Source organism: Pseudomaricurvus albidus, assembly GCF_018863235.1.
Lineage (GTDB): Bacteria > Pseudomonadota > Gammaproteobacteria > Pseudomonadales > Cellvibrionaceae > Pseudomaricurvus > Pseudomaricurvus albidus.
The window spans coordinates 1-115,343 of the sequence record NZ_JAHKRS010000007.1 but is presented as its reverse complement, the minus strand read 5'-3'; the positions used below and the strand labels follow the sequence as shown (position 1 = coordinate 115,343).

Here is a 115,343-nt window from a genome sequence, read left to right as displayed (position 1 = left end):
CCAAACCCGTTAGTCAGAATGATTGCTGCGACTTACGCGGCAACGATGCTGACAAACTTACGGTTTTTGTCGCCTTTCACTTCAAACTTCACAACGCCATCGGCTTTTGCGAACAGAGTGTGGTCTTTACCAATGCCAACATTCTCACCGGCGTGGAACTTGGTTCCGCGCTGACGTACCAGAATGTTACCAGCGATAACGGCTTGTCCACCGAAACGCTTTACACCGAGTCGCTTACTCTCTGAGTCGCGACCGTTACGAGTACTACCACCAGCTTTTTTGTGAGCCATGAGTCAAACTCCTTCAATGAATGCTATGAGTTAATATAAAACGCTATTAACCCGATTAACCTTTGATACCCGTGATTTTCACCTCGGTGTACCACTGACGGTGACCTTGGCGCTTCATGGAGTGCTTACGACGACGGAACTTGATGATTTTCACTTTCTCGCCGCGACCGTGGCTAACCACTTCGGCAGTTACTTTAGCGCCATCAACAACCGGAGCTCCGATTTTGATGTCTTCACCATTGGCAACCAGCAGAACTTCGTCGAAGTCGATGGTTTCACCAGTAGCTACTTCAATTTTTTCCAGTTTCAGGGTTTCGCCTTCCACTACGCGGTGTTGCTTGCCACCACTTTTAAATACTGCGTACATTTACATGCTCCAATTAGACATTGGACGACACGAAGCAGCGCCAGACACCTGGTTCGCTTTAAAGGGAGAGCTTGCGTCGTATACCTAACTCAGTTCAATATTTCTGCTCTTTGCATCCAACCCGAGTCCATATAGCACCCAAATTAAAGACAGCAAGCGGCAGGGGCGCAGATTCTACGGCAAACGGGGATCCGCCGCAAGCCTGATAACCACTGCCACAGAGCAATTTAATGGCACCGGTTTTGGCAGCCGGCGTCTGCCCCGTCTCTTGACAGCTTTCCGCCACGCCCATAGCATGCCCGTTTACGCTCCCCATTGTGCTTTTCTGGATATTAACCCCCCATGCTGCCTTTTCATAAAGCTGTTGAAGGTGATTTCAGCGCCGTCAATCAACTGATTATTGACCAATTACACTCCAACGTTGATCTGGTAGAGAACATTGGCCACTACCTCGTGGAAGCCGGCGGCAAGCGTTTGCGCCCCCTTTTGGTGCTTTTAACCGCCAATGCGCTGGGCTACACCGAAAAAGAGGGCAATACCAGGCACCTGGATCTGGCAGCGATCATCGAGTTTATTCACACTGCCACCCTGCTTCACGACGATGTCGTCGACATCTCCGACATGCGCCGCGGCCGCCTGACCGCCAACGCAAAATGGGGCAACGCCCCCAGCGTGCTGGTGGGTGACTTCCTCTATTCCCGCGCGTTTCAAATGATGGTGGCCATCGGCAATATGGACATCATGCAAATTTTGTCCGATACCACCAATACCATTTCTGAAGGCGAAGTGCAGCAACTGGTGAACGCCAAAGACCCCAGTGTCAGCGAAGAAAACTACCTGGAAGTGATCTACAAAAAGACCGGCGCCCTGTTTGAAGCCGCCTGTGAAGTCGGCGCCGTGCTGTCCGACGCCAGCGACGAGCAACGGCATGCCCTGAAGCGTTACGGCTACCATCTTGGGCTGGCCTTTCAACTGGTCGATGACGCTCTGGATTACGAAGGCGACGCCGAGGCACTGGGCAAAAATGTCGGCGACGATCTGGCAGAGGGCAAACCCACACTGCCCCTGATTTACGCCATGCGTGAAGGCTCAGAAGAACAGGCCGAACTCATCGCCAACGCCATCCGCGAAGGCGGCATTGAGCAACTGGACGAGATCGTTGCCATCGTCAACTCTACCGGCGCCCTCAAGTACACCGCGGACAGCGCCCGCCAGCAGGCAGATCTGGCCATTGCCCAGCTTTCTCACCTGCCAGAAAGCCGCTTCAAACAGGCCATGAGCCAACTGGCGGATTTCTCGGTCGGACGGGATCATTAACCTCAGTGGGCGGCCAGCTCCGCCCCTCTGCGACAAAAAGTAAGCCCCACACCCTACTCTCGCCGGATGAGAGCATTTTCGCGCATGATACTTGCTTGGGATTACATTCGGGCTGAGCACAGAACCTTGATCGCAACCAACTCGACAAGCCTGCCGACCAGCCCGCCACAATAAAACGCCCCTGATTTTCCAGAGACCCTGCAGTTTGAACCGTCCACTGCACAACTGGCTACTGCGGGGCTATCATTGACCTACAATCTTTTTTTGAGGCAAAGTCATTTCATGGAAGCTACTGACGCTCGCGCCACCTTGTCACAGCACCTCCCCCACTGGGAAACCCTCCTGGCACACAAACAAGCCTGGAACAGTGACCTGAACGAGCTGTTCCAGCTGGATCCCCACAGAGCGGAGCACTACTCACTGCAGGTAGGGCCCTTGTTTCTGGACTATTCCAAGAACCATCTGAACGAAACCACCATCAAGCATTTGCTGGCACTGGCTGACGATTGCCAACTGCCGCAGGCCATTGAGAAACTGCTCACTGGACAACACGTCAACAACACCGAAGATCGCCCAGCCTGGCACAGCGCCCTGCGACAGCAACCGGGTTCCGCCCTTCCTCAGGCCTCGGTGCAGGATGAAATCCGCGCAGCCAAGGACAAAATGTGTTCGTTTGTCACCAGGCTCCACGAAGGCCAATGGCAGGGACACTCCGGCCAGACCATCACCGACGTGGTTAACATCGGCATTGGCGGCTCAGATCTGGGGCCACGCATGGCCTGCAAGGCGCTGTCGGACTTCCATTTGCCTCAGATTAACGTCCATTTTGTCGCCAACATTGATGGCGCCGAAATACACCACACGCTGAAGAAACTGAAGCCCGAAACCACGCTGTTTATTGTGGCATCAAAGTCTTTCACCACTTTGGAAACCCTGGAAAACGCCAAAGCCGCGCGGCAATGGATCATCAGCAGCGGTTGCAGCATTGATCATCTGAAGCATCACTTTGTCGGCATCAGCACCAACCTGAAAAACGCCATCGAATTCGGCATTGATGAAGAAAACATCTTCCCCATGTGGGATTGGGTGGGCGGCCGCTATTCCCTCTGGTCAGCTATCGGCCTGCCCATTGCCATTGCCGTCGGCTGGCAGGCTTTTGAGGAATTGCTCGAAGGCGCATCCAGCATGGATGAGCACTTTGCCACCGCAGACCTGAAACACAACATGCCCGTCATCCTGGCATTTATCACTTTCTGGTACAGCCAGTGTTGGGGAGCCAAAAGTCAGGCGGCACTGCCCTACTGCCACCAGCTGCAACGCTTCCCGGATTTTTTGCAGCAACTGGACATGGAAAGCCTCGGCAAATCCGTCAATATCGACGGCGAGGCCGTGGATTACCCTACGGGTATTGCCATCTGGGGTACGGAAGAAAGCAACGGCCAGCACTCTTTTCACCAACTGTTCCATCAGGGCACGCAAATGATTCCTGTGGATTTCATCACCAGCCTGAGGCCCAATCATCCTTACACCGGACAACACCAGCAGCTGCTCGCCTGCTGTCTGAGCCAGAGTCAGGCCCTGCTGGAAGGCAAGTCACTGGCCCGGGCCAAACAGGAGCTGATGGATAGCGGCAAGTCCAAAGCCGAAGCAGAGCAGCTCGCCCCTCACAAAGTCATCCCGGGCAATCGCCCCAGCAACACACTGGTCCTCGATCAGCTCACACCCCGCTCACTGGGCAGCCTGATCGCCCTGTACGAACACAAAGTTTATGCGCTCAGTGTCCTGCTCAACATCAACGCTTTTGACCAGTGGGGGGTCGAACTGGGCAAACAGCTGGGCACCACCATTGCCGGCGCATTGCACAGCGGTAAACTGCCGGAAGACTGGGACAGCTCAACCCGTGCGCTGGCAAAACGCATTCTGGATCGCTGAACCCTCTTTCGCACCCACACCACAGGGGCAGAGCCATGCCTGCCCCCATCTCCTCACCTCGGACAGTGCCTTTATGCCTGCCAACAATCTCAACCGTATTTCTCATACCCTCGAAGTCCATAACACAGTAGAATTGCCGTCTTTGCCGGAAATTCTGACACCCCAAATCCATGCTCACTCCCGAACTGAAAAAAACCATCCAGACTGCCTACACCGAGTTTCTCAATAACAAGGAACTCAAGGCCCGCTATGGTCAGAAACTGATGATTGCCGAAATCGCCAAAACCCTCGGCAACATTCATCTGGATGACGAGAACGTCCGGGACAACGAGGGCCACATCTGTGTTGTGGAAGCGGGAACCGGTACTGGCAAGACAGTCGCTTACCTGCTGGCGACCCTGCCCATTGCCAAGGCCCTGGGCAAAAAGGTCATTGTCTCCACCGCCACCGTGGCACTGCAGGAACAGATCGTGAACAAGGACATCCCTGAAGTCCTGCGACACAGCGGCCTGAATTTCAAAGTGTCACTGGCGAAGGGACGCGGACGCTATCTGTGCCTGTCCAAGCTGGATGCCCTGCTGAATAACGTCGATATGGCCAGCAATCCCACTCAAGCGCTGTACGAAGACGAACTGCCGCAGATGGGCGAACAGAGTGTTCAGATCTATCAATCCATGATGGACGCCATGGCCGCCAATAAGTGGAACGGCGACCGCGACGAATGGAAAGACGGTGTGCAGGACGAGGACTGGCAAAGGGTCACCACCGACCACCGTCAGTGCACCGGCCGCCGCTGCGCGAATGTGTCCGCCTGCAGTTTTATGAAGGCGCGGGATAACCTCGGCAGTGTGGACTGCATCGTTACCAATCACGACCTGGTGCTGGCGGATCTGGCCCTTGGCGGTGGAGCCATCCTGCCCGCGCCGGAAGACGCCATCTATGTGTTCGACGAAGGGCACCACCTGCCAGACAAAGCCCTCAATCACTTTGCTCAGCACAGCCGTCTGATCAGCACCAGCAAATGGCTGGAACAGAGCCAGAAGCCGGTAGCCAACCTGCTGGCCCAAGTCAGTGGCGCAGGTAATGTAGACCGCTTTGGGGAACAGCTGCCGGCCGCCATGCTGGATGCCAAACAGGAACTGGATAAAGTCATCCCCATGTTCCAGTCACTGGCCGACACCATTGATCCCAACGATCACACGCCCCGCCACCGCTTTGAGGGAGGCCTTATCCATCCCGAAATGCAGATGGCCTGTGTCGACATCAAACGTTCTTTCGACCGTCTCGCCGAACTGCTGGGCAAGATGGCCAATGAAATCAACGAGGCCATGGAAGACGCCCACTGTCCGGTCCCCAAAGTGGATCTGGAAAATGCCTTCCCCACCGTCGGAATCTGGCAGTCCCGCGCGGAGGCCAACAAAGATCTCTGGGCCAGCTACGCCTCGCCGGACCCTCAAGGCTCAGTGCCCAAGGCCCGCTGGTTCACGCTGGTCGAACAGGGTGGCAACCTGGATTTTGAAGTCTGCTCCAGCCCGATTCTCGCTTCGCGCACCCTCGAATACGGCCTCTGGAATCAGTGCTGCGGAGCGGTCGTCACCTCAGCCACACTCACAGCCCTCGGACACTTCGGTCGCTTTCAGATGCGAGCCGGCACACCACAGGACAGTCAGTACCACGTGGTGCCCAGCCCGTTCGACTTTACCAAGGCCGGAGTCTTGCGCGTGCCCTCTCAGGCCTCAGATGCCAGCAATGCCAGTGCCCACACGCTTTCCATTGTTGATTCACTGCCGGAAATTCTGGACATCAACGAGGGCAGTCTGGTGCTGTTTTCCTCCCGCCGGCAAATGCTGGATGTCTACGACGCCCTGCCCGGCGACTGGCAAGACATCATTCTGGTACAGGGTGACCGCTCCAAGCAGGCATTGATCGATGAACACAAACAGCGCATCGACAGCGGCGAAGGCAGCGTTATCTTTGGTCTTGCCAGCTTTGCAGAGGGTGTGGATCTGCCCGGCGATTACTGCCGCCACGTGGTGATCGCCAAGATACCTTTTTCCGTTCCCGACGATCCTGTCGAGGCCTCTCTTGCGGAATGGATTGAAACCCGCGGCGGCAACCCGTTTATGGAAATCAGCGTGCCGGATGCAGCCATCAAACTGGTACAGGCCTGCGGCCGACTGCTGCGGACAGAAAGCGACACAGGCACCATCACACTGCTGGACCGGCGCGTGGTGACTAGGCGTTATGGCACCGCTATTTTAAATTCCCTGCCGCCGTTCAGCCGGGATCTGTCCTGAGCGCGGCACCTCAGTCTGAGAACCCCATGAGAACCCAATTGCTACAGGCCCTGGCCGATATAGAACACGAACTCAAGATTCTCGATGAATGGGACAGCACGCCGCCCTCCGCTGAAGCCCTGGCCAGCACCCAGCCATTTTGTATCGACACACTGAGACTGCCTCAGTGGCTGCAATTTATTTTCCTGCCTCGCCTGCATATGATGATTATTCACGAGCAGCCGCTGCCGAAAAAATGCGGTATTGCACCCATCGCTGAAGAGTATTTCCGACACACCTCCCAAAACGGCCAGGCATTGATCAACTTACTTACCCATATTGATGAACTTTTGAGTCATTCCTGACTCAGAGACACCTGTATTGCATACTAGGGCACCGGGAAAAGCCTGTGTTCGCCCTCTGGTAAGGTAAAAGCTATACTTCGGGCAGAACTGTCCCTACGTTTACATCAAATCTCTCAATAACCACTCAACCACAATCAAAGAGCCAGATGCAGTTCATCGCCACGCCTCACAACCATAAAGCAGAGCTGATTGGTTGCCCATCCTGCGATGGCCTGACCCGAGTTCCGGTATTACAGCCGGGCGACACGGCCTATTGCTCCGAGTGTGGACTACCACTCAGCCAATGCCTGCCCAATAGCCTCGATAAGGTTATTGCCTATGCCATCACCGCGTTCGTGCTGTTGATCGCCGCCAACCTGCTGCCTTTTTTGTCGCTGCGAGCTGCCGGAGCCGAAAACGTCATCACCCTGCCCAGCACGTCGATCTCACTGCTCCACGACGGCATGCCGATTCTGGCTCTGCTGGTTTGTTCCTTCATTCTCCTTTTGCCCATGACGCAATTGGTGCTGGTACTGATGCTGTATATTCCGTTAAAACTCGCCAAACCCGCGCCCTGGTTGATTTCCTCCGGACGACTGGTTTTTACTCTCCAGAGCTGGTGCATGGTGGACGTGTTTCTGATTGCTCTGGTGGTCAGTCTGGTCAAGCTCATGACCATGGCTTCCATTGGTCTCGGCATCGCCTTCTGGGCCTACGTTGCCTTTGCCATCTGTTTTACCCTGATGCAGTCCGCCATGGACAGACTGGAATGCTGGAGAGCCATTGAGACGCTGACCAGTACCGAATCCGATACTGTGCAGCAGAGCGGCATCAAGCATGACCACACAGACTCCGCAGGCGATAGAGCCTCATGAGCCACGCTTCCGCCATATCGCAGGAAAAAGCCGCCTGCCATACCTGTTACAAGGTCAGTCCCATTGAAATGACCCACTGCCCCCGCTGCCACTCATCTCTGCACCCTCGCAAAAGAAGCAGTATTCAACGCACACTGGCGCTGTTGATCACAGCCAGCGTGCTGTACATACCCGCAAACATCTACCCCATCATGATCACCAGCTATGTCGGGCAATCTGAACCCAGCACCATTTTGGGAGGCATCATGACTCTCATCGATATGGGTGCCTACCCCGTCGCGACGATTATTTTTCTGGCCAGTGTGATTGTGCCTCTGGCCAAATTACTCGCCTTTTTTTACCTGTGCTGGGCGGTGAGCACCATTGATGCTCAGGGGTTGTGTGATGCCTCCAACCTGAAAAGGCAAACACAACTGTTCCGCATCGCCGAATTTATGGGGAAGTGGTCCATGGTGGATGTTTTCGTGGTGTCCATTCTGGTGGCCCTGGTGCAAATTCAGGGATTAATGACCGTGGAACCCGGTATCGCCGGGGTCTCTTTTTGCGCGGTGGTGATCATCACTATGATTGCAGCCGAAAGCTTTGACTCCCGTCTGATCTGGGATCAAAGACAACCGCCCAACACAGCAAACCCCTTACCTCCTGCGGATCACGGCACCGGCAGTGAACCCCGCCACAATACAGACAACGCCCATGACACACCCCCTCGGAGAACTACATGAGTGAAACCCAAGCAAACGTTCACCGCAGACATGGAATATCCAAAATCTGGATAATCCCTCTGGTGGCACTGGGGCTGGGCCTATGGATGCTGTTTTACAACTACACGCACCAAGGACCCAGTTTTCAGATTCACTTTGATAATGCCGACGATCTTGTCGCCGGGAAAACCAAAATCAAACTTCTGAGCGTCGACATTGGTGTGGTGAACTCCATTGAGCTCGCCTCCGACGTCTCAGGCGTGATCGTCAATGCCTCGCTGGAAAAGCAATACTCGAATCTGTTGAAACAAGACACCCAGTTTTGGGTAGAGCGGGCCCGTGTTGGCGCCAGTGGCGTGAGCGGATTGAATACCCTGCTGTCCGGTGCTTACATCAAAGTGCTGCCGGGCAGCAGCAACAAGGAAGAACGCTCTTTCACTGGACTGGAGACCCCGCCCCTGACCGATGTCAACGCCCCCGGCGTCCGACTGGTACTGGAAAGCAAAAACACTTCATCGATCAGTACCGGCGATGCCGTAGTGTTTAATGGGTACCAGGTTGGTGGCGTGGAGAGCATGAAGCTCGACGAAAAAAGTCAAACCATCAAGTACGACATTTTTATCAAAGCCCCCTTTCATCACCTGGTGACAGAAAACGTGCGCTTCTGGGATATCAGCGGTGTTTCCATGAAAGCGTCCGCCCGAGGCTTCGATGTCAGTTTGGGCTCACTGGATACCCTGCTGACCGGCGGTTTGGCCTTCAGTTTGCCTCCCCACTTACAACCCGGCGAACCGGTGAAAGACAACACCCTTTTCCGGCTCTACGACTCCAAAGAAAAAACCCTGGAACGACATTACAGACAAAAACTCTATTACGTTGCCTCATTTAGACAGCCCATCGGAGGCCTGTCCCCCGGCGCTCCTGTCACCTACCGAGGTATTCCCGTGGGGCAAGTGGAAAAAGTTCTGCTCAAAGAAATGTCCGCCCGCAGCTCTCACGACAGTGGTGAGCCCATTCCAGTATTATTTTATGTCGAACCCGCACGCCTCGGCATGGAAGATCGCCCTGAGTCTGCGGAAGAACTCAAAAGCACCATGCAGTCGAGTGTGAAAAATGGTCTTCGGGCTTCTCTTAAAACCGGCAATTTGATTACCGGAAACCAACTCATTGATCTGGATTTTTACCCCAACGATCCAGACGTCGATGTTGAAGATTTCAATCAATACCGCCAGATTCCCACCATTGCTGGTGGCATCGCCCAGTTGCAGGATTCTCTGACGCAACTGCTGAACAAATTCAATCAACTGCCACTGGAACAAACCGTGGGCAATGCCAACCACGCCCTCAACCAACTCGATCAGACCCTGTTAAGAGTTGACACCCTCCTGGGTTCTCCGCAAATGCAATCCCTGCCAGAGAAAGTGAATTCCAGCCTGATCGAACTGGATACCACCCTAAAAAACATTCAGGACCTGTCCAATTCACTCAACAATTCGGCTCAATTGCTGCCCGTCGCTGAGCATGAAGACTTACTTCCCGAGGCCAAAAAAGAATGAACCGTTCACTGCCTGCATCCACTTTTCGCGCGTGTGCTCTGGTTTTGTCCTGCTGCCTGTTGAGCGCCTGTTTCGGCGGAGCCAAACCTCAAGCAACTCAGTACTATTTGCTGCGTACCGAATCGTCCACGTTCACCAACGACAGCTCGGCCGCCAAAGTAACACCCAGACAACTGGCTCCGATTCATCTGGCTTCCGTTCAGGTCGCGCCCTATTTAAACCAGAGCGGACTGATCATGGAAACCGACAATCAGCGTATCGTTGCTGCTCGCTACCATCAATGGTCGGAACCGCTGAACAACAGCATACCGCGCTTTTTAAGCCGCTCTATCTCAGATCTCTATGGTGCCGAGATCACCGGCCCCGCACTCTCATTGTCCAACGCCCACACGACAATCGACATACACATTGAGCAACTCCACGGGCAGGAAAACGGCGATGTCATACTGGAAGCCTCCTGGTCGCTCCGCCCATCTGTGCTCCCCAGCGGTCGCTCAACCACACCGCAAGTGTTTGCTTTTAACGATACGCTGCCGTTGGCCGAAGACGGCTATGACGCATTGGTTGCCGCAGAAAAACAACTGCTGACCAATCTGGCCAGCGCCATCGCGCAAAGCCTCCCGGCGCAATGACCACAACCAGCCATTGCAGAAAAGTGTAGGAATGATAAACAAAAAAGCCCCGCCAACGATCGATTGGCAGGGCTTTTTGATTTAAAGGCATACCCGTTTAGAGCGGGCGACGTTTCCGCATCACGCCTTGTCCGGTTTCCTGCTGGCCAATAGATACAACATATCCAGAACCAACGTCGCCGCAGCCAATGACGTGACATCAGCATGATCGTAAGCGGGAGAAACCTCCATTAAATCCATGCCAACGATATTCAGTTGTCCAAGGCCGCGGATAATTTGCAATGCTCGATCACTGGTCAGCCCCCCCGCCACTGGCGTACCGGTTCCCGGTGCAAAGGCAGGATCAAGACAGTCAATATCAAAACTCAGATACACCGGACGGTCACCTATGACCGAATTGATGCGCTCAACAACCTGATCGACGCTGTGATTATTGACCCAGCTGCCGTCCAGCACCGTCATGCTGTGGGTGTCGTAATCGTACTCGGTGCGGATTCCCACCTGCACGCTGTGCTCGGGATCGTAGAGTCCCTCTTTGTCGGCGTGGTAAAACATGGCGCCATGATTGTACTTGGCGTCAGTGGCTTCAGTGTCGGTGTGGGCATCGAAATGCAACAGTGCCACCTTGCCATGAGTCTGATTGACCGCTCGTAATAACGGCAGAGAAATGAAGTGATCTCCACCCAATGTCATCAGGGTTTTGCCGGCCGAAATAATGCGATGGGCATGGGCTTGCACCAGAGACAACATCTCTTCGCTGTTGCCTTCCTGATAATCAATATCACCGTAATCCTGAACGTTCAATCGGTCACCCAGCACAAACCGCCAGGGAAAACGCTTTTCTTCCCAGCGCAGCTGAGCCGAAGCCTGACGAATGGCCGTGGGACCATAGCGGGTTCCGGAACGACCGGTGGTGGCCAGGTCATAGGGCACCCCCATCACCACGGCATCCAATTCATCGCAAAGTTCACGGGACAATGGCAGTCCCATATAGGTAAAGATATTACTGAAAGTATTGCTTTCAGCTCCAAATAGGTTTGAAGTTGGCACGAACGTCTCCTCAAATTGCCGTCAAATAGGGCAGCGCGAGCCTAACAGTCAGAGAAAATACTGAAGGTAAAACCCGAGAACCCCCGTCAAACAGGAATGCACAAGGAAGTGCTCTCGCCACAGGCCCTGTACCTGCAACGGACGTCAGAGTTTTACGTCGTGATGTTTGCGACCCGCCAAGACTATCACAGGGTCAAATTTAAGAAAATACAGGGCCGCCACTGCTGAAACAGCCCGCTCAGCCTAAGACTGATACCAGACTCCATTGGTGACCTGGCAATCGATGGAATCGAGCACCATGTGGATGATGAGCCCCAGACCAATCCATCGCAAATTGCGCAAAATGGCATTCACATAGGGGTTTGAAACATGTGCCCACCGCCCGACTGGTAGAACACAGAGCACCCCATACAGCACAATCGCGAACCACTGATGCAGCGGATGAAAACCGATGCTACAGCGATTGGGGTCATAAATTGGGGACGCCAGCAGGTGATCCAGATCGACCAGCATGGTGGCCATCAGGATCAACCATATCTTGAGCCACTCCTTGCGTGAGAAGGTCAACGCAATCAGCAGCGGAACCACGGCATGCAATACCAAATGCAACATTGATCAGTAATCTTTGACTTAACGACCGAGCTTTCTGACCCGGAAATTCCGGCCTTTTAATTTGCCGGCGCCCAGCTTCTGGAGAGCCGTTTTGACCACTTCCCGCTTTACCGCCACATAAGAACTCATGGGAAACACCTGAATCTTGCCTACGTCACTTCCCTGCACGCCACCATCACCGGTCAAGGCTCCCAGAATATCCCCTGGCCGCACCTTGTTCTTTTTTCCACCGTCGATCTGCAATGTCACCATTGCCGGCCGGCGGGGCTGGTCGTTCAGCAGAGACGCCGGAGGCAGAATTTCCCGCTCAACCGCAATCCCCTGCTCTTCTTCCAGCAACCGTAATTTGAAGTTTTCCTTGTCACTGTAGAGGGTATGAGCGCGACCGTGACTGCCGGCGCGGCCAGTACGACCTACGCGATGCACATGCACTTCCGGGTCGCGGGCAATGTGATAGTTAATCACCGTATCCAGATCTTCAATGTCCAGTCCTCGTGCCGCCACGTCGGTGGCCACCAGTACGGAAACACTTTTGTTGGCAAAACGCACCAGCACCTGATCACGTTCCCGCTGCTCCAGATCACCGTGCAAAGCCAGCGCAGAGAAGCCTTGATTCGACAGCTCCGTGGCCACCTCCTGACATTCGCGTTTGGTATTACAGAACACAATCGCCGAAGCGGCCTTATCCTGCATCAGCAACAACCCGACCGCCTGACGTCGGTGATCTTCGCTGTCAACGGGGTAGAAGAATTGAGTGATGGTGGACTCTTCAGTAGGGCTTTCTACCGTCACCCGCTCCGGCTCGCGCATAACATTGCGGGCAATACTTTCTATTGCCTCCGGAAAGGTCGCGCTGAACAACAGAGTCTGACGCTGTTTCGGGATGGGAGCCACAATGGCTTCAAGGCTGGCCTGGAAGCCCATATCCAACATGCGATCCGCTTCGTCGAGCACCAGCGTTTGTACATGATCCACATTCAAGCGCTCTTTGCGCAGATGTTCCTCAATTCGTCCCGGAGTTCCGACTACGATATGGGCACCATGTTCCAGCGAGCCAATCTGGGGGCCGAAAGGCATGCCACCACACAGGGTCAGCACTTTGACATTGTGAATACCACGCGCCAGCTTGCGGATCTCACGGGCCACCTGATCCGCCAACTCGCGTGTGGGGCATAGCACCAGAGCCTGAACACGGAATTTTTTGACATCCAGCTGAGCCAGCAAACCGAGCCCAAAGGCCACCGTCTTGCCAGAACCGGTTTTCGCCTGGGCAATCACATCCTTGCCCTCCAGCACCAGGGGCAAGCTTTGCGCCTGCACCGGCGTCATTGTGTGATAGTCCAGCGATTTCAGGTTTTCATAAAGATCGACGGGGAGTTGCAGCTGGTCAAACGAAGGATTTTGCACAATGTAACCTACAGGTAAGGGCGTGAAGAGAGAAAGCAGCGGCTATCATACCATGATGTCCACTGACAAACGTCAGCCTGATGTCATCACCAATCAGGCAGTCAACATATAGCCAACCAACCCCAAACCAAACCCCAGTACCGCCCCCATGGGTGGCCACCAGTGTTTTTCCAGCTTCACCTGTGGAGCAATGTCCTGAAAAACGGAATAAAGAATGCCTCCTGCGGCAAACAACATGATACTGGCCAGTAGTTGATGCTCTTCTACCAGCCACACGTAACCCGTCACACCTGCCACAGGACCCAAGGCGGCCATCAGCGCAAAGAGAAAGATAATACGACCAGCCGGAAGCCTGCGACACAGCTCACGATAAGCATTAAACCCCTCAGGCAGATTCTGCAGGGTAATCAACGCAGCCAGTAAAAACGCCGTGTCCTTGCCAAAAGCCAGTGCTGCGCCCAATGCCAGTGACTCGGGAATAAAGTCGGACAACATGGCGGCCAACTGAGTAGCCGGGGTATTCACTTTATAGAGCCAAATATCCAGCCCCATAAAAGCCAATCCACCCACCACAAGCATACTCACCGCGTGAATCACCGAGAGGTGTTCTACGCCATCGGTCACCAGTACCAGTGCCACTGCTGAAAATAACGCCCCACCGCCAAAGGCGGTAACGGTATGACGCAACTCCTCCTCAAGCCATTGTGGCTGGATACGTTCAATTTGCGCCAACAAGGCCCCGGCAGGCATCGCCAAACCAGCAATTAACGTCAATACAATTACCGTCCAGACGCCCTGCAACTCACTCATGCATCATCATCCGTGTAGGTCCCGCCATCGTTTTCGTGCCTGTATCCGGACCTGCACAGGCCACGTTGTGTTTTATGCCTCTGGGTCTATATTGTTAGTTCAGACTGATGATTATTCAAATCAACACATCAAGGGAGGAGCCTTATGTCTAATGAAGGTTATCACGAGCCGATCAGTGAACTGAGCGACGCCACCCGCGATATGCACCGGGCTATCGTCTCACTTATGGAAGAGTTAGAAGCCGTGGACTGGTACAACCAGAGGGTCGATGCCTGCAAAGACGATGAACTCAAAGCCATACTCGAACATAACCGGGATGAAGAGAAAGAACACGCGGCCATGGTGCTGGAATGGATTCGACGCAAAGACCCAAGGTTTGACAGCGAGCTGAAAGATTATCTCTTCACGGACAAACCCATCGCCCACAAATAACATCTTGAATAACACCATATTGCAACAGCCAAAATGGTGTTGGATAAACCGTTATGGATACTTCAGATAGCTCAGAGAGTTCAAAAAACACACCCGAAACCCGCGCAGTTCATCTTGTGGTCAGACACCTAAAACTTGAAGGCATCGACAGCAGTAACGAACGCGCGATGCTCAATGAAATCGAAACCACCTATGGCGTTGACAGTGCATCCTATGAAGCCACCTCAAACACACTTCATATTGCCTACGATGCCATGGAGTGCAATCTGGAGGGATTGGAAAATATCATTCTGAAACACGGGGGTGATGTTTCACACGATTGGAACACCACCTTTAAAGAAGGGTATTACCGCTTTTTGGACGGCAATATCCGTGATCATGTCGTCAGTGAGGTTTGGGGCGGGCATACCGATCCCTCAATGGAAACGGAAAAAAGCCCACCCTCAAAAAACAAATAGGCTACATACCGTCCCCTGCCTGTATAACGTCCTGTTTTATTGGTTTAAAACCGGCACGCGACTCTGGATCGACCGCGGCAACCGGGCAACCAAAACGCCGCGGGCATTGTGCCAAAAACCAGCCAATAAAATCAGCGCCCCACCGATGATGATACCGGTAATCGCCAGATTGCCACCAACACCGCCATAATGCTCAAACAGGGAAGAGACTGCATAGAGCACATAGGCCAGTGAAGACACCATAAACGCACGTCGATCAATCACCAGTGAAACCAGCGTCATCACCAAATAGACCAGGACAATGGCGAGAACGTTTCCAGCACTGTCGTCTCCTCTCAAAACCCCCAGACTGTAAAACACAGGGTGAACAATCAACGGAGCGGAGAGCAAGTGCAACCAAAAGGCCACATCCGAACGCCGGGTCACTCGCTCGCGGTCAGACATATCCCAGCGCATGGCGATAACAAAGGTAATCAGACCACCGAGAAAAATAATTGCGGTTAACCAGTCTCTGGATTGAGGAAATGCCGACAAGATCCCGTAGAAGGCAAATCCAACCACTGTCGCCATACCGGCGGCAACGGTAATCGGCACCTGAAAACGCCACCAATGGACGGCCGTGGCCAATGCAGACACAGCCATCGCCACCACCAGGGTAGAGGAGCTTTCACTGCCCAGAGCCGTGATACAAGCCGAGAACACACCCCAGACAAACAACAGCAACAACACGATCGCCGGCAGCGCCATCTTGCGTCGCAAAACAAAGAACTCGGCCAAACCCCAGGCCATCACAGCCATCACCAGAGGTCCCAGAACCGGCGCTATGGTCTTGGCAACCCAGGAGGCAGAATACGTCAGGATCAGACAGGCAATCACCACAAAAATATCGTTGAAACCGCCAATCAAACGAAAGTTTTCTTCGTCTGCGACGGAAGAATGTCTCCCCTGCGTGACCATCTGCCGAAAACTGTTAACGGAATCTGTGGTAAAAATCCCCTGATCTACGGCACGGTTTAAATCTTCATCGGTATACATTCTGCTCCCTGTCCCTGTGTAAAAAATACAAGCGCCTACAGTAACAGACAGCCACAACGGGTAGCGACAATAACTGCAACAAATTGAAGGATGGTTATACGTTAAAGGCCCGCAATTTTGCACCCAGTTCAACGGCCATATCCGAAACCAGACGACTGGTATCGAGCGCGTCATGGGACAAGGACGCCCCCTGTTGAGCCAGCTCATCAATCCGCTCGGCACCCGAACCGACCCGCACCACCAGATCCCGCTGCCCATCACTGGCAGCCCTGATATCACCTGAACGAGCACTGATGGTCCTGAAGCCCTGCATAATGGCATCCAGGGACTCACCGGCTCTTTGCGCCTGCAACACCGCATGGTCGGTTGCCCGAGAGCCTTCCAGCATCTGCTGGGAAGCCCGGGACGTTCCCTGCTGAATATTGCTGATGATTTCCTGAATCTCCTGGGTGGATGAAGACGTGCGACTGGCCAACTGACGAACCTCATCCGCCACCACGGCAAACCCCCGCCCCTGCTCTCCCGCCCGGGCCGCTTCAATGGCAGCATTCAAGGCGAGTAAATTGGTCTGTTCCGCAATGGACTTAATTACTTCGAGTACCGTACCGATGTTATCGCTATCGCGCTTGAGCGTGTCCATTCCTTCAGCCGCTTTATTGACCACATCAGCCACATGCTTAATCGCTGCAACCGTATCCTGAACGGTTTGATCGCCGGTTTCTGCCATTTCCTGAGCCCCGCGACTCACTTCATCGGCAGCACCGACATTTTGCAGCACCACGTCGGCGGCGGCCTGCATCTGACTCATACCTTCAACCATGGTGGCAATTTCACCAGACTGATCCTGAGCCTGACGTTTATTTTGTTCGTTAACCTGCAACAGGTTTTCAGCCGCCTGTGTCAGGTTCAGTCCCATCTGTTGCAACTGGCCCATGAGCTGGCCAATCTCTGCCATCATCCGGTCAAAGCGGCGCCCCATATCACCGAACTCATCACCTTGCGGCAAGTCAGCACGAATCGACAGATCCTTGCTGTTCTCGATATCCGTAATCACCGACAACATGCGATTCATCCGGCGGGTGATGCCTGAATTCAGCCACCAGCCCAGCGCGAGCGCCAGCAACATCAAACCGGCGACTGCGCCCATGAGCTGCTGGATACTCGCCTCAGAGACGCTCTCGGCATGATTACTGGCCTGTTCTGCCAGACTCTCCTGCTCACGGACCAGGGCTTCGATCATGTTCAGCACAGGGTCAACGGCTTTATACAACTCCAGATCCACATAATTTCCCATGCCATAGCGGGATTGTTCTTCGATAAACCCCTGCAGACGAAGGATACTGGCCCTGGCATTCTCGATGGCCTGTGGATTCGAAGCCAGAATGGCCTGTTCCTGCTCGGTCAGCGGTCCGGCGAGATATACGGCCCATTCCTGTTCAATGATCGCTGCCGCTTTATTCAACCCCGCTTTTGCCTCCCCCCAAAACATCATTTGGGCACGGGTTTTCTGTGCCAGATCTACCACGCCTTCTGTGTACTGACGGGAGATTCTATGCAGGCGCCAGACCGGCACCAGCCTCTCGTCCTTCATTGCGGTGGTTGTTTTGGTCACTGTAGAAAGAGATGTCACTCCCAACACAGCAATAAACAGCGCTGCCAACAGGGGAATGACTGTCAGCAGGATAAGCTTTGTACGCACTCTTAACGTCATGCAGAACTACCTTATATCGGGGCGGAATCAAACCGGGACAGGGACGAGCCAGTATCTATTTCGGCAGAGTTTGGCAATCTAAAATGAACTTTTTGTTACAAATGGCCTGAACCAGAAAAAGAAATATGCGCCACCGGGACAAGTGGTAATTGCGACAGTCTGGCAGTCCATCTCACCACCCGCTTCACAAGTAGTTACTTAACAAGCTGACCCAAAAACCCGAAAAACGCGTATACTTGACCGTTTGCAACTTTTGCCCTGTGGCTTCTGCTCTTAGGCATTTGCCCTCATAAACTGGACTGGATTTTCTGTGGATACGATTTACGTTCGCGGTGCGCGCACCCACAACCTGAAAAACCTGGATATCGACCTTCCCCGTGACAAGCTGATCGTCATTACCGGCCTGTCGGGTTCTGGCAAGTCATCTCTGGCGTTTGATACGCTCTACGCCGAGGGTCAGCGTCGCTATGTGGAGTCTCTTTCTACTTACGCCCGCCAGTTCCTGTCCATGATGGAAAAGCCCGATGTGGATCACGTCGAAGGCCTGAGCCCGGCCATTTCCATCGAACAGAAGTCCACCTCGCACAACCCCCGCTCTACCGTGGGCACCATCACCGAGATCTACGATTACCTGCGACTGCTGTATGCCCGCGTCGGTGAACCGCGCTGCCCAATCCACGGAGAGCCTCTGGCGGCCCAGACCATCAGCGAAATGGTGGATCATGTCCTGGCTCTGCCGGAAGGCACCAAGATCATGCTGCTGGCCCCCGTTGTCAGAGACCGTAAAGGCGAACACCTGCACACCTTTGAACAGCTGCGCCGGGATGGTTTTATCCGTGCCCGTATCGACGGTGTTGTGGTCGACCTTGACGACACGCCCGAGCTGGATAAAAAGAAAAAGCACACCATTGAAGTGGTCGTTGACCGATTCAAAGTCCGCGACGACCTGCAAATTCGGCTGGCGGAGTCGTTTGAGACTGCCCTGCATCTCACCGATGGTACCGCCGCCATCAGCTTTATGGACGGCGAAGAAGACGACCGCACCTTCTCTGCGAAGCACGCCTGTCCCGTGTGTGATTACTCCCTGACCGAACTGGAACCGCGCCTGTTTTCCTTTAACAATCCCGCAGGCGCCTGCCCCAGCTGTGACGGTCTGGGTGTGAGCCAGTTTTTCGACATCAAGAAAGTCATTCAATTTCCCGAGGCCTCTCTGGCAGAAGGTGCCATCCGGGGCTGGGACAGACGCAACTTTTACTACTTCCATCTGCTCAACTCCCTGTCAGACCACTACGGTTTCTCCATTGATACCCCCTGGCAGAAACTGAGCAAAAAACATCAGGACGCGATTCTGTTTGGCTCCGGCAAGGAAGTCATTAACTTCAGTTACACCAACGACCGCGGCGATGTGCATCAACGCAATCACACCTTTGAAGGTGTGATTAACAACATGAATCGCCGCTATAAAGAGACCGACTCCCAGAGCGTTCGTGATGAACTGGCCAAATACGTTTCCAGCCAGAACTGTCCGGAATGTGAAGGCACCCGTCTGCGTCGGGACGCCCGCAATGTGTTTATTGACGAGCGCACCCTGCCCCAGATTACCGAGCTGCCGGTGGGCGAGGCATACGATTATTTCAACCACCTGAAACTGCCCGGTGCCCGAGGCAAAATTGCCGACAAAATTCTGAAAGAACTGCGCGACCGTTTCAGCTTTTTGGTGGATGTGGGACTGAACTACCTGACCTTGAGCCGCAGTGCCGAAACCCTCTCCGGCGGCGAAGCCCAGCGCATTCGTCTCGCCAGCCAGATCGGTGCCGGCCTGGTGGGCGTGATGTATATTCTCGACGAACCGTCCATTGGTCTGCACCAGCGGGACAACGATCGTCTGCTGAAAACCCTGCTTCACTTGCGGGACATCGGCAACACGGTGATCGTGGTAGAGCACGATGAAGACGCCATTCGGCAGGCAGATTACATTCTCGATATCGGCCCGGGTGCCGGCGTACACGGTGGCGAAGTTGTGGCCCAGGGCACCCTCAACGAGGTGATGTCCAACCCCAAATCGCTGACCGGAAAATACCTGTCCGGTGAAGTGGAAATCGAAGTTCCCGCCAAGCGCACGCCCTACAACGAGGACAAGGAACTGATTCTGGAGGGCGCCACCGGCAACAACCTGCAGGATGTGACACTGAAAATCCCTGCGGGCCTGATGACCTGCGTCACCGGCGTATCCGGTTCAGGCAAGTCCACTCTGGTGAATACCACCCTGTATCCACTGGCCGCTACCGCTTTGAATGGCGCCACCACCCTGACCCCTGCGCCGCACAAAGCCATCCACAATATGGATTTGTTCGACAAGTGTGTGGATATTGACCAGAGTCCCATTGGTCGTACGCCTCGCTCCAACCCCGCCACCTACACCGGTATTTTCACCCCGATTCGGGAACTGTTTGCCGGCACTCAGGAAGCCCGCTCCCGTGGCTACAAGCCCGGACGTTTTAGCTTCAACGTCAAAGGCGGACGCTGTGAAGCCTGTCAGGGCGACGGTGTGGTCAAGGTGGAAATGCATTTCCTGCCGGATGTCTATGTCCCCTGTGACGTGTGTAAGGGCAAACGTTACAACCGCGAAACGCTGGAGATCCAGTACAAAGGGAAAAACATCCACGAAGCGCTGGATCTGACGGTTGAAGACGCCCGGGAGTTTTTCGACGCCATTCCATCCGTCGCGAAAAAACTTCAAACTCTGATTGATGTGGGTCTGTCCTATATCCGTCTCGGACAGGCAGCAACGACCCTGTCCGGCGGTGAAGCCCAGCGAGTCAAACTGGCCAAGGAACTGTCCAAACGGGATACCGGTCAGACACTCTACATTCTCGATGAACCCACTACTGGTCTACACTTTCATGACATCCAGCAGCTGTTGAATGTTCTGCATCGACTGCGTGATCACGGCAATACCGTGGTGGTGATTGAGCACAATCTGGATGTCATTAAAACTGCAGACTGGCTGGTGGATCTCGGCCCTGAAGGCGGCAGTGGCGGTGGTCAGATCATCGCCACCGGGACGCCTGAAGATGTGGCCAACAACAAGGCCTCACACACCGGACGGTTCCTGAAGCCCCTGCTGAAGAAGAAACCTGCCCCGAAAAAGTCGAAAAAATAGACGGTGACATCTAACCGGAGATTCGGATGAAACAACTCAGTATTCTCGTGTTACTCCTGATCTCCGCTGCCAGCCATGGCGATGACCGCTCCATTCGGGGAAAGGTCATCTCCCTGACCGGCGATGACATCGGAATCCGCCTGCGTCTGGATTCCGGTGTCCCGCCGGAATGTCGCGCAGCATCCCGTCAAGAAATTCTGGTGAAGCCGAATTACCCGGGGGCCTTTCACCTGGCCCAAAATGCATTGGGAGTCGCAGTAGAAATCGAAGCCGACTACGAACCGCTGCAGCGCGAGTGTGTTGCCAAAGTGATCACACTCAGTCCCTCTTGAACCCCGATGCGACGCTGTAGCAAGGCCAGTCAACGGTCTGGCGTCAACGGTTCCCGAGCCAAAACCAGCAAAGGCTCAACCTTGTCCATAGAAAATTGCTGTATTTCCAATGTCAACGCCAAGGGCTCCGATACAGTGAGCGCACCAAACACCCTTTGTCCCTGACCATCGGGCCACTGAAAGGGATAACAACACCAAGCCACGGTCGGGTCAGCCACAGGCACAAAGCCTGTCCCCAGCTCCTTCGCGGAAATTCCCAGTTTGCGGGCTTTAAGGTAACTTTCTTTTAGCGTCCACAACTCGTAAAACCTTTGGCGACACTGCTCTTCTGGCAACCCGGCCAATTGCCGGCTTTCAGATTCCGCAAAGTATTCCGCCGCCAAAGCCCTGTACGAACGGCGCCTGCGAGGCGACTCAATATCCACACCCAGCTGGCAATCGAGCCCCACCGCACAGGCCACCCACTCACCACTGTGGGAAAGATTAAAATCCAACCGAGCCGCCTGCGGCCCGATCAGGGTCAACCAGTTGTCATCATTCAGGTCAAAATGGTGCTGCTCGTGCCACTCGGGCAAAACATGGTCTAACACCCTGCGCAGCAGATAGTGACCTGCCAGATATTCGCGCTGCCGACGGGGCGATTTGATGGTGTGGTAGAGGGCTTGTTCCGCGGTCGACAAGGTCGGCAAGCATACCGGCAGGGCGGAATCGCCCAAAGGGGGAACACGCCACATCCACAACGCCGGCGATAGATGTGGCTTACTCATAATAGCGGCTGGGTTACTTCAGAGTGACCACAGTTCCCTTCAGGGCCACACCCGCCATAATGGCACCCGCATGGCACTCGTAGTCGGAATCACTCATGTATTTGTTTTGCTTGTAAAAGCTGTGAATATTCACCACCGCATTGCCGCCTTCGGCCAGCGCGCGATCACGCAAAGCAACCAGTGCAGACAAAAATACCCATTTACAGGCCTCTTCGTCAGACTTATTAAAGGCATTGGTTTTGCGATTGGCCACAAAGCTGCCTTTGGCATTGACGTATCCAGGCGCTTTATCACCAAAATAGAACTTCACCCCCTGGTTAAGCTGCTCTTTGGCCGCCGGTGTATTCATGGCGTCCTGCACTGAGAGAAACAGAGCGTCATCACGGGCCAAAGCAACGTCTGATATGGCCAGGAAAGAAAGAAATACGATCATCAAACGAGTAAACATGGCAGCATCCTTACTGGGATTCCAGTGATTAGTTAAGAAAAAACAGTCCAGGTCAGTATAGTCATTTCATTCTCAGGGGAAAACCAGCGCCCGGCAATAAATGACGCTTGCCTCGACTTAATCACACGGTAAAATACCCTCCTTTTCCGGACAGATGTGCATAGTTTGTGACAAAAAGCCGGCGGTTGCCGACAAATGGAATCGTCCACACCAGCAAAGACCTGAATTAAGCAGCAGGTCCCAGGCTGAATGGTGTCTTTCTTCGCCTGCACACGCATACTGAGGTTGCATGAGCCCCCTGACAATAACGATAAAAGACTGGTCTGCATGGGCTCCGGGGCTACACACGCCGGAGGACTGGCAACAATGGGCTGCAGGCCAAAAGACTATAGGTGGTGACACTCAACCCGATGTAAAAGCCATCCCGGCCATGTTGCGCAGACGCCTGAGTCCACTGGGTAAAATGGCGCTCGCGACCGCTTTGCCTCTGCTCGATGATGCCGAACAGAATATCCCCAGCGTGCTGGTGAGTCGTCACGGCGACCTGAACCGCACTCTGGCACTGCTGACCGATCTGGCCAACGGCGAAGACCTGTCTCCAACACATTTCAGCCTGTCCGTTCACAATGCCATTGGTGGCCTGCTTTCCATTACCCGCAAAGACACCAGCAGCATGACCGCTCTTGCCTGTGGGGCCGAGGACATTTCAACAGCCTTGCTGGAAGCCCAGGCCATTTTGACCGAGCAGAGTTGTGAACAGGTTCTGTGCCTGATCTACGATGAACCCATTCCGGACGTTTACCGCAACCAGAACATCGTCCTGCCGAGCCACCCCTACGCGACTGCCTTTTTGCTGGAAGACGCATCCAAGTCCACCTCCCCGGGGGCAATTCGTCTCCAGCTGGAGCTGCGTCGCAGGGGGACTTCGGCATCTGGCGACCTTAATGACGGGAGTCCACAAACCCTGACCTTTCTGCGCTGGATATTGTCTGCCTCTCGCACCGAAAACACTTTAGAGCTGCCCGGTCAGCGCAACTGCTGGCACTGGTCTTTGGCATGCTGAAAACCCTGAACACATACTGGCGAGTACTCGCCACAGGCTTCTGTTTTCTCACGTTTGGCCTGGGCGGTCTGATCCTGCCACTGGTGGCTGTACCTGTGCTCTACCTGTTGCCCGGTGGCCCTCTGCGCCGCGAACGCCGGGCAAAAGCGCTGATCCACTACACTTTCCGGGGGTTTATGGAACTGATGCGCTTTCTGGGGATCCTCACCTACAGCGTCGAACAGCGGCAAGCCCTGAATCGCCCGGGCTTATTGATTGTCGCCAACCATCCGACACTCATTGATATTGTCTTTTTAATTGCCTTTATCAAACGTGCAGACTGCGTGGTAAAAAGCAGCCTGCTTCGCAACCCGTTTACCCGTGGCCCCATCGGGGTGGCCAACTACATCGCCAATGACAGCTCTGAAGAAGTTCTCGAACTGGCTGAACAGTCCTTTCAGCGGGGCAACAGTTTGATTGTCTTCCCTGAAGGCACCCGCACAACACAGGGGCAGGCCCTGAAAATGCAACGGGGCGCAGCCAATATCGCCCTGCGCTGTGACTGTGAAGTGACTCCGGTGGTCATTACCTGTGAGCCCAGCACCTTGACCAAGGAACTGCGCTGGTATCAAATCCCGGAACGCCCGTTTCATATAGCCCTGACGCTGAAACCGGCGATATCCAAACTGCCCTTTCAACAAGAGAAAGCGGTATCATTAGCCGCACGTAAATTAACCCGTTATTTTGAAGACTACTTTACTCAGGAACTCGTCAGCCATGACCGAACTAGAACAGGAACTCAAGCAACTGATTATCGACACACTGGATCTTGAGGACATTACCGTTGACGACATCGACAGTCAGGAAGCTCTCTTTGTAGAAGGTCTCGGCCTCGATTCCATCGATGCACTTGAGCTGGGCCTGGCTTTACAGAAACGCTACGGCGTCAAGGTTGATGCCGATTCAGAAGAAACCAAGAAGCACTTCGCCAGTGTTCACAACCTGGCACTGCTGGTTAATTCACACACTAACGGATAAGGGTGAAAGCAATGATTACCAAAGACGCTATTGAAGCAAAAGTCAGAGAGATTCTGGTAGAACTGTTTGAACTGGAACCTGACGACATCACCCTCGACGCACAATTGTACGACGATCTCGACATTGACAGCATTGACGCTGTTGATCTTGTGGTTGAACTGAAAAAAATGACCGGCAAGAAGATCAAACCGGAAGATTTCAAAAGCGTACGCAGCGTTGGCGACATCGTTAATGCCGTCGATGAGTTAATGGCCGGGCAATAACCCCTCGGCACAGAAATGCCCCGTCCACAACCAAAAGCTATTGCTGATGTTACTGCGCATTGTCATCGGGTTACTGACCCTGCTCTATCCGATCGCTGTCTATTTAGGTCTGCAGACATTTGATGCACGCTACCTGGTTGTTTTATTACTGGTGGTTGCCGCAGCTCGTCTGTTTACCCTGGATTCAAAGTCGCCACTGAATCACTGGCTCTGGCTGCCCCTGCTGCTATTGCTGGCCATCTGGTCGTGGCTGACGAACAGCGCACTGGGGCTCAAATTCTATCCCGTATTGGTAAACGCTTGCCTGCTGATTTTTTTCGCCTGGTCACTCAAAGTTCCACCCTCAATGATCGAACGTTTTGCCCGCCTCAAAGACCCTGACTTGCCCGAGCGAGGTATACACTACACGCGTCAGGTGACCGCAGTGTGGTGTGGCTTTTTTATCATTAACGGCACCATTGCCTTACTGACCGCACTCTACGCCTCAGATGCGTTGTGGGCAGCGTACAATGGTTTTATTGCTTACATTGCCATGGGAACCTTATTCGCGGGTGAATGGCTGATTCGCCAGCGGGTAATGAAGGCTCATCATGACTGAATCCAATATGCTGTATTTCACTCCGCTGGAAACCCTGTTTGCCGCCCAACGCTCTCAGACACAGCCTATGTTTCTCACACCACAGAGAAACACAATGGATTGGCAGGAGTGGCTTAACCGGGTCGCTCAATGGCGACAGGCTCTGAAAGCACAAACAGGACAGCGCTGGGCACTTTACCATCCCTGTGCAGGTGAGTTTTCAGCAGGCTTGTTTGCTCTGCTGTCACTCAACAAGACCGCGTGCCTGCCCGGCAATCGCCAGCCGGAATTTGTCAAACAGCTATCGCAAAGAGTCGACGGTTTTGTTGGCGACTTTGAAAATCTGGTGCCTACACTCTCGCGCTCTTCAGACGCACCTGTTGAATCCGCCATCACCGAACTGGCTGATATTACTCTGAACAATCATGAGCCACTGCTGCAAGTGTTTACCTCAGGGTCATCCGGAGAGCCTCAGGCCATTCCCAAAACCCTGCGCCAGATGAGCCAGGAAGTCATGCACCTGCACAGCTTGTGGGGGCATCATCGCAACGCGCTGGTGACGGGCACCGTAAGCCATCAGCACATTTACGGACTGCTGTTTCGGGTACTCTGGCCCCTGGCAGCAGGCTGGTGTTCTGACAGCCAGCCCTGCGAATACTTTGAAGAGCTGGCTCTGCGCCACTACCCCTCACCGTCCAATTCTGAGTGGCCCAGACTGCTGGTTTCCAGCCCTACCCATCTGTCCCGGGTGCCTGAGAATCTGGATAGTGCGGTGAGCCATGGGTTGGCTGAAATTTTCAGCTCTGGCGCACCACTGATGAGGGAAAACAGCTTACACGCAAAAAAACATCTGGGCACAGGGGTGCTGGAGATTTTTGGCAGTTCTGAAACCGGCGGTATCGCCTGGCGACAACAAGAAGACCATGCGGCAGAAGCCAAATGGCAACCGGTTCCGGGAATTGAAGTTCGACTGACAGAAAACGATACGGACATTTCCGACTGTCTGGAAGTTCGCTCGTCTCACCTGCCTGACGAACACCAATGGTATCGCACTTCCGACAGGGTTCGTATCGATGAACAAGGGCGCTTTATACTGCTTGGACGTGCCGACCGCATTGTGAAAGCCGAGGGCAAGCGGGTATCACTGGATGAAATGGAAAAGCACCTGATACAGCTGCCCTGGGTTGAACACGCCCATCTGCTTCAACTAGAGGGCGCGCGCACAGAAATGGCAGCGGTCGTGGTGCTCTCCCGCGAAGGCCAGACTGCACTGGAAACCCGCGGCAAGCGTGCAATCAATGTAGTACTTCGGGATAAACTGCTGTCATATTTTGAGCGCCCCACACTGCCGCGCAAGTGGCGATATGTAGATGCTCTTCCCGTTAACTCACAGGGAAAGCTGCAGCGTCTGGCGCTTCAGGAATTATTTAAAAAGGAAACCCCAACACCCGTGGACGGCTCAAACAACACCCGGCCTTCGTTGCCAACGACCCTGTCCTCCAATGAAACTGAAGGGCAACAGACCCTGCAACTTCGGATACCGGAAGACTTACTTTATTTTGACGGACATTTTGAACAGGCCCCCATCCTCCCCGGTGTCGTACAAATACATTGGGCGGAACACTTTGCCCGTAATGCCTTTTCACCCGACGGTGAGTTTCTCAGACTGGAAGTGATTAAATTCCAGAAAGTCATCACGCCCGGCGATGAAGTTACGCTGGATCTGTCCTACGATTCGGTAAAAAACAAAATCCTCTTTGCCTACCATTCTCCACGCGAACAACATTCAAGCGGCCGGATTGTTTTGGCTGCCCCGGCAACGAGTCCGGCAGCATGAACATCAACACCCCGGAAAGGACATCCACAACACAGGTGTTTAAACCCTGCATTTTGATACCCGTCTACAACCATGAAGAGGCTGTAGGCAGCATTGCGGAACGCTTGCTGGATATTGCCCCAATCCTGTTAGTGGATGACGGCAGCAGCGCAAACTGCCAAAAGCGTCTGGAGTCTATTGCCCGGCAACATGACTCCGTAGACTTGCTTCGCCTGCCCGTCAATCAGGGTAAAGGCGGTGCAATGAAAGCGGGGTTCCGCTATGCCCTGCAGCAGGGTTTTACCCATGCGCTGCAAATTGATGCCGATGGACAACACAACACCGAAGACGCTGAGATATTTTTACGACAGGGTGAGGAACACCCGCAGGCGATCATTTGTGGCTGCCCCATTTATGATGCCAGCGTGCCCGCCCTGCGCTTCTACGCCCGCTACCTGACTCACGTATGGATATGGATTAATTCCCTGTCATTTGCCGTAAAAGACTCCATGTGTGGCTATCGCGTCTATCCCTTACTGGATGCCGTGAACATTATCGATACCGAATCTACTGGCGATCGAATGGATTTCGATTCGGAAATCATGGTGCACTGGGTCTGGCGCAACTTGCCCGTGATAAACCAGCCGACAAAAGTCTCTTATCCGATAGATGGCATCTCGCACTTTGCTCCATGGAGAGATAATTACCTGATCAGCAAGATGCACGCGACTTTGTTTTTTGGCATGTTGTTTCGACTTCCAAAAATCCTCGGGCTCAGGCTGCGAAACAGAAAACCTGCACACCAAGGGCTGTCGGAGTAATTTATGGCAAAGCATTGGTCCCAGGTTCAGGAATCGGGTGCATTAATCGGCATCCGCATTATGTTTTTTACCTATCGCTGGATTGGGCGCTGGGCATTCACACTGCTGCTTTATCCGGTCATCAGTTATTTCTATCTGACCAAAAAAACAGCCCGACAGGCATCGGAAGATTATTTGACCCGGGTACGTCAACAGGGGGCACTGCCCGTTACTGAGTCCATTCAGCGTCAAAGCTTCCGTCACTTTCTTCAGTTTGGTCGCGGCCTGCTCGACAAGCTGGCGGCCTGGACGGGAGCCTTTCAATATAAAGATGTCGGTTTTCATAATCGCGATGATTTTCTGAACATGGTCAAGCAGGGCTCCGGTGCGCTGGCCATTGTCTCCCATCTGGGCAACATTGAAGTGTGCCGATCTCTCGCCGAACAGAGCCAGCACGTCAAACTGAACATCCTGGTTCATACCAAACACGCCGAGAATTTCAATCGGATGATGAACAAGCTTGACGCCGACAATCATCTCAATTTGATTCAGGTTACGGACCTGTCGCCTGCCACGGCCATCATACTGCAGGAAAAACTCAATGCCGGGGAAGTGGTCGTCATCGCCGGCGATCGGACACCGGTAACCGGTGGACGCCAGACAACCGCCAACTTCCTTGGCGCCCCGGCCTGGTTTCCCCAGGGGCCTTATATTCTCGCTTCCGTATTGCGCTGTCCGGTTTACCTGATGTTTTGCAATCGAACCGAAAAAGGTTACGAAGTCTTTTTTGAGGCTTTTGCCGAACGCATTCGCCTGTCCCGTAAACAGCGTGAAGAAGACTTGCGTTACTGGGTGCAACGATATGCTGATCGTCTGGCCCACTACACCCTGCAATTTCCTTTGCAGTGGAATAATTTCTATCCATTCTGGGCGACTGCCGATGAAACTGTCACCCACCAGGAATAAGATGTCGTTAGTATGATTACCTTTGATAACACCCCATTAACCATTGAGGATGTTGTTGCCATTGCCCTGCAACAACAGTCGGTTCAACTCAATCAGTCGGAAGATTTTCGCCAGCGCATCGCCAAAGGCAGCGAATTCCTCGACCGCCTGCTGGCCGAAGACGGTGAGATTTACGGAGTCACGACCGGCTACGGTGATTCCTGTACCGTCACCATTCCCTCCGAACTGGTTGCGGAACTGCCGAAACATCTCTTCACCTTTCACGGTTGTGGCATGGGGAATATGCTGACACCCACGATGGCAAGAGCGGTTTTGGCTGCACGCATGACTTCGTTATGCCAGGGATACTCAGGTGTCAGTCTGACATTGCTTGAACAACTTGAAACCCTGTTCAAACACGACATCATGCCGGTCATTCCGGAAGAGGGTTCAGTGGGAGCCAGCGGCGATCTCACACCACTGTCCTATGTCGCGGCGGTACTCTGCGGTGAGCGGGAAGTGTATTTCAACGATGAAATCAAACCCACTGCCGAGGTGTTTGCACAGCTGGGCATCCAACCCATCACCCTGCGCCCGAAAGAAGGGTTGGCGATCATGAATGGCACTGCCGTCATGACCGGTCTTGCATGCATGGCCTACTCCCGCGCTCAGTACCTTTCAAAACTCGCCACCCGAATTACTGCGCTGTGCACATTGGCCTCGAAAGGCAACGCACACCACTTCGACGAAACTTTATTCAGCGTTAAACCCCACCCTGGACAACAGCGTGTCGCCAGCTGGTTGCGCGAAGACCTGCACGCCGGCGAGCCGCCTAGAAATCCCAAACGTTTGCAGGACCGTTACTCCCTGCGCTGTGCACCACACGTAATTGGTGTACAGGAAGACGCCCTGCCCTGGTTGCGTCAACTTATCGAAAATGAACTCAACAGCAGTAACGACAACCCGATTATCGATGCCGAGGGTGAACACGTGTTACACGGCGGGCACTTCTATGGCGGTCACATCGCACTGGCCATGGACACCCTGAAAAATACCGTGGCCAACATTGCAGACCTTTTGGACCGGCAACTGGCCATGCTCGTAGACACCAAGTTCAATCATGGACTGCCAGCGAACCTGTCCGGCGCTCAGGGGTCGCGCTGTGCCATCAACCACGGTTTTAAAGCGGTTCAGATTGGAGCCTCCGCCTGGACGGCTGAAGCGTTAAAACAAACCATGCCTGCCAGTGTCTTTTCCCGCTCCACAGAATGCCACAATCAGGACAAGGTCAGCATGGGCACCATTGCCGCCCGGGACTGCCTGCGCGCGTTACAACTGACCGAACAGGTCGCCAGTGCCGCATTGTTAGCGACTTGTCAGGGCGTTGAATTGAGAATTCGCCAACAGGAACTGTCAGCTGACTCCCTGGCTCCCGCACTTGCCAACACCATAGAGCAGGTACGCCAGATCAGTCCGTTTCTGAATGAAGATCGAGCACTGGACAAGGAATTGCGTCAGACTGTTAGCGCCATTCAGAATCAATCCTGGACGCTCTATTAAGCTTGCAACTCTCCGGAGCGATACAGGCAAGTCCTAAAAAGGTGAATGTTGTTATGCATGAAGCTGAAGTTGAAATTACCATTCCGTTCCACGATGTCGATATGATGGAAGTGGCCTGGCACGGCCACTACGCCAAATATTTCGAGCTGGCTCGCTGCGCCGTTCTGGACAGCATCGATTATAACTATCTGCAGATGAAGGAATCAGGCTACGCCTGGCCTGTTATCGATCTGCGGATTCGCTACCCCCAACCCACGGTCTTTGGTCAAACGGTCATTGCCAGAGCGAAAATCAGCGAATGGGAAAACCGTTTGAAAATTGATTATGAGATTCGTGACAAAACCTCCGGCAAACGCCTGACCCGAGGTCATACGGTTCACGTAGCGGTCGACATTGAAACCCGTGAAATGCGCATGGAATCCCCTGCGATTCTGTTCGAAAAGCTGGGAGTTACACCATAATGCCACGGACGCCCACAGCACTCGCTTATCTGCTGTTGCTGATCGCAAGTCTGTTAACCAGCTTGGCAAACGCATCCACTGTCACACTGGACGACATTACCGATCGCATCGACATCAGCGAACAGCTTCACGGAGAGTTTGTACAGCTAAAATATCTCAGTATTTTGCCGAACCCTCTGCGTTCCAGCGGCAACTTTTCCTTTGGACCAAATTCCGGTCTTATGTGGGAAACCATCAAACCCCTGCACAGCCGCCTGACGTTCAGCCCCGAAGGCATCTCACAGGAACAGGATGGCCAACAGGTCTGGCTGGCCCAGTCCGATCAGCCCGGCGTTGCCGTTATCGGCAAAATCATGGCGGCAATATTTACCAATGACTGGCAAACCCTGAAAGACTTTTTCAGCATCACGGTGAAACCGGATAACAACGCGCAACAATGGCAGCTGCAACTTGTCCCAAACCAGGCAACCCTGGCATCAGTGATGGAACGCATTGAACTCACCGGCGATCGCCAACTGCAACGAATCACGCTGTATGAACACAGTGGCGACCGAACAGAAATTGAATTCTTTTCAGCATCTGAAACTCCCTGACCTCAAATAAACGGTTAGCGATCGACACCCAGGCCAATAACAGACAACATGCTTATGAATATCGTCCGGCACAACCAAAGAAAACCTGCGGAGACCTGGCGCTTTATCGCCTGGACCGCAGTGGTTCTGCTGTGCGCGATACTCGCTGTAACCGAGCTTCGCAAGAATCGAAGTTTTGATACCAGCATCATGGCGCTGCTGCCAGACACTCAACACAGTGAAGGTGAACAACTGGCTCAGGAACGGTTTATGGCTACAGCCGATGACCGGCTGGTTTTTCTGGTCGCAGCACCAAGCCGCTCTGAAAGCCTTGGAGCCGCTCGCCGTGTTTACCAACATTTGTCAGACAGCGGGCAATTCGCGTCCGTCACCGGTGAAATTCAGGATTCAGTGGATGGGGAGTGGCAACAATTTTTTTACCCCTGGCGCTATCAGTTGCTCACTGATGACAGTATCCAGAGACTGGAACAACATGATGAGCGCCTGGTCACTGACAGCCTCAGCAAACTGTTCAGCCCACTGGCAGCGGCGATTGCTCCCACGCTGACCGATGACCCCATGCAACTTTTTATGCAGTGGCAACAATCGGTGCTACCACGTTCCGGTTTTGACTTGCAAAACAATTGGCTCACCCTGCAAAAGGATCAATCTTATTACCGCTTGATCACAGCCAACCTGCTTGGCGATGCTTACGACATGGCTTATCAAACAAAAGTCATGGACACCCTTCAATCGGCCAAACAGCAACTGCCGGATGGATCCCGGATGTTAATGTCCGGCCTGATCATTCACGCCGCTCACGGTGCCAAACAGGCTAAGCAGGAAATCTCGACCATCGGAGTCGGCTCGGCCATCGGTATCTTGCTGCTGCTCTTTGCCTGCTTCCGGAAATCGACTTACGTTCTTTTGGCGTTTTTACCCCTGCTGGTTGGTTGCCTGATCGCCCTGAGCCTGAGCCTGTTGATTTTTCATCGCCTGCACCTTATCACCCTGGCCTTCGGCGCCAGCCTGATAGGCGTAGCCATTGATTACTCACTGCACTATCTATGCGCCAGAGAAGATTCTGCTCATAAGCGCAGTACCAATCCTGACAGTTCGCCATCGCCTCTTCGACGGATCTTTCCCGGGCTGGCTTTGGGATTGCTGTCCAGTGTAATGGCATACGCCGCACAAGCAGCCGCCCCCTTCCCCGGCCTGCGACAAATGGCGATCTTTTCGGTATTGGGGTTGATTGGGGCCTGGATGACCGTCGTTTGCTGGCTGCCACTCCTGTCGTCCACGTCAAAAAACAACCCAGTCCGCGAGCAAACTGTGCGAAAAGGTTTTCAGCCCTGGTTGCTGCAACAATTAAGTCGTGGACGTGAACACTGGCCGACAATAAATTCACGTCGCAATCTGTTGATCCTGGGCTTTGCCATCGCGCTGTTACTGGTCACGGTGAGCAACATTCGCGGCAATGACAATCTGCACTTATTGCAAACCTCCCCGCCAGGGTTATTGAAGGAAGACGCGGCTGTTCAACAGCTGTTGTCAGCGCCTAACCCCGGCCAGTATTTTATTATTCACGCAGACACTGAACAGGCACTGCTACAGGCTGAAGAAGCGTTTAAACCTTTGCTGGATGCAGCCATTCAACAGGGACACATTCGCAACTATCAGGCCACGTCACAATTTGTTCCTTCCAATCAGCGCCAAGAAGAAAATCGCCGCCTTTACGCCAATCAGGTTTTTTCTGATACCGGTCTGATCCATACCTGGGCTCAGCAAGGGCAACTCGACCCCGTCGCCGATCAGGCCCGTGACAAATTTGCCCAATCCACGACCGAACGTCTTTCGCTACAGAGCTGGCAGCAGAGCGCCACCAGCGATCTGGCTCGGCATTTGTGGCTGGGTGAACATCACGGCACCTACTATTCCATTATTAGTCTGACAGGCATCTCTGGGGCAAACAGCCTTTCACATTTGCAATCACTGGCGGACAACCATCGACAGGCAGAGTTTTCAGACCGTGTTCACAGCATTTCCAATATGCTCAGGGACTATCGATTGCAATTGGGACAGTGGCTGTTACTGGCCTACGGACTGGTGGCACTGATGCTGGCAGTACGTTATCGCCGACATACATGGCGACTGATCGCGGCACCGGCACTGGCCAGTTTGATCACCCTGGCCACCCTGCATGGGTTGAACACCCCCATAACCATTTTCCACTCACTGGCTTTATTACTGGTTTTGGGCATTGGACTGGACGCCAGCATCTTTATGTTTGACAGCAACAACAGTCCGCACACCTGGCTGGCGGTAACACTTTCATCCATGACGACTCTACTGGCGTTCGGTTTGCTGACGTTAAGCGCTACTCCTGTGCTGCACTTTTTTGGTCAGACGGTATTAATTGGCATCATCAGCGTCTGGTTACTGGCTCCGGTTTTTACCGGACGGAATTTACAACCGCTTTCATCGCAAAGTTCTCAATGAACAAGCTGAAAACAAAAAATGGTTTATGAACTGAGATTGAAATTATGGAAGATATCCTAACTGACAACACTGCGGACAATACCGTGAACAACTCGACAGCGACGGAAGACATCGTGATTATCGGAGCTGGCCCTGCAGGGGCAGTCGTTGCTACCTTGCTGAATGCCAAAGGCTACCGGGTTCGCATACTGGAACGTCAACATTTTCCGCGTTTCTCGATCGGTGAAAGCCTGCTGCCGCAATGCATGGAATTCCTAGCCGAGGCCAACATGCTGGATGCGGTAGAGCAGCACGTCCAGGAACACCACTTCCAGTACAAAAACGGCGCCGCATTTGTACGGGGGGACAGCCAATCAGCTTTTGACTTCCGACAAAAATTCTCAGAGGGACGAGGAACCACCTATCAGGTCCAACGGGCTCCCTTTGACAATGTGCTTGCCCGCGAGGCGGAACGTCAGGGCGTAGAAATCACCTGGGGACACACTCTGGTCAATATTGAATTTGATGGCAGCGATTCGACACTGACCGTTGCAGATGAAAATCAAAACAACTACACCATCAAAACCCGCTTTGTTCTCGATGCCAGCGGTTTCGGCCGGGTGTTGCCGCGCTTGCTGGAACTGGATCGCCCCAGTGATTTTCCTGCACGGACGTCTCTGTTTACTCACGTCGAAGACAATATCCCGGAAGGTGATTTTGATCGTGAAAAAATCCTGATTACGGTTCACCATCAACACAAGGATGTTTGGTTTTGGCTGATCCCGTTTGCCCACGGTCGCTGTTCATTTGGTGTGGTTGCTCGCAGTGATTTCTTTGATCAATTCAGCGATGATCTTGACGAGCGTCTGGCCCAGATTCTCGACAGCGAACCCACGCTCAAAAAACTGCTGTCCAATGCCAACTTTGACACGCCCGCCCGGGAAATCAGCGGTTATGCCAGCAATGTGTCCCAACTCTGGGGGCCGGGATTCGCCCTGCTGGGCAATGCCGGCGAGTTCCTCGACCCGGTATTTTCCTCCGGCGTGACCATTGCCATGAAATCTGCCAGCCTGGCGGCGAGCGCTCTGGACAGACAACTGCAAGGCGAAGAAGTTGACTGGGAAGCAGAATACGCGACGCCGCTGCGCGCCGGGGTAGACACTTTCCGGGCGTTTGTTGAAGCCTGGTACGACGGTCGTTTCCAGGACATCATCTTCGCCCCCAAACAGTCCAGCGAGGTAAGAGCCATGATCAGCTCCATTCTGGCCGGATACGCCTGGGACACCAACAACCCTTATGTAAAAGACAGCGAGCACCGCATCAACGTGCTGGCCGAACTTTGCCAACTCGCATGATGCGCTTAACCACCCGTCTGAATATCGCATTGCTGTCGCTGCTTTTGGCAGCATGCAGCAGCTGGACACCACACCATCGGCTACCGGATTTGCCGCTGCTGTCGCCAGCCAGTCTGGGGGAGCAATGGCAAGTTACCCAGAGCGTCACACTTCGTCCGTTGTCAGCCCCGGCAGGCAGTGACACACACACACAAACCCTGCTGGCCGCCTGGTCAGTGACTCCCGAGCGACTGAATCTTGCGGGATTAACGCCCATGGGCCAGACGCTGCTGACTCTGGGCTACGACGGGATGGAGCTATCGGAATTCACCTCCCCACTGTTACCGGAAGCAGTCTCGGGGAGAGACATTCTCAACCAGATACAGATGGCCTACTGGCCAGTCAGTACCATTCAGCAAGTGCTGGCAGGCAGTGACTGGCAGCTGGAGGATGCGGGAGACCGAATCCTGTACTTCAGACAACGCCCCGCAATGACCATTGCCATCTCGCATGGAAACCAGACCGATACCGCATTAGAATTCATCTCCATTACAAATCACCTGATGCATTATCAACTGGAAATCCAGACGCTGACGCGAGAAAAGCTCGAATACGCAGAGAGCCCCTGACATGAACCAGCCACCCGTTTACCTCAATCACCTTGGCCTGATTTGTGCCATGGGCAATAATCCTGAGACCATTCGGCACAAGCTGTTTAATAACGGCGAGCGCTGCCTGACCACCACCGATCAATTTACCCCGGGTCGGGCACTGCCTGTTGGCGCGGTTAATGATCCACTGCCGGATTTGAGTTCCTTTCCCGTCACAGAACAAACCCGAACCAATCAGTTGATGGCCGCCGCACTTGAGCAAATTCAGCCCGCCATCGAACAGGCCAAAGAGAATATCGACCCGCTGCGTATCGGTATTGTTCTGGGCACCAGCACCAGTGGTATTGCCGAAGGCGAAGCTGCCATCAGCGATCATCTGAAACACCAGTCCATGCCGGACACTTTCGATTACCAACAACAGGAAATGGAAAATCCCGCCACAACCCTGGCCCGCTGGCTGGACGTACTGGGCCCGGCTTACGTGGTCTCCACCGCCTGTTCCTCCGGGGCCAAGGCACTCGCCAGCGCCCGCCGTTTGCTGCGCATGGGGGTTTGTGATCTGGTCATAGCCGGCGGTGTGGATTCCCTCGGCAAGCTGACGGTGAATGGGTTTTCCGCCCTGGAATCCGTCAGTGAACAACCCTGCAACCCCTTCAGCCGCAATCGCAACGGCATCAATATTGGCGAAGGCGCCGCCCTGTTTATCGTCAGTCGGGACAAAGGGCCGGTGTGTCTGAGTGGCGTGGGGGAAGGCTCCGACGCCCATCATATCTCGGCGCCTCATCCGGACGGCCTGGGGGCAGAGCGGGTCATGGCAACCGCTTTGACCAATGCAAATCTGACAGCCTCGGACATTGGTTACCTGAATCTCCATGGCACCGCGACACCGCAAAACGATAAAATGGAAAGCCGGGCTGTAGCACGGGTACTCGGAATTGAAACGCCCTGCAGCTCAACCAAGTCCCACACTGGCCACACTCTTGGAGCTGCGGGCGCCATTGAAGCCGCATTTTGCTGGCTGACACTGACCGACCCTGAGCACCGCATTCCACTGCAAGCCTGGGATGGCGAGACCGACAATGAACTGAGTGACATCTGGCTGGTGGATCAGCCCCTGAAACACAAAATCACCGCAGCCATGAGCAATTCATTTGCCTTTGGCGGCAACAATATTTCACTGGTACTGGAGCGCGCCCTGTGAGCATTGCGGCCAAAACAGACAAACCGCCCTATGACATAGCCGACCTGGTGCCCCATTCAGGTACCATGTCCTTGCTGGATGACACCCTCAGCAGCGATGAAAACTCCCTGACAGCCACGGTAGGCATTCGCCCGGACAGTTTATTTGCCACCGAACAAGGGGTTCCCGCCTGGGTAGGCATCGAATATATGGCTCAGGCTATTGCTGCCTTTGCCGGAGTGCAGGCCAGGCTGGCCGGCGAAGACATCCGCATCGGCTTTCTGGTCGGCTCACGTAAATACACCTGCGATGCGCCTTATTTTCCCATTGGCTCGACCCTGACCATCCATGTCGCCCGCGAACTGCAGGGGGAAAACGGACTCGGTGTGTTTATCTGCCGGATTACCTCTGAAACGGATTCCGCTAACATGATCGTCGCCGAAGCGAACCTCAACGTGTTCCAACCGGACGACGCGGCGGAATTTTTGAAAAACGAAATATCTGAAGGTTAATTATGGACAAAACAATCTTTGTCACAGGCTCCAGTCGCGGCATTGGTAAAGCGGCTGCCCTGCGGCTTGCCCGGGATGGGTACGACATCGTTCTGCATTGTCGCAGCGGCCTGGAACAAGCCCAACAGACCAAGCAAGAGATTGAAGCCCTCGGGCGCCACGCCCGTGTTCTGCAGTTTGATATTGCCGACCGTGACACAGCCGCCAAGGTGCTGCTCAACGACGTAGAAGAGCACGGCGCCTACTACGGTGTCGTCTGCAACGCCGGCATTGCCCGTGACAACGCCTTCCCGGCCATGAGCGGAGAAGACTGGGATCTGGTAGTGCACACCAATCTTGATGGTTTTTTTAATGTTCTGAACCCACTGACCATGCCCATGGTACGCCGCCGCAAGCCCGGACGCATTGTGGTGCTGTCTTCAGTCTCCGGAGTGATGGGCAACCGCGGCCAGGTGAATTACAGCGCATCAAAAGCCGGCTTGATCGGTGCCTGTAAAGCACTGGCCCTGGAACTCGCCAAACGCGCTATTACCGTCAACTGTGTCGCCCCAGGCCTGATTGAGACCGACATGGTAGACGAAGTTCCCGTAGAAGAAGCCATGAAGATGATCCCGGCACGCCGCATGGGCAAACCCGAGGAAGTGGCTGCAACCATCAGCTTTTTGATGTCTGAAGACGCTGGCTACATCACCCGCCAGGTGATCTCGGTCAACGGCGGAATGTGTTGATGAAACGAGTATTGTTTTGATGAAACGTGTAGTTATTACCGGCATGGCCGGTCTTTCCCCCATCGGTCTGGACTGGAAATCAGTGGCAGACAACCTCAACCGCATGAACACCGGCATTCGTCGCATGGATGAATGGGATGTTTACGATGGCCTGAATACCCGCCTGGCCGCCCCGATTACCGATTTTGAACGCCCCGCTCACTACAACCGCAAATCGGTGCGCAGTATGGGCCGTATTGCATTGCTGGCCACATGCGCAACAGAACAGGCCCTGGCTGATGCCGGACTGCTGGACGATGAAAGTATCAAAGATGGCCGTATGGGTGTGGCTTTTGGCTCCTCGGCGGGTTCCACTGCGGCGTTTAAGGATTTTGGCCGCATGCTGATCAATCAAAGCACCGATGGCCTCAACGCCAACTCCTACATCAAAATGATGGCCCATACCGCACCGGTAAACATCAGTGTGTTCTTCAATCTCAAGGGGCGGGTTCACACCACGTCCAGCGCCTGTACCTCTGGCAGCCAGGGAATTGGTTACGCATACGAGACCATCCGCTATGGCCACCAACAGTATATGATTGCCGGCGGTGCCGAAGAACTCTGTCCGACAGAAGCTGCTGTTTTTGACACACTCTACGCGACCAGCACCCGCAATGATCAGCCGGGCTCCTCACCTCGCCCATTCGATCAGGACCGCGACGGACTGGTTATTGGAGAAGGTGCTGGCAGTCTGATTCTTGAGGATCTGGATTCCGCTCTGGCTCGCGGCGCGACCATCTATGCCGAGATTGTCGGCTACGGCACCAACTGCGACGGCACCCACGTGACACAACCTCAGGCCGACACTATGCAATCCGCCATGCAACTGGCTCTCGACAGCGCGGGCTTGTCAGCCTCCGACATTGGTTACATAAGCGCCCATGGCACCGCAACTGACCGTGGCGATGTGGCTGAGTCCAACGCGACCTACAACATCTTCGGCAACCGTACCCCTATCAGCAGTTTAAAGAGTTTTACCGGTCATACACTGGGGGCCTGTGGAGCACTGGAAGCCTGGAGCAGCATCCACATGATGAACGAAGGCTGGGCTCACGCCACCGCCAATCTGGAAAACATTGACAGTGAATGTGCCGACCTGGATTACATCATGGGAGAGTCCCGCAAACTCAACTCAGAATACGTAATGAGCAATAACTTTGCTTTCGGCGGCATTAATACCTCATTGATTTTTAAACGCTGGCAATAACAGGCCCGTAATGACAACCGACTTTAATGGAAGAGATTGTTACTTTTAAAAACACCTTATAAATAAACGACAACAAGGAACTTCATAATGATAGGGAACGTCATCAACATTATCCTGCTGACCCTGCTCGCAAGCAGCGTACACGCACTGCCTTCATCTGCAGAAAAAGATCTCGAGCGCTACATTAAAATTTTTAACTCTGCAGACACTCTCCAACAAAAGAAAGCAGCACAAACACTCGAGTGGGCAGGCTTTACCGACCCTCGTTTATTTGACCGGATTGAAGTCAAACTGCTCGCTGGTTACAAAACAGCGCACAACAAAGACGATGTGGATTATTATGCATGGCTCAGCAAGGCTCTGAGCTTTTCAGGCCAAACAAAATATGTCGACACCTTGGAAAAAGTTTCAAAAGACTCGCACTCCAGCAAGCTAAAGAAACATGCTGGCACTGCACTTCAAACCCTGCCCAGGTATACAAACTGGAATCCACAAATCATTAATGAAACTCTGTGGGACCCTGCTCTTGATGTGGAAACCAACCGTTTGATTTCCATGATCAACAGCAATGACCTGTCTCTTAAACGCCTATCGGCAAAACGCTCACATTACTCTCACAACTATTCGCCCAAACTCCTGGAGACATACCAACAACAACTGCTGGCCAACTACCAAACAGCCTCCAACGACAAACTCTTTGTCGACACCTGGGCCTGGGTTACCAAAGCCCTGGCAGGATCAGCCTTACCTCAATACAAACTCACGGTATCGAAAGTCGCTGACGGCGCAAACAATCGACAACTGAAAAAATACGCAAAGAAATATTTGAACTATTACAAAAATTAATTCAAAAGCACTTCCCAACTTTTTGCTGTCAGTTAGAAAACTGACAGCAAAAGCCGACCCTTCATTGAGCATCCGACAATTCAAAATCATCGCCAACACGTCACTCTGTTTACAAGTGCGTCCAATCGATACAAGAAAACAGATCACAACTGAGTTAAATAAAAAATCGTTTTTCTTTGGCACGATTTAATTTTGTAAAAAACCAGTAACTCTCCCACAAAGAAAAATTGGAAAAAATAATGTAACTCCGCCCAACATTCATTTTCGATGGCATAAAATCCATACACAAAAACAATTTCCAACCTGTTGGTGTAAATAAAAATCCCCAGCCATTAGAGTCAACTTATTCCAGCTATAACCTCACACTAATAGATCGGCAAAAAAACACTTATAGACAATCCAGCCCTTTGTATTTTTTTGTAGATATTCTCGAGACACATTCATTTTTATTTGTCCAAAATGATCAAAAATAAACATTCAAATGGCATAAATCATCCGTTTTTACATGAAATGGCATGAATACCACGCATCAATAGAAGACATCATCTTTAAATTGCTTTACATTTGTCGGCCGCTAAAAAATACGACTCTGCCGGTTTTAGGCAGCTTCGGACCCAATAAGCGGTAACAATAATAATGATTACTACAATTAATTTATTAAATTAACCTCCATGCCCTAGGATCTGTCAGCGGTTTATGAAACTGCGCCCAGATGGGAATGGAATATAAATTGAGACCTACACGGTTATAACAGAGAACGGAGGGCACCCAGTGATCATTGGAATACCCAGAGAAACCTGTCCCGGAGAATCCCGGGTCAGTCTTGTCCCACAGAATGTCAGCGCGCTCGTCAAGAAAGGCCGCTCCATTATTATTGAAAGCGGCGCTGGTGAAGCAGCCGGTCATACCGACCAGGCGTACCAAGACGCCGGAGCGACCATTGCCGACCGCAAACAAGTGTTTGAAAAGGCTGACATCATTATTCAGGTTCAAACCCCTGGTCTGAACAAAAAAACCGGCGAGGACGACCTGGCGGATCTGGCCAGCGGTAAAGTCCTGGTTGGCATGATGGATCCACTGGCCAATCCTGAATTCGCAAAAACTCTGGCAGACAAGAAAGTCACCGGTATTGCCATGGAGCTGATTCCTCGTATCACTCGCGCTCAGGCAATGGACGTACTGTCTTCCAATGCCATGATCGCCGGCTACAAAGCCGTTTTGATTGGCGCCAGCGAACTGCCCTCCATGTTCCCCATGAACATGACTGCAGCCGGCACGCTCAACCCAGCGCGGGTATTCATCATGGGTGTGGGTGTAGCCGGTCTGCAAGCCTGTGCTACCGCCAAACGTCTGGGTGGTGTTGTTGAAGCCTATGACGTGCGTCCCGCTGCCCGCGAACAGATTCTGTCCGTTGGTGCCAAGCCGGTCGAGCTGAACATCCAGGCAGAAGACACCGAAAGCTCCGGCGGTTACGCCAAAGAGCAATCCGCCGAGTTCATTAAAGCCCAACAGGCTGCCATGGCTGATGTACTGGCTCAGCAGGATGTGGTTATCACCACCGCTGCAGTTCCAGGCAAAAAGTCACCCATCCTGGTTACTGCCGAGATGGTGAAAAGCATGAAGCCTGGCTCTGTGATCATCGATCTTGCAGCTGAGAAAGGCGGCAACTGCGAACTTACCAAGCTGGGCGAAGTGGTGATCGAAAACGGCGTCAAGATTATTGGCCCGAACAACCTCACCGCAACTGTGCCAACTCACGCCAGCCAAATGTACGGCAAGAACATTGAAAACTTGCTGAACCTGTTGATCACCGAAGACGGCAATCTGAACCTCGACTTTGAAGACGAGATCGTTCGTGAAACTGTCGTCTCCAATGATGGTGATGTGACTAACGCTCGCATGCGCGACCTGTTAGGTATGGAAGCACTGCCAGTGCCCGAGACCAACAACGACGAAGCGGCCAACAGCTAAGGAGAACATCATGGATATTTCTATCATTCACGTCACACTGTTCGTGCTGGCGATTTTCCTGGGCTTTGAACTGATTACCAAAGTCCCCCCTACTTTGCACACGCCCTTGATGTCAGGTTCTAACGCCATTTCCGGCATTACCCTGGTAGGTGCCATTCTGGCAGCCGGTCACGGTGGCGACCAGACCCTGGTTAACGTACTGGGATTCCTGGCTGTTGCTCTGGCAACCATCAATGTCGTTGGCGGCTTTATGGTGACCAACCGTATGCTCGCCATGTTCAAGCGCAAAGATTAAGGAGGCTTCACTGTGAGTCAGAATATTATTGAAATCGCCTACATTGTTGCCGCTGCGCTGTTTATCCTCGGCATCAAAGGCCTGAGCAAACCCAAGACCGCGGTTCGCGGCAACCAATTGGCTGCCGTCGGTATGCTGGTTGCCATCGTGGTTACCCTGGTCAACAGTAGCGTTGTCAGCTACGAGTGGATCGTTGCCGGTGCTATCGTCGGCGCCATCGTCGGCGCAACGCTGGCCGTTAAAATCCAGATGACGGCCATGCCTCAGCTGATTGCTGTTCTGAACGGCTTTGGTGGCGGCGCGTCCTTGACCGTTGCCGCAGCTGAGTTCACCAAGAGCCAGCCGACCGATGTCATGAATACCGTTGCCCAAATGACCGACCACGTTACCGGCGGCATGGGTACTTTTGCCATGATCGCAACCGGTCTGGCGGTGTTCATCGGTTCAGTTACCCTGACCGGTTCCTTCGTTGCTTTTGCCAAGCTGCAGGAATTGATTGACGGTCAGCCTAAAGGCTTCCCGGGCATGAAAGCCCTTAACGCCCTGCTGTTGATTGGTTCTCTGATCACCATTGGCTACCTGACCGTTGACCCGACCAACACCACCCTGTTCTGGGGTCTGGTTGGCGCAGCCTGCATCATGGGTATTCTGCTGGTTATGCCAATTGGCGGTGCGGACATGCCTGTGGTTATCTCCCTGCTGAACTCCTACTCCGGTATTGCTGCCGCAGCTGCGGGTTTTGTCATGGGCAACAGCGTGCTGATTATCGCCGGCTCTCTGGTTGGTGCATCCGGTATCATCCTGACGCAAATCATGTGTGTGGCCATGAACCGCTCACTGACCAACGTCCTGTTCGGTGTAATGGCTGAAGCGGGCGAGGCTATGGATGCCGATGAAGTCTACGCCGGCAAGGTTAAAGCCAGCTCGCCTGAAGAAGTGGCCATGATGCTCGATACTGCACGTCGCGTAGTGATCGTACCAGGCTTTGGTCTGGCCATGGCGCAGGCTCAACACGCTGTACGTGATCTGGCAGACTCCATGGAAGCCATGGGCATCGAAGTCGAATACGCTATTCACCCGGTTGCCGGTCGTATGCCTGGTCACATGAACGTACTGCTGGCCGAAGCGGAAGTGTCTTACGACAAGCTGAAGGAAATGGATGAGATCAACCCGACCTTCGAGCAAACCGATGTGGTTATTGTTATCGGCGCCAACGACGTGACCAACCCAATGGCTCGTGAAGACAAAGGCAGCCCGATTTACGGCATGCCAATTCTGAACGTCGACAAAGCCAAAACCGTGGTTGTGGTTAAGCGTTCCCTGTCTGCCGGTTTCGCCGGTCTGCCTAACCCACTGTTCGCCAAAGACAACACCCTGATGCTGTTTGGCGATGGTAAGACGGCCATTTTGGAACTGACCAAACACCTGAACGAATCCTGAGTTCAGACGTCAGTTTACTCCTGAAAGGGAGGGTGATGGATGCCATCGCCCTCCCTTTTTTTTGCCTGTTGCCAGACATTTCAAATCCCGGTCAATCCAAAACCGGTTTGCCTGCGTACTCACCAGACGAGTACTTCAAACCACCTCGACTCTGAACCGGATTCACTATGCTAAAACGCACCTCTCTCATTATTCTCATCACCAGTGTCATGATGCTGCTCAGCAGTTGCGCCCGGCACAACATTGATCGATACCAGGGCAATCTGCCCCCGTTTAATCCTGAAGAATTTTTCCAGGGCGAGTTGATCGCCAGCGGAGTATTGAAAAACCGCTCGGGAGAAGTGACCCGTTATTTTACGGCAACCATAGAAGCGAGCTGGCAAGAAGGCATCGGTACACTGGCAGAGCGTTTTGAGTTTGATGACGGTGAGATCCAGTATCGTACCTGGACTCTGACACCAACCAGCGAATACCAATTTGAGGCCACAGCTGGCGATGTGATTGGTACCGGCAGCGGCGAAGTTTCCGGCAACGCACTTCACCTGAACTACGTTCTGGAAATTACCTATAACCGCAAACCGCTGCAACTTAACGTTGATGACTGGATGTGGCGGGTCAGCCAGGACACCGTTATTAATCAATCAACGCTGACAAAATGGGGTTTTGTTGTGGGTAGCATTCAGCTTGCGATTCAAAAAAAATAATTACCTTAAGAGATCAGCCGCCAGCCAACACTGCTGCTAGAAAGGTTAGTTTCTCAGACATTGCCTCCTCGAACACACCTAGCCCGGACTCAAAACCGGGCACATCATTAGATTGAAAACACACTCAAAGGCGCGTATCTTGGCGGCTCAGGAGACATACCTGTGCCAGCTCGGCCGAATGGCACAGGTATGTTTCTTAAAATGAGTGTATCCCATGAAAATCGTTATCGTTGGTGGTGGCGCCGGGGGCCTTGAACTGGCAACCGCTTTAGGTCGCAAGCTTGGCCGCAAGAAAAAAGCAGAGATCGTTCTGATCGACCGCAATCAAACCCACATATGGAAACCCCTGCTGCACGAAGTCGCTTCGGGCTCACTGGACGCCGACCTTGATGCTGTCAGCTATCGCGCGCACGCACATAAAAATCATTTTGAATTCAAGCTGGGTACACTCGGCGGTGTGGATCGCGACCGCAAAGTGATTCTTCTGGATGCCCTTGCCGACGAGGAAGGCGAAGAAATCCTGCCACAACGTGAAGAGCCCTACGATTATCTGGTTCTCGCCATTGGCAGTGTTTCTAACGATTTTGGCGTTCAAGGCGTAGCGCAAAACTGTATTTTCCTGGACAGCCCTTCTCAGGCGCGCCGCTTTCACCAACGTCTGGTTGATCGTTTTATCCGCCTCAACCGGGAGCTGACCGATGGCAAAGCCGATCGTAAACTTCGCGTTGCCATTATTGGTGCCGGCGCAACCGGAGTAGAACTCTCTGCCGAGCTGTACAAGGCACAGGAGTGGTTCTCCACCTATGGGCTGAGCAACATCACCCCCGAACACCTTGAAGTCTCACTTATCGAGGCTGGCCCGCGATTGCTGCCGGCTCTAAATGACAGGATTTCATCAGGTGCACACCAGGAACTGGTCAAGCTCGGCGTTAGTGTCAGGGTTAATACCGCCATCACCTCTGCCGAACCCCGTCGACTGAATACCAAAGAGGGCGAAGTGATCTCCGCGGACCTGATGGTCTGGGCCGCCGGGGTTAAGGCCCCTGAGTTTTTAACCCGCATTGACGGTCTCGAACACAATCGGGCCAACCAGATTGTGGTTGAGCCCACACTACAGGCCAAAGGAGACCCCAGCATCTTCGCCCTGGGCGATTGTGCAGGCTGCCCAATCACCACACCAGATGGGCAGCAGCGCTGGGTACCGCCCAGAGCACAATCGGCTCACCAGATGGCCTCCACGGTAGAGCACAACCTCTGCGCCATCATCAAGGGCAAGTCACTGGAGAATTTCCAGTACAAGGACCTGGGCTCACTGGTTTCTCTCAGTCAATATACGGCTTTCGGTCGCCTCATGGGAGGTTTGGCCCGCGGAGGCTTAAGCCTTGAAGGCAAGGTTGCCCGCATGGCTTATGTGTCACTCTACCGAATGCATCAGGTCGCTATTCACGGCTGGACCCGGACCGCGGTGGTCGCATTGGCTGACAAGATCAATCACTTTATCCGCCCCCGCTTCAAGCTTCACTAAGTGAAGCCCCATTGCTGCCAGATGCCCGCAATCACTGCGGGGATCTGGTGAAGTAGTGGCTTTCAGGCTTGCCGTTCCTCTGTTATTGATTACTGAGCATTTCTTTACTATCACAGGTGTATGCTCGTCTGAAACAGACACACTCCAGCATCGGGGATATCCCTGATAAGGAATAAAAATGTCAGACAATATATTTGAAAACGAGTTTTCTGATGAGGGGTTCTGGAACAAGGCAAAAAAATACGCCCGCGTTGCCGGTGAGTCCGTGCTCGAACCCGCGTTAAAAATGTATTACGCCGCACAGGACCCGGACACACCGGCCTGGGCAAGAACTACCGTTTATGGTGCGCTGGGGTACTTTATAACGCCTATTGATGCCATTCCTGACATTTCCCCCTTCGTTGGCTACTCTGACGATCTCGGTGTTCTGGTTGCCGCTACCGCTGCCATTGCGGCTTATATCAAACAGGAACATACCGATAGGGCCAAGGCAAAATTGACCGAGTGGTTTGATTGATACCTATATTAAAAGACTGACGTCGTGCTAAAAACACTATTGAATGTTATGAAATCACTACTGCCGGTGCTATTTTTGGCCCTGTTGGCCTACGGTGCCGCACAATACTTTGATCCTGAAAAGAATCCTTCCGACTCAGCTCCTGCGGTTCAAAACACCGAACTGCAAAACCAGAAAATATTCGACGCATTTCAACACCAGCGAAGCGATGTGCAGGTTCAGGGAAGCGGCACAGTCACTCGCCTGTTACCGGATGACCTGAAAGGATCGAGACACCAGCGCTTTATTTTGACCTTAAGCGGAGCCCCATCTCAACGTGCACACACACTACTGGTGGCTCACAATATCGATCTGGCAGATAAGATACTCTCTTTGAAAGTCGGTGACCGAATCGACTTCAATGGCGAATACGAGTGGAATCCCAAAGGCGGCGTATTGCATTGGACCCACAAGGATCCCGACCGAAGGCACGAAGATGGCTGGCTAAAACACGCAGGTAAGCTCTATCAATAAGCCCACACTGAGTCGATCGATTAAACATTCTCTCAAGGCCTTTTGTTATACCACTCTGGCCATGATCGCTCTGGCGTCTAATTCTGTTTTATGCAGACTGGCGCTTGGGGCAGAGACCCTTGACGCAGCAAGCTTTACGGCCATTCGTCTGCTCTCGGGCGCATTAATGCTTGTGCTCATCCTGTTTATTCGCAACCTTCACAGCACTAAAGCGAACAACTCAGTCCTCACCGCTGGCAGCTGGTTTGCCAGCAGCATGCTTTTTCTCTACGCAGTCACATTCTCTTACGCATACATTACTCTTGAAACCGGCACTGGCGCTTTGGTTTTATTCGGTTCGGTGCAGTTCACTATGATCCTGATTGCCTATGGCAAAGGCCAACACCTCAATGGGTTTGAGTGGATGGGCATCGCTATTTCTTTTACAGGGTTTGTCGTATTAATCTGGCCGGAAATACGAACCCCCTCTCTGTTCGGCTGCGTGCTAATGGCGATTGCCGGTATCGCATGGGGGGTGTACACACTGGAAGGCAAAGGCTCCACAAATCCTCTCGCCGACACCACAGCTAATTTTGTGAGGTCCGTGCCACTGGTGGTCCTGCTGACGTTGTTGACGCTCAATTACGTCCAGCTGTCTACGACCGGAATACTGTTAGCGATTGCCTCAGGTGCACTCGCGTCAGGACTCGGTTACACAATCTGGTACACCGCACTCAGAGATTTAACCACCACTCAGGCAGCGATTGTTCAACTGACGATACCTTTGATCGCCGCAGCGGGAGGCGTCCTATTCGTCTCGGAAGTTCTGACACTGAGACTGATTACCTCTGCCGTATTGATTTTATGCGGTATTCTAGTGGTCAAGGTCTGGGGATCACGACACTCAGCGCCCACTAAAACCTCTTAAACACACGATGACAGGACAACACATGTACAAGGAAGTGACACTGGAAGGTTCCCACCTGCGCCTGGAGCCTCTGCAAACTCAGCACAGAGATGGCCTCATCAGAGCGATCTGTGATGGAGAGCTGTGGAAGCTGTTTGTGACTCTTATTCCGCACCCTGATCATATTGATGCTTACATGGAAAAAGCCTTTCACTCACACCGCAATGGCGAAGGCCTCACTTTTGTCACCATCGACAAGGCCAGCGGTCAAATCGTGGGATCCAGCCGTTTTATGAACGCGCATCCCCAACATCAGCGGGTGGAAATCGGCTCAACATTTTTGGCCAAACGCTATCAACGCACCCCCTTCAACACGGAGGCCAAACTGCTGATGCTCACTCATGCATTTGAGAGCCTGAAGCTTAATCGGGTCGAGTTTCTGACCGACTTTCTGAATCAAACCTCCAGAAATGCGATCCTGAGACTCGGCGCCAAAATGGAGGGCATTCTGCGCAGCCATATGGTGATGCCCGATGGCCGGGTACGAGACTCCGTGATCTTCAGCATCACCCGGCATGAGTGGCCCGGCGTGAAACAACACCTGATCTCGAAACTGAACCCCTAATACTCGATGGCACAAATCAATTATGAACTCTTGATGAATTTCATCTGGCAGACCACAGTTAAAAAGCGGAGTTTGTTATATTAGGAGGTGTTCTACATGCCACGCCTAAACCAAGCTCCAGGGAGAAAGTATCATAACCCAGTCCCCGTTTCTCGATCAGCTGACCCAACTGGAACAGCAACAACACGAGCATTTGCGTGTGACGCGACTGGTACAGATTCCCTACAAGGGTCAGTTCCTGCCAGTGCACGCCATCAGTCTGGGCAGCCAGGCACCGCAAGCCCCCTGCTTGATGTATGTAGGCGGTGTTCATGGACTGGAGCGGATTGGCACCGAAGTGGTGTTATCGTTTCTTCATACCTTGATTGAGCGACTGCAATGGGATGACTCCCTGATCAGTGGGCTGGAGCAACTGAGCCTTATTTTTGTACCAGCCCTCAATCCCGTGGGATTGATGCGCAACACTCGCGGCAATGGCAACGGGGTCGATTTGATGCGCAATGCACCTATTGACGCCGAGTCCCGTCCTCCCTGGCTCGCCGGTGGTCATCGACTTCACTCCAGCCTGCCCTGGTATCGCGGCAAAAAGAACGCGCCCATGGAAACAGAAGCACAGGCCCTGATGCAGCTGATTCGCAGCGAGTGTTTTTCACGGCCTTTCAGCATGGTACTGGACTGTCACTCGGGATTTGGCTTCAAAGACCGGCTGTGGTTTCCCTATGCATACAGTCAGAAACCGATCGACCACCTCGGTGAAGCCTATGCCCTGAAAAAACTGCTCAACCATACGTATCCCCATCTGGACTATGAATTTGAGCCACAATCAAAAAGCTACACGGCCCACGGCGACCTCTGGGATCACTTGTATCTGGAATCCTTGAACACTCAATCGACGTTTTTACCCCTGACCATGGAAATGGGCTCATGGCGCTGGGTTAAAAAAAACCCCAGACAGATCACCTCAATGATGGGGCTGTTTAACCCGGTTATGCCCCACCGTTTGCAGAGAGTGCTGCGCCGTCATATTGTGTTGATGGAATTTTTAATTCGTGCGACACGTGCCTGGGAAAAGTGGCTGCCAACCGGGCAAAATAGGCAACTCAGTTATCAACAGGCTATGGAACACTGGTACGGCCAGCAACCGCAACCGACGAACTCTCGCAGAGAAGATGACAAGCCGCGCTATGATGAATACGACACCCCCGGAACCCATTGAAAGCGACACTCATTCGCAAGCCGTAGCATCAACAGCCTCTTCTGCCCCTCGCCCGGAAGCGCCCCCACAATCCGAACCGGCTGACACTGTGTCTTCGCCGAAAAACCGGCGGCAGTCACGCCACTGGGTGCTGTTGCGCGGTTTGAGCCGGGACACTCGTCACTGGGAAGCGTTTCCCGAACAGTTGCAGCAGGCATTTCCTGAGGATCGCGTCACCTGTCTGAATTTGCCCGGCACCGGCCCCAATCATCAATTCAAGAGCCCGGCCAGGATCAGCCAGATGGTTGATTGGTTGCGCGAACACTACGCCGCCAGCCTCAAGCAGCAGCCGCTGCATTTGCTGACCATTTCCATGGGAGGGATGCTGGCAGCGGACTGGATGCACCGCTTTCCGGAAGAAGTTGCTGCCAGCGTGATGATCAACACCAGCAGCCAATTAAGTCCCTTAAGTGAACGCATGCGGTCCGGCACACTCTGGGCATTTTTAAAGGGGCTGCTGTCATCGGTGACCAAGCGGGAACAAATCATTGTTGAGCGCACCAGCAACCGCCACACCGACAATGCCGATCTCACCAATCGCTGGAGAATTTATCAGCAACAACAGCCGGTCTCGGCCAGCACCATCGTCAAGCAATTATTCGCAGCCTCACAGTTTCAACCTCAGGCGATATCGCAACCGCTACTGTTGCTGGCGTCCCGACAGGATAGAGTCGTCAACCCCAAATGCTCAGAGACACTGGCCGACTTCTGGTCTGCGGATTTACGCATGCACAAGAGCGCTGGCCACGACATACCTCTGGATGACAGTGAATGGCTGTTAACTCAGCTGCAGCTCTGGCTGGAAAAAAACGAGGGCAACACAGCCCTGTCACAGACAAAAGACGGCGCAGAAACTATCGAGGGTGTCGTCTAAGCGGGTGTGCCAGCTAACCGTTACAACTTGCTGAAAGGCACAGTTTGCTGCGGTGTGGAGTTCGAAGGGGTCAGGATGTCACCAACTGGCCACGATAAATCCGCTGCACCTGCGGCTTGTCTTCCATCATCGGTTTGACCTCAACCAATTCTGTCTGACCGCGGTAGGTTTTGGTGATGTATTTCTTTTTCGGCTCCCCATTGCCGTACTGGTCGCCATTCACATCAACCGACTTTGACAGCAGGCGATCCGGCCAGCCATCCCCAGCGACTTGAAACAACTCCTTGATCAACGTTTTAGTCACGGTATCGGTGGACATCTGATAGACCGGGATCAATTCGTTGAGCAGTTCGGGATTAGCAAGCTTAATACCGGGCTTGTCATCACTGGGCACGCGACGACGAATTTCTCTGACCAGGTCGATCATCTGTTTGTTGAAATTCACGGTGTATCCTCACCTGTGCACCACAGGAATATCTAGAGATAATAGAGAACAGAACACGCCATTCTTCCCCAAGAACTTTGGTGCTTGCATATAGCGTGCCCACTGTACAAAATTCCCACAACTTGAAGACAATCACAGCTAAACTCGCCCAAATTCGTTCTAATTTAACCCCCTTTTAATTCCCAATAGTTATTCTTTGCACCAAAAGACGACAGTGCACCGAAAAAAATTATCCGGCGCACCAAAATATTACTCAGGACTAATCAAAACTGTTAATCAAAACAAGAGTGCCGCAAACGGATTTCAAAAAGCTCACACCGCTTCCACAGTATTGTTCAGAGCTTCATCGATCTGTTGCTGCCCCTGAGCAATTACCTGCTCTGGTGTTCCTTTGGAGCCGCTGGCGTCGATGTGAATGACCTCTTCAACACCAATAAACTTGCACACCCACTCCAGATAACCGCTGGCAAAATCAACCGGGCTGCCCACGGGAGTCCCGCCTGTTGCGGTCACAATGTAAGCGCGCTTGATGCCGGTCAATCCCTCAGGGCCGTCAGAACCGTAGCGGAAGGTGATTCCGGCACGACACACATAGTCAATCCACTGCTTCAGGACTGCCGGAACGCCGAAGTTGTACATGGACAACCCAAACACTACTGTGTCGGCGGTCTTCAGCTCGTCAATCAACTCTTCCGACAACGCCAAATGCTGCTGCAGACTGTCACGCTCATCGGCCAATGAACCATGGACGCCCATCAGGTCTTCGGCACTGATCTGAGGCAGAGGTTGACGCACCAGATCCCGCACTATGACATTTTTGTCTTCCAGTTGGTCAACCAGATAGTCCGTCAGTTGACGACTGTTGGAATTATCCAGACGGGCGCTGCTGTCGATTTTTAAAACGGTCATTGAGGCTTACTCCATTGTGTCTTTCAAAAAATGTGTTTCGATATGGGCTCAGTTTACGCCTTTCACCGCTGGCAATAAGCCCCATTCACTGTCTAGAATGTTCAGAAAATTTGAATAATCTGCATTAACAGTCACAGGCCACCTCATGCATCGCAATCCTATAACTCTGGAAGCACTGGAAGTCATCGACGCTATTGACCGTCGCGGCAGCTTTGCCAAAGCCGCCGAAGAACTGAATAAGGCCACATCGGCACTCTCTTATACGGTGCAAAAACTTGAAGAACAACTGGATGTCACACTGTTTCAGCGCCAGGGACGACGGTCGGTATTAACTCAGGCCGGCACTTTACTGCTGGATGAAGGCAGGGAAATTTTGCACGCCACCGCACTGCTGGCGGACAAGACCCGTGAGATCGCCACCGGTTGGGAGCCCCGATTGCGCATTGCCATCGAATCGATCATGGATTATCCCGCTTTTTTCGAGCAGCTGAATCTGTTTTTGCAACAGCATCCGAGCATCGAAATTGATATTGTTGAGAGTGTCCTTGAAGGCGGCTGGGATGCCCTGGAGCATGGGCGCGTGGATCTGGTGGTGGGCGCTCCCGGCCCCGTTCCTCAGCAGAAAGGCTTCCGCACCCTGCCCATCGGGATTGGCGACATGACCCCGGTTATTGCCAGCTCTCACCCATTGGCGGCCATTGCCAAAGACCCGGACGCCCTGCAGCAAGCCATCGTCGATGTGCGGCGAATCATTACTCACGACACCACCTCCACCAATGTGGCTCGCACTTCCGGGCTTGTGGATGGACGTGAACGTTTGTACGTGCAGACCATGGATCAGAAAATCGCTGCCATCAGCAGTGGCCTTGGGGTAGGACACCTGCCTCGCAAACGCATCCAACCACTGCTGGACAACGGCACACTGACAGAGCTGCACTTGTACGTCGCATCGGCCGATGAAGGTCCCAATCGCAAATTCGCAGGTAATAACTCCGAACTCTATCTGGCCTGGAATCTCAGCCATAAAGGACGCGCCTTAAAAACCCTCACCCAACAGTTACACAAAGTCATGCAATCCCAATAATTCACAGACAAAAACTGTCAGCCAAATTAACCCACAGAATGACTGAGCAAGCCTTCGTACAAGCTGTGGATAACCGCCCACCAGCCACGGGACTCAAAGGCTGGCGAAACTTGTTCAGTCTTTAACCATTCACCTTCCGTGACACAAATCCTGTCAATCCACGTATAATAAAGCCTCTCATCCGCAGGCTTCTGCTCGCGGTTTCTGTTCTCTTATCGCACACGCCGGAAACCTCATGCCCATCGATTCAGATTCAGGTACCCCCCCTTCAGATTCAAACCGAAACGGTAACGGCGATAGCCATCAGCTAGACACTCCGTTTGGCAGCTTTGAACTGGATCGATTTCCCAAACCGAAAATGACCCGAGGCAAACAGCAACCATTGCGTGCGTGGGATGCGGCCGATGAGTACCTCTTGCAATGGATCAGCGAACAGCCGGTTCTGACAAATGCCTCACCCAAGACCCTGATTCTCAACGACAGCTTTGGGGCGCTGGCAGTGGCGCTTCAGCAATGGCCCTGCTGGGTTCAAAGTGACTCGTTTCTGGCGCAGCAGGGGGTTATGACTAACCTTGATAATCCCGGCAATTCGCTCACTTCAGACACTACATCCCGCAAACCAGAATTACTCACCAGCCTGCAATGGCCTGAGCAACCCATCGATTTGGTGGTCATTAAAATCCCCAAGACGCTGGCGCTGCTGGAAGACCAGCTGTTTCATCTGCGCAACGTTATCCACAGTGAAACCGTTGTGGTTGCCGCGGCGATGACCAAAAACATCCACAACAGCACACTATCTTTGTTTGAGAAAATACTGGGCACCACAACCACCTCACTGGCCAAAAAGAAAGCCCGATTGATTTTCTGTAAGCCCCAGGTTGATAGCTGGCAGGGCGTATCCCCCTATCCCAGCTGTTACACGCTGCCGGAATTCCCGTTTACCGTTCACAACCTCGCGAACGTCTTTTCCCGAAACGGACTGGATATTGGAACCCGCTTCCTGCTGGAACATTTCCCCCAGCGCCCCAACGCTCAGTCGATTATCGATCTTGGTTGTGGTAACGGCTTGCTGGGAATTCACGCCAAACACCTTCACCCAGACGCACACATCCACTGCGTTGACGAATCCTATATGGCTGTCGAAAGCGCGCGACTGAATACGGAGGCGGCAAAGTCTTGTGGATTTATTCATGGCGAACCCTGCGAGATGACTTTTGAGGTCAACAACAGTCTGGCCGATACCGCTGATGCCAGCGCAGATCTGATTGTGAATAACCCTCCTTTCCATCAACAGTCTGTCATTGGCGATCACATTGCGTGGCAAATGTTTACGGATGCAAAGCATGTTTTGCGGCAGGGAGGTGAGCTATGGGTTGTGGGTAACCGCCATCTGGATTACCACCTTAAGTTAAAACGACTATTTGGGCACTGTGAAACGGTAGCGTCTAACCGGAAATTCGTCATTCTACGCAGTCAAAAACGGTGACGGGCTTCGACGTCCAGGATTACCCACAGATAACTTGGAACAGTGGTCGAACAAAGTGTGGATAACTGACGGTAATCCCCTGTTATCAACGCCTCACAGAATCCGTTCACTTTTTAACCAGCCCGCATTCTGACTCCATTATGGGCAGTTACCTTGCAAGCGGGCTGGTCGGCGAACACGACCATCCCACAAATTCATCATTTAAAATGGTGGGGCATTTGCATTTGGCACAAAAAAGCACAACACTAGGTTGTTTAGCTGATTGGATTATTGATCTGGGGTCTATACTCAAATAACCATTCTGCGGGCATTCCGGCAGAAGGCTTATGGGTCTAGCCAGACATAACAGCTGGATATAACAACGGTTCAGAAAACCGAACTTTTAACGTCATGGCTTTCAAGGTGCGAAAGCCAGTAATACAGTTACAACACGGAAGTGCCTAATGGTTCCCTTGAAACACACACTGTCACCCTCTGCCAGCATCGAATCCGAACTGCTGCGCCTGTTGGCCCGCCAGGGCTGGATGGGGCCTGTACCGACGCTGATATCGCTTGGAGTCATCGCTGCCTTTGCCTCCAGTCATGTTTCTCCCTGGATCTGGGGTGGCTGGATGGCGCTGTGTGCGATTGTCTTGTTTGGGCGCTCCGCCATCCTGATCAAGCTGCCCAACCTCACTCAGTACCCCGAGTCCTCACGCATGAAAGTGGCCATGTCGCTGAGTATCATCAATGGCATGACTCACGCCCTGTCCCTGAGCATTTTTCCATTACTCAGCGAATACGAGCGCGCGGTTCAGACCATGATTCTGACCGGCATTGGCTCTATCAGTGTGGTCACCACCGCCGGTTACCTGCCCATTTCCCTGGCGTATCTGATCCCGACACTGCTGCCGGCCATATGTCTCTGGGTGGCCTATACCATCCTGGAAGGCGGCAGCTGGATAGGTTTTGCCGTCGGCGCCATGATCTTCTGGTCAAGCGGGATCATGGTTATGCTGTCCAGGGACACCTTCAGCTTGTTCGAAGAGTCCTTCTCCATTCGTCAGCGCCAGACCAACATGAACCAGCAGCTGAAAGGCGCCCTGCAGGAAGCCGAAAACGCCAGCCGCGCCAAAACCCGCTTTCTCGCCTCGGCCAGCCACGACTTGCGGCAGCCCATTCACGCGCTGTCACTGTTCGGTGGTGCTCTGGCCAAGCGCCCCCTGGATAAACAGAGTCGTGAAATTGCCGATCATATGGATATCGCACTGCAGTCACTGGCATCACGACTGGATTCCCTGCTCGACATTTCCAAGCTGGATGCCGGTATTGTGCAGGCCAACAAGGCGCCATTTAATCTGCGCCTGATGGTAGAGCGACTGCAGGATGAATTCATGCCGGCAGCCCGCAACAAGGACCTGAAAGTCTGGCTGGATTGCCCGTCGGATGCTTACGTCAACACAGATGAAATTTTGCTCGAACGAATTGTCAGAAACCTGCTGGCCAACGCCATCAAATACACTGAAACCGGTCGTATCGAACTGAGCGTTGTAAACCGGGATGACAACATTGAGCTGAAAATCATCGATTCAGGACGAGGCATCCCTTTTGAAGAACAGGAACACGTGTTCGAGGAGTTTTATCAGCTCAACAACCCCGAGCGAGATCACACCAAAGGACTCGGTCTCGGACTCGCGATTGTCAAACGCCTGGCCGATCTTCTCGGTGTCAGTCTCAGCATGGATTCCATGATTGGTTCAGGCACATCCTTTACGCTCGGCCTGCCTCAATCTCAGGTTGTTCCGATTGCCAGTCAGGCGCCCGCCAAGTTGCATCTTTCCTGGGATACGCTGTGCGCCCTGGTGATTGACGACGAACAGGAAGTCGGGCTGGGCATGAAAGCCCTGCTGGAAAGCATGGGCTGTAAAGTTCTGCTCGCCGATGGCACGCTGGACGCCCTGCGTCAGGCAAAAGCTGAACGCCCCGACATCGTTCTGGCCGATTTCCGCCTGCGAGGTGAGGATAATGGCATTCTTACCATTCGCTCCATACGCGAAATCTACCGCGATATACCGGCCATCCTCATCAGTGGAGATACAGCGCCTGAACGCCTCAGAGAAGCCGAGGACGCCAGCATTCCCCTGCTGCACAAACCGGTTCTCGTCGACGATCTGGAAGTGGCCATTGCCGAAGCCTGTGACCTGATCGCCACCGCCTGACCCCTCCCCCATTCCTGCCCGGAAACACGACGACCAACACTTACGATTCGTCGTGCTTCTGCCGCATGGATCAACCTGTGTAACCACCAATACACATTTTTAAAACTGCATTCAGCGATAGACAAACTAAAGTATGAATTATCGGCACCCAAACCCTTTAATTCGTACATTTCTTTGCAGTTTTGCTATATAGTCTGTTGATTAATTTTGCGTTATCTGCTCATGACTGAGGATCAGTTTTGACAGATAGGGTCCGGCATCTCAAAGCAATAACGACACTCATATTAGGGACGATAGCCATGGAACGCCGTGTAACTGCCTGGATTTCTCAAGGACTGGAACAACTCATTGCATCTGTTGAATCCTCTCCGGATGAGGGTCACGATTACGATGTGGTCATTATTGGCAGCGGCTACGGCGGTGCCATCGCTGCATCACAATTGGCCGGCCTCTCCGTCCCGTCAACGACTAACGGCACCCCCAGACCACTCAAAGTCTGTGTTCTGGAAAGGGGCAATGAATACCTGCCCGGCATGTTTCCCTCGCGACTGGCCGACCTGCCCGAGCACGTTCGCTTTAATACCCCCAACAACCCTCACCCCTCAGGCAACAGGGACGGTTTATTCGATATTCGGGTCGGTCCACATCTGAACACCGTGTTGGCGAACGGCCTGGGTGGAGGCTCACTGATCAACGCCGGAGTCATGATTGAACCGACGCCTGAAACCTTTGATCAGCGCTGGCCTGCCGGCCTGCAGTACAGCGACAAACAGGAACTGTTCACTCACTATTACGCTGAGACAAAACAACTGCTGGGGGCTGAGGACAATCAGGGCGCCAATACCATTCTGCGGCACAAACGCCATCAGCAAAATCCGCTCAGCAAAAACCAGCAAATGCAGTTGCTCGCAACCGATAAAGCCAACCCGCAACAGTCTTCGCACTTTCACCAGGCCTCCATCACCATGGCCATGGAAGATAAGATCAATGCCGCTGGTGTCGCACTGACTGCCTGCAACCTCTGTGGCGATTGTGCCACCGGTTGTAATCACAACGCCAAGGAATCTCTTGATACCAACCTGTTGGTTCAGGCCTCGCAAAAAGGCGTCGAACTGTATACCGGAGCTACCGTTCTGTCTCTGGCGCCGACCGAGGACATTACTGCCGATGACAGCGATGCCGAACCCGGCTGGACACTGAATCTGGTTCACACCAAATCCAAGCTTCGCAGACAGCAGCGCAAACCCTTCAAGCTCACCGCCGCCAAGGTCATTCTTGCCGCCGGCAGTTTCGGCTCCACTGAAATCCTGTTGCGCTCTCAATCCGAACGACTGCCATTGTCTCAGCAACTCGGTCAGCGCTTTTCATCCAATGGTGACATGCTGGCCACCGTGTTCAACCAGAATGATCGGGTCAACGCGATTGCTGATGAGAACAGCCAACCCCATGAACGTGACATAGGGCCAACCATTACCGGCGTGATTGATTTACGCCGCCAGCCTGAAGGTATCCTGATCGAAGAAATGGCGGTTCCCGGAGCCCTGCGCCGTTTTTATGAAGAGGTGGTCACGACCACAAACAGCCTGTCTCAGTTGATGGAGCGGGATAAAAGCATCCACCTCGACGGACAACCCGAAAACGACCCCTGCAACGTGGATGTGAACAAAATCAATCGCACCGGTATCTTCGCCATCATGGGGGATGATGGCAGCAAGGGCTCTCTGCAACTGGTGGTCGATCACAGCTACGATTCGGTGGGCAATGACAATTGCGAACAGGATCCGTTTATTGTCGCATCGACATCGGCCGATGATTTGCCCGGTGACGGCGGCATTACCGTGCAGTGGTCCGGACTGCCGGAAAACCCACTGTTTACCCATCAGATTGAGGTCCTTGAAGACCTGGTGAAACGCTCACAAAGCGGTGGCCAGGCTCAGGGTAATCCGGCATGGCGCCCCCTGCCAAAATCGATGGAAGGATTGTTTGGTGATGGCAAAGGGCCACAGCTCACTGTACATCCTCTTGGCGGCTGTGCCATGGCCGACAACCACCACGAAGGTGTTGTCGATCAATTTGGCCGGGTGTTTAACCCCGCTGACCATTCCCGCTGTGATGCGGTATACGACAATCTTGTCGTTATGGACGGAGCCATGATTCCATCCGCTCTGGGTGCCAATCCGGCACTGACTATTGCCGCGGTTTCCCTTCGGGCAATTCGTCAGCTGCGACAAGTATGGGGCTTTGACACAGCCGTCTCAGCTGCCGGGCAACAACCCGCGAACACCGCGGCATTGAAGCGGCCTCAATTCGCCGACAAGTCAGTCGTACCGCCAGTGAAGCCCACTCGTATCGAGATCACGGAACGAATCTGCGGAAATGTCACCCTGACCGATCGCAACCATCGACCGGTGGATTGCGTGGTCGATATCACCCTCCGCTTTGAACCCAAACCGGTTCTGGACTTTGTTCGCAACACCAAACGCACACTGACGGTGGATCGCCGACACCGGGAAGATGAACCCGTCTGTCAGATGCGGATTTTCCGACGGGAGCAGTGGCAATCACTGATCCATGAAGGCGCCAGCGATGAAACCTTCGATCGCAACGCCCTGTTTACCGCCCCGGTATTTGGCACCATGGAAATTATGGGACGGGAAAATTCCACATCCTGTGAGCGTATTACCCGTACCTTGTGGCCATGGTTGCGTAACCGCGGTGCTCGCGATACTTATCAGGGGATTGCCAAAGCCGTACGACGCCATTGGCTGCAACTGACCAACATCACGTCGAAGGGCAACATCAGTAAAGATTCAAACGCGAACAAAGAAAACACCGTTCTCCAAAAAATCAGGAATGTTCTGGCACTGGCCTCCAGAGGCGGCGAACAACGCATGTTCGACTATCAGCTGACCATCGAACGTCCCGAATCCGGCTGGCCGAGTGCGCTCGCGGGGTTTGACCCCGAGCGGTCTTCCCTCGACATCAAGGGACACAAGCGCATTCGCTATACCCGTGCCGCCAACCCCATGCGCCAGTTTGAAGATATGTATCTGGAAGAGTTTCCGGGACTGCAACCCCGTCGGCGCCAGCCAGGAAAAAAAGAAGCTTTTTTACGGTTCGATTCTAGGTTTATCACCCATTACCGCAAACCCCTGATCCGCATTGTGGATCAACAGGACCAGGCAACCGCACTGGCAGACATTGGCAGCTTCTTTGCTTTTTTCCTGCGAATTCTTCTGAATATCCATCTGTGGAGTTTCCGCAAACCCGATGAACAACTACCCGGTGCCCCCAATCGCTTGCCGGGCAGAATCAAGGGCGTGGTCAAACCGGAAATCACAGAGTTAACCGTGGACTCTCGCGGGATAGGTCTGGCCGTGGATCTGCCGGTGAAAGTTCGCCTGACCCGTTATCGTCAACCCAATTCCACAGAACCCCCACTGGTGATGATTCATGGCTACAGCGCCAGTGGCACGACTTACACACACCCGTCGATCAACCCGAACATGGCGCAATATTTCTGGAAACGGGGGCGCGATGTCTGGGTACTGGACTTGCGAACCAGCAGTGGTATGCCCACGGCCATGCTGCCATGGTCATTTGAGGATGTCGCCTTTGCTGATATCCCGGTAGCCATCGAACACATCTGCCAAAAGACCAAACGGGAAAAAGTCGACATCATTGCTCATTGCATGGGTTCTGCCATGTTCAGCATGGCGGTGCTGGCTCCGCCTGAAAACGATGCCCCCTACTTCCGCGAACGGCAACTGTTGCCACAGAGAATCAACAAGGCGGTACTGTCGCAGGTGGGTCCGAGAGTGGTGTTCAGCCCGGAGAATATTTTCCGCGCCTACGGTCTGAGTTACTTGCAGCAGATGATGCCGTTTATGTTTTACTCATTCAAACGATCTGACGCACCTTCGACGATGGAAGCACTGCTGGACCGGCTGTTGAGTGCCCTGCCCTATCCCGACGGTGAATTTGATCTGGAAAACCCCGGCCTGCCATGGGCCAAGACAGCTTACGTCGGCACAAGACATCGCATGGACGGTCTTTATGGACGCACGTTCAGTCTGGCCAATCTGTCTAAAAAAACCCTCGACCACATCGATGACATTTTTGGTCCATTGAATATGGTCACCCTGTCTCAGGTGATCCGCTTTGCCATTCATGAGCGCGTCACCAATCGCCACGGTGAGAACGAGTTTGTCACCAATGAACGACTGCAGAAATTCTGGAAATTCCCGACACTCAGCATTCACGGTGATGAAAATGGACTGGCTGATATTTCAACACTGGGCCGGATGGAAAAAACCATGTCGGCGGCGGGCTGCGACTACCACACCGAGGTTCTGCCCGGCTTTGGGCATCAGGATGCGCTTATTGGTAAAAACGCCAAGGTCAACTTTGCCAAGATTGATCGATTCCTGCAGCAACCGGTGATCGTCAAGCAGCACACCCCCATCCCCCGTTACGACTTGCAGCTGCCGTTCTCTGGACCGGTGATTGGCAAGCTGAACATAGACACCACACCAAAACTGCCTGTCAGTCTGGGCGTTTGCACCCAGACACCACAGCCCGAATTTGTGTTGTTTGTGGCCGTAAAACATCAACCAGGGTCACGCAATCCAGAGCGTCCCCCCCAACTGGTGCTCGCCAACGGCCCTGAAGACAGTCTTCAGAATCTGACTACCGAACAATTGCGTGAGAACCTGTGCGTAAAAATGGCTCGCCCATTGCGTGACCGCTGGCTGAAAACAGAGCTGCCTGTCACTGCCCCGTTCGAAAAGGCCGATGAAGTTTTGGTACTGGTGCTCGATGACTTAAACCTGGATCTGGATGAACTGACCTACAGCTCCCACTTGCCCGATAATTTACTGGACGTTATTGATCGTCCTTCAAGTGCCGGCAATGATTCACACCAGCAACTATCCCAGTATTTGCAACAACACTTGTTCAGCGAAACTTTTATGGAGCTGTTCAGCAAAACTTTGCAAATGCCATTGGCCAAACTGCAAAATGGCCTGATTCGAATTCCCAAACCTTCTGTGCCGGATCAAACACAATTTGTTATGGCCGCCTGCCAGTACGCACCGGGCATGCTGGACCGAATCCCTGCCTACAATTCTTATCGTCGGTTGGCTGCACGTCTGGATAAAGCCGATGCTGCAACAAACACAATAGAAGCACCGCAGTTTTTGATACTCGGTGGCGATCAGGTTTACACCGACGCCAGCGCAGGGCTCTATGACCCTACAGATCGTTATGACCGATTTGCAGCGGCGTATCACAAGTGGCTGCAACAACCGCCGGTGAAATCTGTCCTCAGACGCCTGCCCACCTTTACCATGCTGGACGATCACGAAATCCTTAACGACTGGGATCAGAGTGAACGTCATCTCGGCAATCCTCAACTGTATGCCAACGGTAAACGCGCTTACCTGAACTTCCAGCGCAACCTGCACCAGACCCCAAAAGGCAAAAACCTGAGAGACATGCCGCTCTGGTACACGTTTGAACAACAGGGTTTTGATTTCTTTATGCTCGACAGTCGCTCGGACAGACAGGGGCGTACGGTGTCCACAAAACTGCTGAAAGATGCCGCTGAAAATGAGATCGCCACTACAGAAAAAGCTCAGTTGATATCCAAAGCGCAGATGGATGATTTAAAAGACTGGCTGCTTAAGCCCACAGATGGACGCCCAAGATTTATCCTCTCGCCATCCATGCTGCTGCCCAGACGCCTGTGCAGTACACAGCCCTGCCGTGATAGCAGCATTCACTCTGATGCCTGGGACGGTTATCCCAGCACGCTGCATGAACTGCTGAGCTTTATTGCCAATCACAACATTGGCAATCTGGTGTTTCTCTCCGGTGACGAGCACCTCTCCAGTGCCGTCGAAATCACTCTGCGACACAAGGAGAACGACACCGAAACCAATATCTATTCGGTTCACAGCTCCGGCCTCTATTCCCCGTTCACCTTTGTCAATTCAACACCGGAGCTGTTTGCCGGCGATGAAGAGTTCTTGCTGAACAGCCCCGCCGAGATTGAATGCCAGGTTCGCAGTCGCTTTTTCCCAGGCGATGGCTTCGCGGTATTCAGTGTATTCCCGGATTCAGACAACTGGATTATCAACTGTGAGTTTGATCGGGAAGAAACGTCACCGGAGCACCAGGTGAGCTGGCGACTGAAAAGCAGCAACCACTGGAAAAGGGCCGCCGGCTAAACGCAGACACAACCGTGACCAGGGTTTGGTAAGCGCAACCAGAGGTTCAGTCACGGTAGATGGTCTCAATCAAGTGAAACCCAAACTGGGTCTTGATAGGGCCATGCACCGTCAGCACCGGTTTTTTGAAGACCACGTTATCGAACGCTTTGACCATTTCACCCGGACGAAACTCTCCGAGGTTGCCTCCCTGTTTGGCTGAATTACACAGGGAATGTTTTTTTGCCAATTGGCCAAAATCCTCTCCGCGGGCAATTCTCTGTTTCAGTTTTTCCGCTTCGGCTTTGGATTTCACCAGAATATGGCGTGCGCAGGCTGTAGGCATAACGGCTAAGAACTCCTCTATACAACGGTTTCAAGGCGAGTGCCGTATTACAACGGACACTTGTCTAAAATCTAATAATTCATGTAAATCAATAAGTTAGCTAGGCACACCTACTGACAGGGGCAGAGCGGTCACCCACACAGGCACAATGCCGGGCTACCTGGGCCTATTGTACGCTGATCCGGAATTAACGCCTCTTACTTGTCGTCAAAACCACGGCCGTTATAATGCGCTCCCACAAGAATCACCTGAAAGGAAAGCTCATGAAGCTGCTGAAACTGTTACGTGAAGGATTGGGGCGTCTTATTGTCCTGATCGACTGGCTCACACGCCCCCGTAAACTCAAACGTACGCCAGATGCCCAAAAGCAGGTAGAGCAAGCCACCCAGGGGCTGTCGCTGTATCAGTTTTACGCCTGTCCGTTCTGCGTCAAGACACGCCGGGCGATCCATCGTCTGAATCTGCCAATTGAAGTCCGTGACGCCAAGCCCGGCAGCCAGCATCGCGAAGAGCTGCAACAAGGCGGCGGTGCAGTAAAAGTGCCCTGCCTGCGTATTGAAGAGGAAGGGAAAGTCCGCTGGATGTACGAATCCGGGGACATTATCAGCTATCTCGAGCAACGCTTCGCCTGACAGGCGCTGTAACTTCCTGATTACCCTGGAATTATCCCTTCTTTGACCTCTGCGCCCCCCGGGTGCCAGAGGTTCTGCCAACTCCGTATTTTCTTTCTATACTTATTGCCAGATGACCGACCAGGCATCTGACAATAATAGCCACGGGCCTTTGACCCACAGGAGAGAATCTATGGATTTGCCACATATGCGCACCCTTTACGAAATCGGCCGCCTGAGTGATGTGATGGCCATTCCCAACAATCAGGACGGCAGCTGGCATCTTGACTGCCACGACCTCTGGGGGCGCACCCTTCACCTGACCACAGCCAAAGGCGAAGCCTGTCACTTCCCCTCGCTGGATGCCGCGTCAGAGGCTGCACACGATATTGGCTTTCGGGAAATTCAGGTCGTGGAGCACTGACCGCGGGACCTGCGGCACGAGTATTCAGAGTTCGGTTCCGGTTGTAACGGCCGGAAACCTTCTGAATTGCAGAAAAGTGCCAAACTGTCTCCAACCTGACAGTTTCGCTGGTACAGTTGATCTAATCTGTGTCCTCAACATCGGCATTAACCGCCGATGCATTTGCCCTGTTTGTCGAGGAGATAATAATGACTACAAAACAAGCGCATTTTACCGCTATGACTGAAGGTACTGCTGAAGACTGGCAGGCCATTGCCGAACATATGATCGATCACGCCAAGGAACTGCCCAAGCGTATCGTTGCCCACCTGGAGCTGCTGCGCGGCGACTACGGCGGCTTTACCGTAGACCGTCTTGAACACTGCCTGCAGACCGCCACCCGTGCCCACCGCGATGGCCGCGATGACGAATACGTCGTCTGCGCCCTGCTGCACGATATTGGCGATACCTTGGGACCAACCAACCACGCGGATGTTGCAGCCGTATTGCTGGAGCCGTACGTCTCAGAAGAAAACCACTGGATCATCAAGCACCACGGCATCTTCCAGGGTTACTACTTCTTTGAGCACCTGGGTCTGGACCCCAACCTGCGCGACCAATTTAAAGACAGCCCCTACTACCAGGCCTGCGCGCACTTCTGCCATATGTACGATCAGAACAGCTTTGACCCTGACTACCAGAGCGAGCCTCTGGAATTCTTTATCCCGATGATCGAAAAAGTCTTTGCCCAACCTCGCAAGTCTCTGTACAAAGGAGCCATGGATGCTGCGTAAAGGCCATTAAGTCTTTGACAGCTAAAAAAAGAGCGGTGATTACCGCTCTTTTTTTGTTTTCGATTTTGCCCAGTTGGCACCGGCTCTCTGCAACTCCCCGCAAGCAGCCTGGGAGGAAGCTTAAACCTGTGCCGATGTCTGGCAGGGCATCACCAGCATTTCGTGAATACCGTCAAAGAAAGCCTGCTTGCGCGCTTTCATCGCTCGACGAGCCACTTCCATCTCGGCCTTCAGAACATCGAGTTTTTCCTGCAGTTCAAATTTAGGCAATGACATACTCTTCAAAGTCATGCGCTTGGCCTTGAACGCCTCCCACTGGTGAGTCGCTTCCAGCCACTCTGCCTTCAAGGTCTCCAGCCTGGCCTCCCAGGTTTCCCAACGAGTCGGCTGGGTCTTCACCTGAGCGTAATACAACTCGCGACGGGCAATAATTTCAGCCTCCTGACGCTTGGTGGCACGCTGCAGGCCTTTGACCAGCCCCAACCCCCGCAACATCAGGATCACGTAACGGGTAGGATCCAACAGCCAGCCGCTCCAGCCAAAGCCGTTGCGGTAATCGCGGGCAAAATCATGGTGATCGGCGTGATGATTACCCTCACCCAGAGGCCCCATCCAGATGTAGTTGTTCTTGGCTGAACTGAACGCCCCTTTGGTCACACCCCACATATGGGTCACACTGTTGACCGTCCAGGTATTATGCTGTGCCAGGATAAAGCCGCCAATGGAGGCAACCATCAGGCACAGTGCGCCCACCACAGAATCTGTCAAAAAGTAGCCCAGCACCAGCGGCAGCAGGAAGTTCAGGATCACCAGTAACGGCAGGTACAGTTTGTCCTGCCACACCAGCGGTGCTGAATTCTTCACCGCGTAAGCCTTCTCTCGAGCTGCGGTATCCGGGTGATGGAAGAAGTAGGTCAGCATGTGCGACCAGACAAAATTACGCCAAGTGCTCTTGAACCAGGTCGCGCTGTAGGGATCCAACTCATGCTTGCCGCTGCGATCCACCCCGTGGTGGATAACATGCATCGCGGCCCAGCGACGAACACTGCCTTGCATGGCCATCACCTGGCCAATAAAACCAAACACAATATGCACAGGCCAGCTGACATACTTGGCCGCCCCGTGGGACACCAGACGATGTGAATAAACCGTCGTTGACAAGCTGCCGACCAAGGCATGGATCAGGGTCCAGCCCAGCATGATTTTCCAGAACCCTTCCGGCGCGTAGACATAAGCTACAGGGGTCGCAATCAGGCAAATCACATGGGTGATGGAGATAAAACTGGCGGTCACCCAGTCAATGGTAAACCCGTGCTTGAACACATCCCGGATTCGTTCAAACAAGGGGGCGGGGGTATTTCGGTGGTTTTTCATCGCTTTTCTGTTAATTCCTGTCATTCTGTCACAGTCTCTGTATAGCGGCACGGATTCTCATCCCTGACGCAACAGGCTGTTGTGGTCCGCCCATACTAGCGTTGAACTCGTGAAAAACAAGCAATTCTGATCAACCAAGTCATTCTAAAGAATGGATTCTTATGACCCATTGGGGCATCAAGATTCCGACTAGGGGTTCACGGTGGGTTTTGATAGAATCCCGCGCCAGCGCCCTGTCCAGATCTTCAACCGAGCCACCGACATACGATGAATGAAACAGCCATGTCTCCAGCCCTCTCCGGCCCTTCTGAGGCCTACCTCCAGCGTTTTGGAGGTATTGCGCGCCTCTATGGCGAAACTGCCTTGAGGGCGTTTCACGGGGCTCATTTTGTGGTGGCTGGCATTGGCGGTGTCGGCACCTGGGTCGCAGAGGCTTTGGCGCGCTCAGGCATCGGTGAAATCACACTGATTGATATGGACGACATCTGCATCACCAACACCAATCGTCAAATCCACGCCATGAGCAGCACCATCGGCAAGCAGAAGATTGACGTTATGGCCGAGCGCCTCAGGGACATCAACCCCGAGCTGAAAGTTCACGCTGTTGATGAATTTTTAGAGACAGACAATCTGGATGAGCTAATTCCAGCGTCAGCCGATGCCGTCATCGATGCCATTGATGCCGCTTACGTCAAAGCCGCCCTGATCAACCACTGCAAACGCAAGAAAAAAATCATCCTCACCGTGGGCTCTGCCGGCGGCAAGCTCGACCCTCGTCAGATCATCAGCGGCGACCTCAGTCGCACCACCAATGATCCCCTGCTGGCCAAAACCCGCAACACCCTGCGGCGCTGGCACAATTTTTCCCGTAACCCCAAACGCGTCTTTTCCATCGAAGCCGTGTATTCCACGGAACAGATGACCTACCCGGCGCAGGACGGCGGAACCTGTCAGGCCAAAAGCGGACTGGAAGCGGGCACCAAACTGGATTGCAGCGGCGGCTTTGGCGCCGCCACCATGGTGACAGCCACCTTTGGTTTTGTCGCCGTCTCCCGGGCACTGGAGCGGTTTGCTCAAAAGAAAGCCAGAGAAAAACAACCGGAAGCGTAAACCTCAGCTCAGATACCCCAGCATCTGATCCAGCAGCGCGCGAAAACCGTTGCTGCGCGACTCGCTGAGGTATTTCTCCAACCCCAGCTCGACAAACGTTTGATTCACATCCACAGACCGGATCTCCTCGGCCGTCCGGTTATCCAACAACACCAACAACAAAACTGACAAGCCCTGGATGACGCGAGAGTCGGTATCAATGGCAAAGCAGTGACGATCGCCCTGCTGCTGATGCACCATCCACACTTCCGATTCACAGCCGTGTACCCGATTGGTTTCATTGCGAATCTCGGGTTTGGGCTGTAACAGATTGGCCCAGCGAGTCAGTTGCCGATAGCGCTTTTGCCAACTGGGCTGATTTGCCAGTTCATCCAACGACACACTGCTCAGGTCATCACCCAGCCATTCGCCTCCTTCTGTAGACGAAGCTGGGATTTCCCGGGATTCAAACGGCAGTCGTTCCAGAGCATGGATCAGTGCATCCACATCATCCCGATTGTTGTAGGCCGCCAGAGATACCCGCAAACTGCCGGCTTGTCCCAGACTGTCCATCAACGGCTGTGCACAGTGATGCCCGACCCGCACCGCAATGTCGTGCTGATCGAGCCAATCGGCGATATCACTGACCGACAGGGAACTCTCCGGTCGGCAGACCAAAGCGGCAATACCCACATTGTTGTTGTGAGATGTCAGCAATTTAATCGGCAGCGTTTGTGTCAGACGGGTCAGTTCGCTGTGAAGATAGCGGTTCAAATGCGACTCGTAAGTAGCCATGGCCTCGCGGTTTTGGGACTGCAAAAACGTTAATGCGGCACCAAGTCCGGCAATGGCTGCCAACGACGATGTACCCGCTTCGAAGCGATGAGGAGCGGCTGCGTATTCACTGCTCTCGAGAGTGACCCGTGAAATCATTTCACCGCCACCTTGCCACGGCGGCAGTTTGGCGAGGCTTTCGGCACGCCCGTACAGCAAGCCAATACCGGTGGGGCCATAAAACTTGTGTGCCGAGCCGACCAAAAAATCACAATCCCAGGCCTGCACATCCACCACATCGTGAGCTAATCGCTGGGAAGCATCCACCACCAGCTGACAGGCATCTGGCAACAGCGGCTTGATCCACTCCACCGCAATTCTGAAACCCAGCGCGTTGGACGCAGCCGACAGCGCCACCACTTTGGTTTTTTCGTTTAACAGCTGAGGTAGTTTGTCCAGTTGCGGCTCGCCCTGTACATCCGGCAAAAAACGCAACTCCAGCTGGTATTGATTCGCCACCATTTGCCAGGGCACCAAATTGGCGTGGTGTTCGGCCGCTGACAACACAATCTGATCACCGGGCCTTAGGTTTTTTGCCAGACTCTGCGACAACAGATTCAACGCTTCCGTGGCACCGCGGGTAAAAATAATTTCGTCGTGGGCTCTGGCATTGAGAAAGTCTGCCGCCTGCCCGCGAACCATTTCCACCATACTGGTAGCGGCGCGTGCAAGGCGATGACTGGAGCGATGGGTATTGGCGTTGTAGCGGCTGTAAAAGTCACTCATGGCATCGATAACACACTGCGGCCGCTGGGTGGTGGCGGCATTATCGAGATACACCAGCTGAGCGTTTTCAGCGTGGGAAAATAACGGAAACTGTTGTTTAAACGCAGTACTGTTAAACGTCATAGAGTGTGATTCAATAATTTCAAAGCTCAAGACAGCGCAAAAATCTGGCGAGTATTTTGATCTGTCTGTTTCTGGATTTCAGTCAGCGGCAGTTCTTTTAAATCCGCCAGACACTGAGCGACAAGAGGCAGACGCAATGGTGTATTGGGTTGTCCCTGAAAACCACTGAGTGGCATATCCGGGGCGTCGGTCTCCAACAGCAAACTGTCCAGAGGCATACCGGCAATCGCCCGGCGGGTTTTCTTTGCCCGCTCGTAGGTGATGGTACCACCAACGCCCAGATAAAACCCCAACCGCCAGTACTGTTGTGCCAGCTCCAGACTGCCTGAGAAACCGTGAATCACTCCGCCAGCGGCAGGTTTAAAGCGGCTGAGCTGTTGCAAAACCTCATTGTGAGCCTTGTGAGCGTGCAAGATCAGCGGCAAATTGAATGCCTCTGCCAACTGTAACTGCCATTCAAAAACCGGCAGCTGTTTATCAACGGGCGTGTCAAGGCTGCCATCCAGACCGCATTCACCAATGGCCACAACACTGGAGCTGCCCAGGTGATGTGCCAGACGTTCCTTGAAACCGTGTTCATTCAGATGATCTTCCCGCTCTACATCGGCATTACTGTCGGCGACCCACCAGGGATGCCAGCCGACAGCGGCCCATAGCTTACAGGGAAGATCGGGCTGTGCCACCAACGCCAACAGAGAGGCCCACTGACCGGGATGGGTTCCGGGAATCAGGACGCCATCCACTCCGGCGGCAGCACACTGCTGCAGAGTTTCGCTACGCCCATCATCAAAGACTTCAAAATCAAAATGGCAATGGCTATCGATCAATGCGTCACCTCGCCGGAGACGGTATAAAGTCAGACTTATCGGACGACCGTTCCCCACAGATCGTATTCGTCAGCATGCTCAATGATGACCGGCACCCGGTCGCCCACATTCACATCAAACTCTTCGTTAAGATAGACCACCCCATCAATCTCCGGGGCATCTGCATAGGTGCGTCCAATGGCGCCTTCGTCGTCCACTTCATCGATCAACACTTCCAGAGTGCGACCAATTTTTTGCTGCAGGCGGGCGGTACTGATTCGCTGCTGGGTTTCCATGAATCGCTCCCAGCGCTCTTGCTGGACGTCTTCCGGCACATGATCCGGCAAATCGTTGGCAGTAGCGCCATCGACCGGGGAATACTTGAAGCAACCCACGCGATCCAGCTGAGCCTCTTCCAGAAAGTCCAACAGCATTTGAAACTCTTCTTCGGTCTCGCCGGGGAAGCCCACAATAAACGTTGACCGAATCGCCAGGTCAGGACAAATCTCCCGCCACTTTTTAATTCGACCAAGCACTTTTTCACTGTGAGCGGGACGTTTCATCAATTTCAGGATACGCGGACTGGCGTGCTGAAAGGGAATATCCAGATAAGGCAGAATTTTGCCTTCGGCCATCAGCGGAATCATCTTGTCCACATGGGGATAGGGATACACATAGTGCATGCGCACCCACACACCCAGCTCTCCCAGAGCCACCGCCAGATCCTGCATGCGGGTTTCACGTCCCTCAGCCAGGTCGAGCTTGAACTTCACATCAATACCGTAGGCACTGGTGTCCTGCGAGATCACCAGCAGCTCCTGCGTACCGCCCGCCACCAGTTTTTTGGCCTCTGTGACAACATCGGTCAATGGACGACTGACCAGGTCGCCGCGCATGGCCGGAATAATGCAAAAGCTGCAGCGGTGGTTACAGCCTTCGGAAATTTTCAAATAGGAGTAATGTTTCGGGGTTAACTTCACCCCTTGTGGCGGCACAAGATCAATCAGCGGGTTGTGCTGCTCCGGCGAGGGTGGAATGATTTTATGAACCGAGTCCAGTACCTGGTCATAGTCGGCAGGCCCACTGACACTGATAACACCCGGGTTGGCAGCCTTAATCGCTTCTGCATCACTGCCTTTCCCCATACAGCCGGTGACAATGACCTTGCCATTTTCCCGCATGGCCTCGCCAATGGCGTCCATAGACTCCTGCTTGGCGCTGTCGATGAAACCACAGGTATTGACCACCACCACATCAGCATCCTGATAGCTGGGCACCACCTCATAACCATCCAGCCGTAATTTGGTCAGGATGCGCTCGGAATCCACCAGCGCCTTCGGGCAACCCAGACTGACAAAACCGACTTTTGAGCCTGCCTGCCCCGCCCCCATGGGCTGCCCCTCCAGAATTTTGGCGGGCGAATCCAGCGTTGTGGTTTGCGAATCGGCAACGTGCTTGGGATCAAAGCTTTCTACGGTCATGTACGTCTCAATATTGGTGTGTCATTTAAGCGGCGGATTATACCCGAAGCATGAGCAAACCCCAGCCCAAATTGTATAAAAATCAACCATCGCACACCGAAAACACATCTCGCCATCTTCACCATGAACATATAGTTAGCTTGCTAACTATAAATCGGCCTGTATAATAGTTAGCAAGCTAACAACTTTATCCAGTCGACATAAAATTATGACCCAACCTCATTTGCACACCACACTCAAACCGTCTCTCGGCGCAGCCATGGGTCGAGCCCAACGGCTTTGGCGGGATGTCATCAACGAACTGGCCAAAAACCACAATCTCAGTGAGAGCCGCTGGCAGGTCATGGTCAACCTGGAGAAGATCGGTGAAGGTGCCACCCAGCAAAAACTGGCCGCGGAGCTGTGCATTGAAATGCCATCCCTCACCCGAACGCTGAACCAATTGGAGCAGCAGGGCTTAGTGGAACGGCGCCCCTCACCCACGGATAAACGCAGCCACAGTCTGTGGCTGACGGAACATGGACATCAGGTATCCCGCCAGCTTGAGCTTCAGGTCAACGAAGTGCGCAAAGCCGTGACCCACGGTCTGACGGATGAACAACTGAATAACTTCGCCGAGGTGTTAATCGTGATTGAACGCAATGCCAAGGCCCTGCGCAACACAGGCAAGCCGGCTGGAGAGGAGCAACAACCATGACTCCCGATCAGGTTTTTGCCCGCTGGGTGAAGATTTCACTGGCGGGTTTTGCTGTCGTCTTTGTCTACTTTCTGATTGCAGATCTTGTGGTACCGGCGACGCCCCACGCGCGGATTATGTTTCCCGTTGTACAGGTTGCACCGCGGGTCAGCGGGCAGGTCATTGATGTACGCGTGCGCAACAACCAGTCCGTCCAAGCCGGTGATGTGTTATTCACCCTGGATCCCAAGCCCTTCGAGCTCGCTGTTCAGGCTGCCCGACTGGAGCTGGAAAATGTCCAGCAAGCCAACCAGCAGCTGGATGCCTCCATAGCCGCAGCCACAGCCAATATCGAGGCGGCCAGGGTTAACGCCCATCAATTGTCGCTGGAACAAAAACGGCTTCATGCACTGCTGGAAAAGCACTCTGTCTCGGTGCAAAGCTACGAAGAAGTTGCCGCCAGTTACCAAACCGCCCAGGCACAAGTCGAGGTAGCGAAAGCCGAGAGACATCAGCTGCAGGTACAACGGGGTGCCACAGGCGAAGACAATCTGGCCTTGCGCAGGGCTCGCAACGCTCTGGAGCAGGCAGAGCTGAATCTGGAATATACCCAGGTTCGCGCCGAACAGGACGGCATCATTTCCAACTTCCATCTGAGACCGGGAGCCTACGCCAGCGCGTCGGTCTCTCTGGCTGCGCTGGTGGGTGGCACGCCCAATGTGATCGCCGACTTCCGGGAAAAATCCCTCTCACACATGACGATTAACGAACCCGCGACCGTCACGTTTGACGCCTTACCCGGCAAAACCTTTAGCGCTCGGGTGATGGATATGGACGCGGGAACCTACGCGGGACAACTGAGTCCATCCGGCGACCTGACCTCTCCCGAGACCAGTGACCGCTGGGTGCGCGATGCGCAGAGACAACGCATCCACCTGACTCTGGATCAGTCTGATGACGATCTGTTTAAACTGCCCACGGGAGCCCGCGCCACGGTTCAGCTCTACCACGTCGGCGGCCCCATGGCCTGGCTCGGAAAACTGCAAATCCACACACTCAGCTTGCTGCACTACATTTACTAGGCGCGTCACTTGTGAGTCGATTTAAAACACACCTCACCATAAAGAAGCACAGCATGAGTCAAAATGACTTACGTCAGTGTTTGCGTATCGCCTTTGGCACCGCACTGGGGTTTTTCATCAGCAAATGGATGGGCTGGCAAAATGGGGTGTTTTTTTCCATAACCCCGGCACTACTGCTCGGATTGGTGCCCATCATCAATCGCCACATTATTTTGCAGTTTATTGGCAGCACCCTGGTTGTCACCGTCTTTGTCGCAGTAGTGTATGGTATTTTTGGCCATCACCCGGTACCCATGACCCTGCTGGTCGCCGGACTGTTCGCTCTCATGTTTCGGGAAATGTCCAAAGGCCCGCTGTTCCTGTTTGGAGCCATGGGCGTCGTCAACACCTCCATCACGCTGCACTTTGCCAGCTATGCCGACATTTCCATCGACGACCTGCTGATGACCAATGGGGTGGCCACGTTTTTGGCGATTGGCATAGGCTTACTGATGCACACCGTGTTTCCTGACGTCGAGCCCCGGGCTGCCCGCCCGCAGACTGAAAAAAGCCACAGCGCCATTCGCCACGAAACCCTTTTGTCGACCATGATTGCGACCCTGTCGTTTGTCGTCTTTCAGTGCCTTGATTTAAGGGATTCCCTGTCTGCGCAACTGGCAACGTTACTGATCCTGTTTCCGATGAACTGGCGAGGTGCGGCACCCGCTGGCTGGAACCGGGCGCTGGGAACACTGCTGGGCTGCAATCTGGGGCTGATCATCCAGCTGGTATTGATGAACTATTCCAACCAGCTGGTATTTGTAGCTTTTGCGCTGTGGCTGAGTCTCATGCTCTTTGCCCGCTACCACATGCTTGAAGGTGGCGTCTCTGCCGGCGGGTTCAGCGCCATCACCACAGTGATCGTGCTGTTTGCCCAGTACCTGGCTCCCGATCACGATATGGTTTACAGCGCACTCTATCGTTTCAGTTCCCTGAGTGTGGCGGTGCTTATAACACTTTGCCTGATCTACCTGATGCACCTGAGCCTGAATCGCTTTCACAGCACAAAACTCGAAACACCAGCCTGAAGCCCTCCCCCTGCAACTGCGACAAGAGTTGGCGCCAATCGTTTTTCTATACTAAATAACTACTTAGTCAAAATAACGATGCAGCCGTGGAAAGTGAGTTTTCACAGTTTGCACCAGCGAACCACAATAACCATGCGAACTGTAGTGTCTCAATATATAAAGTGAACTCGTCCGACGCCACGCCCTGCAGCCCTCCACTCGCTCTGGACAACACAACAGCAGAGAAACGATGAAATACACACTGCCCCTGGAACAACTGGCAGCGAATGTCGCAGCCCATCCCGACAAACCCTACCTTCACCAGCCCGTAGACCGGGAATGGCACACGTTAACCTGGGCAGAGGTGGATAATCAGGCCCGAATCATTGCAACTGCCTTACTGACTCAGGGCTTTAGTCCCGGTGACCGCATCGCCATTTTGGCCAAAAACAGCGCCGAGTGGTTTATCACGGATTTTGCCATCATGATGGCAGGCATGATCAGTGTGCCCATCTACGCTACCGCGGGGGTCGACACCATTCGATACATCATGGATCACAGTGGTGCCCGGGCGGTGTTTGTGGGTAAGCTGGACGACACCCGAGCCGCAGAGCAGGCTTTTGACGACAGCATCCTGATCATCACTTATCCCTACCCCACCATCCGCGGGCAGGTCCAATTCACCCAGTGGCTCGAAGAATACGAACCCCTGCAGGACGCTCACCAACCCCTGCCGGAAGACACCGTCACACTGGTTTATACCTCCGGCAGCACGGGCCAGCCCAAGGGTGTGGTATTGAGCTATCAGAATGTGGCCTCTTCCAGCTACGAGGCGGCACATATCCAGCCCCGCACCGATCAGGAACGCTGCATGTCCTATCTGCCGCTGGCACACATTACTGAACGCTGCGTTGTCGAGCTGGTTACCCTTTATATTTCAATGGAAATATTCTTTGTCGAATCACTGGATACCTTTGTTGAGGACGTGCGGCACGCACAGCCAACCATTTTTATCTCCGTACCCAGGCTTTGGACCAAGTTTCAGGCCCAGATCCTGGCCAAAATCCCCGACAAGAAACTTCAGACGCTGTTGAAAATTCCACTGGTCGGCCATTTTGTGGCACGCAAGATTCGCCATGAGCTGGGGTTTGATAAGGTGCGGATGTACGGCTCAGGCTCGGCCCCCATCTCACCGAGCACACTGGAATGGTATTCACGACTGGGCATCAACATCTCCGAAGGCTGGGGCATGACCGAAACATCCGGTTTATCCTGCGGCAACAACCCGTTTGATCGATCACGCCTGGGCACCATCGGTGTGCCAGTGCCCTGCGTGGAGATGAAACTCTCTGAAGAAGGGGAGGTGTTGATACGGGGAGATGCGGTGTTCAAGGAGTACTACAAAAATCCCGAAGCCACAGCCGAGGCGTTTACCGATGGCTGGTTTCACACGGGCGATCGGGCCAAACTGGACAGCAATGGTACCTGGAGCATTATCGGGCGGGTCAAAGAGCAGTTCAAAACCGCCAAGGGGAAATACGTGGCACCGGTGCCCATCGAGAGCCTGCTGTCGCGCAATTCGGACATCGAACAGGTGTGTGTGCTGGGATCAGGGCGCAAACAACCACTGGCCATTGCGGTACTCAGTGAACAGGCGAGAGGTCTGTCGGAAAGCACCCGCAAGCAGCTGCAATCCACTCTGGAAATGGTTAATGCCGAACTGGAGTCGCATCAACGGCTGGATCACATCATCATCAGCGACGATCCCTGGACTATTGAGAACGACCTGCTGACGCCGACCCTGAAAATCAAGCGTGACAAACTGGAGCAGCGCTATAGCAAGTACTTACTTTCGAGCCTGCCTCAAACGGTTGTCTGGGAACAGGAAATTCGCTGAACGAGTGCCGGAGCACTCACTCAAAACCATTGGGGCACTCACTCAAAGCCATTGGGGTTAGCTGACTGCCAGCGCCAGGTATCCTCCATCATCCGCTCAACACCAAATTCGGCCTTCCAGCCCAGTTCCTCGCTGGCTTTACGGGGATCGGCAAAGCATTCCGCCACATCACCGGCACGACGAGGCTGAATTTGATAAGGCACCGGCTTGCCAGAGGCTTTCTCAAAAGCCTTCACAATTTCCAGCACACTGTAACCCTGACCGGTCCCAAGGTTATGGGTATAGCATCCCTCGTCAGCGCTCAGCAGAAAATTCAGTGCCTTTACATGCCCTTTGGCCAAATCCACGACATGAATGTAATCACGTACTCCAGTGCCGTCTGATGTGGGATAGTCACCTCCAAAAACGCTCAATTGCGATAACTTGCCCACTGCAACCTGCGCCACATAAGGCAACAGGTTGTTGGGGATACCCTGAGGATCCTCCCCAATCAAACCACTCTCGTGTGCCCCCACCGGATTGAAGTAGCGCAACAGGCTGACTCGCCAGGGGCTGTTCGGTGTTCGGCAGACATCGCGCATCATCTCTTCAACCATTAATTTGCTACGACCATAGGGATTGGTGGCTGAAATCGGAAAAGATTCATCGATGGGAACACTGGCCGGATCACCGTAAACCGTGGCCGAAGAGCTGAAGATCAAATTATGTACACCCGCTGCCGCCATCGCTTCACAAAGCACCACGGTGCCGGCGACGTTATTGTGAAAATACTTTAACGGCAACTCACAGGATTCTCCGACCGCCTTGAAACCTGCAAAGTGAAGCACCGCCAATACCGGATATTCCTGAAAGACTTTATCCATGGCCCCGCGGTCGTTAATGTCTGCGTCAATGACGGTGAGTTCACGCCCCAAAATGCTGCACAATCTCTCAATCGCTTTGGGCTTGCTGTTGGAAAAGTTATCCACAATCACTGGCTCGTAGCCCGCCTCGACCAGCTCGATACAGGTGTGGCTGCCAATATAGCCAGCGCCTCCGGTGACCAGAACCCTGTTACTTTTTGCCTTGTTGGAAAACGCTTGTTCAGCCATAGTTTTTGCTATCCTTCTGATCTTTTCACTACCCCACAACGTAAAAGTACGTTATGTTGGGTTGCCGTTTTGATTTTTGCAATCCGGTTTCCTGACCCGACTTCAGATCGGCTATGTTCAGTTTTTTACGTTTTCAGCGTTAAGCCAAATATTCAAACAGGCAAAAAACGATTCGGCGATTATCCCACAGGCATTGGGGCAAAAACAGGCACAGGCCACGACTTCGCAAAAACACAAAAATTTACATAAAAAAAATATAAGTTCTGGCTAACACTTTGTTTTTTCCGACTATGCTTCAAGTAGGGAATAACAGTTTTTACGCGAAGAGGTATAACGTTATATACGCTTGGCCTATATCGAGGGAGTATTGTTACTTTCCCGCGGTCTAACCTAAGTAGGCCTCCCGTCAAAGGAGATTTAGCCATGAGCATTTTTAACCACTATCGTGAACGCTACGAAGCCACTCAACAGGAAGAACTGACCATTCAGGAGTACCTGGATCTCTGCAAGAGCGATCCCGGAGTTTACGCGTCAGCGGCTGAAAGAATGCTAATGGCGATTGGCGAACCGGAGGTCATCGACACCTCCACAGACCCCAGGCTTAGTCGTATCTTTTCCAATAAAGTCATCAAACGCTATAAAGCCTTCACCGACTTTTACGGCATGGAAGAATGCATTGAACAAATCGTCTCTTTTTTCAAACACGCCGCTCAGGGGCTGGAAGAAAAGAAACAGATTCTCTACCTGCTGGGTCCCGTTGGCGGCGGCAAATCTTCCCTCGCTGAAAAACTCAAATCGCTGATGGAAAAAGAACCCATTTACTGCATCAAGGGTTCACCCGTATTCGAATCGCCATTGGCCTTGTTTGATGAAGATGAGGATGGTCAAATCCTGGAAGAGGATTACGGCATTCCCCGACGCTATGTAAAATCCATCATGTCACCCTGGGCTGTCAAACGCCTGCATGAATACAACGGTGACATCAGCCAGTTCAAAGTCGTCAAGATGTACCCCTCCATTCTCGATCAGATTGCCATCACCAAAACCGAACCCGGCGATGAAAACAATCAGGACATTTCCTCACTGGTGGGTAAAGTGGACATCCGCAAGCTGGAAGATTTCCCTCAAAATGATCCGGATGCCTACAGCTTCTCTGGCGGCCTGTGTCGTGCCAACCAGGGACTGATGGAATTTGTGGAGATGTTCAAGGCTCCCATTAAAGTTCTGCACCCGTTGTTGACGGCCACGCAGGAAGGTAACTACAACAGTACCGAGGGCCTGGGGGCAATTCCTTTTGAAGGCATCATTCTCGCGCACTCCAATGAATCAGAGTGGCAAACCTTCAAAAACAACAAAAACAACGAAGCCTTTATCGATCGGGTCTATATCGTCAAGGTTCCTTATTGTCTGCGTGTTTCCGAAGAAGTGCGTATTTACAACAAACTGCTTGAAAACAGTTCGCTGGCATCCGCGCCCTGCGCACCTGACACCCTGAAGATGCTGGCTCAGTTCTCCATCCTGTCACGCATCAAAGAACCGGAAAATTCAAACCTCTATTCCAAAATGCGGATCTACGACGGGGAAAACCTCAAGGATACGGATCCCAAAGCAAAATCCCTGCAGGAATACAAGGATGCCGCGGGTGTCGATGAGGGTATGTCCGGTCTTTCAACCCGGTTTGCCTTTAAGATTCTGTCAAAAGTTTTTAACTTCGATCCCACCGAGATTGCCGCCAACCCGGTTCATTTACTCTATGTGCTCGAACAGCAAATCGAGCAGGAACAATACCAGCCCGAATTGCAGGAAAAATACCTGACCTTTATCAAAGAACACCTGGCGCCCCGCTATGTGGAATTCATCGGCAAGGAAATCCAGACCGCCTATCTGGAGTCCTACACCGAATATGGCCAAAACATCTTTGACCGCTATGTCACTTACGCCGACTTCTGGATTCAGGATCAGGAATTCCGCGATCCGGAAACCGGTGAAATCCTCAACCGGGTAGCGCTCAACGAAGAACTGGAAAAAATTGAAAAACCGGCTGGCATCAGCAATCCGAAAGATTTCCGTAACGAGATCGTCAACTTCGTCCTGCGCGCCCGGGCTAACAACAATGGCATGAACCCGGTTTGGAACAGCTACGAAAAACTGCGCACCGTAATCGAGAAAAAAATGTTCTCGAATACCGAGGACCTGCTGCCAGTTATTTCCTTCAATGCCAAAGCTTCGGCTTCTGACAAGAAGAAACATCAGGACTTTGTCGCCCGTATGGTGGAGCGTGGCTATACCGAGAAACAGGTGCGCCTGCTGTCAGAATGGTATTTACGTGTCAGAAAGTCTCAGTAACGTAATCGGATCAATGTCAGGCTGACCTGCGTGAGCCTGACATCAATCTCCTGACTGACGACTTACAACAACACCAGCGAGGCCGCCATGAGCTACATTATAGATCGACGCCTCAACAGCAAAAACAAAAGCACTGTGAACCGACAGCGCTTTTTGAGGCGCTACCGCAAGCACATCCAGAAAGCCGTATCCGACGCTGTAGGACAGAGGTCTATCACTGAAATTGATAAAGGTGAACAGATCAGCATTCCCAGCAAGGACATCAGTGAACCGATTTTTCATCACGGCAAGGGTGGCCGCAACAGCAATGTCCTGCCCGGTAATAAAGAGTTCGTCCGTGGTGACCGGATTCCACGCCCGCCTGCCGGTGAAGGTGGCTCAGGGGCAGGCTCAGGCGCCAGTGATCAGGGCGAAGGCATGGACGATTTTGTCTTCCAGATTACTCAGGAAGAGTTCCTCGACTTTATGTTTGAGGATCTCGAGCTGCCCAATCTGGTCAAGAGACAACTGGCCGGTAATGAAGAATTCAAGATGCGTCGTGCGGGCATTGCCAACGAAGGCAATCCGGGACGCCTCAATATCGTTCGCTCGCTGCGCTCGGCCAACGCCCGCCGTATCGCCTTGACTGCCGGCAAACGCAAAAAACTGCGGGAACTGGAAGCCGAACTGGAGCAACAGGAAAAACTCGACCCCGCGCTGAGAAATCAACTTCGTATTACCGCCCTGCAGGAAGAAATCGAAGCCTTGCGCAGTCGTATTAACCGGGTGCCCTGGCTCGACACTTTCGACCTCAAATACAACCTGCACGTAAAGGACCCCGTCCCCCGCTCCAAAGCCGTCATGTTTTGCCTGATGGATGTGTCCGGCTCAATGAATCAGGCGACAAAAGACATTGCCAAGCGGTTCTTTATCCTTCTGTATTTGTTCCTGCAGAGAAACTATGAGCACACCGAAGTCGTCTTTATTCGTCACCACACCAGCGCCAAAGAAGTGGATGAGCAGGAATTTTTCTATTCCCGCGAGACCGGTGGCACCATTGTATCCAGTGCACTGAAATTAATGAAAGAAATCCTCGACGAGCGCTACCCGCTGTCCGAATGGAACATCTACGGCGCTCAGGCGTCGGATGGCGACAACTGGAACGACGACTCTTCCACCTGTTCCCGCATTTTGATGCAGGATTTGTTACCCAAATTGCAGTATTACTCCTACATTGAAATCACCCCCAGAGACCATCAGGCATTGTGGCGGGAATATCAGGAAGTCCAGGCCAACTATGGCGATGTCTTTGCCATGCAGCAGATTGTCGATGTGAGTGATATTTATCCGGTATTCCGGGAGCTGTTCCACAAGCGAACCGCCACCAGCAAATAAGTTTACCGGCCCCAGTTAGACCGTTTTCAGGATTGCCCATGAATGATCTGGAAAGCAAATTAAAGAAAAACCCCATCTCGGAGACGTCCGAATGGTCTTTTGAGCTGATTGAAGAGTACGATCGCGCCATTGCCGCGATCGCAGAAGAATACAAGCTTGACACCTACCCCAATCAAATCGAGGTGATCAGCTCCGAACAAATGATGGATGCCTATGCCTCTGTGGGCATGCCTCTGGGCTATCACCACTGGTCCTACGGCAAGCAGTTTCTCAATATTGAACATTCCTACAACCGCGGCCAGATGGGGCTGGCGTACGAAATTGTCATCAACTCCAACCCCTGCATCGCCTATTTGATGGAAGAGAACACCATGACCATGCAGGCGCTGGTGATAGCCCACGCCTGCTATGGTCACAACTCTTTTTTTAAAGGCAACTACCTGTTCCGCACCTGGACGGACGCGGATTCCATTATCGACTATCTGCTGTTTGCCAAGAATTACATTGCCAAGTGCGAATCCCGCCACGGCATTGCCGAAGTTGAAAGTCTGATTGACTCCTGCCACGCGCTGATGAACTACGGTGTGGATCGTTACAAGCGCCCCTACCCCATTTCAGCAGAACAGGAGCGAGCCCGTCAGGAAGAGCGAGAGGCTCACCTGCAACGGCAGGTCAATGATTTATGGCGTACGATTCCCGGACAGGCCGACCCGGAGAAAGCCAAGGCCAAAACCCGTTTTCCTGAAGAGCCCCAAGAGAACCTGCTCTACTTCATCGAGAAAAACGCGCCCTTGCTGGAACCCTGGCAGCGGGAAATCGTGCGGATTGTGCGCAAAATTGCCCAGTATTTTTACCCGCAACGCCAAACCCAGGTCATGAATGAGGGCTGGGCCACCTTCTGGCACTACACCCTGCTGAACACTCTGTATGACCGCGGAATGGTCACGGAAGGCTTCATCTTTGAGTTTCTTCAGTCTCACACCAGTGTGATTTATCAACCATCCTATGACAGCCCCTATTACAACGGCATCAACCCCTATGCTCTGGGTTTCAACATGATGACCGACATCCGCCGCATCTGTGAAAACCCCACTGAAGAAGACCGTCGCTGGTTTCCTGACATCGCCGGGAGTGACTGGCTTGAGACCCTGCATTTCGCCATGCGTAACTTCAAGGACGAGAGCTTTATTCTTCAATACCTGTCGCCAAAGGTCATGCGCGATATGAAACTCTTCTGCATCATCGACGATGACAAATCGCGAGAGATTGAAGTCAGTGCCATTCACGATGACAGCGGTTATCAACAGGTCAGGGAAGAGCTGGCCGGACAGTACAATCTGGGCAATCGTGAACCCAATATACAGGTCTATCAGGTCGATATTCGCGGTGACCGTTCACTGACCCTGCAGCACGTACAGCACAACCGCAAACCACTGGGCGATTCGACCGAGGAGGTGTTAAAACACGTTCACCAGCTCTGGGGATTCGATGTGCACCTTCACTCCGTCCAGGGAGACGAAATAACCGCCACTTATCACTGCCCGCCAAAACCGGACGACTCGACAACCGATTTGGAAATGGCGCTACCCGTCATTAATTAATCAATCTGGAAATTGGTAAAGCAGGGAGAAACATTAAAACATCCCGCCAGAGAGGCTGGCGGGTTGGCATTACGCCGTTTCGAATAGCGCCTCTACACGGTTCAGCAATTCCTCATTTTCGAAAGGCTTGGGCAGAATATCGGAGGCTCCAAGAGCAACCGCCCGCTCCAGGCCAGCGCTGGTCTCGGCGGAGATGACCAGTACGCGTGTTTGCGCATGCTCTTCGTGGCTCCGGATAAAGCGCAACACCTCGTAACCATCCATGCCGGGCATTTTCAGATCCAGAGTTACCAGCCCGGGCTTCATGCCGGCCAACAGGGTACCCGCGCTGAATCCATCGTGAGCCACCTGTACCTCAAACCCCTGACGGATCAGTACCCGTCGGATTGCACTGGCCATTTCCGGCTGATCTTCAATGACCAGTACAGAGCGCCTCTGGGCTCCCAGCTCGTCAGGCACAGGCATGGCATTGCTCTGTAAAAACGTGACAAAGTCTTCTACCTGAATTCGGTGATCTCCGCGCCCCGGCAGCTTATAAGCTTTCAGTTTGCCACGCTCAATCCAGCGAATCACCGTGCGGAAGTTCACCCCACAGTATTTCGCCGCCTCACCAGTCGTCAGTACTTTTACTGTCCCCATAAATAAATCACTTTTACCGCACTTTCGTGCTCGTTGTTATTGTTGGCCGTAAGCATACCCAAATTCAGACCTGCCTTACATGACTTTAATGTCACCATATCGTACAAGAAATTTACAAATGTTAGCAATGTCACAATTGACAGGTTAGGCATGTAAGGGATATCATTACGCCCATTACAGACTATCGCCTCCATCATTCACCAGACAGAGGCTGACCCAGCAGCGCAAAGGCACCAGCTTAAAGGCGCATTAAGACTGAGTCCCCGTAACAGAACACCCTAAGACCCTTCGCCCCTAGATGTAGTGGGGGCTCTTTTTTTACTCCCCCAATTTGATTCAGTCTCTCAGTGCGCCATAATGCATTGTGCTTACACGCGCCAATTTCGATCGCCCACAGGCAGATCAATCGCAGGCGCCTGCCCTTACGGGTGCCTTGCATCGCTATGGAGGAGCTGTCGCAATGGACGAAGACACCACCGGCTCAATTGATGATCAATCCACGCTGCTGATTGTTGACGACAATCCTGTCAATCGACAGGTGCTGAGCGGCATTCTGAAAGGACATTATCGCCACCTGACCCTGGTAGAGAATGGCCAACAGTGCCTGGATGCACTGATTGAGCAGTCTTATGATCTGGTGCTGCTGGATCTTAATATGCCCTACCTCAGCGGGTTTGAAGTGCTGACACAAGCCAACGAGATGGACTTCAGTCAGCGTCCGGCATTTGTCGTAGTTTCCGCAGACAACCAGTCGTCTACGATCAGCAAAGCCCTGCAACTGGGCGCGTCTGATTATGTCACCACGCCCTTTAATCCCGATGAGTTGCTCGCCCGGGTCGGCACACAGCTGGCCCTGCACAATCGCGAACAGGAGCTTGAGGCCAGAGTGCAACAGCGCACCGCCGAACTCGAAGCCTCCAACCGGGAGCTTCAAGCTGCCCAGAACCAGCTGATTCTCGCCGAAAAGATGGCTTCCCTCGGTAGCTTGTCTGCAGGCATTGCCCACGAGATCAACAACCCCATTGGCTATATCCATTCGAATCTGGATTCACTCAAGGATTACATTGCCGATCTGATCAACTTGCTGGGACTCTACCAACAGGCAGAAGCTTATATTTCAGACCCCAGTGCCCGCGATCAGCTGCTAAGGCTGCAAAGGGACATCAACCTGCCATTTCTGAAAGGTGACGTACAACAGCTGATTGGCGATTCACTGCAGGGCGCCCGACAAGTCAAACAAATCATTGCGGACCTGAAATCCTTCTCCCATCACCCGCAGGGTGACCAGAGCAACAGCCGATGGGAACCCCTGCAGATTAACGACTGCATTGCCAGTGTGCTCAACATCGTCAAGGCTGAAGTCAAATACAAGGCCGATGTTCATCTCGCCCTGGATGAGCAACTGCCAGTGATTGAATGCGTTCCCACGCAGATCTATCAGGTCATAACCAACCTGCTGGTGAACGCCGCCCAGGCCATCGAGGGCCGCGGTGATATTTATGTCGAGACCCACAGTCGGGTGGATCGCATTGAAATCATTATTCGCGACACTGGAAGCGGTATTGATCCTGAAGTCATTGGGCGGATTTTCGACCCGTTCTTTACCACCAAAGGGGTTGGTCAGGGCACCGGACTGGGGCTCTACGTCAGCTATCGGATTATTGAGGGCCATCAGGGCACCGTTCAGGTTAGCAGCGATCCCGGAACCGGCTGTGAGTTTTCCATCCAGCTGCCTTTGCAACAGACTCTCGGTTAACTGACCCACGGTTAATCGCCCTGCGGCCAACCCTGGTGCCAACCGGTTGTGCCCTGTCAGGTCTGCAAACACCCTTATCATCCCGTGTATACTGACAGCGTGTCACCCGTGTTAAGGCTTTTACATTAACCCTCAATGCGCTGTGAGCAGCCAGACTTCCACCCACTGACTTTTCAGGCAGACCCAGCAACGATGAAACAGGTTTATTTGGTCGGCGGCGCCGTTCGCGACAAACACATGGGCTACCCCTTTCACGAACGCGACTGGGTCGTTGTGGGCTCCACCCCCGACGACATGCTGGCTGAGGGCTTCCGTCCTGTGGGCAAAGACTTTCCGGTCTTTTTACACCCGGACACCGGCGAGGAATACGCCCTGGCCCGTACTGAGCGTAAAACCGCTCCAGGCTACGGCGGCTTTACCTTCCACACATCAAAGGACATCACGCTGGAAGAGGATCTAGCACGCCGCGATCTGACAATCAACGCCATCGCCGAAGACGAGAGCGGAAAGGTAACCGACCCCTTCCACGGCCTCGATGACCTGGAAAACAAACTGCTCCGTCATGTCAGTCCGGCTTTCAGTGAAGACCCGGTTCGGGTTCTCCGTGTCGCTCGCTTTGCCGCCCGCTACCACCATCTGGGGTTTCAGGTCGCCGAGGAAACCATGCAGCTGATGTCTGAAATGGTGAACTCCGGCGAAGTGGGCCATCTGGTTGCCGAACGGGTTTGGAAAGAGCTGGAACGTGCCCTCTGCGAACGCTCGCCGGAGGTCTTTATACAGGTTCTGCGCCAATGCGGGGCGCTTAACGTCATCATGCCCGAAGTGGACGCCCTGTTTGGTGTCCCCCAACGGGCGGAGCATCATCCCGAGATAGACTGTGGCATCCACTGCCTGATGGCTCTGACAGAAGCCCGCAAGCTCAGTGAAGACAGCGCGGTCTTGCTGGCCACCCTGATTCATGACCTCGGCAAAGCCACAACACCCGCCGACGTACTGCCTCGTCATATCGCCCATGAGCAACGCAGTCTGCCACTGATCGAAGATCTCTGTGATCGACTGGCGATCCCCAAACGCCACCGGGAACTGGCCATTGCCGTGGCTCGCGACCACACCAATTGCCATCGCGTCTTTGAACTGAAAGCCAAAACCCTGCTGACCATGATGCAACGACTGGACTGCTTTCGCCGGCCCCGGCAACTGGAAGATTTTCTGCTGTGTTGTGAAGCGGATTCCCGCGGCCGAAAGGGATTCGAACAACGCCCCTATCCTCAGGCGGACTACGTGCGCCAGGCTCTGGAAGTCTGCAATGACATTCAGGCCAAAGACGTGATTGCCGAAGGAGTCACCGGCAAAGCCATTGGCGAGGCTCTGCAGAGCAAACGCATTCAGGCGCTGCAGACGTTTAAAGATAACTACTCACATATCAGCGACGCCTAGTCCGACTCACCATCATTCAGGAAAATCATGTTGAGCAACACCACCGAGCACAATACCCCGGTTGCCTTAATCACCGGCGGCGCGAGACGCATTGGCGCAGAAATTATCCGACAGCTTCATCAGCAGAACTATCGGGTTCTGATTCACTACCGGCACTCACAGGATGAAGCACAGCAACTGGCTGACAGTCTCAACCAGCTTCGTGCCAATTCCGTAGCACTGGTTCAGGCCGATCTTGGGCGGGATGAAGAAGTAGAAGCTCTGGCCAGAACCGCGCCGGAGGTATTCGGACGGGTGGATGTCCTGGTCAACAACGCCTCAAGCTTTTATCCCACCCCAGTAGGAACTGCGACACCGAAACAATGGGACGAACTGATGAGCAGCAACGCCAAGGCGCCCTTTTTTCTCAGCCAGGCACTGGCTCCGGAACTGAAACAGCGCACCGGCTGCATCATCAACATCGCCGACATTCACGCGAGCAAACCCCTCAAAGAATACACCCTCTACTGCATGGCAAAAGCCGCCAATGTCATGCTCACTCAATCGCTGGCCCGGGAGCTGGCTCCTCATGTTCGGGTCAACAGCGTGGCACCAGGCGCCATTTTATGGCCAGAAGACAAATCCGAACTGGACGCAAGCGGCAAGCAATCCATTCTTGAGCGAATTCCTCTTGGCCGGAACGGAGCCCCCAGGAACATTGCCCAGGCGGTTCTGTATCTGCTACAGAACGATTATGTGACCGGGCAGGTGCTGCCCGTGGACGGGGGACGTTCGATTAACTGACACTCCGTACCTGGCCGTCACGACAGTTTCAGCCAGTGCGAAATACAGCCCGTACGTCCCGGGATGGGAGACAGGAAATCAGTGAGCGACCGGCTTGCCAGACACCTGTTTACCGGACAACGGCGGGTGAGCTTCTCGCTCGAACTTGGTAATCAGGGAACACATGGCCCGCAGGATATGTCGCCGGGAAATGACACCCAATACCCGGTTGGAGCCATCCACCACCGGATACACCTTTCGACGCTGTTTTTTCATGTCTTCTGCCAGATCCATGGCGTTACGCTCACCATCCACCGAGGTCACTTCACGGCTCATCACATCTTCAACGACAGACACCCTCTGAGCGTAATACGCCACCTGACTTACGGCACCGATACAATCCTGTTCGGAAATCCAACCAATCAAATGACCAGATTCATCCACCACCGGGCCTCCCAACAGCTCGTTTTTCACCAGCGCAATTGCCGCCTCGACCACGGGAGTCAACGGTGAAAAAGACACGAATTGGTGACTCATACATTCTGAAACCTTAATTGAATCCATAGCTGTTCCTCAACTTGTGACGGCTGTCGAAAACCTTGACAGAACTGCGTCTAAAAGACCAGCATGCCCTGAAAATGTCATCAACCAGATAAGCATAGCGGACATACCTAGTCTAAGCTTAGGCAATAAACCGGCCAGTTTTGCAATCAAGAGAAAGTTTGAAGCTGGCCCCCCATAACGTTCAAAGCAAAAAACACTTATCGAAACCGACCATTGGAACAGGCAAATTAAACTCTATGTTGGATTTTGAGCTTTTCCCCAGCGAAGGCATTTTGCGAGTGTCACCGACTTCTCCCATGCTGGTCCGTGATTTCGCTCAACTCAGCGAGGTGGTTGACCGCTATCTGGCCAGTAATGACCACCTCAACGGCATTGTCATCAACACGGACAAATTTCCCGGTTGGGAGGACTTTTCCGCGCTGATCTCACACCTCAAATTTATCCGCGACCACCACAGAAAGGTGCGCAAAGTCGCCGCCGTCTCTGACGACTCACTGATCAAGATACTGCCGACCATTGCTCAGCACTTTGTGGCTGCGGATATCCGCCAGTTCAATCATGATCAGCTGGATGCGGCTTTCGAGTGGATCCGACAGTCTGGCGATTAACCCGCGAGCGGGAAACACTGCAAAAACACGGTCGATCCGTTACTCTAGGACCTGCTGACTGCATTCGTGCATCAAGTCACTTTCAAAGCATTCCCAGATAACAGGATTCCCCCGTGATTGCCGATTTAAAAAACCGCAAAGTAAAAAAAGACCCCAGCAGTTTCGTCGCCCTCAACGCCATGGTGGTAGGCTCTGTAACCCTGCATAAAGACACCAGCGTCTGGTTCAATGCCACCGTCCGCGGGGATTGCGAGGAAATCAGTATCGGTGAAGGCAGCAATGTACAGGATGGCGCTGTCCTGCACGCCGATACCGGCCAGCCACTGATCATTGAGCGTGATGTCACCATAGGTCACAACGCGACCGTTCACGGCTGCCATGTGGGTGAGTGTTCACTTATAGGCATTAACGCAGTGGTTTTAAACGGCGCTAAAGTCGGTAAATACTGCCTGATCGGCAGTAATGCTCTGGTCACGGAGGGTATGGAAATCCCCGAAGGCTCCCTCGTCATGGGGTCGCCCGCCAAAGTAAAACGTCCACTCACTGAAGAGGAAAAAGAGATTCTCCGCATGGGGGCTCAGCACTATGTGGAAAATGGAAAGTCCTTCGCCCAGAACATGGTGATCAGGGAGGAATAACACCCCACAAACGGGGTCTGGAAGGCCGCTGTCAGCACTGGCAGCGAAGCCCTCTTAAAGGCATTAAAAACATATACGTGACATATAAGTGTCATCATGCCCCGGTAGAGTCCGACCCCATAAGAATATTGACAAATCAGTGACGAAGGACTCCTTTCAGCCTGTACGATAAAACCCAAATGTTAACTTCATCACACTTTTGTCGTCTGCTATTGTGTTCTAATCCGATACCGGAAGGAACAATAACAACAATTTGCTGAGGTTTTTATGGCAACATCTGCAACGCTCCCGAACGACATTATCGGCAGCCGAAAAGTACAGTTTCTGAATCGCCAGGAATCCATGTTTCCTCATCTTTTGCGATTGTCTCTGGACTTTAACTTCCATGTGCTGGAGCTGCTTAAAAAGTCACCGACAGGGGTTAAGCAATACATTCTGGCAGTTGATGATTTTTTCAATGATAACAATGTCGTCACCCCTGCTTTCGACAGCCTCAAAGAACTCAACCAGCATGTCGGCGAAGCCATGGTCGATATTTTGCACGACTACCTTTTTGGTGTTCAGGAAGAAGACGCCCAACCTGAGCCTAATTTCGCCTGATTCCGGCATGGCTTGTGAGTCACACCGGCAGTTCTCAGAGCCCCCTTTGCCACTCCTGACGCAGGGCAATACGTCCCTCAAGAGCCATATCCACCTGTGCCAGCATGGCGGATTTGTCTTTGCCCAATACGCCTTTCAAAACCAGATAATTTGACGCGTGATCGCTTCGGAAAATGGTTTGCTCCAATTCCAGTGTCGTCAGCAGAGTTTTCATCTCAGTAAACAAACCCGTTTGACTCAAAGGCTGAAATTGCCCCTTAAAGTTCTTTTGATAGCGCTCATCTCCGGTTGGAAAAGACACCACCAGGGTCGACAGGTAATCCGGTTGTGCTGCGTTCATCAGTCGCGCTGAATTGAGCGCATGCTGTTCTGACAGGGCCTCGCCCCCCAGTCCATTAAGAATCATCACGGAACTTTTCATGCCTGCGGCTTTTATTTTTTCCAAAGCCTGTAAAGAAGACTCAAAGCTCTCGCCTTTTTCAACCAGCTGCAGGACTTCATCATCTCCGCTTTCACAGCCGACGTACATCAGGCTTAACCCCATCTCTCGCAACTCAGCCAGCTCTTCCACGGTTTTCTTTTTCAGATTGCGCGGCAAACAGTAAGAAGAAACCCGCTGTACATTCGGATAGTAACGCTGGATCAGCTGCAGGATTTCTTTCAGACGTCGGGTGGACAAGGTCATCGCATCACCATCGGCCAGGAAAATACGCCGAACCGGATAGCCCGCCGAGCTTAAGCTTCTCAGTTGCTCTTCAAGTGCTTCCACGGGCTGTGGACGAAAACGCTTTTGTTCCTGCGTGTACATTTCACAAAAGGTGCACTTATTCCAGGAGCAGCCGTTGGTCACCTGCAAAATTAACGAACGGGCTTCACTGGGAGGACGAAAAACCGGATCAATATAATCAAGCGGATACATAAACAGGAACCTGTGCAGACAATTCAAGGTAAAACAACATTGGCCAATTCAAACCAATCGGTTTCTATATTCAAGACCACCATTATACTATCATTGAGTGCAAACACGTATGTCAGGCAGCTGAGAATGATCAAAACTTACCTAACCAGTAAAGACAACACGATTGTCGAAGGCGATGAGAACCAGATTGCTCTGTGGCGCAATTCATCGGACAGCAAAATTTGGGTCGACATTCACCATCATGACGACAACTTCAGTGACATAGAGGCTTTTTTAACTGAATTAAACTGCCACCCGCTGACGATTCAGGATACCTTCCGAAAGCGCCACCCGCCCAAAATCGAATATTTTGAGGACCACATATTTGTTCTTTATCGCGGTATCAGTCAGGTTTTGGACGACCTTGTCTTCGATCATCAGACCATGGGCTTTTTTATCAGTGAGCGCTGTTTGATCACCGTTCACCCCCAAGCATCAATGGGCATCAACAAAGTGATCAAAAGTAATGATTTACGCTTTCTGCACACCTCACCGATGGCTCTGGCCCTGAAAATCATGCACACCTCGGCGGGTATTTATCTGGAACATGTGCTGGAATTTGAAAACGACATCAGTAACAAGGAAGATCAGATTCGGGACGGCTTCGGGGAAAAAGCACTGACCGAGCTGGCTCTGTACAAATCCCGTTTAATCAAAATCAAACGGGTTTTTAACTATCATGTCAGCGTCTCTCAACAGCTGAAAAATTACGAAGGCAATCCAATCCCATTCTCTGTTGAAGAAAGCAAACACCTGATTGTTGATGTTGATGATCGCTTCGAGCGCCTGCACAGTTTGACCCAAATGCACTATGACATCTGCAGCGACCTGATTGACAGCTATATATCAATCACCTCACACCAGCTGAACAACACCATGCGAGTACTGACCGTGATTACCGCGGTGTTTGTACCACTGAGTTTTCTCGCAGGTATTTACGGCATGAATTTCGAACACATGCCTGAGCTACACTACAAGTACGCCTACTTTGTTTTAATCGGCGCAATGCTTCTAATCTCCACAGGACTGATTACTTTCTTCAAGCGTAAACAATGGTTCTGAACCAACACACATTGGGCACTGGCTGCTGTTTTAAAATTTCGCAGACTCAACATTGAGTCTGCGGCTGGAGCAACCAAACACCGCAGGCGCACATGCCTCTCAGCAGGAGTGACTGGTCACCCAATGTCACCGGACTCCGGCAACAAACTGTCCTGCATATTTTCAATACGCTCTGCGATCATCTCGCCATCTTCTGAAAAATAAGCAATGTGGAACATGGCATCGCCCTCCTGAACCAGCGGAATGTTTTGCTGGCCAATAATAATACCGGAACGAATAGCGATCACTTCCCCCATTACATCACCAAACGGACTGCCAATTTCAGCCAGTACATCTCCCTTTTGCACTGCATCGCCCAACCTCTTTTTATTCAACACAATACCGCTGCAAGAGGCCCGGACCCAGGCACTGTTGTTCGCTTCATAGGGACGCAACACTTTTTTGGAACGGCCACCAGAACGCTTGCGTATCATTTCCAGATGGGACAACACATTCATGACGCCTTTCACACCGGCCCTGATAGACAGCTCATCAAACCGCAGCGCCTCACCCGCTTCATACAACAAAATCCGCACACCGGACTCCAGCGCCGATTGACGCAGGGATCCATCACGAAGATTGGAATTCAGCAGCACCGGCACACCAAATACGTCCGCCAAACCCCGTGTCACCTCGTCATTCAGATCGGCGCGAATCTGCGGCAAGTTGGAGCGATGGATGGCTCCCGTGTGCAGATCAATCCCATAGTCACAGTGATTGACAATTTCAGTCAAAAACTTGTCTGCAACCCGCCCAGCCAAAGACCCCTGGGCAGACCCAGGAAAGGTGCGATTCAAGTCTCGCCGATCCGGCATATAGCGGCTTTGATTCAGTACACCATAGACATTCACCATAGGCACCAGAATCAGAGTGCCTCGGGTCAACTTCAGGGCCTTCAACTTGATCAGGCGACGTATAATTTCGATTCCATTCAATTCATCACCATGCACTGCAGCGGACACAAACACGGTTGGCCCATCCTTCTTTGCGCGCATCACCTGAATCGGCATGGATATATCGGTGTCCGTATAGAGTTTGGCAACCGGCATTTCAATTTGAACCCAGGTGCCCGGCTTGATTTCCGTACCGCCAATAACCAGTTTTTCCATGAACTCTAACCTTTACCTTTTGTTCTTGTATTATTGGGCTTGGCCTGTTTTTCAATAAAGCTGTAAATCAATGCGGCCACGTCTTTGTTGGTCGCGGTTTCAATGCCTTCCAATCCAGGGGATGAATTCACCTCCATCACAACAGGACCGTTATTAGACTGAAGAATATCAACACCACACACATTCAGTCCCATCACTTTTGCCGCATTCACCGCAGTTGCCCGCTCTTCCTTTGACAGTTTAACCAGCGTTGCCGACCCGCCACGATGCAGATTGGAACGAAACTCGCCCTCAGCCCCCTGGCGCTTCATTGCTGCAACCACCTTGCCACCGACCACAAAGCAACGGATGTCTGCACCACCGGCTTCTTTAATAAACTCCTGAACCAGAATGTTGGCTTTCAATCCCATGAACGCTTCGATGATACTTTCCGCGTTTTTATTGGTATCCGCCAGCACCACACCAATGCCCTGCGTGCCTTCCAACAATTTGATCACCAAAGGTGCACCGCCAACATTTTTGATCAAATCTTTGATGTTATCCGGTCTATTCGCAAAACCGGTACGAGGCAAGCCAACGCCTTTACGCGACAGCAACTGCAGTGAGCGCAACTTGTCACGAGAGCGACTGATGGCTACGGATTCATTAACCGTAAAAGTACCCATCATTTCAAACTGACGCACAACCGCAGCGCCATAGAATGTAATCGAAGCGCCTATTCTTGGGATCACGGCGTCGTAGTACGGTAGCTCTTCACCCAGATAGCGGACTGCCGGCCGGCTTTGAGTAATATCCATATAGCAGTGCAAGGTATCAATAATGTCTACCTGGTGACCGCGCTCCTCACCGGCCTCTTTTAATCGACGGGTAGAATACAAATTGGGGTTTCTGGACAGTACTGCCACTCTCATTATTTTCTCCTCTTTAAATTAAAATCTGTTCAGTATCAGGCTTGGACAATATCCTTTTGCAGATCCCCATTGGGCCAGCCGGCATCCTTTTCTGCAACCACCACTAGGACAACTATAGCCGCCTCACAGACAACATCGATCACAATACGCTGAGCTGAACCGGGATAAACAGCCGGAAAAGCCGTGAAACTCGGGTATCTGTTGGCAACATAATGGAACTGCGCTTAATTTCTGTTTCGATGGTCTGTCTTCAGAGATACAATCGTCCCAGTATTTCAGACATTGCCTGGACATGATAGCCAACCACACATTAAGGTCAGTCTCGACATGGATATTGAGTTATTCAAAACCTTCCTTGAGGTCAATAAAACCCGCCATTTCGGCAAGGCCTCCGAGAACCTCTACCTGACCCAGGCAGCCGTCAGTGCCCGTATCAAGCAGCTGGAGGAGTCACTGGGCGTTAATCTCTTTATTCGGGCGAGAAATAACATCCAACTGACCCCCGAAGGTGAACGCCTGCTGCCTCACGCAGAGACCATGCTCACGGCCTGGGCTCGTGCCCGTCAGGAAGTCGCCTTGAAGCAAGAACAGAAACGTCAACTGAGTGTTGGAACCACCGCAGGACTTTGGCGATTTTTGCTACAGGGCAAGCTCGCCCGGATACAACAGCAGGAACCGGAACTGGCCCTCAGGGCGGAAGCTCATTCAACTCAGGAACTGATCAGACTGTTGCAGGAAGGAATTATTGATGTGGCACTGCTGTTTGAGCCAGCGGAACTCACGGATTTTACCGCCACCCCAATGGGGAAACTGACCTTACAGCTGGTTTCTACAAACTCAGGAATCACCACCAAAGACGCCTTGCAGACTAATTACGTGTACGTGGACTGGGGAACCGCCTTCGGCCTGTTTCACGATAAAAAGTTTGCCGACGCTCCCTCTCCGGCACTGCATACCAATATGGCCAGCATTGCCGAATCGTTTATTCTGCGGCAGGGAGGTTCGGCCTACCTGCCGCAGACCATACTCACCGGACAAGCTGCGGATTTACTCTACTCGGTAAGCGACAGCCCACATTTTTCAAGAGACATCTATGCGGTATACCGCACAGGCACTGAAAAATCCCAGCCCCTCGCGGGGGTTCTGGGATTACTGACGCTGGAATCATAGAACTCTGTTATCAGCCTCGATACTCGTGACCGCGGGCAGGACGTTCGTAAAAAACTTCCTCCGGGTAGTCATCGAGATCCAGATCGTCCAGGTACATGCCCAACTGCTCAGACATGCGACGACGCTCCAGCTTATCTTCCATTCTGCGGCGAATTTCCGTCTGACGGCGATTCTTTTCTCGTTTTTCGTACTGGGTTTCACGAAATTCGCACTCAAAGTCACCATCGGATTCAAACAGATCATCATCAAGGCTACTGCGAGTTTTTGACACCTTCTTCACTCCACTTTGGGGTTGTTGTGAAGCGGAATATGCAACTCGCACCAGCGCTTGTACATCAAAATAAGTTTGTAATCACGATTACCATTAGTTATGCAAACGTCGTGGCCTCAACCTCTGATCGTGGAACTCCTGTGACCCCACATTGGCAGACCAGAGCGCGTCGATGTGTCGATCAGCCCATTTCACTGTCGAATTCTTCCGCCAGATCCAGGGGTTCCATTTCGATACCATCCAGCTCTTCGGTCCAGTTGACCCCCACCAGAACCACATCGGCGTGCATGCCATCCACCCACTCGTCCAGGAACTCTTCCAGTGCTACCGGTACCGGCTTGTATATAGACCATTCTTCGACACACACAGCCTGAGCAAACTCGGGCTGAGACCAGAACGGCATGACATCGATATCGTCACTGTTTTCCGAGGGGCACAAGGCAAAGCCTTCCGGGCCTTCGAGAGCCCAAACACAGCCGGTCTCCATTGCCTCTACAATAAAGCGATCCAGATTTTCTTCGACGTTATCCGACAGCGGTTCCATTTTTCGATCTCGTGGGGTCAGTTTTGAGGGTAATGCTAAAACCGCAGTATAAATCAAACCGTCAACAATGGCGCTTTAAACACGAAATTCCGTGTATTTTGCCCCGCTTCAGACACCGGGAACTCCAGCTGGCCAAACGTAAAAACCCGGCTGGGTGCCGGGTTCTGGATTCCCAGTGAGTCGGTCTTTTACTGAGTGTTAACGGCATCCGACATCACAAAGGTTTGAGCTTCACCAGCCACCATCACCTCGATGACCACTCTGCGCTCGGCGGCATAAGCCTGCAGATCCCCTCGTTTGGCCTTGGAATTACTGGAGCCGTGACTGTAGGCCTCAATTCGGGCTTCTTTCACACCCGCTTCAATCAGCGCTTCCTTGACGGCTTCAGCCCGATAATACGACAGTACATTGTTGTACTCGTCCGTGCCTCTGGGATCAGCATAGCCATCCAGACGCACTTTCAGTTTTGGATAGTTGTTCAACATACCGGCCAATTCCTTGACCCGCTGCTGCCCATGTTCGGTCAAGGTATCTGATCCCGTACGAAACAGGATCTTCAGATCCATGGCTTCCATCGCCAGCTGTTGTAAATCTTCGCTCTGCTGCTGACTGAACGCCAGCTGCTGATGCAGCCGCTCTACTTCTGCCTGGGCTGTTGCCAATGATTCACTCATATCCGTAACCTCATCCGCTTGTTTTAGCTGGTCACCTACATAGGCACCGCCCAACGCTCCCAACATCATCCCGACGGGGCCACCCAATACTGCTCCCGCTACTGCGGACACGGTAAAGGCAGTTCCCTGCTTGAATTCAGTATAGGGGGTAGTTGGATCGTCGGCACGGGCCAATGTGCCTATTGAAGAAACTGCACACACTACGGTCATTACAATCATTTTTTTCATTGACTTGGTTCCTTGTAGGTATTAATACAATTTTTCTGCGCTTGCGCCCAGAACCGCCTTTGCTTGAGTGTTATTAAACGCTCTGATTAAGGCACCCCAAGGGATGAAAAAAGACAATGCAGCGAAAGATTATGATGAAATATGGCAGCCGTGCTAAGGTAGCGGTCTTGCAGACTGCGCTCGTTAACTACGGCTCAGCCATTAACGACCCGTCTCCCTATTGAACCATCTGATTAAGACTACTTTTCCATGACACAACGCCTGGTTCTCACCTTGAGCTGCCCTGATCGGCACGGCATTGTTGCCGATGTCACGGCTTTTCTGGCTCAACACAACTACAACATTGAAGAATCCTCCCAATTTGAAGACCGCCAGGAGAAGCGCTTTTTTATGCGCACGGAACTGGCGCCGGTCAGTGATAAGGCCACGCCGCTGGATCAACTGAAAGAGATATTCAGCCAGCTCAAAGGCACGGATCAAATGTGTTGGGAACTGAGGGATCTTGGCGTCAAGCCCAAGGTCGTGATCGCGGTCTCCCGCTGGGGGCACTGCCTGAACACCCTGTTACACAAGTGGAAGGCGGGTACCCTGCCGGTGGATATCGTCGCGGTGGTTTCTAACCATAACGACATGCGGGATCTGGTGGAATGGTATAACGTGCCCTACCACCACCTTCCGGTGACACCCGACACCAAAGCGGCTCAGGAAGCCCAGATACTGAAAGTGATCAGCGATACCGATGCTGACCTGCTGATCCTGGCGCGCTACATGCAAATTCTGTCGAATGACATGTGTGAGAAACTCTCGGGACGAGCCATCAACATTCACCACTCGTTCCTGCCCGGCTTCAAAGGCGCCAAGCCCTATCATCAGGCCTATGACCGCGGCGTGAAGCTGATTGGAGCCACAGCCCACTTTGTCACCTCAGACCTGGATGAGGGGCCTATCATCGAGCAGGAAGTGGAACGTGTCTCGCACAACAATACCCCGGAAGAACTGGTAGAGATCGGCCACGACATCGAAAGTGTTGTCCTGTTTCGCGCCGTGCGCTGGCATGCCGAACAGAGAGTCCTGTTAAACGGACATCGCACGGTGGTTTTCCGTCGATAAGCCCTCTTCTAAGCCAGTCTTTTAAATTAACTCAGAATGTCTGCCTAAACGGCAGGCACAAAAAAGCCCGCATAAAGCGGGCTTTTTCTATCCTGCGGAGAATTACTTCTCAGCTGAATCGTCGGCCGGGGCCTCAGCAGGTGCTTCTGCAGGGGCCTCTTCCGCAGGCGCTTCATCGCGAAGAGCCTCTTTGATGGACAGCTTGATGCGACCGCGCTGATCCACATCCAGACACTTCACACGCACCATCTGACCTTCACTCAGGTAGTCAGTGACGCTGTTCACACGCTCTTCAGCGATTTGTGAAATGTGGACCAGACCATCTTTGCCGGGCAGGAAGTTAACGAATGCACCGAAGTCCACAATGCGAACCACTTTACCTTCGTAGATCTCACCGATCTCAGCTTCTGCAGTGATTTCACCGATGCGATCCAGAGCCGCTTGCAGCGATTCAGTGCTTTCACCGTAAATCTTCACAGTGCCATCGTCATCAATGTCTACAGACGCGCCAGTCTCTTCAGTAATGGAACGAATAGTGGCGCCGCCTTTACCGATGATGTCACGGATCTTGTCAGGATGAACCTTGATGGTTTCAAACTGAGGAGCAGTCGAAGCCACGCCATCGCGAGACTTGTCGATCACTTTGTTCATCTCGGCGAGGATGTGCAGACGAGCCTGCAGCGCCTGTGCCAGAGCAATTTCCATGATCTCTTCGGTGATACCTTCGATTTTGATATCCATCTGCAGGGCAGTGATGCCGTCGGCAGTACCGGCTACTTTAAAGTCCATGTCACCCAGGTGGTCTTCGTCACCCAGGATATCGGTCAGAACTGCGAAGCCGTTGTCTTCTTTCACCAGACCCATGGCAATACCGGCTACAGGTGCTTTCAGAGGTACACCAGCGTCCATCAGAGCCAGTGAAGAACCACATACAGAAGCCATGGAGGATGAACCGTTGGATTCAGTAATCTCACTCACCACACGGATGGAGTAAGGGAATTCCTCTTCTTTTGGCAGAACAGCCGCTACACCGCGACGGGCCAGACGACCGTGACCAATCTCACGACGACCGGTACCACCCATACGACCCGCTTCACCTACAGAGTAAGGAGGGAAGTTGTAGTGCAGCATGAACGGATCGCGACGAGAACCTTCCAGTGCATCGATCATCTGTGCATCACGGGCAGAACCCAGAGTGGCAACAACGATGGCCTGAGTTTCACCACGGGTAAACAGAGCAGAACCGTGAGTCTTTGGCAAGGTTCCAACTTCAACCTGGATCGGACGTACGGTTTTGGTATCGCGACCATCAATACGCGGCTCGCCGGCAACCACGCTCTGACGAACGGTCTGCTTCTCCAGCTTGCTGAATACGCCTTTCACGTCATCACTGCTAACGGTGTCGCTGGACAATTGTTCAACGGCCGCATCGCGCAACTCACCCAGACGGGTGTAACGCTGCATTTTGTCAGTGATTTTGTAGGCTTCTTTAATTTGTGCACCGAAAGCTTCGGCTACCGCCGCTTTAAGCTCGGTCTTCTCTGGCTCAGGAGTCCACTCCCAGGCTGGCTTACCGGCGTCTTTGGCCAGCTCATTCACTGCCTGAACAACCGCTTGCAGCTCCTGGTGAGCATAGAGTACAGCGCCCAGCATGATGTCTTCCGGCAGCTCGCTGGCTTCGGATTCAACCATCAGGACAGCGTCCTGGGTACCGGCAACCACCATGTCCAGCTCAGACTCGGCCAGAACATCGTAACCCGGGTTCAACAGGTAACCGTCTTGCTGAGTGTAACCAACACGGGCAGCACCGATTGGGCCGTTGAATGGAATACCGGAAATCGCCAGAGCGGCAGAAGTACCGATCATGGCAGCAATATCCGGATCGACGTTCTTGTCGGCGGACATTACGGTACAAACTACCTGAACTTCGTTCATGTAACCGTTAGGAAACAGTGGACGAATTGGACGGTCGATCAGACGGGAAGTCAGAGTTTCTTTTTCGCTCGGACGGCCTTCACGCTTGAAGAAGCCACCGGGAATTTTACCCGCAGCGTAGGCTTTTTCGATGTAATGCACAGACAGGGGGAAGAAATCCTGACCTTCTTTTGCACTTTTGGCACCTACTACAGTAGTCAGTACTTGAGTATCGCCGATGGTAACCATCACAGCACCGGTAGCCTGACGCGCTATGCGGCCAGTCTCCAGAGTGACGGTATCGCTTCCGTATTGAAAGGTTTTAATGACGGGATTCACGACATTTTCCTTATGTTTTCTTAACTTACGTTTACTTTCTATGTGTTTTTTCGTTCAAACTTTCTTGGCCTAAACCCTGATCCGAAACCGATGCTGACTATTCGTCAGACTGAGGCCCATCCGGAGTTTAGTGCACTGTGTTGCCGCCAATCCGATGCTTCGCCCTTTAACAGAGTGACCAGCAATGATGGTCACCGGTATCAACATCGATATCTACGCATTAACACAGTTTCAACAGGGCTGGTTCGTATCGAAACAAGCTGTTTATCAGCGAGCCAGGCACCTAGAGAATTCTGCCCAGTAGTTGCAGGAACCGATCGGCCCAAAAGCCCATCTGACCGGCAAATACTGTTGGAAAAATAAAAAAGTGCCCGCATCAGCGGGCACTTCTGTCACTTAGCGACGCAGACCCAGTTTCTGGATCAGAGCAGCATAGCGATTAACGTCCTTACCCTTCAGGTAGTCCAGCAGCTTACGACGCTGGTTTACCATGCGGATCAGGCCGCGGCGTGAGTGGTGATCCTGCTTGTGATCAGCGAAGTGACCTTGCAGCTTGTTGATGTTGAAAGTCAACAAAGCTACTTGTACTTCAGGAGATCCGGTATCACCTTCGGCTTGTTGAAAGTCTTTTACGATTTCAGCTTTTTGCGCAGCACTCAGTGCCATAGTCTTTTCCTCATAATAATATGCCTATAAAAGAATCCAGCCAGGCCCGTGCATATTTACAGACCGGCTAGCTATCAACCCAAAAACACTGATAAACAGCGTCTATGGACTAATTCTGGGTGGTAACCAGAACCTCCGAGACGACGCAATCGCCATCAGTCCGCGGCAGGCTGAACCACCAAACGCTTTGGTGCCACACGACCTTCGTCGTCCAGGACACCAATGCCTAAAAAATCACCATTTTCGGCGAAGACGCGCACCATATCACCTTCGTCGCCAATACGATAGACCTGAGGGTCCATCACGGGGTTTCCAAGGCGAAAGTAGTAGGCAGATGTGTCTTCAAGCGCCATTGACGGCAGCTCCTGTACCGGGGCATCGGTGGGCAGCAGATGATGATCCAGCAGCTCTGCCAGCCCCTCACCACGCTCTTCACGCAACTCATCCAGAGAGACTGTCGCCGACTCCTCAAACGGGCCAGATTCTGAGCGGTGAAGCACCGCCACATGGGCACCACACCCGAGGGCTTTGCCCAAATCTTCAGCGATGGAGCGAATGTAAGTACCCTTGCTGCAACGGATATCCAGATCCACCTCGGCCTGCTCACCGGCGCGGAAATCCAGAAGCTCGATGCTGTAGATGGTCACAGGCCTGGCGGGACGTTCGATTTCGATCCCCTGACGGGCCAGCTTATACAGGGGCTCACCATTGTGCTTGAGTGCCGAATACATTGGCGGCACCTGCTCGATATCACCCTTAAAGACTTCCAGCTCCTGGAGAATCTGCTCGCGGGTGATGTGCGCGGCACTCACCTGCTCCAGCAACTCACCATCCACGTCTCCGGTGGTGGTAAAAGCTCCCAACCGGTAGGTGGTGCGGTAGCGTTTGTCTGCATCCAGCAAAAATTGGGAGAATTTGGTGGCTTCACCGAAACACAGCGGCAAGACACCGGTCGCCAGGGGATCCAGGCTGCCGGTATGACCCGCTTTGGCCACGTAAAACAAGCGCTTGGCCTGTTGCAAGGCATCATTGGAGGTCATGCCAGAGGGCTTATTCAACAACAGCACGCCGCTGACGGGGCGGCCTTTTCTTCTGCGACCCAAGGTTTACTCTCCGGAGTCGTCGTCTGACGCTCTGTGATTCTCTTGAGAGTCATCCTGACCTTTTGTGCTCTGATCCTGTCGGACAGCCTTGTCGATCAGTTGTGACAAGTGCTGCCCCTGAACAGAGGTCTTGTCATAAATAAACTGCAGGCGGGGCGTGGTGCGGATATCCAGCTCTTTCGCCAGCTGGGAACGCAGGAAACCACTGGCCTTGTTCAGCGCTTCAGCAGCTTCCAGGCAGGCTTCTTCCGTATCCTTGCCCACAAACGTGACGTAGACACGCGCAAAAGACAGATCGCGACTGACCACAACATCGTTGATGTTGACCATTCCAATGCGCGGATCACGAACCTCCACCTGAATCAGCTGAGCCAGAATACGCTGGACGGCGTCTCCGAGACGGTCAGTACGCTTAAATTCTCTTGCCATACAATCTGCTTTTACCTTGGCGACATGCGCCTAAATCAACCTTACACAGTGCAGAAAAGCGAGGCGCCCCAGGACGACTCGCTTATCCGAAAATCAGAAGCGACGCGACTCTTACAACTCGCGAGCAACCTCTTTGACATCAAAGACTTCGATTTGATCGCCGACTTTTACGTCATAGTCTTTAACACCGATACCACACTCGACACCGTTGCGGACTTCGTTCACATCGTCTTTGAAACGACGCAGTGATTCCAGTTCGCCTTCGTAGATTACGACGTTGTCGCGCAGTACGCGGATAGGCTTGCTGCGATACACAGTACCTTCAACAACCATACAGCCTGCAACCTGACCAAACTTCGGTGAACGGAACACTTCACGCACATCGGCAATACCGACAATCTCTTCTACGCGTTCTGGATCCAGCATACCCGCCAGAGCGTCTTTCACTTCATCCAGCAGCTGATAAATGATGCTGTAGTAGCGAATCTCAACAGACTCGGCCTCGGCCAGCTTACGGGCAGAGCCATCAGCACGAACGTTAAAGCCAATGACGATCGCACCGGAAGACAGCGCCAGGTTGACGTCGTTTTCGGTGATGCCACCGACACCGGATACGATCACGTTGACCTGAACTTCTTCGTTACCGATATCCATCAATGCAGATTGAATCGCTTCCAGAGAACCACGCACATCGGTCTTCAGTACGATTGGCAGAATCTTCTGCTCGTTGGCGCCCATGTTGGCGAACATGTTTTCCAGCTTGGCCGCCTGCTGACGCTCCTGACGTTGCTGACGTGCACGGTCGGCACGGTGCTCAGCCACTTCACGAGCCTTACGCTCGTTTGGCGCTACAACAAATTCGTCACCGGCATCCGGCGCTGCATCCAGACCCAGAATCTCTACCGGAGTGGAAGGGCCAGCCTCGGCAATCTGCTTGCCCAGCTCATTGGTCATGGCACGAACACGACCATAACTTTGACCGGCCAGAATGATATCGCCTTTCTTCAGCTCACCCGCCTGAACCAGAACCGTGGCAACCACACCGCGGCCTTTATCCATACGGGACTCAATCACAACCCCGCGAGCAGGAACACCCACAGGTGCTTCCAGTTCCAGCAGTTCGGCTTGCAGAGACACTGCTTCCAGCAGCTCATCAATACCTTCGCCAGTGTGGGCCGACACATTCACAAACTGAACATCGCCACCCCAATCTTCAGGGATAACATCTTTCGCGGCCAGCTCGTTCTTCACACGATCGGGATCAGCCGATTCTTTATCACATTTGTTGACCGCAACCACCAGAGGAACACCGGCTGCACGAGCGTGCTGAACGGCTTCTTCGGTCTGAGGCATAACGCCATCATCGGCGGCAACAACCAGAATTACAACATCGGTACACTGAGCACCGCGGGCACGCATGGAGGTGAATGCGGCGTGTCCAGGAGTATCCAGGAAAGCAATTTCGCCCTTGTCAGTTTTCACCCGGTAAGCACCGATGTGCTGGGTAATACCGCCGGCTTCTCCGCTGACCACTTTGGTGTTACGGATGTAGTCCAGCAGAGAAGTTTTACCGTGGTCAACGTGACCCATGACAGTCACTACCGGAGCACGGGACTTCATTTCACCTTCACTCACGATGGACTCTTCCAGTGCTTCTTCTTTCTCGTTACCGGTAACCAGAACCGGGTTGTGACCCAACTCTTCCACCAGTAACTGAGACGTCTCCTGATCCAGCACCTGATTGATGGTTGCCATAATGCCCATCTTCATCAGGGTTTTGACCACTTCACCGCCCTTGACGTTCATACGCTGGGCGAGATCAGAGACGGTTATGCTTTCGGGAACGGGGACATCATGCACAATTTTTCCTGTCGGCCGTTTAAAACCGTGTTTGTTGGTCAATTTAATGGAAGGACGAGAACCTTTGCGGCGTCTTCCGCCGCCTTCTGTTTCTTCCTCGTCCAACTCACTCAACAGAGCAACTTTGTTTGTTTTCTTCGGCCCAACGCCTTTGATTGCTTTAGCGGCTTTCTTACGCGGCAATTCTTCAACATCGTCTGCAGCGACATGCTTTTCTTTCTTCTTGCCGTGTTTGCCTTTTTCTTCTTCCTGCTGTGCTTTCAAGGCATTTGCTTCAGCCTCGGCACGCATTTCAGCTTCGCTCAATTCAGGCTTGGCCGTGTCAGCTTTCGCCTTGGACTCAGCCTTCTTACGCTTGGCCTGACGCTCTTCTTCCTCGGCCTTGCGGCGAGCTGTCATAGCGGCAATGCGTTTCTCTTCGGCATCGTCTACCAGGCTACTTGGAGTCGTCTTGGGTGCTTCGGCAACAGGTTCTGGCTCAGGGGTTTCAGTAACCTCTTCGACCGCAGCGGCTTTCTCTTCGGCTACTTCAGCCACTGGTGCAGTGACTTCTTCTGCAGGCACTTCTACAACTTCAGGCTTGGCGACCGCTTCCGGCTCTTCAGGAGCTTCCACTTTCGGCGCTTCGGTCTTAGGAGCTTCTGCTACGACTTCTTCAGCATCACGCTTGACGTAAGTGCGTTTTTTGCGCACTTCAACGTTTACGGTTTTACGTCCACTGCCACTGCCGGTTTTCAGCGTGGTTGTGGTTTTGCGCTTAAGCGTAATCTTCTTGGGTGCTTCGCTGGATTCGCCGTGGCTGGTCTTCAGAAAGGCCAACAACTTCTGCTTTTCTTCATCGGATACAACGGCATCGACGCTGGTGTGTGCCAAGCCGGCTTCAGCCATCTGCTTAAGCAAACGGTCTTCCGACGTGCCTACCGATTTAGCGAGTTCGCTAACTGTTACTTCTGCCATGATATCTCCCCAATCCTCGTGTTACTCACCAGCCTCGTGTTGCTCTTCAGCAAACCACGGCTCGCGAGCCTTCATAATCAATGCAGCGGCACGCGTCTCGTCGAGACCTTCCACATCCAGCAGATCATCTACAGCTTGTTCAGCCAGATCATCCATTGTGATGATTCCACGACTGGCCAGCAGGAAAGCCAAATGCTTGTCCATGCCTTCCATCGTCAGCAGATCATCTGCGGGCTCTGCATTTTCCAACTGTTCTTCTGAAGCCAGCGCCTGGGTCAACAGTGCGTCTTTAGCACGTGACCGCAACTCCTCGGCAATCTCTTCATCAAAACCATCAATACCCAACATCTCTTCGAGGGGTACGTAAGCAATTTCTTCCAGAGAGGTGAAACCTTCGTCCACCAGCACTCCGGCAACGTCTTCATCGATGTCGAGAGCATCCATAAAGACTTCCATGTAGCTGCCAGACTCTTCTTCCTGCTTGGCCTGCCAGTCCTCAACGCTCATCACGTTGATTTCCCACTGGGTCAGCTCACTGGCCAAACGAACGTTCTGACCACTGCGGCCAATCGCCTGAGCCAGATTGTCTTCGTCGACTGCCACATCCATGGAACCGGCATCTTCATCAACCACAATGGATTCGATTTCGGCAGGGGCCATCGCATTGATCACAAACTGGGCCACGTTGTGATCCCAGAGAATGATATCGATACGCTCACCGCCCAACTCGTTGGAAACCGCCTGAACGCGAGAGCCACGCATGCCGACACAGGCACCAACCGGATCGATACGACCGTCGTTGGTGTAAACCGCAATCTTGGCGCGCGATCCAGGATCACGGGCAGCGGCTTTCAACTCAATTACCTGCTCGGAAATTTCCGGTACTTCGATCTTGAACAATTCGATCAGCATTTCCGGGCAGGAGCGACTCAGGTACAACTGAGGACCGCGCAATTCAGTGCGCACATCCAGCAGCAAGGCACGAACGCGATCCCCCATACGGAAGACCTCGCGGCCAACCAGCTGATCGCGAGGCAGCAAGCCCTCGGCGTTGTTGCCCATATCCACTATGATACTGTCACGAGTGACTTTCTTAACGGTACCACTGATGAGCTCACCTACTCGGTCGCGGTACTGCTCTACAATCTGTTGACGCTCGGCTTCACGAACCTTCTGCACAATAACCTGCTTGGCGGTCTGGGCAGCAATACGGCCAAACTCAACGTTCTCGACCACTTCTTCGTAAATGTCGCCAACTTTCAGATTTTCGTCTTTTTCACGCGCTTCTTCGGTGGTGAACTGAGTTCCCAGCAGAGCCAGCGTCTCGTCGTCAACAACTTCCCAGCGACGGGTAGTTACATAGTCACCGGTTTTGCGATCGATCACGACTTCGATATCAGCATCTTCGTCGTAGCGTTTTTTTGTCGCAGCGGCCAAAGCCAACTCGATAGCTTCAAAAATGATGCCTTTATCAACACCTTTTTCGTTTGATACCGCATCCGCAACCAGCAATATTTCTTTACTCATGAGTATGCCTCGTTTACCTGCACCAGGTGCATCCCTAAAAACGGGGAATAATGTTAGCTTTTTCGATCATTTCGATGGGCAGCATATACTCATGCTCGTCCACCACCACCAGCACGTCGTCACCATCGACGCCGCGCAATAAACCACTGAACTTTCTACGACCTTCAAACGCGGAGCGCAACTTAATCGCTACCTGCTCACCGGCATAGCGTGTGAAATGCTCCAGAGTGTACAGAGGCCTGTCCATTCCCGGAGAAGAAACCTCCAGGGTGTACTCGCCGGCAATCGGGTCTTCAACATCCATAACGCTGCTGACCTGACGACTGACCTTTTCACACTCCTCCAGACCAATACCGTCTGGATGCTCAATGTAGAGCCGCAAAGTACTGTGCCGCCCCTGAGAGAAATATTCCAGCCCCCACAACTCACAGCCCATGGATTCAACCACCGGCGTCAGCAGCTCGGTTAACTGGTCATGCTTGGATGCCATAAAACTCAACCACTTGTGAACAAAGGTAGAAACAAAAAATGGGCTCGAAGCCCATCAACAACATTCCTGAACAACAGGCCAGCTGCCAGATCATCCACAACCACTGGCGTGCCTTTCGACCTGACCCTGAAAGCCAGATACGAAAAAGCCCCTTAAAAGGGGCTTTCCTGCTGCGCTAATTGTAGCGCATGAGTCCGGCTATGAACACCAAACCCTTGAATTTGGTAGCGGGGGCAGGATTTGAACCTACGACCTTCGGGTTATGAGCCCGACGAGCTACCAGACTGCTCCACCCCGCATCAACAACTTGTTTAGGCCTGTTTCCCTAACCAAGGCCGCGCATTATAGGGACGACATCTGGGCTGGTCAACAGGTATTTGCTTTTATTTTTCAATAAGTTGGAAATAATGGAAAAAAGACCCTCGCGCCAAAGACTTCGCCGGAGGAATGCCGGACAAAAAGCAACCAGCACGCAAACAACCTCCCACCCCCGACAACTCAAACCACCAGCAAGCCCCCTTCAAGAGCCCCACGGGAAGCTCATGCCCCCACCTGAAAACAGGCCAACACTGACATAAAAAAAGGCCTGACACTTGTCAGACCTTTTTAAAATGGTGCCCAGGGCGGGACTTGAACCCGCACGACCGAAGTCACTACCCCCTCAAGATAGCGTGTCTACCAATTCCACCACCTGGGCAAATTTTTTCTCAATACTACGGGTTAGAAACACCCTCTTCCTGCTCTGCCGGCAACTCTGATGCAGAAGCATCTTCGCCACCAAATTCAGGCACATCAGCCGCCGGAGAATCACTTGCCGGAGCATTCACCTCAGGCACATCGGTATTCATCTCAACAGCAGCAGGAATATCCGCCGCCTCTTCAACGACAGGAATACCATCAACCAAACCGGAGGTCGCCTGCTGCTTGGCAACTACAGCCAAACCAAAGCTGGTCACAAAAAACACAGTGGCCAATAACGCAGTGGCGCGTGTAAAGAAGTTTCCGCCACCCGCGCTGCCAAAGACAGTTTGCGATGCACCGGCACCGAATGAAGCACCCGCCTCAGCGCCCTTACCCTGTTGCAATAAAATCAGGGCAATGATCGACAACGCTGTCAGCACATGCACCACTAAAATGATTTTTTCCATCATCTCGCCTTTTATTCTGCCGCCTGGCAGATACTGTAAAAATCGTCACTATTGAGAGAGGCTCCGCCAACCAGAGCTCCGTCAATATCATTCTGAGAGAATAACTCTTCAGCATTGGCCGGCTTGACACTGCCGCCATATAAAATTCTGACACCCGCACCAATGGAACCCAGCTGCTCCCGAATGTACGCGTGAACCTCCTGAGCCTGCTCAGGGGTAGCGGTCAGGCCAGTTCCTATAGCCCAGACAGGCTCATAGGCAACAACGGCCGAGGCAACTGCGTTGCGACCTGCGAGATCAACAACGGCTTTTAGCTGCTCACCCACAACCACCAGCGTCTCATCGGCCTCTCTTTGAGCCAGAGTTTCCCCCACACACAAGACCGGGGTCAAATTATGACGCTGCGCAGCGACAAATTTCTTCGCAACCAAAGCATCGGTTTCACCATGGTATTCGCGACGCTCTGAGTGACCAACCAATGCATACTGACACCCGATATCGGCCAGCATGCCTCCGGACACCTCACCAGTGTATGCACCCTCATCGGCTGCACTCACATCCTGAGCACCAATACCCACGTTGCTTTGGGCCAGCAGCTCAGCAGCCTGGGGCAGATAAACAGCAGGAGGGCACACAGCCACTTCTGCCTGATGTACACCTTTCCACCGGGCTAAAAACGATTGAAGCCTCTCGCTGTTACTCGCGAGACTTCCGTTCATCTTCCAGTTAGCTACCACCAGTGGTCGTCGCATCAATCCTATTCCATCAAGCTATACGCTGACTGCCTCTCGGCAAAACGGGCGCAAATGTTAGCGGATAAGTCTATAAGATACAACGCTTTATCCGTCATTCGCAGGGCACATCCAAAACTTTTTTTACAGTTTTTAAGACTGCCCGGCTTTTTTGATGCCCTATTCTATGACAGAGCCTTTTTTACGACGTCAGCCAACTCTTCGGACAGCCGGGCAACCAGAGGCGGCTCTTCGCCTTCCACCATGACCCGAACCACCGGCTCGGTGCCAGAAGGTCGTAACAGCACCCGACCGCGACCGGCCAACTCAGCCTCGGCAGCCTGTACCGCACTGTCGATTACCTCATTGCCTTTCAGGGTCACCTTGCCACTGGTTCGCACATTAATCATATGCTGGGGCAATTTGCGCATTCCCTGCTTCAACTCATTCAATGTTGCACCATCTTCCGACAGGGCCAACAACACCTGTAACGCAGCAACAATACCATCACCCGTTGTGGTGACATCGCCGCACACAATATGACCGGAGTTCTCTCCTCCCAGAACCCAACCGCGCTGATGCATCTGCTCCAGCACATAACGGTCACCCACATTTGCCCGAACAAAAGGAATATCCAGCTTTTGCAAGGCCAACTCAAAACCAAAGTTGCTCATCAGGGTTCCTACAACGCCTTGGCAACCAGCTCCGGAGCGCTTGCGATAAGAGGCGATGAGATACAGGATTTCATCCCCATCCACCAACTCACCCTTGTGATCCACAAACACCAGACGATCACCATCACCGTCAAAGGCAATACCCAAATCCGCACCGGACTCCAGCACCCGCGCCTGTAAACGCCCCGGTTTGGTAGAACCACATTCATGGTTAATGTTCTCACCGTCGGGCTCTGCGGCAATAACCTCAACATTGGCCCCCAACTCCTGAAACACATTCGGAGCGATGTGATAGGTGGCACCATTGGCGCAGTCGAGCACAATTTTCAAACCAGAAAGACTGAATCCCCATGGCAAAGTGCCTTTACAAAATTCAATATAACGACCGGCAGCATCATCAATACGCTTGGCCTTGCCCAATCGCTCCGCCGTGACCATAGGCTTATCAAGTTCTGCTTCAATCTCCAGCTCGATGTCATCCGGAAGCTTGGTACCCTTACCACTGAAAAACTTGATGCCATTATCATAATACGGGTTGTGTGAAGCACTGATCACAATCCCTGCCTGTGCCTGAAAGGTACGCGTCAGATAGGCGATAGCGGGAGTCGGCATAGGCCCCAACAGCCCCACATCGATTCCGGCATTAATCAACCCGGCCTGTAATGCAGACTCAAACATATAGCCGGAAATACGGGTATCCTTGCCCATTAAAATACGCTTCCTGCCCTCGTAATGACGACCCAGTACCCGGCCTGCGGCCCAACCCAGGCGCAAAACAAAGTCCGGCGTAATGGCGCCCTCACCCACACGGCCACGAATACCGTCTGTACCAAAATATTTACGCGCCACGTGTCTTTCGCTCCTTAACCATTAGTCTTTTCCTCACTCTGCGGCTGCCACAGCCTGCCAGAACTTCAGCACATCCACTGTTTCTTCCACATCGTGGACGCGCAGGATTTTAGCACCACTCTGAGCCGCCAGCAGGGACGCCGACACACTTCCAGCCAAACGCTCATCAACCTTGCGGTTGAGAACATGACCTATCACTGACTTGCGGGACAACCCTGCCAGCACGGGGTAACCAGCAGCCACTATTTCCGGCAGCCTCCTGATCAATTGCAGATTGTGCTCTGGAGTCTTGCCAAACCCATATCCGGGGTCAAACAGAATCTGGTCTTTCGGGATGCCAGCCGCTTGCAACTCATCAGATCGCGTCAACAGGAAATCCATCACCTCATCCACCACCGACTCATAAGCCGGTTTATTTTGCATGGTTTGAGGGTCACCCTGCATATGCATGATGCAAACCGGCAGTCCTGAAGATACCGCCGCCAACAAAGCCCCTTCACGGTGAAAAGAGCGAACATCATTCAGCAATCCCGCTCCTGCTTCTGCGGATGCCGTCATGACTTCAGGAGAACTGGTATCCACCGAAATGACCACATCGAACTCTCGAGCAATGGCTTCTACCACAGGAATAACCCGCTGCAATTCCTCATCCACCACTACTGGCGTCGCTCCAGGACGAGTGGATTCTCCACCGACATCCAGAATCTGCGCCCCGGCCCTGATCATTTGTTCCGCACGGGCCAAAACGGCATCAATATTCACCCGCCCCTGTTGCAACAATTGTCCGCCATCGGAGAACGAATCCGGGGTGGCATTCAAAATACCCATCACAACGGGTTCTGAGAGATCCAGAATGCGATCGCCGCAAGTCAGTACCGTCATTGTTTACCTTACATTGTTAACCTGGCCGAATTCGAATAAGAATCAGCCATAAAAAAACGGGGCCCAGAAAACTGGGCCCCGTTTTCAAACTTCACGTTAGTGGTGTTTGGCCGGGCCACCGATAGGACTGGAAGTCTTGGTTTCATCCTTTTCAGAACCACCAAGATCATCGTCTTTCACATGGCCATTGAAGTCACCGTCGTGCCAATCCCGAGGCGGACGAACTTTCTTGCGAGCCATCAAATCATCCACTTGCTCCGCATCGATGGTTTCATACTCCATCAACGCGTCTTTCATGGCCTCAAGAATGTCTCGATTCTCATTCAAAAGTTTTTCAGCCGTGCTGTAGCACTGGTCAACGATACGACGCACTTCTTCGTCAATCGTCTTGGACGTCGCGCCCGAATAGTTGGGCGCACCACCGGTACCGGGCATGCCCCCCTCATCCTCACCGTAGTGAAGAGGCCCCAGTTTTTCAGACAACCCCCATTTGGTCACCATACTGCGAGCCAAACTGGTAGCGCGTTCAATATCGTTTTGCGCACCCGTTGTGACCCCCTCAAAACCCAGGGTCATTTCTTCGGCTATGCGTCCGCCGAACAACGTGCACAACTGGGATTCAATTGCGCGCTTGCTGAGGCTGTACTTGTCATCTTCAGGCAAAAACTGCGTCACACCCAATGCTCGGCCACGCGGGATAATGGTGACCTTGTGAACCGGATCGTGCTCAGGTACCAAGCGGCCAACGATCGCATGTCCAGCCTCGTGGTAGGCAGTATTTTCCTTTTCTTTCTCGCTCATCACCATCGACTTGCGCTCAGCGCCCATCATGATCTTGTCGCGAGCCTTTTCAAACTCTTCCATGGTAACCAGGCGTTTGTTGGAGCGAGCGGCGAAGAGGGCCGCCTCATTCACCAGGTTAGCCAGATCGGCACCGGAAAAGCCTGGAGTCCCACGGGCAATGATTGAAGCCTGGACCTTGTCATCCAGAGGCACTTTGCGCATATGAACCTTCAGGATTTGCTCACGGCCGCGAATGTCCGGTAAACCAACAAACACCTGGCGGTCAAAACGGCCTGGGCGCAATAGCGCTTTATCCAGCACATCAGGGCGGTTGGTTGCGGCGATGACGATAATACCTTCATTGCCTTCAAAACCATCCATCTCAACCAACAACTGGTTAAGAGTCTGCTCACGCTCGTCATGACCACCACCGTGACCGCCCCCACGATGACGTCCGACCGCATCGATCTCATCAATGAAGATAATACAGGGAGACTGTTTCTTGGCCTGATCAAACATGTCACGGACACGGGAAGCACCCACACCCACAAACATTTCCACAAAATCCGAGCCTGAAATTGAGAAAAACGGCACTTTCGCTTCACCGGCGATGGCTTTTGCCAGCAATGTTTTACCGGTACCGGGAGGGCCTGCCATCAATACGCCACGGGGAATCTGACCGCCGAGACGTTGAAATTTGGAAGGATCACGCAGAAACTCAACCAGCTCCTGCACATCTTCTTTGGCTTCATCCACACCCGCCACATCGGCAAAGGTGGTCTTAATCTGGTCTTCGCCCAAAAGACGAGCCTTGCTCTTGCCAAAGCTCATTGGGCCGCCTTTACCGCCGGCACCGCCCTGCATTTGGCGCATAAAGAACATAAACACCACAATAATCAGCAGGATTGGAAAGCTGGCCACCAACAGCTGCTGCCACAGGCTCGGCTGCTCCGGCTTACGCCCCTTAACTTCCACATTGTGATTCAGCAGGTCATCCATCAGCTTGTCATCAGCAATCTGTGGGCGAATCGCTTCAAAACGGGAGTTGTCGTTTCTAACGCCAATAATCGTCAAGCCATCGACAGTGACTTCTCGCACCTGATCGGCCTGGACCTCTTTAACAAACTCGCTATAGGTCAAGGGCTCTTGGGATGCCTTGGGGTTGAAGTTCTGGAAAACCGCCAGCAGAACCGCAGCGATTACTAACCACAATACTAGGTTTTTCACCATATCGTTCAAAAAGACATCCTCATTTCAGCAATTGATCCGGGGTACCCACACTATTTAGCTGGAGTATCCCCATGAGCTGGCGCATGCATCACCTGTTTTCTCAGCACCCATGCTAACAGCTTATAGACTACAGTATAGCGCCACCGACGCCATATCGGTGTGCCACACAATTCAGCGGCACGTAAATATTCGTTAATTCAGCCCTTAAACCCTTTGGCCACGACATAAACCTCCCTGGACCGAGCCCTGGAAGCACCGGGTTTGCGAATAACGACTGACTTGAAGGATTGTTTTGCATCCTTCACATAGGCATCAAATCCCTCTCCCTGGAAGACCTTGGCCACAAACACCCCGTCTTTCTTCAGGGTTTCCCGTGCCATATCCAGCGCTAACTCAACCAAATACATGGCGCGCGGCTGATCCACATCGGCCATACCACTCATATTGGGGGCCATGTCGGATATTACAAGGTCTGCCTTTCCCGGGCCCATAGCTTCAAGAATCTGTTCAAAGACCTCATTTTCCGTGAAATCACCCCGAACAAACTCCACGCCTGCCAGCGAGTCCATAGGCAGGATATCTGACGCAATGACCCTGCCGTCATCCCCTACATGCCTTGCAGCCACCTGGCACCAGCCTCCTGGGGCAGCGCCAAGATCCACCACCGTCATTCCCTTGCGAAACAGCTTGTCCTTTTCATCCAACTCAACCAGCTTGTAACTGGCTCTCGAACGGTAACCATCCTGCTGGGACTGTTTTACGTATTGGTCATTAAAATGCTCTTTAAGCCAGCCTTTACTTGTTTTTGACCTTGCCATACCACCAAGTGCCCAATCTTGAGTTACAATATGCGTTTGCTGCCCGGCATTGCCGATGCAGCCAGTAAACCGTTTATAGATGAGACATTGTATGCCTTTAAGCCCTGACCGTAAAAAACAATATCGCTCTTTGGGCCATAGCCTGAACCCCGTGGTCACCGTAGCCGGCAATGGCTTAAGCGATAACGTCATTGAAGAACTTAATCGGGCCCTGGATGATCACGAGCTGATCAAAGTCAAACTGGTTATTGCTGACCGGGATCTGCGCAAGCAGGTCATTGCCGAGATGGCCAAGAAAACGAGAGCGGAAATCATACAGGAGATTGGTAAGGTCGCGCTGATATTCCGCGAAGCCAAGAAGCCCAATCTGAAGCTTTCCAACATCCGGTAAACCTCTCTCCTTTGCGCCCTCCAAAAAGCAAGCTACGGCTTGCTTTTTTAATGCCTCCCGATTTCTTGACTTACAGGCCGCTACTAATCCAAGGCTTTCGCCCAGGGGAAGAAAAGCCCCCAACAGCGCATCTCAGGGCCTTGCACTGGCGGCTCACAATCCACTCACGCTTGTTACACGCATAAAAAAACCCCTGACCGTTACCGATCAGGGGTTTTAGATTTAAAGGCTGACGATGACCTACTCTCACATGGGGAAGCCCCACACTACCATCGGCGATACTTCGTTTCACTTCTGAGTTCGGGATGGGAT

The 115,343-nt window shown here is 53.0% G+C and carries 107 protein-coding genes, 2 tRNA genes and 1 rRNA gene; 68 read left to right on the top strand and 42 right to left on the bottom strand.

Annotated elements, in window-relative coordinates:
- Positions 1-32: 32 nt before the first annotated feature.
- Positions 33-290: a 50S ribosomal protein L27 gene (rpmA, locus tag KOI40_RS12625; RefSeq protein ID WP_216097886.1), complete on the bottom strand. Its 258-nt coding sequence runs from the start codon at positions 288-290 to the stop codon at positions 33-35.
- 55 nt (positions 291-345) lie between these two features.
- Positions 346-657 (bottom strand): 50S ribosomal protein L21, encoded by a 312-nt coding sequence (rplU, locus tag KOI40_RS12620; protein ID WP_216097885.1) that lies wholly within the window; start codon positions 655-657, stop codon positions 346-348.
- Between the two features lie 342 nt (positions 658-999).
- Between rplU and KOI40_RS12615 the strand changes: the two genes are divergently transcribed.
- The 8 genes from KOI40_RS12615 (at position 1,000) to KOI40_RS12580 (ending at position 10,290) form a co-directional block, all read left to right on the top strand.
- Positions 1,000-1,974 carry a polyprenyl synthetase family protein gene (locus KOI40_RS12615; protein ID WP_216097884.1) on the top strand — a complete coding sequence of 325 codons (975 nt, stop codon included), beginning with the start codon at positions 1,000-1,002 and terminating at the stop codon, positions 1,972-1,974.
- A gap of 282 nt (positions 1,975-2,256) precedes the next feature.
- A complete protein-coding gene (gene pgi, locus KOI40_RS12610; protein WP_216097883.1) occupies positions 2,257-3,906 on the top strand; it encodes a glucose-6-phosphate isomerase in 1,650 nt (549 codons plus the stop codon).
- Positions 3,907-4,076: 170 nt separating this feature from the next.
- The gene (dinG, locus tag KOI40_RS12605) at positions 4,077-6,203 is read left to right on the top strand and encodes an ATP-dependent DNA helicase DinG (protein ID WP_216097882.1); all 2,127 of its coding nucleotides are present in this window, start codon (positions 4,077-4,079) and stop codon (positions 6,201-6,203) included.
- A 26-nt stretch (positions 6,204-6,229) separates the two neighbouring features.
- Entirely contained in the window at positions 6,230-6,547 is a 318-nt protein-coding gene (locus KOI40_RS12600; protein WP_216097881.1) for a YqcC family protein, read from the top strand.
- A 146-nt stretch (positions 6,548-6,693) separates the two neighbouring features.
- Positions 6,694-7,401 (top strand): paraquat-inducible protein A, encoded by a 708-nt coding sequence (locus tag KOI40_RS12595; protein WP_216097880.1) that lies wholly within the window; start codon positions 6,694-6,696, stop codon positions 7,399-7,401.
- Positions 7,398-8,123: a paraquat-inducible protein A gene (locus KOI40_RS12590; RefSeq protein ID WP_216097879.1), complete on the top strand. Its 726-nt coding sequence runs from the start codon at positions 7,398-7,400 to the stop codon at positions 8,121-8,123. Before KOI40_RS12595 ends, KOI40_RS12590 begins: the two co-directional genes overlap by 4 nt.
- Positions 8,120-9,658 carry an intermembrane transport protein PqiB gene (gene pqiB, locus KOI40_RS12585; RefSeq protein ID WP_216097878.1) on the top strand — a complete coding sequence of 513 codons (1,539 nt, stop codon included), beginning with the start codon at positions 8,120-8,122 and terminating at the stop codon, positions 9,656-9,658. Before KOI40_RS12590 ends, pqiB begins: the two co-directional genes overlap by 4 nt.
- Positions 9,655-10,290 (top strand): PqiC family protein, encoded by a 636-nt coding sequence (locus tag KOI40_RS12580; protein WP_216097877.1) that lies wholly within the window; start codon positions 9,655-9,657, stop codon positions 10,288-10,290. The genes pqiB and KOI40_RS12580 overlap by 4 nt, the downstream gene beginning before the upstream one ends.
- A gap of 120 nt (positions 10,291-10,410) precedes the next feature.
- On the opposite strand, the gene speB is transcribed toward KOI40_RS12580, so the two are convergent.
- The 4 genes from speB to KOI40_RS12560 form a co-directional block, all read right to left on the bottom strand.
- Positions 10,411-11,340 (bottom strand): agmatinase, encoded by a 930-nt coding sequence (speB, locus tag KOI40_RS12575; RefSeq protein ID WP_369413184.1) that lies wholly within the window; start codon positions 11,338-11,340, stop codon positions 10,411-10,413.
- Positions 11,341-11,583: 243 nt separating this feature from the next.
- On the bottom strand, positions 11,584-11,952 hold the full coding sequence (locus KOI40_RS12570; RefSeq protein ID WP_216097876.1) for a DUF6122 family protein: 369 nt from the start codon (positions 11,950-11,952) through the stop codon (positions 11,584-11,586).
- An 18-nt stretch (positions 11,953-11,970) separates the two neighbouring features.
- Complete coding sequence (gene dbpA, locus KOI40_RS12565; protein ID WP_216097978.1) at positions 11,971-13,362, bottom strand: ATP-dependent RNA helicase DbpA; 1,392 nt, start codon at positions 13,360-13,362, stop codon at positions 11,971-11,973.
- A 90-nt stretch (positions 13,363-13,452) separates the two neighbouring features.
- On the bottom strand, positions 13,453-14,169 hold the full coding sequence (locus tag KOI40_RS12560) for a ZIP family metal transporter (protein WP_304504219.1): 717 nt from the start codon (positions 14,167-14,169) through the stop codon (positions 13,453-13,455).
- A gap of 144 nt (positions 14,170-14,313) precedes the next feature.
- Between KOI40_RS12560 and KOI40_RS12555 the strand changes: the two genes are divergently transcribed.
- Together KOI40_RS12555 and KOI40_RS12550 are read left to right on the top strand one after the other, a co-directional pair.
- The gene (locus KOI40_RS12555; protein ID WP_216097875.1) at positions 14,314-14,601 is read left to right on the top strand and encodes an encapsulin-associated ferritin-like protein; all 288 of its coding nucleotides are present in this window, start codon (positions 14,314-14,316) and stop codon (positions 14,599-14,601) included.
- 53 nt (positions 14,602-14,654) lie between these two features.
- A complete protein-coding gene (locus KOI40_RS12550) occupies positions 14,655-15,059 on the top strand; it encodes a cation transporter (RefSeq protein WP_216097874.1) in 405 nt (134 codons plus the stop codon).
- Between the two features lie 36 nt (positions 15,060-15,095).
- On the opposite strand, the gene KOI40_RS12545 is transcribed toward KOI40_RS12550, so the two are convergent.
- Complete coding sequence (locus KOI40_RS12545) at positions 15,096-16,094, bottom strand: DUF2339 domain-containing protein (RefSeq protein ID WP_216097873.1); 999 nt, start codon at positions 16,092-16,094, stop codon at positions 15,096-15,098.
- Positions 16,095-16,188: 94 nt separating this feature from the next.
- On the bottom strand, positions 16,189-17,805 hold the full coding sequence (locus KOI40_RS12540; RefSeq protein ID WP_216097872.1) for a methyl-accepting chemotaxis protein: 1,617 nt from the start codon (positions 17,803-17,805) through the stop codon (positions 16,189-16,191).
- 310 nt (positions 17,806-18,115) lie between these two features.
- On the opposite strand from KOI40_RS12540, the gene uvrA reads away from it, so the two are divergent.
- Entirely contained in the window at positions 18,116-20,968 is a 2,853-nt protein-coding gene (gene uvrA / locus KOI40_RS12535) for an excinuclease ABC subunit UvrA (protein WP_216097871.1), read from the top strand.
- A gap of 26 nt (positions 20,969-20,994) precedes the next feature.
- Positions 20,995-21,300 (top strand): hypothetical protein, encoded by a 306-nt coding sequence (locus KOI40_RS12530; protein ID WP_216097870.1) that lies wholly within the window; start codon positions 20,995-20,997, stop codon positions 21,298-21,300.
- Between the two features lie 29 nt (positions 21,301-21,329).
- Here the strand turns inward: KOI40_RS12530 and KOI40_RS12525 are convergent, their stop codons facing one another.
- The gene (locus tag KOI40_RS12525; protein WP_216097869.1) at positions 21,330-22,067 is read right to left on the bottom strand and encodes a 4'-phosphopantetheinyl transferase family protein; all 738 of its coding nucleotides are present in this window, start codon (positions 22,065-22,067) and stop codon (positions 21,330-21,332) included.
- A 13-nt stretch (positions 22,068-22,080) separates the two neighbouring features.
- Positions 22,081-22,515 (bottom strand): hypothetical protein, encoded by a 435-nt coding sequence (locus KOI40_RS12520; protein ID WP_216097868.1) that lies wholly within the window; start codon positions 22,513-22,515, stop codon positions 22,081-22,083.
- Positions 22,516-22,804: 289 nt separating this feature from the next.
- Between KOI40_RS12520 and KOI40_RS12515 the strand changes: the two genes are divergently transcribed.
- From KOI40_RS12515 to KOI40_RS12370, 30 genes are all read left to right on the top strand, one after another.
- The gene (locus tag KOI40_RS12515) at positions 22,805-23,578 is read left to right on the top strand and encodes a beta-ketoacyl synthase chain length factor (protein WP_216097867.1); all 774 of its coding nucleotides are present in this window, start codon (positions 22,805-22,807) and stop codon (positions 23,576-23,578) included.
- Positions 23,572-24,390 carry a lysophospholipid acyltransferase family protein gene (locus tag KOI40_RS12510; RefSeq protein WP_233710246.1) on the top strand — a complete coding sequence of 273 codons (819 nt, stop codon included), beginning with the start codon at positions 23,572-23,574 and terminating at the stop codon, positions 24,388-24,390. The genes KOI40_RS12515 and KOI40_RS12510 overlap by 7 nt, the downstream gene beginning before the upstream one ends.
- Positions 24,335-24,595: a phosphopantetheine-binding protein gene (locus tag KOI40_RS12505; protein WP_216097866.1), complete on the top strand. Its 261-nt coding sequence runs from the start codon at positions 24,335-24,337 to the stop codon at positions 24,593-24,595. Before KOI40_RS12510 ends, KOI40_RS12505 begins: the two co-directional genes overlap by 56 nt.
- Before the next feature lie 11 nt (positions 24,596-24,606).
- Positions 24,607-24,858 (top strand): acyl carrier protein, encoded by a 252-nt coding sequence (locus tag KOI40_RS12500; protein WP_216097865.1) that lies wholly within the window; start codon positions 24,607-24,609, stop codon positions 24,856-24,858.
- Between the two features lie 46 nt (positions 24,859-24,904).
- Positions 24,905-25,456, top strand: a complete 552-nt coding sequence (locus KOI40_RS12495; protein ID WP_216097864.1) for a COG4648 family protein — start codon at positions 24,905-24,907, stop codon at positions 25,454-25,456.
- A complete protein-coding gene (locus tag KOI40_RS12490) occupies positions 25,449-27,272 on the top strand; it encodes an ApeI family dehydratase (protein ID WP_216097863.1) in 1,824 nt (607 codons plus the stop codon). The genes KOI40_RS12495 and KOI40_RS12490 overlap by 8 nt, the downstream gene beginning before the upstream one ends.
- The gene (locus tag KOI40_RS12485) at positions 27,269-28,072 is read left to right on the top strand and encodes a glycosyltransferase family 2 protein (RefSeq protein WP_216097862.1); all 804 of its coding nucleotides are present in this window, start codon (positions 27,269-27,271) and stop codon (positions 28,070-28,072) included. The genes KOI40_RS12490 and KOI40_RS12485 overlap by 4 nt, the downstream gene beginning before the upstream one ends.
- A 3-nt stretch (positions 28,073-28,075) precedes the next feature.
- Entirely contained in the window at positions 28,076-29,017 is a 942-nt protein-coding gene (locus tag KOI40_RS12480; RefSeq protein ID WP_216097861.1) for a lysophospholipid acyltransferase family protein, read from the top strand.
- A 12-nt stretch (positions 29,018-29,029) separates the two neighbouring features.
- Positions 29,030-30,556 carry an HAL/PAL/TAL family ammonia-lyase gene (locus tag KOI40_RS12475; protein WP_216097860.1) on the top strand — a complete coding sequence of 509 codons (1,527 nt, stop codon included), beginning with the start codon at positions 29,030-29,032 and terminating at the stop codon, positions 30,554-30,556.
- Between the two features lie 53 nt (positions 30,557-30,609).
- Complete coding sequence (locus KOI40_RS12470; RefSeq protein WP_216097859.1) at positions 30,610-31,017, top strand: acyl-CoA thioesterase; 408 nt, start codon at positions 30,610-30,612, stop codon at positions 31,015-31,017.
- Positions 31,017-31,610: an outer membrane lipoprotein carrier protein LolA gene (locus KOI40_RS12465; protein ID WP_216097858.1), complete on the top strand. Its 594-nt coding sequence runs from the start codon at positions 31,017-31,019 to the stop codon at positions 31,608-31,610. The genes KOI40_RS12470 and KOI40_RS12465 overlap by 1 nt, the downstream gene beginning before the upstream one ends.
- Positions 31,611-31,664: 54 nt before the next feature.
- Positions 31,665-34,088, top strand: a complete 2,424-nt coding sequence (locus KOI40_RS12460) for an MMPL family transporter (RefSeq protein ID WP_216097857.1) — start codon at positions 31,665-31,667, stop codon at positions 34,086-34,088.
- A 44-nt stretch (positions 34,089-34,132) separates the two neighbouring features.
- Positions 34,133-35,422 carry an NAD(P)/FAD-dependent oxidoreductase gene (locus KOI40_RS12455; protein WP_216097856.1) on the top strand — a complete coding sequence of 430 codons (1,290 nt, stop codon included), beginning with the start codon at positions 34,133-34,135 and terminating at the stop codon, positions 35,420-35,422.
- Entirely contained in the window at positions 35,419-36,030 is a 612-nt protein-coding gene (locus KOI40_RS12450; RefSeq protein WP_216097855.1) for a DUF3261 domain-containing protein, read from the top strand. The genes KOI40_RS12455 and KOI40_RS12450 overlap by 4 nt, the downstream gene beginning before the upstream one ends.
- A gap of 1 nt (position 36,031) precedes the next feature.
- Entirely contained in the window at positions 36,032-37,213 is a 1,182-nt protein-coding gene (locus KOI40_RS12445; RefSeq protein ID WP_216097854.1) for a beta-ketoacyl-[acyl-carrier-protein] synthase family protein, read from the top strand.
- The gene (locus KOI40_RS12440; protein WP_216097853.1) at positions 37,210-37,704 is read left to right on the top strand and encodes a hotdog family protein; all 495 of its coding nucleotides are present in this window, start codon (positions 37,210-37,212) and stop codon (positions 37,702-37,704) included. Before KOI40_RS12445 ends, KOI40_RS12440 begins: the two co-directional genes overlap by 4 nt.
- A 2-nt stretch (positions 37,705-37,706) precedes the next feature.
- Complete coding sequence (gene fabG, locus KOI40_RS12435) at positions 37,707-38,432, top strand: 3-oxoacyl-ACP reductase FabG (RefSeq protein ID WP_216097852.1); 726 nt, start codon at positions 37,707-37,709, stop codon at positions 38,430-38,432.
- Between the two features lie 19 nt (positions 38,433-38,451).
- A complete protein-coding gene (locus KOI40_RS12430) occupies positions 38,452-39,678 on the top strand; it encodes a beta-ketoacyl-ACP synthase (RefSeq protein WP_216097851.1) in 1,227 nt (408 codons plus the stop codon).
- An 87-nt stretch (positions 39,679-39,765) separates the two neighbouring features.
- Positions 39,766-40,524: a hypothetical protein gene (locus KOI40_RS12425; RefSeq protein ID WP_216097850.1), complete on the top strand. Its 759-nt coding sequence runs from the start codon at positions 39,766-39,768 to the stop codon at positions 40,522-40,524.
- Between the two features lie 771 nt (positions 40,525-41,295).
- Positions 41,296-42,495, top strand: coding sequence for a Re/Si-specific NAD(P)(+) transhydrogenase subunit alpha (locus KOI40_RS12420; RefSeq protein ID WP_216097849.1), 1,200 nt, complete (start codon positions 41,296-41,298; stop codon positions 42,493-42,495).
- 10 nt (positions 42,496-42,505) lie between these two features.
- On the top strand, positions 42,506-42,790 hold the full coding sequence (locus tag KOI40_RS12415) for an NAD(P) transhydrogenase subunit alpha part 2 (RefSeq protein WP_216097848.1): 285 nt from the start codon (positions 42,506-42,508) through the stop codon (positions 42,788-42,790).
- 12 nt (positions 42,791-42,802) lie between these two features.
- The gene (locus tag KOI40_RS12410) at positions 42,803-44,230 is read left to right on the top strand and encodes an NAD(P)(+) transhydrogenase (Re/Si-specific) subunit beta (RefSeq protein ID WP_216097847.1); all 1,428 of its coding nucleotides are present in this window, start codon (positions 42,803-42,805) and stop codon (positions 44,228-44,230) included.
- A gap of 167 nt (positions 44,231-44,397) precedes the next feature.
- Complete coding sequence (locus KOI40_RS12405) at positions 44,398-44,934, top strand: DUF3833 domain-containing protein (protein ID WP_216097846.1); 537 nt, start codon at positions 44,398-44,400, stop codon at positions 44,932-44,934.
- A 214-nt stretch (positions 44,935-45,148) separates the two neighbouring features.
- Entirely contained in the window at positions 45,149-46,459 is a 1,311-nt protein-coding gene (locus KOI40_RS12400; RefSeq protein ID WP_216097845.1) for an NAD(P)/FAD-dependent oxidoreductase, read from the top strand.
- Between the two features lie 178 nt (positions 46,460-46,637).
- Complete coding sequence (locus KOI40_RS12395) at positions 46,638-46,976, top strand: YkvA family protein (RefSeq protein ID WP_216097844.1); 339 nt, start codon at positions 46,638-46,640, stop codon at positions 46,974-46,976.
- A 48-nt stretch (positions 46,977-47,024) separates the two neighbouring features.
- On the top strand, positions 47,025-47,489 hold the full coding sequence (locus tag KOI40_RS12390) for a DUF3465 domain-containing protein (protein ID WP_216097843.1): 465 nt from the start codon (positions 47,025-47,027) through the stop codon (positions 47,487-47,489).
- Positions 47,490-47,655: 166 nt separating this feature from the next.
- Complete coding sequence (locus KOI40_RS12385; protein WP_233710245.1) at positions 47,656-48,396, top strand: DMT family transporter; 741 nt, start codon at positions 47,656-47,658, stop codon at positions 48,394-48,396.
- A 22-nt stretch (positions 48,397-48,418) separates the two neighbouring features.
- A complete protein-coding gene (locus tag KOI40_RS12380) occupies positions 48,419-49,000 on the top strand; it encodes a GNAT family N-acetyltransferase (RefSeq protein WP_216097841.1) in 582 nt (193 codons plus the stop codon).
- Between the two features lie 130 nt (positions 49,001-49,130).
- Positions 49,131-50,216: a DUF2817 domain-containing protein gene (locus KOI40_RS12375; protein ID WP_216097975.1), complete on the top strand. Its 1,086-nt coding sequence runs from the start codon at positions 49,131-49,133 to the stop codon at positions 50,214-50,216.
- The gene (locus tag KOI40_RS12370; RefSeq protein WP_216097840.1) at positions 50,185-51,129 is read left to right on the top strand and encodes an alpha/beta fold hydrolase; all 945 of its coding nucleotides are present in this window, start codon (positions 50,185-50,187) and stop codon (positions 51,127-51,129) included. Before KOI40_RS12375 ends, KOI40_RS12370 begins: the two co-directional genes overlap by 32 nt.
- A 70-nt stretch (positions 51,130-51,199) precedes the next feature.
- Here KOI40_RS12370 and KOI40_RS12365 read toward each other — a convergent pair whose 3' ends face one another.
- Both KOI40_RS12365 and KOI40_RS12360 read right to left on the bottom strand, forming a co-directional pair.
- Positions 51,200-51,574 carry a hypothetical protein gene (locus KOI40_RS12365; protein WP_216097839.1) on the bottom strand — a complete coding sequence of 125 codons (375 nt, stop codon included), beginning with the start codon at positions 51,572-51,574 and terminating at the stop codon, positions 51,200-51,202.
- Positions 51,575-51,886: 312 nt separating this feature from the next.
- Positions 51,887-52,483, bottom strand: coding sequence for an FMN-dependent NADH-azoreductase (locus KOI40_RS12360; RefSeq protein WP_216097838.1), 597 nt, complete (start codon positions 52,481-52,483; stop codon positions 51,887-51,889).
- 145 nt (positions 52,484-52,628) lie between these two features.
- Between KOI40_RS12360 and KOI40_RS12355 the strand changes: the two genes are divergently transcribed.
- From KOI40_RS12355 to KOI40_RS12340, 4 genes are all read left to right on the top strand, one after another.
- A complete protein-coding gene (locus KOI40_RS12355; RefSeq protein ID WP_216097837.1) occupies positions 52,629-53,567 on the top strand; it encodes a LysR substrate-binding domain-containing protein in 939 nt (312 codons plus the stop codon).
- A gap of 235 nt (positions 53,568-53,802) precedes the next feature.
- On the top strand, positions 53,803-55,053 hold the full coding sequence (locus tag KOI40_RS12350; RefSeq protein ID WP_216097836.1) for a methyltransferase: 1,251 nt from the start codon (positions 53,803-53,805) through the stop codon (positions 55,051-55,053).
- 443 nt (positions 55,054-55,496) lie between these two features.
- On the top strand, positions 55,497-57,251 hold the full coding sequence (locus tag KOI40_RS12345; RefSeq protein ID WP_216097835.1) for an ATP-binding response regulator: 1,755 nt from the start codon (positions 55,497-55,499) through the stop codon (positions 57,249-57,251).
- Between the two features lie 299 nt (positions 57,252-57,550).
- Positions 57,551-63,481: an alpha/beta fold hydrolase gene (locus KOI40_RS12340; protein ID WP_216097834.1), complete on the top strand. Its 5,931-nt coding sequence runs from the start codon at positions 57,551-57,553 to the stop codon at positions 63,479-63,481.
- Between the two features lie 46 nt (positions 63,482-63,527).
- Here KOI40_RS12340 and KOI40_RS12335 read toward each other — a convergent pair whose 3' ends face one another.
- Positions 63,528-63,806 carry a peptidylprolyl isomerase gene (locus tag KOI40_RS12335; RefSeq protein WP_216097833.1) on the bottom strand — a complete coding sequence of 93 codons (279 nt, stop codon included), beginning with the start codon at positions 63,804-63,806 and terminating at the stop codon, positions 63,528-63,530.
- A 263-nt stretch (positions 63,807-64,069) separates the two neighbouring features.
- Between KOI40_RS12335 and KOI40_RS12330 the strand changes: the two genes are divergently transcribed.
- The 3 genes from KOI40_RS12330 (at position 64,070) to KOI40_RS12320 (ending at position 65,614) form a co-directional block, all read left to right on the top strand.
- The gene (locus KOI40_RS12330; protein ID WP_216097832.1) at positions 64,070-64,438 is read left to right on the top strand and encodes a glutathione S-transferase N-terminal domain-containing protein; all 369 of its coding nucleotides are present in this window, start codon (positions 64,070-64,072) and stop codon (positions 64,436-64,438) included.
- Between the two features lie 172 nt (positions 64,439-64,610).
- A complete protein-coding gene (locus tag KOI40_RS12325; protein ID WP_216097831.1) occupies positions 64,611-64,841 on the top strand; it encodes a hypothetical protein in 231 nt (76 codons plus the stop codon).
- A gap of 188 nt (positions 64,842-65,029) precedes the next feature.
- Positions 65,030-65,614: an HD domain-containing protein gene (locus tag KOI40_RS12320; RefSeq protein WP_216097830.1), complete on the top strand. Its 585-nt coding sequence runs from the start codon at positions 65,030-65,032 to the stop codon at positions 65,612-65,614.
- 120 nt (positions 65,615-65,734) lie between these two features.
- Here the strand turns inward: KOI40_RS12320 and KOI40_RS12315 are convergent, their stop codons facing one another.
- A complete protein-coding gene (locus tag KOI40_RS12315) occupies positions 65,735-66,988 on the bottom strand; it encodes a hypothetical protein (protein WP_216097829.1) in 1,254 nt (417 codons plus the stop codon).
- A gap of 282 nt (positions 66,989-67,270) precedes the next feature.
- Between KOI40_RS12315 and tcdA the strand changes: the two genes are divergently transcribed.
- Positions 67,271-68,098, top strand: coding sequence for a tRNA cyclic N6-threonylcarbamoyladenosine(37) synthase TcdA (tcdA, locus tag KOI40_RS12310; RefSeq protein ID WP_216097828.1), 828 nt, complete (start codon positions 67,271-67,273; stop codon positions 68,096-68,098).
- Between the two features lie 3 nt (positions 68,099-68,101).
- Here the strand turns inward: tcdA and KOI40_RS12305 are convergent, their stop codons facing one another.
- The 3 genes from KOI40_RS12305 to rimO are packed head-to-tail and all read right to left on the bottom strand — an operon-like array spanning position 68,102 to position 71,957.
- Positions 68,102-69,760: an aminotransferase class V-fold PLP-dependent enzyme gene (locus tag KOI40_RS12305; RefSeq protein WP_216097827.1), complete on the bottom strand. Its 1,659-nt coding sequence runs from the start codon at positions 69,758-69,760 to the stop codon at positions 68,102-68,104.
- Between the two features lie 26 nt (positions 69,761-69,786).
- A complete protein-coding gene (locus KOI40_RS12300; protein ID WP_216097826.1) occupies positions 69,787-70,587 on the bottom strand; it encodes a TatD family hydrolase in 801 nt (266 codons plus the stop codon).
- 35 nt (positions 70,588-70,622) lie between these two features.
- Positions 70,623-71,957: a 30S ribosomal protein S12 methylthiotransferase RimO gene (rimO, locus tag KOI40_RS12295; RefSeq protein ID WP_304504223.1), complete on the bottom strand. Its 1,335-nt coding sequence runs from the start codon at positions 71,955-71,957 to the stop codon at positions 70,623-70,625.
- A 298-nt stretch (positions 71,958-72,255) separates the two neighbouring features.
- Between rimO and KOI40_RS12290 the strand changes: the two genes are divergently transcribed.
- The 4 genes from KOI40_RS12290 (at position 72,256) to KOI40_RS12275 (ending at position 76,748) form a co-directional block, all read left to right on the top strand.
- Positions 72,256-72,744 carry a MarR family winged helix-turn-helix transcriptional regulator gene (locus tag KOI40_RS12290; RefSeq protein WP_216097824.1) on the top strand — a complete coding sequence of 163 codons (489 nt, stop codon included), beginning with the start codon at positions 72,256-72,258 and terminating at the stop codon, positions 72,742-72,744.
- Entirely contained in the window at positions 72,741-73,805 is a 1,065-nt protein-coding gene (locus tag KOI40_RS12285; protein ID WP_216097823.1) for an HlyD family secretion protein, read from the top strand. Before KOI40_RS12290 ends, KOI40_RS12285 begins: the two co-directional genes overlap by 4 nt.
- A gap of 53 nt (positions 73,806-73,858) precedes the next feature.
- On the top strand, positions 73,859-74,872 hold the full coding sequence (locus KOI40_RS12280) for a DUF2955 domain-containing protein (RefSeq protein WP_216097822.1): 1,014 nt from the start codon (positions 73,859-73,861) through the stop codon (positions 74,870-74,872).
- Between the two features lie 229 nt (positions 74,873-75,101).
- Positions 75,102-76,748, top strand: coding sequence for an AMP-binding protein (locus KOI40_RS12275; RefSeq protein WP_216097821.1), 1,647 nt, complete (start codon positions 75,102-75,104; stop codon positions 76,746-76,748).
- A 38-nt stretch (positions 76,749-76,786) separates the two neighbouring features.
- Here KOI40_RS12275 and galE read toward each other — a convergent pair whose 3' ends face one another.
- Positions 76,787-77,839 (bottom strand): UDP-glucose 4-epimerase GalE, encoded by a 1,053-nt coding sequence (gene galE / locus KOI40_RS12270; RefSeq protein ID WP_216097820.1) that lies wholly within the window; start codon positions 77,837-77,839, stop codon positions 76,787-76,789.
- Positions 77,840-78,262: 423 nt separating this feature from the next.
- Between galE and KOI40_RS12265 the strand changes: the two genes are divergently transcribed.
- The 3 genes from KOI40_RS12265 (at position 78,263) to KOI40_RS12255 (ending at position 83,160) form a co-directional block, all read left to right on the top strand.
- On the top strand, positions 78,263-80,185 hold the full coding sequence (locus tag KOI40_RS12265; RefSeq protein WP_216097819.1) for a PrkA family serine protein kinase: 1,923 nt from the start codon (positions 78,263-78,265) through the stop codon (positions 80,183-80,185).
- 87 nt (positions 80,186-80,272) lie between these two features.
- A complete protein-coding gene (locus KOI40_RS12260) occupies positions 80,273-81,559 on the top strand; it encodes a YeaH/YhbH family protein (RefSeq protein ID WP_216097818.1) in 1,287 nt (428 codons plus the stop codon).
- 38 nt (positions 81,560-81,597) lie between these two features.
- A complete protein-coding gene (locus KOI40_RS12255; RefSeq protein WP_216097817.1) occupies positions 81,598-83,160 on the top strand; it encodes a SpoVR family protein in 1,563 nt (520 codons plus the stop codon).
- Between the two features lie 69 nt (positions 83,161-83,229).
- Here the strand turns inward: KOI40_RS12255 and KOI40_RS12250 are convergent, their stop codons facing one another.
- Positions 83,230-83,799 carry a response regulator gene (locus KOI40_RS12250; RefSeq protein WP_216097816.1) on the bottom strand — a complete coding sequence of 190 codons (570 nt, stop codon included), beginning with the start codon at positions 83,797-83,799 and terminating at the stop codon, positions 83,230-83,232.
- Between the two features lie 460 nt (positions 83,800-84,259).
- Between KOI40_RS12250 and KOI40_RS12245 the strand changes: the two genes are divergently transcribed.
- The 3 genes from KOI40_RS12245 to KOI40_RS12235 all read left to right on the top strand — a co-directional run bounded on the left by KOI40_RS12245 (position 84,260) and on the right by KOI40_RS12235 (position 87,775).
- Complete coding sequence (locus KOI40_RS12245; RefSeq protein WP_216097815.1) at positions 84,260-85,555, top strand: ATP-binding protein; 1,296 nt, start codon at positions 84,260-84,262, stop codon at positions 85,553-85,555.
- A 192-nt stretch (positions 85,556-85,747) separates the two neighbouring features.
- Complete coding sequence (locus tag KOI40_RS12240; protein WP_216097814.1) at positions 85,748-86,992, top strand: multifunctional CCA addition/repair protein; 1,245 nt, start codon at positions 85,748-85,750, stop codon at positions 86,990-86,992.
- A 27-nt stretch (positions 86,993-87,019) separates the two neighbouring features.
- On the top strand, positions 87,020-87,775 hold the full coding sequence (locus KOI40_RS12235; protein ID WP_216097813.1) for a pteridine reductase: 756 nt from the start codon (positions 87,020-87,022) through the stop codon (positions 87,773-87,775).
- A gap of 78 nt (positions 87,776-87,853) precedes the next feature.
- On the opposite strand, the gene KOI40_RS12230 is transcribed toward KOI40_RS12235, so the two are convergent.
- The gene (locus KOI40_RS12230; RefSeq protein WP_216097812.1) at positions 87,854-88,291 is read right to left on the bottom strand and encodes a CBS domain-containing protein; all 438 of its coding nucleotides are present in this window, start codon (positions 88,289-88,291) and stop codon (positions 87,854-87,856) included.
- 263 nt (positions 88,292-88,554) lie between these two features.
- On the opposite strand from KOI40_RS12230, the gene KOI40_RS12225 reads away from it, so the two are divergent.
- From KOI40_RS12225 to KOI40_RS12215, 3 genes are all read left to right on the top strand, one after another.
- Positions 88,555-88,926 carry a SpoIIAA family protein gene (locus KOI40_RS12225; RefSeq protein ID WP_216097811.1) on the top strand — a complete coding sequence of 124 codons (372 nt, stop codon included), beginning with the start codon at positions 88,555-88,557 and terminating at the stop codon, positions 88,924-88,926.
- A gap of 113 nt (positions 88,927-89,039) precedes the next feature.
- Positions 89,040-89,564 (top strand): gamma carbonic anhydrase family protein, encoded by a 525-nt coding sequence (locus KOI40_RS12220; RefSeq protein WP_369413182.1) that lies wholly within the window; start codon positions 89,040-89,042, stop codon positions 89,562-89,564.
- Between the two features lie 267 nt (positions 89,565-89,831).
- Positions 89,832-90,164 carry a hypothetical protein gene (locus KOI40_RS12215; RefSeq protein ID WP_216097810.1) on the top strand — a complete coding sequence of 111 codons (333 nt, stop codon included), beginning with the start codon at positions 89,832-89,834 and terminating at the stop codon, positions 90,162-90,164.
- Between the two features lie 34 nt (positions 90,165-90,198).
- Here KOI40_RS12215 and KOI40_RS12210 read toward each other — a convergent pair whose 3' ends face one another.
- A complete protein-coding gene (locus KOI40_RS12210; protein WP_216097809.1) occupies positions 90,199-91,083 on the bottom strand; it encodes a radical SAM protein in 885 nt (294 codons plus the stop codon).
- A 126-nt stretch (positions 91,084-91,209) separates the two neighbouring features.
- On the opposite strand from KOI40_RS12210, the gene KOI40_RS12205 reads away from it, so the two are divergent.
- The gene (locus tag KOI40_RS12205) at positions 91,210-92,184 is read left to right on the top strand and encodes a magnesium transporter CorA family protein (RefSeq protein ID WP_216097808.1); all 975 of its coding nucleotides are present in this window, start codon (positions 91,210-91,212) and stop codon (positions 92,182-92,184) included.
- A gap of 116 nt (positions 92,185-92,300) precedes the next feature.
- Here the strand turns inward: KOI40_RS12205 and KOI40_RS12200 are convergent, their stop codons facing one another.
- Positions 92,301-93,332 carry a succinylglutamate desuccinylase/aspartoacylase family protein gene (locus KOI40_RS12200; RefSeq protein WP_216097807.1) on the bottom strand — a complete coding sequence of 344 codons (1,032 nt, stop codon included), beginning with the start codon at positions 93,330-93,332 and terminating at the stop codon, positions 92,301-92,303.
- Positions 93,333-93,337: 5 nt separating this feature from the next.
- Positions 93,338-94,243, bottom strand: coding sequence for a 30S ribosomal protein S6--L-glutamate ligase (gene rimK / locus KOI40_RS12195; RefSeq protein ID WP_216097806.1), 906 nt, complete (start codon positions 94,241-94,243; stop codon positions 93,338-93,340).
- A 327-nt stretch (positions 94,244-94,570) separates the two neighbouring features.
- On the opposite strand from rimK, the gene KOI40_RS12190 reads away from it, so the two are divergent.
- On the top strand, positions 94,571-95,413 hold the full coding sequence (locus tag KOI40_RS12190) for a LysR family transcriptional regulator (RefSeq protein WP_216097805.1): 843 nt from the start codon (positions 94,571-94,573) through the stop codon (positions 95,411-95,413).
- Positions 95,414-95,423: 10 nt separating this feature from the next.
- Here KOI40_RS12190 and KOI40_RS12185 read toward each other — a convergent pair whose 3' ends face one another.
- The 3 genes from KOI40_RS12185 to KOI40_RS12175 all read right to left on the bottom strand — a co-directional run bounded on the left by KOI40_RS12185 (position 95,424) and on the right by KOI40_RS12175 (position 97,130).
- Positions 95,424-95,684 (bottom strand): PA3496 family putative envelope integrity protein, encoded by a 261-nt coding sequence (locus KOI40_RS12185; RefSeq protein WP_216097804.1) that lies wholly within the window; start codon positions 95,682-95,684, stop codon positions 95,424-95,426.
- A 181-nt stretch (positions 95,685-95,865) separates the two neighbouring features.
- Positions 95,866-96,228: a DUF2750 domain-containing protein gene (locus KOI40_RS12180; RefSeq protein WP_216097803.1), complete on the bottom strand. Its 363-nt coding sequence runs from the start codon at positions 96,226-96,228 to the stop codon at positions 95,866-95,868.
- Between the two features lie 188 nt (positions 96,229-96,416).
- Positions 96,417-97,130 (bottom strand): OmpA family protein, encoded by a 714-nt coding sequence (locus KOI40_RS12175; RefSeq protein WP_216097802.1) that lies wholly within the window; start codon positions 97,128-97,130, stop codon positions 96,417-96,419.
- 249 nt (positions 97,131-97,379) lie between these two features.
- Here KOI40_RS12175 and purU point away from each other — a divergent pair, with 249 nt between their 5' ends.
- On the top strand, positions 97,380-98,240 hold the full coding sequence (purU, locus tag KOI40_RS12170) for a formyltetrahydrofolate deformylase (RefSeq protein ID WP_216097801.1): 861 nt from the start codon (positions 97,380-97,382) through the stop codon (positions 98,238-98,240).
- Positions 98,241-98,342: 102 nt separating this feature from the next.
- Here the strand turns inward: purU and pnp are convergent, their stop codons facing one another.
- The 7 genes from pnp to rimP all read right to left on the bottom strand — a co-directional run bounded on the left by pnp (position 98,343) and on the right by rimP (position 107,525).
- On the bottom strand, positions 98,343-100,493 hold the full coding sequence (pnp, locus tag KOI40_RS12165; protein WP_216097800.1) for a polyribonucleotide nucleotidyltransferase: 2,151 nt from the start codon (positions 100,491-100,493) through the stop codon (positions 98,343-98,345).
- A 396-nt stretch (positions 100,494-100,889) separates the two neighbouring features.
- Positions 100,890-101,159 (bottom strand): 30S ribosomal protein S15, encoded by a 270-nt coding sequence (gene rpsO / locus KOI40_RS12160; protein ID WP_216097799.1) that lies wholly within the window; start codon positions 101,157-101,159, stop codon positions 100,890-100,892.
- 155 nt (positions 101,160-101,314) lie between these two features.
- A complete protein-coding gene (gene truB / locus KOI40_RS12155; RefSeq protein ID WP_216097798.1) occupies positions 101,315-102,262 on the bottom strand; it encodes a tRNA pseudouridine(55) synthase TruB in 948 nt (315 codons plus the stop codon).
- 3 nt (positions 102,263-102,265) lie between these two features.
- Positions 102,266-102,691 (bottom strand): 30S ribosome-binding factor RbfA, encoded by a 426-nt coding sequence (gene rbfA / locus KOI40_RS12150; protein ID WP_216097797.1) that lies wholly within the window; start codon positions 102,689-102,691, stop codon positions 102,266-102,268.
- A gap of 111 nt (positions 102,692-102,802) precedes the next feature.
- The gene (gene infB / locus KOI40_RS12145) at positions 102,803-105,508 is read right to left on the bottom strand and encodes a translation initiation factor IF-2 (protein WP_216097796.1); all 2,706 of its coding nucleotides are present in this window, start codon (positions 105,506-105,508) and stop codon (positions 102,803-102,805) included.
- A 21-nt stretch (positions 105,509-105,529) separates the two neighbouring features.
- Entirely contained in the window at positions 105,530-107,035 is a 1,506-nt protein-coding gene (gene nusA / locus KOI40_RS12140) for a transcription termination factor NusA (RefSeq protein WP_216097795.1), read from the bottom strand.
- A 34-nt stretch (positions 107,036-107,069) separates the two neighbouring features.
- Complete coding sequence (rimP, locus tag KOI40_RS12135; RefSeq protein ID WP_216097794.1) at positions 107,070-107,525, bottom strand: ribosome maturation factor RimP; 456 nt, start codon at positions 107,523-107,525, stop codon at positions 107,070-107,072.
- Positions 107,526-107,563: 38 nt separating this feature from the next.
- Between rimP and KOI40_RS12130 the strand changes: the two genes are divergently transcribed.
- Positions 107,564-107,704, top strand: coding sequence for a hypothetical protein (locus tag KOI40_RS12130; protein WP_216097793.1), 141 nt, complete (start codon positions 107,564-107,566; stop codon positions 107,702-107,704).
- Between the two features lie 43 nt (positions 107,705-107,747).
- On the opposite strand, the gene KOI40_RS12125 is transcribed toward KOI40_RS12130, so the two are convergent.
- The 8 genes from KOI40_RS12125 to rlmE form a co-directional block, all read right to left on the bottom strand.
- Positions 107,748-107,824, bottom strand: a tRNA-Met gene (locus KOI40_RS12125).
- Positions 107,825-108,137: 313 nt separating this feature from the next.
- Positions 108,138-108,222: transfer RNA gene (locus tag KOI40_RS12120), tRNA-Leu, on the bottom strand.
- 16 nt (positions 108,223-108,238) lie between these two features.
- On the bottom strand, positions 108,239-108,673 hold the full coding sequence (gene secG, locus KOI40_RS12115) for a preprotein translocase subunit SecG (RefSeq protein WP_216097792.1): 435 nt from the start codon (positions 108,671-108,673) through the stop codon (positions 108,239-108,241).
- An 11-nt stretch (positions 108,674-108,684) separates the two neighbouring features.
- Positions 108,685-109,425, bottom strand: coding sequence for a triose-phosphate isomerase (gene tpiA / locus KOI40_RS12110; RefSeq protein WP_216097791.1), 741 nt, complete (start codon positions 109,423-109,425; stop codon positions 108,685-108,687).
- Positions 109,426-109,589: 164 nt separating this feature from the next.
- Complete coding sequence (glmM, locus tag KOI40_RS12105) at positions 109,590-110,927, bottom strand: phosphoglucosamine mutase (RefSeq protein ID WP_216097790.1); 1,338 nt, start codon at positions 110,925-110,927, stop codon at positions 109,590-109,592.
- Between the two features lie 33 nt (positions 110,928-110,960).
- Complete coding sequence (folP, locus tag KOI40_RS12100; RefSeq protein ID WP_216097789.1) at positions 110,961-111,809, bottom strand: dihydropteroate synthase; 849 nt, start codon at positions 111,807-111,809, stop codon at positions 110,961-110,963.
- A 96-nt stretch (positions 111,810-111,905) separates the two neighbouring features.
- Positions 111,906-113,822 (bottom strand): ATP-dependent zinc metalloprotease FtsH, encoded by a 1,917-nt coding sequence (ftsH, locus tag KOI40_RS12095; protein WP_304504222.1) that lies wholly within the window; start codon positions 113,820-113,822, stop codon positions 111,906-111,908.
- Between the two features lie 197 nt (positions 113,823-114,019).
- On the bottom strand, positions 114,020-114,640 hold the full coding sequence (rlmE, locus tag KOI40_RS12090; protein WP_216097787.1) for a 23S rRNA (uridine(2552)-2'-O)-methyltransferase RlmE: 621 nt from the start codon (positions 114,638-114,640) through the stop codon (positions 114,020-114,022).
- Positions 114,641-114,731: 91 nt separating this feature from the next.
- Here rlmE and yhbY point away from each other — a divergent pair, with 91 nt between their 5' ends.
- A complete protein-coding gene (gene yhbY, locus KOI40_RS12085) occupies positions 114,732-115,031 on the top strand; it encodes a ribosome assembly RNA-binding protein YhbY (protein ID WP_216097786.1) in 300 nt (99 codons plus the stop codon).
- A 227-nt stretch (positions 115,032-115,258) separates the two neighbouring features.
- Here the strand turns inward: yhbY and rrf are convergent.
- Positions 115,259-115,343 (bottom strand): 5S ribosomal RNA (rrf, locus tag KOI40_RS12080); the annotation flags it as partial.

What these genes read in the sequence shown, in the direction of transcription:
- rpmA (WP_216097886.1), bottom strand. Translation starts at nt 290, where the DNA reads ATGGCTCACAAAAAAGCTGGTGGTAGTACTCGTAACGGTCGCGACTCA.
- rplU (WP_216097885.1), bottom strand. Translation starts at nt 657, where the DNA reads ATGTACGCAGTATTTAAAAGTGGTGGCAAGCAACACCGCGTAGTGGAA.
- KOI40_RS12615 (WP_216097884.1), top strand. Translation starts at nt 1,000, where the DNA reads ATGCTGCCTTTTCATAAAGCTGTTGAAGGTGATTTCAGCGCCGTCAAT.
- pgi (WP_216097883.1), top strand. Translation starts at nt 2,257, where the DNA reads ATGGAAGCTACTGACGCTCGCGCCACCTTGTCACAGCACCTCCCCCAC.
- dinG (WP_216097882.1), top strand. Translation starts at nt 4,077, where the DNA reads ATGCTCACTCCCGAACTGAAAAAAACCATCCAGACTGCCTACACCGAG.
- KOI40_RS12600 (WP_216097881.1), top strand. Translation starts at nt 6,230, where the DNA reads ATGAGAACCCAATTGCTACAGGCCCTGGCCGATATAGAACACGAACTC.
- KOI40_RS12595 (WP_216097880.1), top strand. Translation starts at nt 6,694, where the DNA reads ATGCAGTTCATCGCCACGCCTCACAACCATAAAGCAGAGCTGATTGGT.
- KOI40_RS12590 (WP_216097879.1), top strand. Translation starts at nt 7,398, where the DNA reads ATGAGCCACGCTTCCGCCATATCGCAGGAAAAAGCCGCCTGCCATACC.
- pqiB (WP_216097878.1), top strand. Translation starts at nt 8,120, where the DNA reads ATGAGTGAAACCCAAGCAAACGTTCACCGCAGACATGGAATATCCAAA.
- KOI40_RS12580 (WP_216097877.1), top strand. Translation starts at nt 9,655, where the DNA reads ATGAACCGTTCACTGCCTGCATCCACTTTTCGCGCGTGTGCTCTGGTT.
- KOI40_RS12570 (WP_216097876.1), bottom strand. Translation starts at nt 11,952, where the DNA reads ATGTTGCATTTGGTATTGCATGCCGTGGTTCCGCTGCTGATTGCGTTG.
- KOI40_RS12560 (WP_304504219.1), bottom strand. Translation starts at nt 14,169, where the DNA reads ATGAGTGAGTTGCAGGGCGTCTGGACGGTAATTGTATTGACGTTAATT.
- KOI40_RS12555 (WP_216097875.1), top strand. Translation starts at nt 14,314, where the DNA reads ATGTCTAATGAAGGTTATCACGAGCCGATCAGTGAACTGAGCGACGCC.
- KOI40_RS12550 (WP_216097874.1), top strand. Translation starts at nt 14,655, where the DNA reads ATGGATACTTCAGATAGCTCAGAGAGTTCAAAAAACACACCCGAAACC.
- KOI40_RS12545 (WP_216097873.1), bottom strand. Translation starts at nt 16,094, where the DNA reads ATGTATACCGATGAAGATTTAAACCGTGCCGTAGATCAGGGGATTTTT.
- KOI40_RS12540 (WP_216097872.1), bottom strand. Translation starts at nt 17,805, where the DNA reads ATGACGTTAAGAGTGCGTACAAAGCTTATCCTGCTGACAGTCATTCCC.
- KOI40_RS12530 (WP_216097870.1), top strand. Translation starts at nt 20,995, where the DNA reads ATGAAACAACTCAGTATTCTCGTGTTACTCCTGATCTCCGCTGCCAGC.
- KOI40_RS12525 (WP_216097869.1), bottom strand. Translation starts at nt 22,067, where the DNA reads ATGAGTAAGCCACATCTATCGCCGGCGTTGTGGATGTGGCGTGTTCCC.
- KOI40_RS12520 (WP_216097868.1), bottom strand. Translation starts at nt 22,515, where the DNA reads ATGTTTACTCGTTTGATGATCGTATTTCTTTCTTTCCTGGCCATATCA.
- KOI40_RS12515 (WP_216097867.1), top strand. Translation starts at nt 22,805, where the DNA reads ATGAGCCCCCTGACAATAACGATAAAAGACTGGTCTGCATGGGCTCCG.
- KOI40_RS12510 (WP_233710246.1), top strand. Translation starts at nt 23,572, where the DNA reads ATGCTGAAAACCCTGAACACATACTGGCGAGTACTCGCCACAGGCTTC.
- KOI40_RS12505 (WP_216097866.1), top strand. Translation starts at nt 24,335, where the DNA reads ATGACCGAACTAGAACAGGAACTCAAGCAACTGATTATCGACACACTG.
- KOI40_RS12500 (WP_216097865.1), top strand. Translation starts at nt 24,607, where the DNA reads ATGATTACCAAAGACGCTATTGAAGCAAAAGTCAGAGAGATTCTGGTA.
- KOI40_RS12495 (WP_216097864.1), top strand. Translation starts at nt 24,905, where the DNA reads ATGTTACTGCGCATTGTCATCGGGTTACTGACCCTGCTCTATCCGATC.
- KOI40_RS12490 (WP_216097863.1), top strand. Translation starts at nt 25,449, where the DNA reads ATGACTGAATCCAATATGCTGTATTTCACTCCGCTGGAAACCCTGTTT.
- KOI40_RS12485 (WP_216097862.1), top strand. Translation starts at nt 27,269, where the DNA reads ATGAACATCAACACCCCGGAAAGGACATCCACAACACAGGTGTTTAAA.
- KOI40_RS12480 (WP_216097861.1), top strand. Translation starts at nt 28,076, where the DNA reads ATGGCAAAGCATTGGTCCCAGGTTCAGGAATCGGGTGCATTAATCGGC.
- KOI40_RS12475 (WP_216097860.1), top strand. Translation starts at nt 29,030, where the DNA reads ATGATTACCTTTGATAACACCCCATTAACCATTGAGGATGTTGTTGCC.
- KOI40_RS12470 (WP_216097859.1), top strand. Translation starts at nt 30,610, where the DNA reads ATGCATGAAGCTGAAGTTGAAATTACCATTCCGTTCCACGATGTCGAT.
- KOI40_RS12465 (WP_216097858.1), top strand. Translation starts at nt 31,017, where the DNA reads ATGCCACGGACGCCCACAGCACTCGCTTATCTGCTGTTGCTGATCGCA.
- KOI40_RS12460 (WP_216097857.1), top strand. Translation starts at nt 31,665, where the DNA reads ATGAATATCGTCCGGCACAACCAAAGAAAACCTGCGGAGACCTGGCGC.
- KOI40_RS12455 (WP_216097856.1), top strand. Translation starts at nt 34,133, where the DNA reads ATGGAAGATATCCTAACTGACAACACTGCGGACAATACCGTGAACAAC.
- KOI40_RS12450 (WP_216097855.1), top strand. Translation starts at nt 35,419, where the DNA reads ATGATGCGCTTAACCACCCGTCTGAATATCGCATTGCTGTCGCTGCTT.
- KOI40_RS12445 (WP_216097854.1), top strand. Translation starts at nt 36,032, where the DNA reads ATGAACCAGCCACCCGTTTACCTCAATCACCTTGGCCTGATTTGTGCC.
- fabG (WP_216097852.1), top strand. Translation starts at nt 37,707, where the DNA reads ATGGACAAAACAATCTTTGTCACAGGCTCCAGTCGCGGCATTGGTAAA.
- KOI40_RS12430 (WP_216097851.1), top strand. Translation starts at nt 38,452, where the DNA reads ATGAAACGTGTAGTTATTACCGGCATGGCCGGTCTTTCCCCCATCGGT.
- KOI40_RS12425 (WP_216097850.1), top strand. Translation starts at nt 39,766, where the DNA reads ATGATAGGGAACGTCATCAACATTATCCTGCTGACCCTGCTCGCAAGC.
- KOI40_RS12415 (WP_216097848.1), top strand. Translation starts at nt 42,506, where the DNA reads ATGGATATTTCTATCATTCACGTCACACTGTTCGTGCTGGCGATTTTC.
- KOI40_RS12405 (WP_216097846.1), top strand. Translation starts at nt 44,398, where the DNA reads ATGCTAAAACGCACCTCTCTCATTATTCTCATCACCAGTGTCATGATG.
- KOI40_RS12400 (WP_216097845.1), top strand. Translation starts at nt 45,149, where the DNA reads ATGAAAATCGTTATCGTTGGTGGTGGCGCCGGGGGCCTTGAACTGGCA.
- KOI40_RS12395 (WP_216097844.1), top strand. Translation starts at nt 46,638, where the DNA reads ATGTCAGACAATATATTTGAAAACGAGTTTTCTGATGAGGGGTTCTGG.
- KOI40_RS12390 (WP_216097843.1), top strand. Translation starts at nt 47,025, where the DNA reads ATGAAATCACTACTGCCGGTGCTATTTTTGGCCCTGTTGGCCTACGGT.
- KOI40_RS12385 (WP_233710245.1), top strand. Translation starts at nt 47,656, where the DNA reads ATGCTTGTGCTCATCCTGTTTATTCGCAACCTTCACAGCACTAAAGCG.
- KOI40_RS12380 (WP_216097841.1), top strand. Translation starts at nt 48,419, where the DNA reads ATGTACAAGGAAGTGACACTGGAAGGTTCCCACCTGCGCCTGGAGCCT.
- KOI40_RS12370 (WP_216097840.1), top strand. Translation starts at nt 50,185, where the DNA reads ATGATGAATACGACACCCCCGGAACCCATTGAAAGCGACACTCATTCG.
- KOI40_RS12360 (WP_216097838.1), bottom strand. Translation starts at nt 52,483, where the DNA reads ATGACCGTTTTAAAAATCGACAGCAGCGCCCGTCTGGATAATTCCAAC.
- KOI40_RS12355 (WP_216097837.1), top strand. Translation starts at nt 52,629, where the DNA reads ATGCATCGCAATCCTATAACTCTGGAAGCACTGGAAGTCATCGACGCT.
- KOI40_RS12350 (WP_216097836.1), top strand. Translation starts at nt 53,803, where the DNA reads ATGCCCATCGATTCAGATTCAGGTACCCCCCCTTCAGATTCAAACCGA.
- KOI40_RS12345 (WP_216097835.1), top strand. Translation starts at nt 55,497, where the DNA reads ATGGTTCCCTTGAAACACACACTGTCACCCTCTGCCAGCATCGAATCC.
- KOI40_RS12340 (WP_216097834.1), top strand. Translation starts at nt 57,551, where the DNA reads ATGGAACGCCGTGTAACTGCCTGGATTTCTCAAGGACTGGAACAACTC.
- KOI40_RS12335 (WP_216097833.1), bottom strand. Translation starts at nt 63,806, where the DNA reads ATGCCTACAGCCTGCGCACGCCATATTCTGGTGAAATCCAAAGCCGAA.
- KOI40_RS12330 (WP_216097832.1), top strand. Translation starts at nt 64,070, where the DNA reads ATGAAGCTGCTGAAACTGTTACGTGAAGGATTGGGGCGTCTTATTGTC.
- KOI40_RS12325 (WP_216097831.1), top strand. Translation starts at nt 64,611, where the DNA reads ATGGATTTGCCACATATGCGCACCCTTTACGAAATCGGCCGCCTGAGT.
- KOI40_RS12320 (WP_216097830.1), top strand. Translation starts at nt 65,030, where the DNA reads ATGACTACAAAACAAGCGCATTTTACCGCTATGACTGAAGGTACTGCT.
- KOI40_RS12315 (WP_216097829.1), bottom strand. Translation starts at nt 66,988, where the DNA reads ATGAAAAACCACCGAAATACCCCCGCCCCCTTGTTTGAACGAATCCGG.
- tcdA (WP_216097828.1), top strand. Translation starts at nt 67,271, where the DNA reads ATGTCTCCAGCCCTCTCCGGCCCTTCTGAGGCCTACCTCCAGCGTTTT.
- KOI40_RS12305 (WP_216097827.1), bottom strand. Translation starts at nt 69,760, where the DNA reads ATGACGTTTAACAGTACTGCGTTTAAACAACAGTTTCCGTTATTTTCC.
- rimO (WP_304504223.1), bottom strand. Translation starts at nt 71,957, where the DNA reads ATGGGGGCGGGGCAGGCAGGCTCAAAAGTCGGTTTTGTCAGTCTGGGT.
- KOI40_RS12290 (WP_216097824.1), top strand. Translation starts at nt 72,256, where the DNA reads ATGACCCAACCTCATTTGCACACCACACTCAAACCGTCTCTCGGCGCA.
- KOI40_RS12285 (WP_216097823.1), top strand. Translation starts at nt 72,741, where the DNA reads ATGACTCCCGATCAGGTTTTTGCCCGCTGGGTGAAGATTTCACTGGCG.
- KOI40_RS12280 (WP_216097822.1), top strand. Translation starts at nt 73,859, where the DNA reads ATGAGTCAAAATGACTTACGTCAGTGTTTGCGTATCGCCTTTGGCACC.
- KOI40_RS12275 (WP_216097821.1), top strand. Translation starts at nt 75,102, where the DNA reads ATGAAATACACACTGCCCCTGGAACAACTGGCAGCGAATGTCGCAGCC.
- galE (WP_216097820.1), bottom strand. Translation starts at nt 77,839, where the DNA reads ATGGCTGAACAAGCGTTTTCCAACAAGGCAAAAAGTAACAGGGTTCTG.
- KOI40_RS12265 (WP_216097819.1), top strand. Translation starts at nt 78,263, where the DNA reads ATGAGCATTTTTAACCACTATCGTGAACGCTACGAAGCCACTCAACAG.
- KOI40_RS12260 (WP_216097818.1), top strand. Translation starts at nt 80,273, where the DNA reads ATGAGCTACATTATAGATCGACGCCTCAACAGCAAAAACAAAAGCACT.
- KOI40_RS12255 (WP_216097817.1), top strand. Translation starts at nt 81,598, where the DNA reads ATGAATGATCTGGAAAGCAAATTAAAGAAAAACCCCATCTCGGAGACG.
- KOI40_RS12250 (WP_216097816.1), bottom strand. Translation starts at nt 83,799, where the DNA reads ATGGGGACAGTAAAAGTACTGACGACTGGTGAGGCGGCGAAATACTGT.
- KOI40_RS12245 (WP_216097815.1), top strand. Translation starts at nt 84,260, where the DNA reads ATGGACGAAGACACCACCGGCTCAATTGATGATCAATCCACGCTGCTG.
- KOI40_RS12240 (WP_216097814.1), top strand. Translation starts at nt 85,748, where the DNA reads ATGAAACAGGTTTATTTGGTCGGCGGCGCCGTTCGCGACAAACACATG.
- KOI40_RS12235 (WP_216097813.1), top strand. Translation starts at nt 87,020, where the DNA reads ATGTTGAGCAACACCACCGAGCACAATACCCCGGTTGCCTTAATCACC.
- KOI40_RS12230 (WP_216097812.1), bottom strand. Translation starts at nt 88,291, where the DNA reads ATGAGTCACCAATTCGTGTCTTTTTCACCGTTGACTCCCGTGGTCGAG.
- KOI40_RS12225 (WP_216097811.1), top strand. Translation starts at nt 88,555, where the DNA reads ATGTTGGATTTTGAGCTTTTCCCCAGCGAAGGCATTTTGCGAGTGTCA.
- KOI40_RS12215 (WP_216097810.1), top strand. Translation starts at nt 89,832, where the DNA reads ATGGCAACATCTGCAACGCTCCCGAACGACATTATCGGCAGCCGAAAA.
- KOI40_RS12210 (WP_216097809.1), bottom strand. Translation starts at nt 91,083, where the DNA reads ATGTATCCGCTTGATTATATTGATCCGGTTTTTCGTCCTCCCAGTGAA.
- KOI40_RS12205 (WP_216097808.1), top strand. Translation starts at nt 91,210, where the DNA reads ATGATCAAAACTTACCTAACCAGTAAAGACAACACGATTGTCGAAGGC.
- KOI40_RS12200 (WP_216097807.1), bottom strand. Translation starts at nt 93,332, where the DNA reads ATGGAAAAACTGGTTATTGGCGGTACGGAAATCAAGCCGGGCACCTGG.
- rimK (WP_216097806.1), bottom strand. Translation starts at nt 94,243, where the DNA reads ATGAGAGTGGCAGTACTGTCCAGAAACCCCAATTTGTATTCTACCCGT.
- KOI40_RS12190 (WP_216097805.1), top strand. Translation starts at nt 94,571, where the DNA reads ATGGATATTGAGTTATTCAAAACCTTCCTTGAGGTCAATAAAACCCGC.
- KOI40_RS12180 (WP_216097803.1), bottom strand. Translation starts at nt 96,228, where the DNA reads ATGGAACCGCTGTCGGATAACGTCGAAGAAAATCTGGATCGCTTTATT.
- KOI40_RS12175 (WP_216097802.1), bottom strand. Translation starts at nt 97,130, where the DNA reads ATGAAAAAAATGATTGTAATGACCGTAGTGTGTGCAGTTTCTTCAATA.
- purU (WP_216097801.1), top strand. Translation starts at nt 97,380, where the DNA reads ATGACACAACGCCTGGTTCTCACCTTGAGCTGCCCTGATCGGCACGGC.
- rpsO (WP_216097799.1), bottom strand. Translation starts at nt 101,159, where the DNA reads ATGGCACTGAGTGCTGCGCAAAAAGCTGAAATCGTAAAAGACTTTCAA.
- rbfA (WP_216097797.1), bottom strand. Translation starts at nt 102,691, where the DNA reads ATGGCAAGAGAATTTAAGCGTACTGACCGTCTCGGAGACGCCGTCCAG.
- infB (WP_216097796.1), bottom strand. Translation starts at nt 105,508, where the DNA reads ATGGCAGAAGTAACAGTTAGCGAACTCGCTAAATCGGTAGGCACGTCG.
- nusA (WP_216097795.1), bottom strand. Translation starts at nt 107,035, where the DNA reads ATGAGTAAAGAAATATTGCTGGTTGCGGATGCGGTATCAAACGAAAAA.
- rimP (WP_216097794.1), bottom strand. Translation starts at nt 107,525, where the DNA reads ATGGCATCCAAGCATGACCAGTTAACCGAGCTGCTGACGCCGGTGGTT.
- KOI40_RS12130 (WP_216097793.1), top strand. Translation starts at nt 107,564, where the DNA reads ATGGGCTCGAAGCCCATCAACAACATTCCTGAACAACAGGCCAGCTGC.
- secG (WP_216097792.1), bottom strand. Translation starts at nt 108,673, where the DNA reads ATGGAAAAAATCATTTTAGTGGTGCATGTGCTGACAGCGTTGTCGATC.
- tpiA (WP_216097791.1), bottom strand. Translation starts at nt 109,425, where the DNA reads ATGCGACGACCACTGGTGGTAGCTAACTGGAAGATGAACGGAAGTCTC.
- folP (WP_216097789.1), bottom strand. Translation starts at nt 111,809, where the DNA reads ATGACGGTACTGACTTGCGGCGATCGCATTCTGGATCTCTCAGAACCC.
- ftsH (WP_304504222.1), bottom strand. Translation starts at nt 113,822, where the DNA reads ATGGTGAAAAACCTAGTATTGTGGTTAGTAATCGCTGCGGTTCTGCTG.
- rlmE (WP_216097787.1), bottom strand. Translation starts at nt 114,640, where the DNA reads ATGGCAAGGTCAAAAACAAGTAAAGGCTGGCTTAAAGAGCATTTTAAT.
- yhbY (WP_216097786.1), top strand. Translation starts at nt 114,732, where the DNA reads ATGCCTTTAAGCCCTGACCGTAAAAAACAATATCGCTCTTTGGGCCAT.